Genomic DNA, 83,119 nt, shown 5'->3' with positions numbered 1-83,119 from the left:
CTGCTCGGTGTTGCCCTGCTCGGTGTTGCCCTGCTCGGTGTTGCCCTGCTCGGTGTTGCCCTGCTCGGTGTTGCCCTGCTCGGTGTTGCCCTGCTCGGTGTTGCCCTGCTCAGACTCAGTCTCAGACTGCTCCGGTTCAGGCTCTTCCTGAGCCGCTTGGTCCGCCCCAGTCTCGTCCTGGTCGTCCTGGTCGGCCTGGTCCTGGTCGGTCTTGTCGTGGGGCCGGTCAGCTTGGCTTGGGGCTGAGCAGTCGGTGATGTCGGCGGTGCCGGCGAGTAGGGAGTAGGCCACGTCCGCACGCAACTGGCTGAGGTTGCGGGGGTCGCCGCTGGACTTGACGGCCCGGGCGATGGCGTCGACGTAGCCGTACGCCTCCGCGGCCTGGTCCGCGGACAGTCCGCGGATGGCGAGGTCGGCGACACCGTCGACGGCAGGCCAGATCGCGACGTTCCGCCCGGCCCTTGCGGCACGGTGGCGTTTGGCGGCAGCGTCCGGGTCGGCCTTGACCACCTCCGCCTCCACCATCGCCCGCAACAACCCACCACGAAGCTCCAGCACCTTGGGGAAGATCGCGTCCTCGATCGCGCCCCACAGATGCGGTTTGGCGTCGGTGACCCGGTCCACAATGATGCGGACCTCAGCCAACTCCAACCGCCCCGACGCCAACGCCGCACGCACCCGGGGCAGGCGGGGAAGGGTGGTGGCCAGCGTCAGATACCAGTCGGCGTGATAGCCGGACCATCCCAGCAGAGCCTCCAGAACGACCTGGGTCATCGAGTCCAACTCGACACTGCGTTGCGCCGGCTCCTCGGGCATACCGGGGGCGGTGTGGGCCAACTCGTTCACATCGGACAGGCACTCGGCCTCAAGCCAGCCGATCAGCTTCCGACGCGCCCTGACCAGCTCCTCCAGCTCGAACCCGTTACACAGTCTGCGGTCCACCGAGGCAACCAGCACAGCAAGCCGCGGCCCGGGCAGCATCTCCGCCAACCCAGCAGGCAGCACCCGGCGACGACCCGGGCCCCCACCCGCGTCGCCGCCGAAGAAACCACTACCGTCGCTCACGCGTTCGATTCTACCGGATGAGATCGACTGATGCGCGCGGGAAACCCCTTACCCACAAGACGAATCCGCGTCATCTTTCACTCGGCTCGACCCCGGCGTCAGGACCAGTCAGCTCGTGGGCTTGGCACCGACCTTGCGGCCCACGAGGTGGAAGACGCGGCTGAGCTGGCGGTACGGGTCTCGACGGCTGGCCTCGAGTTCGACCGCGGCCGTCGCCGCCACCTCCTTCGCATCGCCCGGGTCCAGTTCCGCTCCACCGAACTCGAGCCAGTCGACGAACAGCCACACGCCGTACCACCGCACCGGTTCGACGCCGCGCCGCTGCATGAGCTCGCCGAGCTCGTCCACCGTGTCGGCGCGACCAGGCACCCCGAGCACGCCGATCTCACGTCGGGAGTCGAACGCCGCCAGCGCGTCCTCCCACCGCCGTTCCAGCGCGGGGCGTACGGCCATCGCCTGTGCGTTGGCGGTCATGATCGACACGATGCCGTCGGCTGCAGTGCACCGGCACAGCTGGTCGACCATCGGCTCCGGCTGTTCGAGGTATCCCAGTACGCCGTGGCACAACACCGCCCCGAACCGACGGCCGCTCACCGCCTCGTCCGCGTGCTCCCCGTCGGCCTCCACCAGCGTCACCCGCTGCCGGACCTCCTCGGGCAGTCGCCCGAGCCGCTGCCGGGCCTTGTCCAGCATCGCCGGTGACGGGTCGAGCAACGTCACGTCGTAGCCGGCCTGGGCGAGCGGGAACGACTGATGGCCCGCACCGCCACCCACGTCGAGCACCGTCGCCGGCGGAGCCGGCAGCTGCTCCAGCAACTGCTGGTGCATCACATAGGTGCGGACGTACCCCTTCACCGAGGCGTAGGCCTCGTCGGCGAACAGGTCCGCAAGGGTTGCCCAGGCGTCGCCATCCATCAGCTCAACCTACCTTCGGTGGTTGGCGAAACGCGATGCCCGGCGGACCACCTCTCACCAGTCTGTCAGGGACGGCTTGACACGTTGCGGTCATGGCGCACGCGGAAGCCTGCGGTGGAGGAGACTGAGCGCGTCTGCCGCGGAGGACCCTTCGGCCGGAGTATGGGTGAGCAGTCGCTGGCCGTTGCTGTCGGGCAGATGCAGGACCTCGTAGTGCAGCTCGAGGTCACCGACCTCCGGGTGGTGCAGACGCTTCGTGCCGCTGGAGCACAGGCGTACGTCATGCTTGGCCCACAGGCGCGCGAACTCCGGACTGTTGATCGACAGGTCACCGATGAGCTCGGCCAGCAGCCGGTCGTCGGGGTACTGCGCGGCGGTGTAGCGCAGAGACGCCACGGCCAGGGCCGCCTCCTCGTCCCAGTTGCGGTGCAGCTCGCGGATGTGCGGATCCAGGAACAGCAGCCGCATCTGGTTCGGGCGCGTCTCGGGCCGTGCGGGCGCCGACGGGTCGAGGTGACCGGCGAGCAGCGCGTGACCGAGGGGATTCCAGGCGAGTACGTCGTTGCGTCGGCCGAGCAGAAGGACGGGGACGTTCGACATGGACGCGACGAGGGCGATGGCGCCCGCGGTCGGCGCCTCCGTGCGGGCTCCCCTGCGCCGCTTGGTGGCGACGGGGCGGGCGAGCGTGTGCAGATGGGCGCGTTCGGCGTCGTCGAGGTTCAGTGCCCGGGCGAGCGCCTCGACGATCGCGTCGCCGGCGTTGGTCGACTGGCCCTGCTCGAGCCGGGTGTAGTAATTGACGGAGATACCGGCGAGCTGGGCCAGCTCCTCCCGGCGCAAACCGGGAACGCGACGGCTGCCCCACGTGGTGATCCCGGCATCCTCGGGACGCAGCGATGCCCGGCGCGTGCGCAGGAAGTCGCCGAGCTCGTTGGGCTTCCGTACGCGCTGCAGGTCGGCTGGCATGGCTCCCATTGTGCCCGGGCTTCCGGCGCCGTGGGTGTCCCTGTCAGTGGTACCAAGCGGCGGGTGCTGGCCTGCACGATCCGCCGGCCCGAAAGTCAGACCATGACCTTCGACTCCTCACCCACCTTCGTCGCCGTCGACACCGGGCGCCGCGGCCAGGGCGGCCCGGACAGCCCGGACAGCGCGGGCAGCCAGGGCCCCGCGGCTGCCGGCCCGCGCGACCGGATCGTGTTGCTCGTCCTCCTCACCGCGAGCTTCACCCTCGCCGTGGACTTCTCGATCCTGAACGTCGCATTGCCGCGCATCGGCACCGACGTGGGCTTCGACCTGTCCGGCCTGCAGTGGATCTCGACCGCCTTCGCCGTGTGCGCGGCAGGATTCACGTTGTTCTTCGGGCGATTCGCCGACCTGTTCGGCCGCCGGCGCCAGTTCCTGGCCGGCATCGCCCTGCTGGGGGTGGCCTCGCTGGTCGGCGGTCTGGCCGACGCGCCGTGGCTCCTCCTGGTCGCCCGCGTCGCCCAGGGCCTGGCCACGGCCGCGGTGATCCCGGCGGCGTTTTCGTTGCTGACCACCTCGTTTCCCGAAGGGCCTCTGCGCGACCGGGCTCTTGGCCTCAACGGTGCCCTGATGGCGGCCAGCTTCACCACCGGCGCGATCCTCGGCGGACTGCTGACCGACCTGATCAACTGGCGGTGGGCTTTCTTCATCAACGTGATCGTCGCCGTCCTGGTGCTCGCCACCGGACCGGCCGTGCTGCGGGAGAGCCGCGCGGACGACCGTCCCCCTCTCGACGCGCCGGGAGCGGTGACGGTGACCCTCGCGCTGGTCGCCGGGGTGTACGGCCTGACCCAGGCCGGTGAGCGTTCCTGGGGTGACCCGCGATGCTGGCTGTTCCTGGTGGTGGCCGCGGCACTGCTGGTGGCATTCGTGATCATCGAACGTGCCGTCGCCCAGCCGCTGGTGCCTCTACGGATCCTCGCGCGGCGCACGATCGGCTGGGGCAATCTGGCCGGCGTACTCGCGTTCGCGACCGAGACCTCGGTGGTCTTCCTGCTGACGTTGTACCTGCAGAAGGTACGCGGCTACACGCCCCTGCAGGCAGGGCTCGCGTTCGCGGTGCTGGGCGTGGGGACGATCGCCGGTGGGCTGGTCGCGCCGCGCGTCATCGGCCGGATCGGCGGCAAGCGAGCCATCGTCACCGCCTTCGTCGTACAGGCCGCGGCGACTCTCCCGCTGGTGTTTCTCAGCCAACTCCCCGGTTGGCTGGCCGTCCTGCTCGTCGCGACCTTCGCCGGTGGCGTCGCCAACCTGGTGGCGATCGTGGGGTTCATGGTGACCGCGACGGCCGGGCTTCCCGATGCCGAGCAAGGACTGGCCACCGGGCTCGCCACCATGAGCCAGCAGGTGGGAATCACCCTGGGCACACCGGTGATGTCGGCCATCGCCACGGCTGCCGGAGCCGGTGTCGCCGGCAACGTTCAGCATGGTGTGGCCACCGCGCTCGCCGTGAACGGCGCCGTCTGCGTGGTGGCTGCCGGGCTCTTCGCCCTCGCCCTTCCCCGTACGCGGAGGAAAGCCCGGGCGTGATCCGTCAAGCCCGGGTTGTCAGCGTGCGTGTCGGCCCGGGCCGGCGTCGCGGGTCAGTGTGGCTCGGCCGGCGGGTCGTCGCCGGTGGCGATCACCCTCTGAGCCCACGCCACGTCGTGCCAGGCGCCGTGTTTCCAGCCGATTCTCCGGTAGGTCCCCACAGGTTCGAATCCCATGGCCTGATGGAAGCCGACACTCGCGTCGTTGGGCAGCGTCATTCCGGCAGCGGCCGTACGGAAACCGCGCTCGGCCAGACGTGGGAGGAGCGCCTCGTACAACGCGCGTCCACCACCGGAGCGGCGCCGGCCGAGTTCGAGATAGACGCTGACCTCGCAGGACCAGCGGTAGGCGGCACGCGTCTTGAAGGGCCCGCCGTAGGCGTAACCGACAACCCGGCCTTGCTCCTCGAGGACGAACCACGCATGGGTGCGCAGCGCCGACTCGATCCGCTCCGCCATGACTGCTGGGCTGGGCGGTTCGATCTCGAAGGTGATCGCGGTGTTCTCGACGTACGGGGCGTAGATCGCCGCGCATGCCGGGGCGTCGTCCGCGGTGGCTTCGCGCACCTTGACGTCTGCCGTCGGCAAGTCGTCCTTGCTCACTGACTTCGATTCCTTCCGTCTCGGATGGCACGGATTCCGTGGCGGGCGATCACTGCTGGATGATGACCACCATGTACCTGACCGGCTTCGTGCTCGGATTGCGAAAGCGCGAGCTTCCCCAGAGCCGAAATCGCAGCACGTCCCCGGTCCGGAGCTGATGCACGTCGCTGTCGAGGGTGAGCTCCAACACTCCCCTGATCACCCAGACGTGCTGCTCCTGGCCCGGGACGGGAGGCCGGTCGTAGGGAATGTCGGCGCCGGGCTGCAGCACGCCCTCCATGACCTCACCACGCAGGCCGGGTTGAGGCGGGGACACCGACCTTCGGGTGAAGCCCGACGCCTCGTCCTGCCACACCAGCTGCTGGCCCGAACGCACCAGCTGAGGCGCCTCCGACTCCACTTCTGCCAGCAGCTGCGACATGGTCTTTCCGTACGCCGAGCACAACCTGCCCAGCAACGCCGCCGTCGGGCTGATCTCGGCACGCTCCAGCCGGGACAGGGTGGACCGGCTGACACCGGTGCGCCGTGCGAGTTCGTCCAGCGACCAGTCGTGTTCCACCCGCAGCTCCGCGAGGCGGCCCGGCAGGCGGGCTTCCCAGCCGTCCGGGCCGGAACTCTCGGTGCTGCCGGCCGCCCTCACCTCGGCGTCGTCCATATCTGAGACCATATCCCTGATCTGGGACGGATTGCTAGGGTCACGATGGTCGGACAATGGGCGGGTTGTCTGTACGGGAGGTCTCCAAATGCCAGGCGTACTGAACGGCAAGGTCGCGGTCGTCACCGGCGCCACAAGCGGCATCGGCGCTACCACGGCCGAGCACATGATCGACGAAGGTGCCAGCGTCGTGCTGGCCGGACGGCGACGGCATCGCGGTGAGGAGATCGCCACCCGGCTGGGCCCGGCGGCGGAGTTCGTGGCGACGGACGTCACCTCCGAGCACGACATGCGTGCCTTGATCACCCGTACGGCAGAGCGTTTCGGACGCGTCGACTGCCTGGTCAACAGCGCAGGTGACGGCGGCACGCCGGCGAGCGTGCTCTCGATGGACCTGCAACGGCTTCGGTACGCGTTCGACGTGCACGTCCTCGGCGCCTGCGCAGGCGTGAAGTACGCTGCGCCGATCATGGTCGAGCAGGGGTCGGGCAGCATCGTCAACGTCAGCAGCGTGAGCGCGCGGCTGGCCGGCTGGTCGTCGACGGACTACTCCGCCGCCAAGGCCGCTTTGGTCCACTACACCCGGTGCGCCGCGGCCGAGCTCGGCGCCCACGGCGTGCGGGTCAACTCGGTCTCGCCCGGCCCGGTGCTGTCGGGCATCCAGGCGAAGACCGCCGGGGTTGATCCCGACCGAGCCGACGATGACCCCGATGCTCTCGGCGCGCTGTTCGCCGAGAGGCTCAGCACCTGGCAGCCGTTCCACCGGGTAGGCGTACCCCGAGATGTCGCGTCGGCCATCGTGTGGCTGGCCAGCGACGCCTCCGGGTTCGTCACCGGGCACGACTTGGTGGTGGATGGGGGCCTGAGCAGTGGGCGTCCCGCCAGGCAGGCGGCGGCCGATCGCGCCGCCATCGCCGACCACCTTGCGTCGTTGGCGGCCGTCCCTCGTTCCGACACGTGAGGACCTTGAGTACGAAGCCCAGCAGGACAGGAAGGAAGCAGCAGTGAGACGGATCGCGGTGTTCACTGGTTCGACGAACGGCAACTCCCCCACCTTCGCGACGTTGGCCTACAGCGTCGGTGAGGAGTTGGCGCGGCGCGAGATCGGCCTCGTCTACGGAGGCGGCCGGGCGGGACTGATGGGTGAACTGTCCCAGGGTGCGCTGGACGCGGGCGGTGAGGTGATCGGCGTCATCCCGCAGGCGATGGTCGACCGCGAGTGGGCCCGAACCGACCTCACCGACCTCCGTGTCTGCGCCACGATGCACGAGCGCAAGGCGATCATGGCCGACAATGCCGACGCGTTCCTCGCCCTGCCCGGAGGCCTGGGCACGTTGGAGGAGATCTTCGAGGTGTGGACGTGGCGCCAGCTCGGCTTCCACCGTAAGCCGGTGGGATTCCTGAACGCCGAGGGGTTCTGGCAACCTCTCCTTGACGCGCTGCACGGGATCTCTTCTGCCGGATTCCTGTCCGCGGTCACGTTGGAGGACGTGGTTGTCGACGGCAACCTGTCCGACGTACTCAAGGGACTGTCGCAGAAGCTGGGCGCCTGACCGCGTACGGTCTCAGTGCTGTCCGAGGTCTCAGTGCTGTCCGAGCTCGGCTCGGTAGCACTCGGTGGTGTACGGCATGGCGGTCGGACGCTCGGTATCCAGAAGCTCCCGCACGCGCTGCAGAAGCTCCTCCCTGGTCGCCGAATCGAGGGTGATCACGTAGCTGCGGGACGCGATCATGTCCATGACGTCTCCGGCCGTCATCGGGTGGCTCCAGTGGAAGTCCTGGCGTTCGACGAGTCCGAACGGTGCGCCGACGTGCTCCACCTGACGGTCCTCCGTCGGGGCCGCCGCGTAGTCGCGCAGGATCCGGTCCAGCTCCGCGACCCAGGGCACCGAAGCGTCGCGGAGGTTCCACACCAGGCCCAGCCGACCGCCCGGGCGTAGCACCCGGGCAACCTCCGGGACCGCCACCTCCGGGTCGACCCAGTGCCAGGCCTGCGCACAGACGAGCGCGTCCACGCTCGAGTCGGGCAGCGGGATCGACTCCCCTGTTCCTTCCAGGACCGGCACGTCGGGAAGCACCTGGGAGAACTGCTCGCGCATCCCGGCGGAGGGCTCCACCCCGATGACAGTGCGGCCCGGGGCAAGCAGCGCGCGGGTCAGCTTGCCGGTGCCCGCGCCGAGATCGACCACGGTGGTCGCGTGCTCGGGGACCAGCCAGGTCACCGCCTCCGGCGGATACGGCGGTCGACCGCGCTCGTAAGCGTCCGCCGCGGCCCCGAAAGACCCTGCCTGCGTGTGCTTTCTGTGCTCCTCACCCGTTGTCATGGTCAGCATCATGCCAGGTCGGCCGTGCGGCGCCGGGTCACGGAACGGCCTGTCCCGTTGATTTCGGGTGCCGGGCGGGAACAAGCCCGTCGTGCCCCTGAGTATCGTGCTGGCGCTCCTCGTGGCGGTCGCCAACGCGACATTGCGCCGGATGCACGTGAACCCGGCCGAGGAAACTCACTGAGCTTTCTTGGGGAGAACGCGAGCAGGCGGACTGGTAAAGACCGCCTCCGCGCAGCATGATGCGATCATGAGGTACGCCCGGCCGGAAGGGCCAGCACAGGAGCTCGGGACGCAGCCGAGGCTCGCGAGCTGGGACGCCGCCACTCATCCGAGCCAGTTGAGACTCCAGCACTACCTGCACCACGCCACCAGCCTGGTGAGGCCGGCACTGAGTGCGATGATCGGGCCATGGAGCCTGCGGCTGGACGTCGGCCTCCCCGAGACCGTCCCCGTCCTCGACCAGCACGACCTCGACAACTTCGCATACCCGCTGGCGCAGCACCTCAGCTGTGAGACGGCGTCACATCTGGTCTCGGTGTGGTGCACGAAGAGCCGCCACACGACCTCGTTCATCCGCGTGGAACCGGCCGTCACCCGGGCAGACCTCGACGGCAACTCGACGATCAGCGTCCACACCACCGCTTCGGCAAGCAGCACTTCGTACAAGCAACAGGTCCATGACCAGGTTGCGCGTCACGCCGTCATCCTGCCGGAGGGACCGGTGGCGCTGGAGTTGGCTTTCACGGTCGGACGTCGGAACTGGCTCAACCTGTGGAAGCCGACGATCGACGCCCTGGAACCGCTGCTCGGCCGGACCACCCCCGGCAGGGACTGGCACCCGCGCGACGGCAGGATCACCGAACTCGGCCTGCACCTCACCGAGGACCTCACGCTCGGATACGCCGTACGAATCGACATCTCGGCCTCGGCCGGCTGAGGAGCGCGGGAGTCAGATGAGGACGGGCTTGGTGACGTCCTCGAGCCACGCCCACGGCATGCGGCCGTATCGGTCCAGATCCTCCGGGCCGGCGTCTTCGAGATTGCGGATCCACGCGCCCGTGCGGTTGAGGGGCGCGACCCTAGCGCATAGCCGGTCAGCTCACGCAGGTCCTCCAGCGGGGCGAAGTCCGTCCACTCACGCAGGTAGGTGTCGATCACCTCGCGGGTGCGCTGCTCACGCAGGTTCACGGCATTGTCGGGTTGTGGGACCTCCCATCGGTACACACATTCGACGGCCATCATCGCCAACGAGCCGAACGGGGTGGCCCCACGTGGCATCGGCGAAATCGAAGAACCGGGCGACCCCGCCGTCGACCGGGCGGCAGATGTTCCCGGGCCACAGGTCGCCCTGGTCCACGCCATCGGGACCGGGCCCTCGTCATGAGCTGGTGAGGACGACGAGGCGCTGGGTCGCTCGGGTCATCGCGACGTAACGGTCGACTGCACCTTCGATGCCCTCACCGAACGACTCGGGGTCGACGAGTACGACCAGATCGAACTCCAGCCCCTTCGCCAGCTCCGGCGTCAGCGACCGGACGCGAGCCGTCGCCCGGAACGCCGGATCACCAATGACACAAGCGGTTCCCTCGACATGCTCGGCGAGCCAGGTGTCGAGAATCGACGTGAGAGCCGACGCCGGCCCATGCAGGACGGGGGTGTCGCTCCTGCGGATGGACGTCGGCACGTTGGCGTCGGGGAGCACGGCCCGGATGACCGGCTCGGCTTCGACCATGACCTCTTCCGGGGTGCGGTAGTTGATGCTCAGGGACGCCAGCCTGATCCGGTCGAGCCCGATCCGCTCGAGTCGTTCCTGCCATGACTCGGTGAAGCCGTGCCTGGCCTGGGCCCGGTCGCCGACGATGGTGAAGCTTCGGGAAGGGCAGCGCAGCACCAGCATCTGCCACTCCGCGTCGGTGAGTTCCTGAGCCTCGTCCACCACGATGTGCGCGAACGGGCCGGCGAGCACGTCAGGGTCGGCGGTGGGCAGGGCATCCTGGTCGACGAGCGCTTCACGGATGCCGTGCTGGCGCAGCTGGGCGAACATGCCCTCGTCGTCGGACTGGATCAGTTCTTCGACAACCCGGTCCATGCGTTCGCGTTCGGCGGCAGCGGCGGCCTTCTGCTGACGTCTGCGCCGCGCGGCCTCCGGGTCACCGATCCGCTGTCGTGCCGCGTCCAGGAGCGGCAGGTCGGAAACCGTCCACGCACGCGCTTCCTTGCGCTGCAGCAGTCGTACGTCGTCCTGGGTAAGCCAGGGAGCACACATGAGCAGGTAGGCGGGAACCTCCCACAGATCGCCAACGATGTCGGTCGGTTCGAGGAGCGGCCACGCCCGGTTGAAGGTCGTAACCAGGTCCCTGTTCCGCAGCAGGGATCTGCGCAGCAGTTCGGGCGGAACCTCCTCGTCGCTGTCGTGCTTGTCGACCAGGATCGTGAGCAGTTCCTCCCACACCTGGTCGCGTGCGTCGTTGTGCGAGGTGCCGGGTTCGGCCGCCTCGAACGCCTCCCGCCAGTCGGCCGGACTCAGCCAGATGTCGGACCAGTGGGTCTCGACCATCATCCCCTTGCCCGGCGGCTGCTCGTACAACCTGACCGCCGGCTCGATCGCCTTCACCATGTCCGCGGACGCCTTCAGCCGGGCCACGTTCGGGTCCGCCTCCAGGCCCGCTGACGCGCCCTCGGGCAGGAGGTCTCGCAGCGTGCAGGTCTGCACGCCGTCCTCACCGAGGCTGGGAAGTACGTCGGCGACGTAGGCGAGGTAGGGCTGGTGCGGACCCACGAACAGAACGCCGCCACGGCGCTCGCTGAGCCGAGGATCCGAGTAGAGCAGGTACGCCGAGCGGTGGAGCGCCACGACGGTCTTGCCCGTACCCGGGCCGCCGTCGACGACGAGAGTCCCCCGGGAGCCGGCGCGGATGATCGCGTCCTGGTCGGCCTGGATGGTCCCGAGCACGTCCCGCATCTGTGGCGAGCGGCTGCTGCCCAGGCTGGCGATGAACGCGGACTGGTCGTCGAGCGCCGCGTGACCTTCGAGCCCTTCCGGGGTGAACACCTCGTCCCAGTAGTCGCTGATCCGGCCGCGGGTCCAGCGGTAGCGGCGCCGGCTCCTCAGACCCATCGGGTTCGCGTGGGTCGCGCCGAAGAACGGCTCCGCCGCAGGCGAGCGCCAGTCGATCAGCAGCCGGCACCCCTCGCTGTCGGTCAGGCCGAGCCGGCCGACATGGACAGGATCGGGTTCGTCCACGCCGACCATGTGCCCCAGGCACAGGTCCAGGCCGAACCGGCGCAGCGTACGCAGGCGGGCGGTCAGGCGGTGGATCTCCAGGTCGCGGTCCAGCGCCTGCTGGCCCTTGCCGCCCGGCGCCCTGCGGGCGGCGGCGAGGCGGTCGGAGAGTTCGGTGATCGTCTGCTCGAGGGACTCCTCGATGGCGGCGAAATGCTGCTCGTCGTCGCTGATCAACTTCGGGTCGGCCTTGTGGGCCAGGTGGTCGGGCAGGTCGAACACGCCGGTGGTCAGTGGGTTCATTGCGCCCCGTTTCGGTACGTCCCATGGTTCGGCCTGTGATTCTGCGGCACGACCGGGGTCTTGCCGCAAGCCCCCGGGTCCGCTATACGTTTAGAAGGGCAAGGAGTTCGTTCTCCTTGCCCTTCGTCGTCCGTGCGGACCTGACGGATCTGACGGACCTCTCATGATCACCTCCACCGGGCGCCCTGCCGGCGGGCGCGGAGCGGCCGAGCACTACCCACCGACCGACGGCGAGAACATGCCCCGGCACTCGTTGATCGCCGATCCGGTGGGAAACCGAGTCGTCTTCTGGGAGAGCTCCCACTGACGTTCAGCGGTACGACTCGGCCTGGAGCGTTCAGCGGTACGACTCGGCCTGGAGGTTGTAGAGGTCGGCGTAGAGACCGCCTCGGGTGAGCAGTTCGGCATGCGTGCCGGACTCGGTGATGTGTCCGTCGGAGAGTACGACGATCAGGTCGGCCATCCGCACGGTGGAGAACCGGTGTGAGACCAGCAGGGTGATCCGCCCGTCCGCGCGGCCTCGGCGGGACCCGTCGGCAACGCGCTGGAACAACGCGTGCTCGGCATGTGGGTCGAGCGCGGCGGTCGGCTCGTCCAGCACCACCAGCAGCGGCCGCAGCCGCATCGCCGCCCGGGCGAGGGCGAGCCGTTGCCACTGGCCGCCGGACAGTTCGGCGCCGCCCTCCCATCCAGCACCCAACGGCGTGTCCAGTCCCGCCGGCAAGTGCTCGGCGAAGCCCGCGCCGGCTGCGTTCAACGCAGTCCGGACGGCATGGTCGTCGACCATCCGGGACAGGTCGCCGACGCCGACGCTTTCCCTCACCGCGAGTTCGAAGCGAGCGTGGTCCTGGAAGCCGGCGGTGACGCGTTCGCGAAGGGCGTCCGGGTCGAGGCTGGTCAGGTCGGCTCCGTCCACGGCGATCCGGCCCGCGGCGGGTTCGTACATTCCGGTGAGGAGCTTCACCAAGGTCGACTTGCCGGCGCCGTTCTCGCCGACCAGTGCGACCACCCCGCCGGCGGGCAGGCGCAGCGACACGTCGGTCAGCACCGGCCGCTCGGTGCCCGGGTAGGCGAAGTGCACGCCCTCCAAGGTGATCCCGTCGAGGAGACGGTCAGGTGGTGTGACCGTACGCAAGTCCTGCTTGCGCGCCTCACGTTCCAGCCAGCGGTAGTGATCGGCGACCGTGCGTACGCGCATCGCCGAACCTGCCTGGCTGGACAGTGCACCCGCGGCGCCGACCACGGCGGCTGCCAGCCCGAGCACCATGGCCACGTCGCCCGCGGTGGCCTCCCCCGCCGCGACCTGGCGCAGGACCAACACCACGGCACCGAAGAACGCCGCCGCGTAGCACAGCCACACCGCCACGGTGGCGCCGACGGAGCGGAAGATCGCCGCTTCGACTGCACGGTGCCGGGTCCGCGACGCCGCGGCGTGCCGGGCCACCAACTCCGCACCCACACCGTGCACGCGTACTTCCGCGCCCGACGCCGGGGTCGCCGCGAGGGCGAACAGATCCTGTGCGGATCTGCGGTCCGCCGCAGTCCGCAACTCCGCGGAGTCACGCAGCCGCTCCGCCCTCCTGGCCAGTCGTACGGCCGGAATCGCGAGCAGCGGAATCACCAGCAGGAAGGGTTGCACCTGACCCAGCAACACCCCGGTGACAACCAGTTGGACGACAGTGATCGGAGCGATCGCCAGCAGGGTAAGGCCGTCCGCGAGTTCGTCCGATCGTTGCTTCAGCAGCTCCAACCGGTCGCGGTACGCGGGAAGCTCGATGTGGCCGAGCCCCGGCGCGGACGCCGACAACGTGAGTAGGCGGCGCTGGACCACCATCTGGGAACGTTCCCGCATCCGAATCACCGCCCAGCGGTAGCCGACCGGCGCCAGCGCGGTCAGCAGCAGGGCCACGCCGGAGAGCACACCGCCAATGACAAGTTGACGGGGGTCGCCGGAGACCGCACCGTCCACGAGTGGACGCAGCCCGACAGCGAGTAACAACGGGCCGAGAAGCGAGGTGGCGACCACCAGAACGTGGAGTACGCACACCACGACGCCGATCTCCCGCCCGATGCCGAGGAGCAGCCGTCCGGTGTGGCGCCAGCCCGTCATGCGGTCACCTCAGCCGTTCCTTCGAAGTCGTTCGCCGAGTCGCTCGTACGGTCGGAGAAGCGAGCGGCCTGGAGCCGGAACATCTCCGCGTACCTCCCGCCGAGTGCCATCAGGTCGTCGTGACTGCCGCGTTCGGCGACCCGGCCGCCGTCCAGCACCACGATCTCGTCGGCGCGGCGAACGGTGGAGAACCGGTGCGAGATCACGATCGTGGTGAGACCCGCGGTGAGCTCCAGGAACCGTGCGTAGAGACGGGCCTCGGCGCGGGCGTCGAGGTGTGCGGCCGGCTCGTCCAGGATCAGAACGCCCGCGCCGTGGTCGGCCGCGTACAACGCCCTCGCCAGGGCCAGCTTCTGCCACTGGCCACCGGACAGGTCGGCGCCACCGGGATAGTGGGACGACAGCGGCGTGTCCCAGGACGAGGGCAACGCCTCGATCTCCTTGGCGATACCCGCGCGTTCGGCGGCGGACTCGACGCCGGCCTGGTCGACGGCGGCACACTCGCCGGCCTGGTCGACGGCGAGGTCCGGTGATCCCATCGCGATGCTCTCGCGGGCGGCCAACGGGAACCGCGTTGCGTCCTGGAACACCGCGGCCACCTGGCGCCGCCAGTCGCGAGCGTCGACCGCAGCCAGATCGGTGCCGTCGACGGTGAGGCGTCCGGAGCCGGGCTCGTACATCCGGCACAGCAGCTTGATGATCGTGGTCTTCCCAGCGCCGTTGACGCCCACGATCGCGAGGGAGCGACCGGCCGGGACCACCAGGTCGAGGCCGTCGAGTACGGGCGTTGCCGCGCCAGGATAGGAGAACGACACGCGTTTGAAGCGGATCTCGCGGCGAGGCCCACCGGAAGGCGCGGATACCGGCGCTTTGTCTGCAGACTCCTGGTCGTCACCCGCCGCCGCTTCGGCTGCCTCGATCGCCTCGTCGAAGCGGCGGAGGGTGGCCAGCGCCAACTCGGTCTGCAGGCCGGTCCAGGCCGACTGGTGAACGCCGAGGAGTCCGGTCATCAGTGCCTGTGCCCACACCGCCGCCTGGCCCGCGGTGGCCTCGCCCTGTGCGGCACGTACGGCGATCCAGGCCAGACCGCCGACGACCACGGCGGCGGTGACGACGTTGGCGACGACCGCCCGTCGCGGCAAAGGCCTGATCACGTCGGCCATCGACCGCCGCCACAGCGTCGTGTAACGATCGCGCAGGAACCCCGCGAGCCCGAAGACCCTTACCTCCTTGGCGGCTTCGGGGCTCGACGCCAGCCCGTAGAGGTACTCCAGTCGCCGGGCGACCTCACTGGCGCCGTAGTGATGGGCGGCCTCGGCGCGCGAGGCGACCTTCTCCTCGTACGCCGCCCAGGATCCGGCGGCCAGCAACGCGAACCCGAGCAGCGGATCGAACCCGGCGACCAGCACGCAGGCGCCCACCAGCACGATCCGGCCGGTCAGCAGACCGGCGACGGTGGATGCCAACCGGCCCGGACGGCCCCACGATCCGCGGAAGGTCTCCCGGCCGACGGTGATGAGTTCGGCCGTCCTGGGATCCTCCAGGTGGCCGATTCCGACCGGCTCTCCGACCGCGCGCATCAACTCCCGTTGGAGGGTGGCGTCGACCCTTTCGCCCAACGCGGTCGCGGCAGCCGAACGCACCGAGCCCGCCACCCACACCACCATCAGAAGACCCGCCGCGGCGGCCGCCCACCACAGCGCCGACCGGCCCGCCGGCGAGGTCAGCCCCTCGGCCGCGACGTCGCCCGCCCGGCCCACCACCGCACCGACCACACCGGCGAGTCCCAGCGGTGCCGCGGCACCCAGCAGCACAGTGAGCGCGGTGACGGCGGTCAAACCCGGACCCGCCTGCCAGGCCACCCGGGCGAACCTTCCATAGCCACTGCGAGATCCGCGAACGGACACGACCGAAGGCACATCCCTTCACTCGGAACCGCCCATCATCGGCGACCGATGTGAGGCTCGGCAAGGGAATGCCGCTTCGGGACGTCAAGCCTGCTTCTCCTCAGGTCGGTCGTTCTTCAGGCAGGCGCTCTGCGGTCACGCCGGCTGTCGTTCCCCTTATGTAGGGCGAAATCCTGGGTGTGGCCGGATCAGGACGCCGGCATCAGCATCAGGTAGCTTTCCTTGCACGCTCCGGAGTGCCGACGGGGCTCGGGACAGCCGGCGGGTGGCGGATAACGGGTTGACCGTCGTCCTACCGTGATCGCGTGGAGATGTCGCCGGAGCATCATCGTGCCGCCGAGGTCGTCGCCGAGTTCCTCGGGACGAAGCCCACTTCCACCCGCGCGCTTCTGACGTGGGGACCGACGGTCGTCGTCGAGGCGCGCGTGGACGACGGCCTGACGGTGTTCGTCAAGGCGGGCGCCAACCAGAACGTTCACACCGAAGCCGCGGTGATGGAGCGCGTCCGAGCGGCGGGCGTCCCTGCCGTCGACGTACTGGGCGTCGGGAACGACGACCGGCTCCCGGGCGGGCGCTGGATGATCACGCGCGCCGCGACCGGCCAGACGTTGCAGGATGTCGGACGTACGGCACCGACCATCACCCGGACCCTCGACGAGCTTGCGGACTACTACACGCTGCTCCACCAGGTTGCCCTGCCCGGCTTCGGTGCCGTTGCGGACGGCGCTCATGACGGCGTGCTCTTGTCGTGGTCACAGTGGCAGCACGAGACGGTTGACGAAGCGCTCGACTTGCTGACGCGCACGGACGGGGTTCCGGCGGAGTTCGCCTCCAATGCCCGGCAGTTGTGCAGCACCTTCGCCGGTGTCCTCGACCGCGCGCCCGGTGTCCTCCTGCACGCCGACCTCGGTGACGGGGAGGTCTACGTCGATCCGGCGACCGGTGCGGTCACCGCGATCGTCGACTGGGGCGCGGCGCTGGTCGGCGACCCGCTGTATGACCTCGTACGGTTCGTGGGTGGAGGTCCCGCCGACGACGAGCGGCCGGCGCAGCTACATCCGACGCTGCATGCACGCTACTTCGCGCGGAACCCCTACGACATCGAGCATGCCCAACGAATGTTGGCGTTCTACCGGTTCCACATCTGTGTCGTCGAAGCCGCGTGGGGCGCGGACCTCGGCTGGACGGCGGGTCACGTCGCCTGGGCACAGCAGCTGATCGACGAACTTGATGGGGACGGACGGAGAACCCGAGCATGACGTCGGGCAACAGTCTTCGCTGTGACGAGTGCTCGGTCCTCGTGGAAGGCCCGGACCTGGCGGCCTTCAGCGATGCGTACCTCGCGCACGTGCGCTCGCAACATCCGGACTGGCCGTTCCCCGACATGGCGGTCCGCAACTTCGCGGAGGCGACGCAACGGCTCACCGGATCGGCGGAGCGCCGCAACACCGTCGGCGCGGTGGTACGTCGACGGCGAGCCCGCCGGCTGGGTCAACGCCTCGAGACGCACCGAGTGCTCGATGTACCGGCTCGGCGACGATGCCGATCCACCCGACGGTGATGTGATTTCCCTTTCCTGCTTCGGAATCGCGCCGCCCTATCGGGGCCACGGACTCGTGACCGCTCTCCTTCGGCGGGTACTCGCCGACGCCCCGGCCAGGGGGATGACCTGGGTGGAGGCGTATCCGTTCGCCAACCAGGAGAACGTCGACGAGGACAACTGGCGCGGCCCAAGATCGCTGTACGACACGCACCGGTTCGAGCTTGTCGAACAACGCGAGCACTACAGCGTGATGCGCCGCGGCATCGCAAGGCGACGAGGTAGCTGGCGGGCGTCCGGCTGAACCTCTGCTCACCCACCTGCGTGTTGAACGGTGTTGGACCACATCGGGCGAGCGCTGGAGGTACGGGTCAATGTCAGCACGCCAGTTCAAGATCTCGATCGGTGCTGCGGCGCTACTGATGGTCGCGGCCTGTGGGCATGCCGGCCAGGCGACGACGAGCACCGACAACGGCTCCGACAGCGGCTCCGGCGGCAAGGGCGAAGCGGCGAAAATCAGGATTCTGTCGCCGGCCGAGGGAGCCTCGGTCAAAGTGCCGTTCACGTTGAAGTTCGATCCCGGTGTGCCCATCGGCCCGACCGACTCCGGGAAGGACCACGTTCACATCTTCGTGGACGGGAAGACCAACGAGTACACCGTGGTCACGAAGACGAGCTACCAGATCAAGAACCTTCCGACGGGCAAGCACACCGTCGGGATCACCTTGCAACACGCCGATCACTCTCCGGTCGGGCCGAAGGCCCGGATTATGGTGACCGTCACGAACGGCTCCGCCAAGAAGGGCGGCTCCAGCGGTTCCGGCAAGAGCGGCTCCAACGGCGGCGGCGGGTATGGCTACTGAGCCGTCCTCTGGAAGCGCTGTAGCCGGATACGTGCGGCGGTACAACCGGAAGACACGCTGGTTCCACGCTGTCAGCTACACGATCCTCGTCGTGCTGTTCGGCACCGGCTGGTGGCTCACTCTCGGGAACGAGGGCAGACCAAGCATCCTGGCGAGAGTTTCGGGGGTTCCCGACACCCGGATACACACGCTCACGGGATGGGTTTCGGCAGCGGTGGCAGTCGTTGGCCTCCTTGCCGGCAGGCGCGCGCTCAGGACCTTTCTCGACGAATCCGTCCGCAGCGATCCAGGGGACTTGGAGTGGTTCCGCCGTTGGCCGGTGGCGGTCCTGACGGGCAGGTTCCCTCCTCATCGTGGGCACTTCGACCCCGGGCAACGGCTCTTCAACCTGGCGATCGCCGTCTGTCTCCTCGTGGTCATCGCCTCCGGGGTGGGCCTGGCGTGGCTCAGCGGCGGCTCGTTGTTCACCGTCCTCGTGCGGGTGCACCGATGGGGAACCTACGTCGGCACCGCGTTGATCCTCGGACATGTCACGATCGCCTCCGGAATCCTTCCCGGATACCGCGGCGCGTGGAAGTCCATGCACCTCGGCGGCAGGCTACCGGTGCAGGTCGCCCGACGTCTGTGGCCGTCCTCGACCTCCTCGTCGCTGCGCGGCAACCGGTCCAACGAAGGCAGCGGTCAGCGCGACCAGGGGAAGGACAGGCCGTCCTGACCTGTCCTGACCGTTCTCCTGGCCGCCCGGCCACTGGGTCTCCCACTGCCCGCCGTCAACGGCGAGGGGCACACATCGATCGCAGCGGACCACCGTGCAGCGGGACAGTCCGCCACCGCGCGGTGAACGTACGATCCGCAAGCGAGCAGCTCACCGCCAGCCGGTGCGGCGTCTCCAGGAACACCACGTCGAACGCCAACGTGTCCTGGTCGGCCCACCCACCACTGACGGCCGTGGGTACGGCCGCGGCTGCGTCGCCACCCGAGTCGACCGTCCAGCCCGAGGAGCCCTTCCCGTCGAGTCGGAGCTCGAGACGCTCGCCACCGTCGGTCAGAGAGATGGCCCAGCCGCCGTCCTCGGCCGGCGCGACCGCGACCCCCGTCAGGCTCGACTGATCGGCGCACGCACCACCGGCCGGAGTGAACTCCGCGCCGGACCAGCTTGCGGGATCGGTGGGCGGCGCGGGCTCACCCAGAGCCGGCGAGAGCGCCAACCGGGACAGGCGTTCCGCCAGCGCAGCGTCGTCGTCCTCCCGGCCGTCGAGTGGCCCCGTCCCGAACGCCGGCAGGAGGTTGTCCCACATCGCGTCCAGCAGAGCCTGCATCTCCACGGTCGCCGCGGTCATCGCGATCACCGCGTCGTGTTCGGGCAGCACCACGCAGAACTGGCCGTACGCACCGTCGCCGCGGAAGCCGTGTCGGGACATCCAGAACTGGAAGCCGTACCCCTGCTGCCAGTCGGAGTTCGCCCCCTCCGGGGTGCCGTCCGCGTTCGAAACGTGCGAACGTGTCGCCTCCGCGACCCATGTGGCGGGCAGCAACTGCTTGCCCTCCCAGCTCCCCTCCTGCAGGTAGAGCAGGCCGAGCCGGGCGATCGCGTCGGTGGTCGCGTGCAGCCCCGAGAAGCCGAGGTCCCGGCCGGCCGGACTCTGATGCCACGCGACCTCGCCGATGCCCAACGGCTCGAACAGCCGCGGGCGGAGGTAGTCGGTGAGCGACTGTCCGGTCACCTTCTGGACGATGGTTCCGAGCGTGTACGTCGCGGGCTGGTTGTAGGCGAAGACCGTGCCGGGATCGCGGTCCGGCGGGACCAGCAGGAACCCGCGCACGATCTCGTCCGGGTCCGCCTCGATCGCCCGCTGGAGGGTCTCCTCCTCGTGGCCGGACGCCATGGCCGCGATGTGGCGTACGAGCATCGAACGGCTTCGGGGCGAGGTGATGTCGGACTCGAACTCCGGGAAGTAGGAGATCACCGGATCATCGAGGCGTACGAGCCCCTCGGCCACCGCGAAGCCGGCCGCCGTCGATGTGAAGCTCTTGCTCAGCGAGTAGAGCAGATGAAGCCGGTCAGGTGAGTACGGAGCCCACCAGCCCGAAGCGACGAGCCGGCCGTGCCGGATGATCATCAGGCTGTGCGGCTCGATCTCCGGCGCCTGCTCCACGGCGTCCAGGAACGCGTGCACACCACGCGCGTCGACCCCTTGCGAAGCGGGAGGTCCTTCGGGCAACAGGTGAGTGCTCAGCGGAACATCCTCGTGGTCTCGGCGAGCAGCGCTCGCGTCCGGGTGTGCTCGGGTCCAGCCGCACAGTGAAAGCCTTGTCATCCTTCCCGACCCCTTCCCGAGTGTCCAGAAGCGTGGGGCGTTGCTACCAATCCCGGCCATCGAAAATTTGTTCGATCCAAACTGTTGATCAAAGCCCGTCGCGCGCTCATCGTGGTGGGAGAGGCCGGTGTGCTCGCGCGCGGGCCCGGGACCTGGGGGTGCGATGGGACAGGTTCGCTTCCGGCAGTTCGACGTCGTCCCACGACCCAAGGCGCGTTCGATTCGTGCCGACGACATCACCCTCCGGGCCGAGGATTTCCTGGAGGTGTCGCTCGCGGCGACCATCCGGAGCAACGCCCTTGCCGTCCCCTACGGCGGGCACAAGCTGATGCGCCTGGTGACCCGAGAGCTCGCGCTCGTCCTCAGCCTGTTCGACCGTGACCGCGTGGGTGAGCCGCTCACCAGACATGCGGCCTTCGCCGACAGCTCGTCCCACATCCGCCGGTTCACCACGGAGGTGGTCGCGCTGGGTGCCCTGACCGCGGCCGTGGAGAAGGTCCACGGGCCGGTGAGCGGCGTCGCGCATCTCGACGCGCTTCCGGCGGACCTTGCGCACATCTACGCCGGCGGAGGACGGCGAGTCCGCCCCGAGTTCCGGTTCGCTCTTCCGGAACGGGTGGTCGCGGGCGAGTGTCATGGTCGGGACGCTCGCGAGCCCCAACGGGCCCTGGTCGCGGCTCTCGAGCGCAGGCGGCTGGGCGAGCTCCTCACCTGGTCCCGTGCACAGCGAACGGACCAGCTCTGCATGGCCTGGACGTGGGCCCAGCCCAAGGCCACGACGGTCGACCTCTTCAGCTTCCCGGCGCCGACCCCGGCGGCGACCCCGGCGTCGCCGTCCCCCCGCCGGACGGCCGAGCTGAGACGGGCGCTGACCGCCCATCCTGCCGAGCTCTTCGAAGGGTCGCCGAGCCTGTCGAAGGAGGTTGCCGTACGAGCGGGCGAGGCCGGCCTTCGGGGAATCCTGCTGGAACGCTTCACCGGTGAGGTCGAACGGCACTACCTCGAAACGGCACCGGGCCCGGTGCCGGGACTCGGCGAACCGTGGCGCGGAGAGTGGGTCGACGTGCCCTCCCCGTACGGCGACGCGCTGTCCGCACGCATGCTGTTCGCGGTCAGCAGTGGGGGAAGCCGGAGGTGGCGTACGGACGCAGCGCGCCTGCGCATTGCGCGCGCCGCCGCGGAGGACGCCCTCGACATCGACGCCGACGGACGGACGCTGGTCGCCATCGACTGGCAGGCAGGTAACCCGCAGGACACAGGGGAACAGATCCGGGAGGTGCTGGGCTAGATCGAGTCCCTCAAGCCGCCTCGGACGGCCACGACGCCGGGTCCGAGCCGTATGGTACGAGCCGGTCGGTGGTCGGCAGGGTCAGGTTGGTGAACGTGAGCGGCGGAGTCAGCAAGGTCACCGCGCCGTACGCGGTGTTGATCTCCATCGTCTCCGCCGGGTAGGAATCGCTTTCGGGTATGTCGCCCTGGGTGGCGACGTCGAGCAGACCGAGGTCCTGGACCCACATGACGCTGCGGGTCAGGGAGAGCTTCACCTGGTACGAGCCACCTTCGACGGCACGCCGCAGCAGCGCCGCCATCATTCCGGCGGCCGCGAAGTATCCGGTGATCAGGTCGGCCACGTAGAAGACCGGGGAGAACCTCGGGGGCCACCTCGGCCCTCCTCCAGGGCGAACCCGGACGCCACCTGCCCGTTCTGGTCGAACCCGGGCCGGTCCTTCCACGGACCGGAGTGTCCGTAAGCGTCGGCTGACATGTAGACGATGCCGCGTTCGTTGGCACCGGCGAGCGCTTCGGGCAGCAGGCCGAACCGCTCGTTCACCGCCGGGCGGTACGTGGACGCGAAGACGTCGGCGGTGGCGGCGAGTCTCCGCATGGTCGCCATGTCCTTCTCGAACCGCAGGTCGAGGAAGGCGTCGTACTTCCCTGCGTCGACACCGAGGTGCTGGGCAAGGTTGTCGGCGAACCACGGCGAGCTGATGTGCAGCACCTCGGCTCCGTATTCGGCGAGCGTACGGGCGCTACGCGGGCCGGCGAGCACGTGCGTGAAGTCGAGCACTCGGACGCCGTCCAACGGCGAGCGTCCGTGGTCCCGGAACGGAACCGGGTCGCCGTCGGCGATCTTCACGATCTCGATCGGCCGCGTCGCTGCGAGTGCCCTGCCCTGGGGGTGGGCGCGCCATTCGTCTCGCGTGAACGCACGGGCCGCCGGCAGTCCTGCGTACGACAACGCCTCTTCGAGATCCTCGGCATTCCACTTCGCGACCTCGCGGGCGAAGGAGTCCCTGTTGTTGCCGCAGTCGAAGAAGTTGAGGTATCCGTTGAGCAGTTTCTGGTACGGCGGACCCGCCTCGAGCATCACGTAACCGCCGTCGTTGGTCGCGAAGACACCATTGACCTGAACGAACTCGGCGCCGACATTGCTGGAGTAGCCGGACTGCTCGACGAAGTGGGTCGGATGCAGGTGGTGCAACCCGTGAAGGACGTCCATGGAGATGTTGAGGGGTGAACCGCCGCGAGCCTCCCAGATCGCGGCGCCCGCGGCACCGATGAGCAGGTGCGCGGTGCAGGACGCCTCAGCGAGGCGGTGCGGTGAGCGGATGACCGGATCTGACCCGAAGACGGTCGCGTCTCCGGTGAACCGCGCGGCCAGCCCCAGCTGGTCGATGAGGTTCTCCAGAGGTCCCAGCTCGCCGCGTCCAAGGCTGCGCGCGTCCATTCCCGTCATGACCGAAGCTCCTTGCTCGTACGCCAGGAAGGGTTTCCTCCCGTAGCCGGCTGCCTCCTTCGAGCCTCACTCCTGGAAGTCGCCGGCGGCGAACGGGCACAGGTCAGGGCCTGCTCGTCATGAGTCCCTGCAATCGTCTCGGTGGCCGTCTCATACCGTCATGAGCCGATGTGTCCGGCAGGGAAGGACCTGTCGCCGAAGAGGATCCGCCGCGCCGACGCCTGCCCGAGTGGCGTACGCAGCACCGCGAATGCCGCCTTCGCGACGGCAGGCGTACGAACCCTGTCCAGTCCCCACCGCATCGCGAGCCGCCCGCGGAACCGCGCACGGAGCACAGCGCCGTCGAAGTGCGCCAGCGCCTCCGACCGCCCGGAACACAGCGACTCGTCGAGAACCGCGGCCGCGAGCTCCGACAGTCGCAGGCACGGGTCGAGGCCGCCCGCGGTGAGTGGCGAGACCGCGCCGGCGGCGTCCCCGACGAGCAACCCGTCGGCGCAACTGATCCGGCGCAGCAGGCCGCCGACCGGGATGGGCCCTCCTCGTCGTTCGACCGCATCGGGACCATCAGGGCGCTGCACACCCTCCAGCCCGGGCGCTGAGGAGGCGAACCGTTCGAGCGCCCGGCGAAGACCTTCGGGAAAGCGGCTGGCGTAACCAGCCGTACCGACGTGGGCGTGCCGGCCGTCGTTCACGACCCAGGCCAGGTAGCCGGGAGCCAGCGAGGGATCGAGTACGCAGTGGAAGGTCGGCGGCTCGTCGCCGCGCGGGATCTCGTACACCTCCTCGGCCCCGACCAGCAAGGTGAGGTTGCGGTCGAGGCCGAGGTCGCGACCGACTCGCGATCTCGCCCCGTCAGCCCCCACGACGAACCGCGCTCGTACCTGGCTCGGCCCTGTCCGCCCGACCAGGCTGTAAACCTGGCCTTGCCGGCCGGCATATCGCGTACCCAGCAGGACGCGTACGCCGGCATCGGTCGCGGCAGCAGCAGCCTTCACGTAGATGGGCGCCATGTCGCCGACGCGGTACTCGTCCCGGGTGCTCTCCAGCGACACCGGCCTCCGCAGCCCGGGCGGGTAGAGCACCACCCGCCTGATCGGTGGCCCCAGACACTCGGCAGGCAGGGGAAAGTCGTCGAGAGTCCTGCGGACGAATATCCCGGTGGTACGAATCGCACCGGCGAGACCGGGTCGCCGTTCGGCGAGGAGAACCTCATGTCCCTGCCGAGCAAGCAGAGTTGCGGTCCGCAGCCCGGCCAGTCCCGCGCCGACGACCAGCACGTCGACGGTGTCCACGTCAGTCCGCCCTGCCGTTGTTCTGCCACCGCAGCAGGTCTCCCGGCTGGCACTCGAGCACCTCGCACAGGGCTTCGAGGGTGGTGAAGCGGACCGCCTTGGCCCGGCCGTTCTTGAGGACCGCCAGGTTTGCAGGAGTGATTCCGACGCGTTCCGCGAGTTCGCCCACGGACATCTTCCGCTTGGCCAGCATCACGTCGATGTCGACGACGATCGGCATCAGATCACCTCGTCCAGCTCCGACCGCAACTGCGCCGCCTCGACGTCGCGGGCGACGGCCTGGGCGAGCAGCATCCGGAGTACGACCACGACGAGTGCGACCCCGAGGACCGCCACGGCAGCGCCGCAGATCAGCAGAACCATGCCCGGCGGAACGGCCTCCCCCGGTGCCAGGACGACCGCCAGCGCAAGCAGCAGAACGGCCGCCGCCACGATCGCGGCGATCACGACGTGGACGTACCGGAAGGCGCCGTAGGAGAAGACGGTCCCGCGTCCGACCATCCTGACCAGCTGCCAGACACAGACCAGGACCACCTCGACCGCGACGAACCCCAGGACGAGGATCACGATGAGGGACGTGCGCTGGTACGCGACGAGCTCGACGTCCGGGTCCCGCAGATCGACGGCCAGCAGCGGGACCATCACCGCCTGCACGACCAGCGAACCCGCGAACAACGCAACGAGCACCGCCCGCAGCGCGAGCACCGTCAGCTTTCCCATCAAGCCTCCCCGATCGACCGTCGATGGAAATCTATCGTTTTTCGATAGGCGCAGCAACTGATTCGGCGTGCACTCCTAAGCTGGCGTGATCTTCGGTCGCGACAAAGGGGAGCTGGTACCGGTGAACGACGACACGACCATCAGCCTGCGGATGGCCGAGGTCTCCCACAAGTTGGTGGCGAAGCTCCCCGACGATGACGTGCGGGCCGCGTTCGTGTTCGGCTCGGTCGCGTGGGGCGATGCCGACGAAGCCAGCGACATCGACCTCATGCTGTGCCTGGACCGCCCCGCGGACTACCGCGTGGTGACCCGGGTTCGGGTGGCAGACGTCCTTGGCCGCACCACCCCGGAACCAGCGATGTCGCCGGTGTTCGTCGACATCGACCGGATCTCTGCCGAACGTTTCGAGAACGCTGTCGCCGAAGGCAACTGGCACGCCCGCGTCGCCCACTCGCTGGTCCTTGTCGACACCGACGGCTGGTTCGCCGATCTGCGCGCCCGAGTCACCGCCACCTTCCAGGACCCGGACACGTGCGCCCGGAGAGCCAGACCCTGGTATGACGCGAGCCGCACCCACTCCGACGGTGCTCACCACGCGCTCGCCGACGACGACCTCACCCTCGCGACGTTGCATGCGCGCCTCGCGCTGGAGAACGTCGCCGTGGCGCTCATCGAGACCTGCGCGCTGCGTACCTCCGCCACCCACTTCCTGGCCAACGCCCGGCGCGCGCTGGAGACGACGGGACGCGGGCACCTTTACGAGCCACTGCGGCGGGGCCTCGGTCTCGACGTCGACCTCGAGTCCGCGGCGTACGGAGCGGAGGCTTTCGGCATGCTGGCCGAAGCGTTGCGGGGATGGATGGCCGACCCGGAGCTCGTACGTGAACTGGCGCCGGAGCACGTGGCGTGGGCGGCGTTCACCTATGCGGACGAAACGTACGAGGAGGTCGCCCACAAGGTGGCGGCCATGCGCGGTGCCGGGCGTGCCGCCGACCTGGCGTCCTACCTCGACGGATTGCTGAAGGTGCCCATCCGGATGAACCTCGGCAAGGTCCTCAACCTCCGGCTGAACGACTCGTCACAGGTGCCGACGGTCGCGGAGTTCCATGAGGCCCTTCGCACCGAGCCCGCGTTGTTCGAACACTGGCGCCGGGGGCTGCGGCTACCCGCAGACCGGGCAGAGATCACTGCCGCGTTGGAAGCGGCCGCTCAACTCCGCGACAGCATCACCTCGCGGCAGGTGACCTGAGCCGTCGACAGCAGCCCCTCCCCCGCGTCTCTCCACCGGCTGTCATCGGACCCCGCACGGGCGGAAGCCCTTGTTCACAGCCCAGCACTGGCTCGACAACATCGGCAGGGTCATCGCGTCGCCACCCACAATCGATGTCTTCTGTCACCGAAGGAGGAGTGACCCGGTCCCCTCACGAAACGTCGTCGCCCGTACCTCCTTGTTCGCGGTGTTTCATCTCGGCCTCGAACAGGTGCCGCGGCAGGTCGCCGGCGCGTTCCCGGGCGGCGCGTTCGACGTCGCGGAACACACTCCAGTAGTTGTCGTCGTACGCCTCCACGAGTTGAAAGCTCCATCCACCGTCGACGACATCGCGTCCCACCAGGCAGTCCTCGATCTCCTCGGCAAGTTCTGGATGGCCCGCCTCACGCAGCTCGGCGACCGCATCCTGCAAGGTGAGGTCCGCGGTGCCGCACAGCCGATGGAACTCATACAGCACGCCGCGCGCATGCTCGACGACCTCGAGCGCCTCGGACAGCTTTCCGACCGCGGCGACGGTCGCGTCACTCACACCGTCCGGGCGGCGACGAGCGACCGGCCGGTCGGGATGCTTGGCGGTGCCGTGCCGTTCGGGCAGCGAAGTCATGAGGAGCCGCTACCCCGTGACCCCGGGTGAAAACGTCGGCGGCGCGCGTGCCCTACCTGGCGGTGACGCGACAGCGGAGCGGACCGTTCGCCCGGAGCGTGATCCCCAACGCGAGCGGCACGTCGGTGTCGATCGCGGTGAGTTCGTACGCCTGTAGAACGACCGCCACGGCCAGGACGGACTCCAGCATCGAGAAGCGCTGCCCGATACAGGCGCGCGGGCCACCGCCGAACGGGAACCACGCGTACCTCGGCCGGGCCGCCTCCGCCTCCGGTGTGAAGCGCTCGGGGTCGAAGCGCTCGGGATCGTCCCAATAGGCAGGGTGGCGGTGGGTGACCCAGGGGCTGACGAACACGTTCGCGTCTCCCGGAACGCGGTAGCCGTCGACCTCGGTGTCCTCGACCGCCCGTCGGCCGATGGCCGGCGCCGCCGGGTAGAGCCGCATGGCTTCCTTGACGACCTTCGTGACGTACGGAAGCACGTCGACGTCGTCCGCACCGGGCCGGTGCGTCCCCAGCACGCGGTCCACTTCCTCCCGGGCAGTGCGCTGTGCATCCGGGTGACGCGCGAGAAGGTGAAGTGCGAATGCCACCGACGTGGCCGTGGTCTCGTGGCCGGCAAGGAGGAAGACGAGCACCTGGTCGCGGATCTCACTGGCGGAGAGCCGGTCGCCGTCGGCGTCGGTCGCGTTCGCCAACAGGCCGAGGAGGTCGGCCATCCCGTCCTCGTGCCCACCGGTGTGAGCGCCACTCGACTGACCGTCGGCGTGATCGCCTCGAGCAGGCGGCTGGCGGCGGTTCCGCGCGATGATCTTGTCGCACACGGCGTGCAGTTCGCGTTGCGCCGCGGCGGCCCGCCGGTTGCCGGGCGTCGGCCAGTGTCGTGGAAGGGTCGCGGGGGCGAACCCACGCTGCCGGGTGTAGTCGGCGACCACCGGGAAGCACCGTCGTACGACGTCGACGGCGACCTCCACGTCAGCGCCGAAGAGGATGCGGGAGACGATCCGCAGGGTCAGGCCGGTCGATTCCGTCAGCAGGTCGACGGTCCGGCTCGGTGCGTCGCGCCAACGCTCGATGGCAGTGGACACCTCGTCACACATGGTCGCGGCGTAGGAATCGACCCGGCGACGGGTGAACAACGGCTGGACAAGCCGGCGCTGGCGGAGGTAGTCCGCGTCCTGACTGGTGAGCAGGCCGTCGCCGACCGAATCCCGGACCTCGAGGTAGAACTTGTTGTCCTTGCGGAAGTTCGCCGAATCGGCGGCCAGGACCTGCTGGGCCCCCTCGGCGGAGAACACTCCGTAGAACTCGACCCTGAGCCCGGGCGGTCCCGCCACGAAACGTACGACGTCGCCATGCTCCCGCCGTGCCCGCGAGAAGGCATTCAACGAGTTTCGTTGCAGGTCGAGCAGCGACCCGATCACAGGGAGCCCAGCTGCGGACGGTGCGAGTACGGCAGTCATACGTCCCCCGTGAGGTGGTCCGGTGAATTACTGGGACACCTTGCTGCCGCCCAGTATCCGGCCGGCGTACGGAGTGGACAACACCGTCGGGTTCGGCTCAGTGGCTACTCGCCGGCGTAGGTGCCGAAGCTCCAGAGGTTCCCCTCGAGGTCGCGAACGGAGACCCCGCGGTTGCCGTAGCCCTCGTCCTTCAGGCCCGCCACCACCTCGGCGCCGGCGGCGGTGGCACGGGCGAACAGCGCGTCGGGGTCCTCGCACACGACGTACACCAGGTCGGTTCCGGGACCCGAACTCGACGGCGAACCTCCGGGCCAGGTGCTGCCGGCTCCAGCCGACCTCGCCCGCCAGGTCGGCCACGGCCACGTGCCGCCGGAGGCGACGATCAGCCGCCACGCCCGGCGCAACTCGGCGGAGAGCGGGTTGTCGATCACCAGCCGGCGCAGCACCGCGTCGCACGCCGCGAACCGCTCGTCCCAGGTGGCGGCGTACTGCATCCGCTCCCACAACTCGTCGCCGGTACGACCCACCACCTCGTTCAGCTCCAGCGACGTGTCCCACAACCCGCCCGCCGGAAGGCCGAACAGAGCCCGGCAGCCGTCGGCGGTGAGGTGGATGGCCACACCCTCCTGATCGCCGCTGTGGGAGATCAGCGCCGAGGTGGCCTGGAGTCCCGAGAGCACCGCGCGGTACGACCTGGGCGCACGCGTGGGATCGGTGTGGACGGCGACGTCGATCGCCGGGCCGACGGACACGATGAACGTGAGGGAGCCCGACGGCAGGCCGCGGTGGATTCCGGGCGCGAAGCCGAGGTAGCGGTAGCCGGAGTAGCGCTCGACGTAGGGGGTCAGTGACAGGTGGGGCGTACCCACCGCGGACTCCGCGACCGTCTCCATGCCGACGACGCTACCCCGGCCGGTGTGGCAGCGAGCCGGGATGACCCCGGACTCGCCGATACCTGCTTCATGCGATGGGGAAGTCGAAGTACGTGTCCGGGTAGGGCTCCTCCCTCAGCGTGTAGTGCCACCACTCGCAGTCGTACCTGGCGAAGCCACTGTCCTCCATGACCGAGCAGAGGTACTGCCGGTGCTTGGCTTCGGCCGGTGTGATCCCGCGTGCACCGAGGTGTGAGATCGGATCCATCAGGTCATGGCCACCGCCCATGGAGGCAAGCTCGCCGGTGGCCAGGTGGTAGAGCGTCAGGTCGACGGTACTGCCACGGCTGTGACCGGATTTGGCGGCCACATATCCCTTTTCGAACATCTCGGCCCGGGCGATGTTCGGATAGTGCCGCAGCTTCGTCCGGCCGTCCTCCCGCTGGTTCGACCAGCGTACGAAGCAGTCGACCGCACGCTGGGGCCGATAGCCGTCCCACAGGAGCAGGCCGAAGCCGAGGGACGCGGCCCTGCCCTGTGCTCTCTCCAGGGCGGCGCACAACGCCTTCGTGCCGACGATGCGGTTCGCCAGGTATCCGTCCACGGGCTTGCCGGTGAAGTTGTCCCAGGTGGCGTACTTCGCATCCCAGCGAATTCCGGGAACGCACTCGTCGACGAAGACGAAGTCGTCCCTCACCGGATCCTCCCGGGCAGCGCAAACGACACGATCCGGTCGATCACCTCGGCGAGCGGCAGGCCGGCGGCCGCCATCATTCTTGGGTAACGGCTGTAGGACGTCATGCCGGGGAAGGTGTTGACCTCGTTGAGGACGACCGTTCCGTCGTCCTTCAGGAACATGTCCACGCGGGCCAGCCCGCGGCATCCCAGCCTGCGGTAGATCTCCCTTGCCGTCTCCTGTACGGCCCGGCGCGACTCGGCCGGAATGTCAGCGGGGACGATCGGAGTCGAGTTCTCCGAGCCGCTCTCGGGCCGTCTCTCCTGATGGATCCTGAAGAAGCCGTGGGACAGGGCGATGCGATCCGGCTCGCCGGTCACCAACTCCAGGTCGTCACCCAGTACGGCGCAGCCGACCTCGCTGCCGGTGACCGCCTCCTCGATCAGCACCTTCGAGTCGTACCGCCTCGCGGTCTCCACCGCACCCGGCAGTTCCTCTGCGCACGTCGCCTTGCTGACGCCGAACGACGATCCCGAACGCGCCGGCTTCACGAAGACGGGGTAGGTGAACTGCTCGGGGTCAGGCTTGTCGTTCGTTGTGACGGTCCAGAAGTTCGGCGTCGCGATCCCCGCACTGCCGGCCACGGTGTAGGCAAGGGACTTGTCCATGCACACGGCCGAGCTCTGGACATCGCAACCGACGTAGGGGATGCCGGACAGCTCCAGCAGACCCTGCATCGCACCGTCCTCACCTGACCTGCCGTGCAGAACGGGGAGTACGACATCCAGCCTGATGGCCGTGTAGCGCCTGTGCTTCAGGACGAGCAGGCCGTGCACGCTTCTGTCCGGTGACAGCATCGCCGGGTGCGAGCCGTCGTCCTCCCAGCCCGCGTCGGGCCCGTCACAAAGTCTCCATGTGCCGCCCGTCGTGATCCCGATCCAGAACGGCTCGTACTTCCTCGGATCGAGGTTCCTCGCGATCTCCCGTGCGGACTTGACGGAGATGGGATGCTCCTCCGACGTTCCCCCGAAGATGATGCCGATCCTCAACCTATTCATGACGTTCCCCGCTTTCGAAGCTCAGGCAGTTGGCGAGACTGTTCTCCACGGTGTCGCTCAGGGCGTGGTCGGTGTAGTACGCGATGTGTGGGCTGACGAGCACGTTCGGCAGTTGCTGCAGGCGCGACAGCGGCAGGCCTTGGATGGGCTTGTCCCGGCAGTCGGCGTAGAAGACTCCCTCTTCCCCTTCGAGAACGTCCAGCGCCGCGCCGCCCAGTTCACCCTTCTCCAGCGCCGAGAGCAGCGCCTCGGTCTGCAGAAGCGATCCGCGTCCGGTGTTGATGACGAACGCACCGGGCTTGAGCTTCGCGAGGCGCCGAGCGTCCAGAAGGTGATGGGTGTCCGGGGTGAGCGGTGTGTGGAGCGTGACGATGTCACTGCGCCGCAACAGGTGGTCGAGAGGGACGTACTCTGCGTCGCTCACGGGCTGGCTGTCGTGGGCCAGCACCCGGCAGCCGAAGCCACTCAGCCTGTCCATGACCGCCCGGCCGATGCGCCCTGTCCCGACCACGCCGACCGTCAGGTCGCGCAGCTCCTTCCCGCGTACGTCGCCCAGGCGGTAGTCGCGCGCGTCCACCCGGCGGATGGTGGACTTCGCGTGGCGTATCACCATCAGCATCAGCATGAGCGTGTAGTCGGCCACGCTGTCGGGTGAGTAGGCGACATTCTCCACAGCGATGCCGAGGCTGCTCGCGTACTCCACGTCGAGATGGTTGTAGCCGATGCTCCTTGTGGAGATGTACTTCACGCCGACCCGGCTGAGCGCGAGAAGGGCGGGATTCGTCACCTGAGACCTGTGGCCGATGCTGACGCATCGGTTTCCGGATGCCAACTCGACGTTGACTTCGGACACCCCTGCCTCGGTGATGGTCGGCCGCACGCCGAACCGCGGCGCCAGCGACCGGAACAGCGCGGCCTCGTCATGGCCGCATCCATAGATCGTGATTCCCCTCATCCCACAAGTCAAGGCTGCCTGGCGTTGCCGGCCCGTATCCGGTTTTCGATACGCCGCGGATATGTGGCAGCGGCCGGCGCGGACGCGGAGCCGTTGGCCACGTCCGGCCATGGGCCTGAGTTGACAATCCGTCCGCCATGAAGGGAACGTAGGAAGGGTTCGACCTAATTCGTATTAGGCCACGAGGACAGTGATCGTTGTGACGACCGGGACGACCTCGACCCCAGCGGGTGACCAGGACCAGAACGCGCCGTGGCGAGCGTTCCGGACCGAGGAGTTCGCGATGCTGCGATGACGAGCCGCCAGCCGCGGCCCCGGCAGCGCGACATCGCCAGGGTAGCCGGGGTCTCCCAGGCCACCGTTTCCCTTGTGCTGAACGGGAAACCCGGCGCGGTCGGCCTCGCGGCGGAGACCGTCAGCCGGGTCCACGAGGCTGCGCGGGAGCTTGGCTACGTCGCCGACCCGATCGCGATGCGGCTGGCCCGCAGGCAGAACTTCCTGCTCGGCGTACACACCTTCAGTGCGGCCTTCCCCGTCGACATCGAGAACTCCTACTACCCATTCCTCGCGGGAGTGGAACAGCAGGCCGCCGCGCGGGGCTACGACCTCGTCCTGTTCACCGGCGCAGCGCCCAGCGGCGACCACCCGGCGCGCGCCGACGCGGTCCACCGGCTTCGCCTCGCGGACGGCTGCATCCTCTTCGGGCGGACGGTCCCGGTCGCCGAGATCGCCAGGCTGCTCGACGACGACTATCCGCTGGTCTACATCGGCCGCCGCGACGAGCTCGGAGCCCGGCTGCCCTTCGTCGGCGCGGACTACACCGACGCGTCCAGGCAGGTCGTCGAACACCTCGCCGCGCTCGGGCACGAGCGGATTCTCTACGTCCGCGAGCCGGACGACGCGCTCGCCTCCGACGACCGCGAGAAGGGCGTCAAGCTCGGCTTGGCGAACGTCGGCCTGACTGAACATGCTCCGGCATTCGTCCGAAGCGACGGAAGCGACCTCACCCCGGCGTGGGTCCGGCGGCAGCTCGAGGCAGGTGTCACCGCGTTCGTCGCGGAGACCACCGACGTGAGCGCGGCGGCGCGGGCACTCACCCGAGCCATCGCGGGCGCGGGCCTGCGCTACCCCTCCGACGTCTCCCTGGCCCTGCTCGGCGAGTACGTCGTACCGCCAGTGGACGAGCCGGCCGTCACCGGGTTTGCCGTACCCCGCCGTGAGATGGGACGGGCCGCGGCCGACCTGCTCATCGACCTGCTCACCGGAGCGAGCGTCCCGCCGGAGCGCAGGCAAACGCTGATGGAGTGCGAGTTCGTTCCCGGCGAGACCGCGGGCCCTCTGCCAGCCGCCCACGCCAGTCCGCAGACCAGAACCAGGACCGGCACCAAGAACAGAGCCAACCACAGAAGAGGACAAGATGCCTGAGCTGAACACGGACGTGCTCGTCGTCGGCGGCGGCCTGGGCGGTGTGGCTGCCGCGCTCGCGGCCTCCCGCGCCGGACGACGGGTCGTCCTCACCGAGGAGACGGACTGGATCGGTGGGCAGCTGACCAGCCAGGCGGTCCCGCCGGACGAGAACCCCTGGATCGAGCAGTTCGGGGCGACCGCGACGTACCGCGAGCTCCGTGAGGGCATCCGTGGCTACTACCGCCGGCACTATCCGCTCCGCGCCCGCGCCGCCGCGGATCCCCGGTTGAATCCCGGCGCGGGGCGGGTCAGCAAGCTCTGCCACGAGCCCCGGGTCGCGCTCGCGGCCCTGGAGGCCATGCTCGCGCCGCACCGCTCCGCCGGCCGCCTCACGGTGCTGCTCGAGACGGTGCCGGTGGCTGCTGAGACCGACGGCGATCACGTCCGCGCGGTCGAGTTGCTGGACCGGCGTACGGGCCGGCACATCACCGCATCCGCGCCGTACGTCATCGACGCCACCGAGTGCGGCGACCTGCTGGCGTTGACGAAGACGGAGTACGTCACCGGCGCGGAGTCACGAGACGAGTACGACGAACCGCACGCACCGGCCGAAGCCGCGCCGGGAAACCAGCAGGGATTCACGTTCTGCTTCGCGATCGATCACCGAGCCGGGGAGGACCACACCATCGACCGGCCGGAGACGTACTCGTTCTGGCGTGACTACCGCCCTGCCTTCTGGCCCGGCCCACTGCTCGGGCTGTTGGCACCGCACCCGCGGACGCTCGAGCCGGTCCCCCGCACCTTCGCGCCCAACCCGGACGAGGATCCGCTGGACATCACCGCCGACCAGAGCAAGGATGGCGGCGACCTCGACCTGTGGGTGTTCCGGCGCATCCTCGCCCGCGGACTGCACGAGCCGGGCAGCTTCGACTCCGACATCACCCTGGTCAACTGGCCGATGAACGACTTCTGGCTGGGCAACGTCGTAGACGTCGACGAGAACACTGTCAACGCCAGCCTGACAGCTGCCCGGCAGCTCAGCTTCTCGTTGCTGTACTGGCTGCAGACCGAGGCACCGCGGCCGGACGGCGGGACCGGCTGGCCGGGTCTGCGGTTGCGCGGCGACGTCACGGGATCGGCCGACGGGCTGGCGAAGGCGCCGTACATCCGGGAGTCCCGGCGCATCCGTGCCGTCACCACGGTCACCGAGAACGACGTATCGCTCGACGTGCTCGGGCCTTACGGCCGGGTCTCCCACGCGGACTCGGTCGGCATCGGCAGCTACCACCTCGATCTGCACCCGAGCACCGGCGGGGACACCTACATCGACCTGGAGAGCGTGCCGTTCGAGATCCCGCTCGGAGCGATGATTCCCAGGAGAGTGCGCAACCTGTTGCCGGCTGCGAAGAACCTCGGGACCACCCACATCAGCAACGGCTCGTTCCGGCTGCACCCGGTGGAGTGGAACATCGGCGAGGTCGCCGCCCGGTTGGCGGCGCACTGCCTCGACACCGGAACCGAGCCGCATCAGGTGCAGGGCGAGGAGTCCCGCTTCGCGGAGTTCGCTCAGGTCCTCGACCGGGCCGGAGTCGAACGCCGTTGGCCCGACGTGAGGGGGTATTGACATGACCGACCACACGCTCACCTACACGCGCGATCCCACTGTCGGAGCAGGAAGACGTTCTGGTCGCGGCGGCGGCCCGGCCGGGATCGCGGCAGCCGTCGCCGCCGCCAGGCTGGGGGCCCGCACCCGTCTGGTCGACCAGCGCGGCTTTCTGGGCGGGGGGTGATGCTGCGGACTCTCCCCTACACCTGGCTGCTGGCCGTCTGCGGGCTGGTACTGACGACCTGGCGCTTCATGGAGAGGGCTGCTCGCGGCGCAGTGCCAGGTGGGCCGCCGTGAGTAGGGTGATGTGCCATGGCCCTCGACCTGACGCCGATCGACGCCCGTGGACTCACCTTCGACGTGGCGGCCGGCGGTCCGGAGCACGGTCCGGCAGTCCTGCTGCTGCACGGCTTCCCGCAGCACGCCGGCGAGTGGGACCAGGTGGTCCCGTCGCTGCACGCCGCCGGGCTGCGCACCTACGCGCTCAACCAGCGGGGCTACTCCCCCGGCGCCCGGCCCGCCGCGGTCGAGGACTACCGGATGGCCGAGTGCGTCGCCGACGCGGTGGCGGTGCTGGATGCGCTGGGCGTCGACGTCGCGCACGTCGTCGGCCACGACTGGGGTGCGATGGTCGCCTGGCAGCTGGCCGCCGGGCAGCCCGACCGGGTACGCACCCTTACGGCCGTGTCGGTGCCGCACCCGGCGGCGTTCGCACAGGCCCTCGCGACCGATGCGGACCAGCGTGAACGCTCGTCCTACATCGAGCTGTTCCGGCAGCCGGGCAAGGCCGAGCAGGTGTTGCTCGGCGACGACGCGGCGGCGCTGCGTGGGGTGTTCGCCGACGTCGCTGCGGAGCGGGTCGAATCGTACGTCGCGCCGATGCGCGAGCCGGGCGCGCTGACCGCGGCCCTGAACTGGTACCGCGCGATGTCTCTCAACGATGTCGCGGGCCCGGTCACCGTGCCGACCACGTTCGTCTGGAGCGACGGAGACGTCGCGATCGGCCGGACCGCCGCCGAGTCGTGCGCCGCCCACGTCACCGGCGACTACCGGTTCGTGACCCTGAACGGCGTGACGCACTGGATCCCGGACGAGGCGCCGGACGCGGTCGCCGAGGCGGTGCTGGCCCGGATCGCCGACTGATCCCAGCCGAGCGTCAGGCACTGTAGTCGGCGCCCGGCTTCCAGTCGGCGAAGACGTAGTCGTCCTCGGACACGTTCGCCCCGGACGACTTCGCCTTCGTCATGGCCTGTTGCCGGTCGGCCTCGCTGGCGTCACTCAGCTTCTTCAGCTCGCTGCGGAGGTTCTTGATCGAGCCACCGAGGTATCCCTGGACGATGTTGCCGACGTGCGGGGTGATCGGCTTGCGCTGGGCGTCCACCTTGGCGATCTCGGGGTTCTTCACGATCGCCTGTGGCATCAGGAACACGTGGCCCTTGCAGAAGCTGACGGCCTTCTTGTACGCACCGATCGCGTCGGAGTTGGCGACCAGGTCGAGGTCCAGCGGCGGCTGGTCCATCGCCGCGATCATGCCCTTCTGGTACTCCTCCGACATCAACGACGCGATCAGCTTGGTGGCCTTCTCGGGGTCGCGGCTGTCCGGCGAGACGAACCAGGTGGCGCCGGGCCGACCGCGGTAGGTCCACGGCCTTGCATCGGACGTCGGCGTCAGGATCGGACCGAAGGCGATCTTGTCCACGAACGTCGGGACGAGCGCCTTCGACCCACCGGCGCACCAGATGCCGTCGACGAAGATGCCCACCGCTCCGGCGGCGTACCGCGTCCGTGCGTCCACCACGCTGAGGTTGTTGGTGCCCGGCAGCATGTACTTCGAGTCGTACAACTCCTTGAGGAACTCCACGACCGTGATGTAGGCGTCGTCGTGGTAGGCGTACTCGCCGGTGGTGAACTTCAGCCCCTGGTAGCCGGGGAAGCCGGCCGCCTGCGCCAAGTCGTCCACCTGGTCCCGGATGCGCCCGCCGTCGGCGCCCAGCGCCAGCGTCATCGGCTTGACCCCCGCCGACGCGAGCTTGCGGCAGGCGTCCTTGAATCCGTCGTAGTCGGTGGGCGGAGTATCCGGGTCGAGCCCGGCCTTGGTGAGATGGTCCTTGTTCATCCACACCAGGGTCGAGCTCTGCCGGAAGCTGAACAGCGGGAAGCCGTACAACTTCTTGTCCAGACTGGTGATCCCGTCGGTCAGGCTGTTCTTCGGGATCTTCGCCAGTACGTCCGCCGGCAGCTTCAGCTCGCGCACCCAGTTGCCGGCGACGAGCGCGGCCAGTGGGAGCCCGACGACGTTGGAGTAGACGTCCGGCATCTTCTTCGCCTGGTGGGCCAGCTGGAACGCCTGCCCTGCCTTGGACGCGTCGTAGTAGGTGTGCTTGACGCTGGTTCCCAGGGCCGAGGACCGCTTCGCCGCCCAGTCGTCGTTGAGTTTCTCGAACGAGCTGAAGTGGTCCGCCCAGTCCAGCGTCCCGGCGCCGCCGTCCGACGAACCGCCGGAGCCACCGCCCGAGCCGCCGGTCTTCCCCGATCCTCCACAGCCGGCGGCCAGCCCGGCAGCGGCCAGTGCCGAAGTGGTGAGGAAGCCGCGGCGCGTGAGTCGAGTCATGATGGATGCCACTCCTTTGTGTTCACCGGCCGGTCGTGCGGGTCAGGACTTCACAGCACCTGAGATGCCATCCACGAAGTAGCGCTGCAGGAAGCAGAAGAGTGCGACCACGGGCAGGATCGAGATCACCCCGGCCGCGGCCATCCCGGACCAGTCGGTCGCGGTCTCGCCGACGAAGGCCTGCATGCCCACGCTGACGGTGCGAAGCTCCGGCCGGCTGAACGAGAACACCAACGGAAGGAAGAAGGAGTTCCAGGTCGTGATGAACGTCAGCACGGCGACGGTCGCGGTGACCGGCATCGCCAGCGGAAGCATCACCGAGAAGAAGGTGCGGACGAACCCCGCACCGTCGACGACCGCCGCCTCCTCGAGCTCGCGCGGGATCTTCCGGAAGTAGCCGTAGTAGATGAGGATCGCCGAGACGTATGCCCCACCGCTGAGAGCGAGGATCATCCCGGCCAGCGAGTCGATCAGACCCAGCTGCATGGAGATCCTGACGATCGGAATGATCGTGTAACCGGTCGGGACGAACAGCGTCGCCACCAGCACACCCATGAAGATGCGCGATCCCCTGAAGCGGAAGCGCGCCAGCACGTACCCGCAGGTCGCACATCGGATGGTGACGATCGCGACGGTGACGACGGTGATGACCACGGTGTTGACCAGGTAACGGCCGAAGTGCGCGTCGTTCCAGGCCCGGGTGTAGTTGGACCAGACGAGGTGCTTGGGAAAGAGGTCGAGTCCGCCGGCGAACATCTCCATGTTGTCCTTGAGGGACGCGGACACCATCCAGACGAACGGGAACACCCACAACAGTGCGGTGCCGACCAGGAAGGCCGCCGCGATCCACCACGGCAGGCGCCGCGCGACCCTTCCTGCCCGCAGCGTCCGCTGCGACTGCGAGCCGTGCCGGACGCCGACCGTGGTCTGATGAGTCATGGTGTCGACCTCCTCATCCGGCGGGCGGTGTGGACGCCCCACAACTGGATCGCGCCCACGACCGCGACCAGCAGCCCGAACAGCACCGCGGCCGCGGACGCGTGCCCCAGTTGGGGAATCGAGGCGGCGAAGGCCCAGCGGTAGATGTAGATCTCGATGATCTCGGTGTGGAAGTAGGGTCCGCCACCAGTCAGTGTGTACATCAGGTCGAAGTTGTGAAACGTCTCCTCGACGGTAAGCACGGTGATGATGATCAGGAACGGCTTCAGCAGCGGCAGCGTGATGTGCCGGAAGATCTGCCGGGCGCTCGCCCCGTCGATCCGGGCCGCCTCGTAGATCTCGTGCGGGATCGTCTGCAGCGCGGCCAGCCAGTAGATCATCGTGACGCCGAAGAACTTCCAGATGTAGAGCACTGCCGCCGTGGGCAGTGCGGTGTTCTGACCACCGAGGAGGTCGATGCCGTTCACTCCGAACGCCTGCAAGACGCTGTTGACGGGGCCGGTGGCCGGGTCGAGAACGAACCGCATCACCACGCCGATGATCGCCGTGGTGGTGACCACGGGGATGAAGAACGCTGACCTCAGCACGCCGACCAGCGGAAGCCTGGGTGAGTTCAGGACGATGGCCAGCAGCAGGCTGAGCAGCACCCGGGCCGGCACCACCAGGACCATGAACAGCAACGTGACCTTGAACGAGTTCAGGAAGAACGGGTCCTCGAGCACCTGCTGGTAGTTCGCGACTCCGACGAACCGCTGGTCGGCGTCGAACCCGTTCCACTCCACCAGCGAGTACCAGTAGCTCGCGACGATCGGGTAGAGCGTGTAGACGCCGTAGAGAACCACCGTGGGAAGCAGGAAGATCCAGATCCAGAAGGTCCGTTTCGGGTCCCGGCCGGAGGGCGCGCGCACCTGCGCTGTCGGGGCGCGCGCCGCCCGCTTCGCCTCCCGCCGCGTGAACGGTATGGATCTGGTCGTCATTGGCCACGCCCGCTCATGGTCGTCGCTCGTCGAACGAATCCGGCTCAGCGAGAAGGTCTCGCGTTCAGTCGGTGGGCTCCAGGATCAGCAGCGACACCGCAGGCAACGGAAGGGAGATGCCGAACGTGACACTGCTCGAATGGGCCTCGACCGTGCGGGCTGGCTCGAACTCCTCAAGCCCCTGTCTCGCGGTGATTTCGGCAAGCTCCTTGTCGGTCGGGTCCTGCGGCGACCCGAGCGACCTCCACACGGTGTGCGCGTTGCTGTGCTCGGCATCCACCCGGTAGTGGCGTAGCCGATACTTCCGCGCCGGGAGGTTGCGCAAGGTCAGATTGACGGCCGTCTCCTGCTCGCTCGTGTGGTACTGGTCGTCGATGTGCCGCCACACCAGCGCCGTCAAGGTGCCGTTGTCATCGCGCGAGGCGAGGACGTCGACCTCCTCGGGCATGCTGGAGCCATCGGTGTCGTCCAGCGCACGGACGTTCCAGGCCGCGTCGGAGGTCGCCTCGACCCGCTCGTCGCCGAGCAGTGACAGCATGCGGTACGCGTTCAGGAACGGCTTCTCGATCCCTCCGGCGGTGAGGAACGATCGCGTGCCCTCGAAGAACCGCTCCCCCTCGAAGTAGAAGCTCCACGAGGTCGCCCGCTGCACCTGCACGGTCTCGTTCGCGTTCAGGTCCAGGATCTTCTTCATCAGCTTGACCTGGAAGACCGGGTAGTACTCGGTGTTCTGGAACTCGTAGTTGCGGTTGTCGTAGCGGCCGAAGTGTGCCGGGACGGCTGCGTCGCACTCGTCCACGATCGCCGGAAGGTTGCGGTAGGGCTCGTACGTGGCGATGGCCCGGTTGAACTCGCGCAGGTCGTACAGCATCTTCGTCGACGACGGGTTCAGCCGTTCGGTCGGCTGGCTGTCGACCGGGCGGTACTCCCGGGTCGGGAAGCGACATCCCTTGGTGTGGTAGGAAACGAAGTCCAGCGGCTCGTCGCGGCTGGAGGTGTAGTCCAGGAAGCCCTTGAGGAACTCGAGTCCGCCGCTGGTAACGGTCGGGCCGCCGACCTTGGCGTTCGGGAGCACGTTGCGAACGGCCCGTGCAGTCACGGTGTAGAGCTCGTTGAACTGCTCCGGGGTGCCCCGCCAGTAGTTGATGTCGGGTTCGTTCCACAGTTCCCACAGCCAGGTGAGCACCTCCGCCTCGCCATACCGCTCCAGGCAGTGGCGTACGAGCGCCTCGACCAGGCCGCCCCACTTGTCGTAGTCGCGGGGTGGGTAACCCCAGGTGCCGGCCTCGTAGGAGGTGTAGACGGTCGGGCTCGGGGTGACGGTCAGCTCGGCCGCCTCGGGCGGCACCAGGTCGCGCGGGGTGAAGCCGAGTTCGACGAGCACGTGGTGCCCCGCGCCGACGATCGCGTCGTATGCCTGGTCGACGATGGTGAAGTCGTAGTACGGCTTCCCGTCGTCGTCCTCGTGGTAGACGTTGCCCGAACCCCAGTGCGGGATGCCGAACCCGCTGCCCGAGCAGAAGACGTAGTGCGGGCGCACGTGGTAGCCGCCACCGGAGAACTCCCCGAACTTACGCAGCAGGCGTTTGCCGGTCGGGGTGTAGGTCCAGTTGATCTCGTCGTATCCGATGCTCTCCCAGACCCTGGTGAGCGGCCCCGAGACGGCGGAGGCGTCCACGTCGACACGCGCTGCCAGCACGTGCGGTGCGTCGGGATCGCTGGGAGCCGCGGGCGGAAAGGGCCCGAGCCGGACCCTGCTGACGTGAGCGGACGTATCGGTGCTCATAACCCTGGAGCCTCACTTCTTGGTGGGGAGGCACTTCCGGACCATGACGCGAGATTGGCCACGAGTGTCTCCCGGTGATCCAAAAGGTGTCAATGACAAATTGTTTACAATCCCTGTCCGATCTGCGACAGTGCCAGCGGAGTGGTTCTGCCGGAACGCCGGCTCAGAAACGCTGCGCGGGCACGTCCGCCCGGACACCTGCCCGCCACGCCGGCCTGGAGGAGGTGGCCTCCTGATGCCCGAGGGCATCGTCTCGCCGCTGCCGTCGCAGCGCGCGCTCGGGGACCTCGTGACCGACGTACTCCGCGAGATGATCACCACGGGACGGTTCCAGCCCGGCGAGCACCTCAAGGAGTCCCAGCTGGCCGACGCCCTCCAGGTGAGCCGTGGCCCGATCCGGCAGGCGTTCGCGCGTCTGGAAGAGGAGGGACACGTCGAACTCCGCCGCCACCGGGGCGCGTTCGTGAGCACGCTGACCAAGGCCGACATCGAGGAGGTGCACACTCTTCGCGGCGCCATCGAACGGCTGGCCGCAAGTCGAGCTTGCACCCGGATGCGGGGCGAGGGCTTTGCGGAGATGGACGCCGTGCTCGAGCAGATGAAGAAGGTGCACACCACGCCCGATCCCGAGGACGCCGCCCAGCTCGACATTCGGTTTCACGACATCATCTACGCGTACTGCGGGCACAGCCGGGTACAGCGGGTGTGGGCATCCATCCGCGGACAGGTGACGGTCTTCCTCCGCGCCCGCAACGCCAGCTTTCCGGACTTTCTCGATGTAGGGCACGTTGAGCACCTGGAGCTTCGGAACGCCCTCGCGCTCGGCGACCCGCAGGCCGCGCAGGACGCGATCGACAAACACATCAGTGGGGCGTACGAGCGACTGAAACGGCTCAACCTGCCAGACCGTGACCCCGCCGCGACGGAGAACCGTCCCGGCTGAGCCGTGGACGCCGGCCCGCCCGCTCCGGCGGGAGCAGGCGGGCCCGGACGTTTGCCGGCCGTCAGACGTTGTGCTTGCCGGGGTCCTCCCAGTAGAAGCACTCCGGGTCGTACACCGCGGGAGTCGGGTGGCCCCAGGGGCCGGTCAGGCCGCCGAACGCGAGGTTGTCGTGCGTAGGCACGTTGTGCAGGTCCTTCTTGTGGACCTCCATCACCGGATAGTTGCCGACACTGCCCTGGAAGAACGGCCCCTCGTTGATGTGGATCTTGAGCAGTTGCCAGATCAGGCTGCTCCGTTTGACCGGGTCCGGCTCGACCTTCGCCTGGTCGTAGAACTTCCACATCCGCTCGATCGGCCCGCCCTTCTCCGGCTCCATCCGCGGAGGGTGGCGCTTGTAGGGGTCGACGTCTCGTTCCTTGGTCTCCAGGTCCGAGCCCCGCACGGCGTAGTACTGGCCTTCCAGCGGCGCCCAGCGAGAGCTCTCGATCGGCACGATCCAGTACGGCTGGACGAGGTTGCTGCCGACGTTGGACACTTCCCAGTTCGTGTGGCCCATCAGCTTTCCGGAGGTCCACTGGTCGTCGAAGGAGTTCGGCGGGATCGGGACCCGCTTGACGTTCAGGCCGACCGCCTTCCAGTCGTTCTCCATGTACGCGTCGACCTTCTTGGCGTCCGGTCCCTCGTCGGCGGGAAAGTCGATCTCCAGCGCCAGCTTGGAACCGTCGGGCAGCTCCCGCCACCCGTCGCCGTCGGTGTCCTTGACGTTCAGCTCGTCCAGCAGCTGCTTGGCCTTCGCGGGGTCGTACTTCAGATAGCTGCTGCGCCACTTCTGGTAGTCCTGCTTGCCCTGCTGGTCGGCGTTGAACTCCGTCGACGCCGGGCTCGCGGTGCCGGTGGTGGGCGTGCCCTGGTTGAAGTAGATGGCCTTCTGGATCTTCGACCGATCCACGGCGTGGGAGAGTGCCTGCCGGAACTTCGGCTCGCGGAAGAGCTTGCGCAGCTTCGGGTCCTGGTAGTCGTAGTTGAGGAAGAACATCTGCCCGGTGCCCGACCCGCTGTTCCACAGCTGGATGCTCGTGTTGGCCTTGGCCGAGGAGCTCTTGATGCCGGCGTACTCACCGAGACCGATGCCCATGAACGAACAGTGGGCGAAGTCGATCTTGCCGGTCTGGATCTGGAGCAGCGCGACCTGCTGGTCGGAGGTGAGGGTGACCCGAACCTCGTCCACGTAGGGAAGCTGGTTCCCTTCCTTGTCGACCTCGTAGTAGTAGGGGTTGCGCTCCCACACCATGGAGCTCCCCTCTTTGAGGCTCTTCAGCTTCCAGCCGGTCATCGTCGGACAGTCGGGGTTCGTGGCGAACAGGTAGCGCTTGACGAAGTCACCACCCGCGGAGGCCCAGTCCTCACCGACGCTTGGGGTGTACTTGGGGTGGTACTGCTTGAGGTAGTGCTTCGGCATCGACCAGATCCGGCCGTTTCCACCGTCGCCGCCGTTGGCGTAAGCGGCCATCTGCTGGGCGAGCATCGGAGCAGGCTTGTCGAAGGTGACGACCAGGGTCTGCGCGTCCGGCGCCTCGAGCTTCGCGACCTTGCCGCTGCCCGACCGTAGCTCGTCCGGCGGCACCTGGCCGGTACCCGGGTAGAGGGTCCAGTCCTCCCACCAGAACATCACGTCGGCGGTTGTCCACGGCTGGCCGTCGGACCACTTCAGCCCCTTGCGGAAGTGGAACGTCCACTGGGTGGCTTCGGCGTTGGACTCGAAGCTCTCCGCCAGGCCGGGCCCGACGTCCTGGCCGTCGTTGAGCCAGCGCAGCGGCGAGAAGCCGTACATGTGCTCGCGGACCGAGCCGTAGGTGCCACCCGCCGTCGTCATGTCGACGAGGTTGAGCTGACCGCCGTACTTGCCGGGGGTCACCCAGTTGTGCGGCAGGACGTAGGGGTGGTCGGGCAGGCGGTCCTTGAGCGCGGGAAGCTTGCCCGCCTTGACCAGTGCGGCCAGGCTCGGCGCCTCGTGCAGGGTGGAGGGCGGCGTCAGTGGCTTGGTCGCCGAACCCTTCGCGTTCGACGGGCTCTGGCTCTTGCCCGACCCTCCGCCGGACTTGCCGTTGTCACCCTCGGACGACTTCGTGCCGCCGTCGCCACTGCACCCCGCCAACATCGCGGAGCCGGCCATGACGGCGGCTCCGTAGAGCAACGAGCGGCGGGACGGTCCCTGGGACTGGTTCGACTCGTTCGACTGGTTCATCGCGTCTTCCCTTCTCTCCCCATCGGCATGGATGGGCAGGCCGGTTTGTCGGCGCGGTGGCTCTCCCCGGCCCCGTCGAAAAGGGAAGCGCTTTCCTCTCGACACGAAGCGGGCGCGTTTCATTTCCGTCGAGAAGCGCGACGACCAGATCGGTAAAGTACGACTGGCTGATCGTATGTGTCAATCGTCGGACCATTCCCTCAGGAGGTCGTACGGCATGGAAACGTGGGACGCGATCAGAGCCCGCCGCAACGTTCGTTCCTACCGTCCTGATCCGGTCAGCGACGCCGACCTGGACCGGATCGTGGAGGCTGCCCGGCGGGCGCCGTCCGCGTCCAACCGCCAGCACTGGGACTTCGTGATCGTGACCGACCGCGACCAGCTCGCCGAGCTCTCGACGGTGTGGCAGGGCGCGCGTCACATCGCCGACGCCCCCGCCGCGATCGCCCTGGTCCTTCCCCAACCACCCGACGACCGGAACAGCCAGATCGACCAGTACGACCTGGGCCAGGCCACCTACGCCATGGCGCTCGCCGCCGCCGACCTGGGCATCGGCACCGGTCACTCCTCGGTCAGCGACCAGGACAAGGCACGCGGCATCCTCGGCGTACCGGACGACCACCTCGTCGCCTACCTGCTCGGCGTCGGATATCCGGCCGACCGGCCGCTGCGGCCGATCACCAGGCCGAACCGTCGCCCCTTCGACGAGGTCGTCCACCGCGGCACCTGGTAGCCCCGGCCCGACCTGTAGCTCCACCTACGCCGGCCCTTGTAGCGTTGCGAGCGCACGCACCAACGAAGCGATCCACGCGGAGGTGACGAGCGTGTCGGTGAGAGTGGGCATTCAGCTGTACTCCGTCAGGCAGTCCATGGCCCGGGACACCTACGGGACTCTGGAACGGCTGGCCGAACTCGGCTACCGGAACTTCGAGGGAGCGAACCACAACGCCGGCACCGACGACGGAATCGGGTTCGGCGTCCCGGCCAAGGAGCTTCGCACCACCTTGGACCGGCTCGGCATGCAGGTGGTCGGCTGCCACGTCAATCCCCTGGACCCGCAGCGCCTGCCGGCGATCCTCGACTACCACCGCGAGCTCGGCAACACCCAGATCGGCTGCGACATCGAGTTCTATCCGTACGGCGATCTGGACTACGTGCTGCGCCGCGCGGAGTTCTTCAACCACGTCGGGGAGCTGTGCCGCGAACGAGGGATGCGGTTCTACTACCACAACCACTATCAGGAGTTTCAGCTCGTCGACGGTCGTACGGTCTACGACCTCGTCATGGCCAACACCGACCCGGAACTCGTGTTCGTGGAGATGGACACCTACTGGATGATGCGCGGCGGACAGGACCCGGTCGCGATGATCGAGAAGTACAGCGATCGGCTGGTTCTCCTTCACCAGAAGGACTTCCCTCGCGACGCACCCCAGCCCGTGGTGATGTTCGACGGGCCCGTCGACAAGAACGTCGAGATCACGATCGAGTCGTTCCTGGAGACGAAGGACCCGCTCTGCTTCACCGAGATCGGTACGGGCGTGATGCCCATCCAGGCGATCATCGACGCTGCCGGAAAGTGCCCGAACTTCGAGTACCTGCTGCTGGAACAGGACCACACCCAGCTCGACGAGCTCGACTCGGTGAAGCGCAGCCGTGAAGAGTTCGACCGCTACGCGGGCATCTCCTGGGACTGAGTGCACCCTTACCGAGGGGTGTGGCAGGATGCGCGCACCGCATGTGGCGGTGATGTTCTGCTCCAGGGGGATCCTTGAAATCTGTGCGCAACGCCGCCCTGCTTGCGGCCGGGGCGGTCGCCGGTTGTCTGGCGCTGTCGTCACCGGCCAACGCCGAGTACTACGACACCAAGATCACCAGCACCACGATCAACAACGGCAAGCCGATCGTGATGGGGACCAGCGGCTCGATCACCCGCACAGTCCCGGTCACCGTCGAGATCTCCGAGGACTCCGGAGGGCTGGGCACGGTCGACGCCCATCTCCGCAGCTTCGGCGGCCTCTTCTTCCAGTACCTGGAGGGACCGGACAGCGCGAACATGACCTGCGTGCCGCGCACCGCCACCACGCTGACCTGCACCGGCACGGCGATCATCGCCCAGTACAGCCTGGACAACTCCTCCGCCGGCCGCCCGGTCCAGCTGCGGATGAGCGGCTACACCTACGACGGCGTTCAGTACAACCTCTACAGCGATCCCGCCGACAACGTCCTCCTGCTGAAGGAGACCAGGCTGGCGACGGCGAACGCCACCCCCGAACCCGTCCGGAAGAACGCCACCCTCACCGTCACCGGCCGCCTCACCCAGCCCAACTGGAACGCCTGGGACGTCAACGGCGACAAGATCTCTGTCGGCTACGGCGGCCAGCCGGTGCGGCTGCAGTTCAGGAAGGCCGGAGCCACCTCGTACGCCACCGTCAAGACGATCAACTCCGCCACGGACGGCACGGTGAAGACGACCGTCACCGCCACCACGTCGGGGACCTGGCGGTGGTCGTTCGGCGGAAGCAGCACGACCGCGGGCTCGGTCTCCGCCGGGGACAGCGTCATCCTCTACAAGGTCGCGAAGCTCAGCGTGAACGCCTCCCCGGAGCCGGTCGCCAAGGGTGGCAAGCTCACAGTGACCGGGCGGCTGACCCGCGCGACCACCGACGACGCCACGACGTTCGTCGGCTACGCGAGCCAGCCGGTGAAGTTGCAGTTCCGCAAGGCAGGCAGCAGCACCTACGGCACGGTCAGGACCGCCTACACCGACGCGAACGGCTACCTGAAGACGACCACGACGGCCGGCGCCACCGGCTACTGGCGGTGGTCCTACGCAGGCAGTTCCACCGTCGCGTCCGTCTCGGCGGCCGGTGACTACGTTGCCCTGAAGTGACGGACGGAGTCCGTGCGCCGGCCGCGGGACCCCTGTTCAGGCAGGGTTTCCGCGGCCGCCACGTTCTCCGGCAGGGCGGCGAGACCCCACCGTCGGCCGGACGCAAGGTTGGGTTGCGTCAGTCGATCCGGCGTACGGGAATCTCGACATGGAACGCGATGCTGCCCGTCGAGCCGGTCGGCAACGGAACCCGTTCGGTGTTGATGAAGTCCCCGGAAGCGGGCGCCAGGTCCCCCGAACGGCTCACGTGCGCATACACCGCGTACTGCCGTCCGGGTCTCAGGTCGGCCTCGACGACGTACGGGCCCTCCACATCGGTTCGATCGTGCGCTTCGGCCACCGTCTGGGCCACCGCGACGGACGACTCGTCGGCCATGGTCACGTCCTGGATGGACACGCGGACCGTCACCGGCTCCTCGGACGGGGTGGCGAGCGCGTCCGGCGGCAGCACCACGAAGCACGCCACCTTCACGCCCGCCCCCCGACTCATCGGTCCACGTCTGTCCCCGCTCACTCGTCAGTGTGTCACCAGGTCGCTGCCAGCGTCCATGCGAACTGTCCCGATCCGACCGCGCCGCGCCACCAGTTCAGGTCACCGCGGTAGTGGAAAAGGACATCCGCCTTCCCGTCGCCGGTGAAGTCGCCGATCCAGTACGGCCGGCCGTCGTTGATGGCGTGCCCGAAGCCGCGCGTGTTGCCCGCGAGGTTCCAGGTCAGTGAGCCGGTGTCCATCCGCCCGAGCCACCAGTTGTCGTCGCCCGGGAAGTAGAACATGATGTCGGTCGCGCCAGTTCCGGTGAAGTCACCGGTCCAGAACGGCCGGCCGTCGTTGATCGCGTGGCCGAAGCCGCGGGTGTTGCCAACAAATCGCCACCGCAGCTGCCCGCCCGACATCTCGCCCAGCCACCAGTTGTCGTCGCCGGGGTAGTAGAACATCACGTCGGTCGACCGGTTACCGGTGAAGTCACCGGTCCAGAACGGCCGGCCGTCGTTGATCGCGTGCCCGAACCCTCTGGTGTTTCCGACCAGGGACCATCCGAGCCCACCGGCCGACATGGTGCCGAGCCACCAGTTGTCGTCGCCGGGGTAGTAGAACATCACGTCGGTCGACCCGTCGCCGGTGAAGTCCCCCACCCAGAACGGCCTGCCGTCGTTGATCGCGTGCCCGAAACCGCGGGTGTTGCCCACGAACCGCCACCGCAGCTGGCCGCCGGACATCTCGCCCAGCCACCAGTTGTCGTCGCCCGGGTAGTAGAACAACACGTCGGTCGAGCCGTTGCCGGTGAAGTCGCCGGTCCAGAACGGCCGGCCGTCGTTGATCGCGTGCCCGAAGCCGGCGGTGTTCCCCACCAGCCGCCACTGGAGCTGGCCACCCGACATCTCGCCCAGCCACCAGTTGTCGTCGCCCGGGTAGTAGAACATCACGTCGGTGGTCCCGTTGCCGGTGAAGTCGCCGATCCAGATGGGGCGACCGTCGTCGAGGTTGCCGAAGCCGGAAGTGTCACCGACCCGGGTGAACGACAACGCACCCCCGGTCGTGGTTCCGAGGTACCAGACCTGCTGGGCGGGCGCGTAGTACAGCAGGCTGTTCGCCACGCCCGGTACGAACCTTCCCACCCAGGCATTGCGTGAGTTGGGATACAGGTTCGGATACATCACCGCGACCGCGGCCCGGTCCCCGACACTGAGCCCGGCCCGCTGACCCATGATGACGCCCGGGGGCATCGGCCGGAGCGCTTCGAGCGTCACCCGCGTCCTGCCGTCCGGATCGACGATGCCGAACGCCGTGGCGCCGTAGTGCATGATCGAGCCGTAGTCGTACCCTCCGACGTCATCGCCGTCGTTGATGTGCTGGTCGAAGTTGTGTGCCTTGCCGGACTGGATGTTGGCCCAGTTGACCCGGACGAACTGGTCGCGGTCCTCGCGGGACTGCTCGTGCCACAGGCCGACCGCATGCCCGAGCTCGTGCACGGTGGCGCCGAACCCGCAGCCGGCGGACAGGTTGACGGTCTGTTGACCGCCCCGCCGGCCGACCGCGGAGCTGCACTCGGTGGAGTCCTGACAGGTGAGCCACGCGGGGTCCCCTGCCCGTCGAGCTCTGAAGGACAGCCGGGTGCGATCGTGCCAGTGGTCCACGGCACGGTTCAGCGCGTCGCGAGCGGTTTGGGTCAGGTTGCCGGCGGCCTCGAACGGGATCCGCCCCAGCGGCCAGCGGAAGTTTGCCCCCGGAATGATGACGGCACCTGCGAGCAGCGACTCGTCGTTCTCCGGGGGAACGACGTCGACGACGGTTCCGGGCCTCACCCCGGCGTGCAGTCCCTTCGTGAAGTCGCGCGCCGACTCGGCCGCGGCGCTGACGCCGTTCTCGAGCTCCTCGACCGTGCCGAGGATGATGTCGCCTTCGAAGATCGCCAGGCCGTCCCGTACCTCGAACTGGACGGGGACGTCGATCAGTCCCATTCGTGTGATCAGCCCGGTCCGGACGTCGCCCCGGCCCTCGGCGAGTTCGCCCGCGGGCTGGGTCTCGACGGTCCTCTCGGCGGAAGGGACATCGATCGCGTCGTCGGTTGCGTTCCTGTCTTCGGTAGGTGGGACCATGATCGGCTCCTGTTTTCGGGACTTTGTTGAGGCTGTGTCCGGCCGTGGAAGAAGGCAGCGCGTTACGCTCACCCAGAGGGCGTGCAGGCCTGCTCGGGCGGTGACGAACCAACGAAGGCGTGGTCGCAGACAATCGAGAGTGCGCCTATGAGAATCGCCACCCCACAACTCCCCCCAGCGAGCTGCGATGCACTGCGAACGTCGCCAGGAGCAGTGCCGGCAGCTCGATTGCACGCAAGCATCAACCCATGATCCACTCCCCACAAGACTCCTGTTGATCACGAAGCGATCACAGTGCGACTGGACTGGGGTCATGCCGTGGCCGGCAGCCCGGAGCTCTGGTCATGGACCGTCAAGTCCTGCTTGCGCACCCTGTGCCCGTGACCTCTTGCCGTGACCTGGTGGGCGAGCGAACGGACGTCGGCCGGGGGGTCGCGCGTCGACCACCTTGGCTCTTGACGCCCTCCGCCCGTCGCTCCATGCTCACGGCAAGACTTTGAACGCAAGCGACTCCCGGGCTTCTCCTGCCGCACGGATACAACCGGCGGTACACGGCCCGCGGAACGGAGTCCCCATGAGTTCTCTTCTGTACGGAGCCATCACCCGGCGCAGACTTGCTGCGCCCAGCACAGCTTCGCTCGCGTACGCGAGCGAACCGGCCACGCAGGCCGCGAAGAGTGTGCGGCAGGCGGCACCTACGGCCGGCCAGGTGCAGGACGAACCCGGCAAGGCGCAGGGCGGCCAGGAATCACTGCCCCTGGAACAGGTTGGCCGATGGCAGGACGCGGTGGCCGCACTGGTGCCTGCCGAGGTACTTGCTCTGCATGGCGTGGCGATGAGCTACGGCTCAACGACCACGGGCAGTGGAGGTGACTCCGTTACCCGCATTACCTACCCACACCAGATGATGGTTGTCTATCTGGTGCTCATGGTGCTGGCGGCCGGGCTGTACCTGCTCTCGGTAAAAGAGGTTTCGGGCTGGCAGAACTGGGTGCGGGCGGCAATTCCTGTGGGCGCCTTCGTCGCCTGGACGATGATTCAGCCGAATACCGCCTTCGACGCCTTTCCATTCGGGTTCAGCTCGTTCGGCCGGGTCATGACAGGTCTGTTCCTTGCGGTCGGGCTCGGTATTCTGGCGAACGCGATGGCGAAGAAAGCGGACCAGACGTAGCCGCATCAGCTGGGCCGGAGCTCACAAGGTGCCGCGTGTGTCGCAGCCGTTCGGCCGCCAGGCATGCCCTGCCCAGCGCCGCGCGGACGTCGGCGGCGCTGTTGCCACTGCACTTGATGCCGTAGAAGAGGACCGCGTTCGTCAACGTGACGCCCGCCGCGTAGACGGGCAGGTCGGTGGCGACACCAAGGTGCATACACACCAGGATGACCGCCACGGTGAACGTGTAGAACGTCGACGACGGCGCCCAGCGGCAGAACTCCTCCAACTCGGCGATCCGCCCCGACGGCACCGTGGACAGTCCCGCCTTCCGCGCCTCGGCCACAGCCGTCTGTGCGAACCTGCGACACGTCCAGTTGCACAGTGACGTGACGACCATCCCGATCGTCGTACACACCGGCCACCACGCCTGCTGAACCAAGGTGGTCGGCACGACGAGCACGAGCCCCACGACAGTGGCCAGCCGCATGTGCACTTCGGCAAGGACCGCGAGCCTGCTCAGCCGGCCCTGTCCAAGGCCCGTCACCAGCGGGGTGAGACCTGCGAACAGGTTCTGGTAGTAGCGCGCGCAGACCAGCAGGAAGCTCAGGCACACCATCCGGGCCGGCAGGTTGGCCACCAGGTCGGGGACGCGGTAGTCCGGCTGTCGTAAGTCGTCGAGGTACGGAAAGGTGTCCGGCGACGCACCACTGAGTCGGCTCAGCGCGGTGACCGCCTGGTTGCCCCAGTCCCAGCCGAGGTCCCGCGCCCACCACCACAGCACGATCGTCGCCGCGACGTACCAGGCCGCGCCCGACAACCAGGCCCAGAAGAGAAGCCAGCGTACGTGCATCCCACGGGACGGATCCCGATACAGGCCCTGGCGCCTACGGACCTTCCACAACCGCCACTGGCTTCCCGGCGCACCCGACAGCGGCCTGAACAAGCCGACCAGATCGGCCAGCAGGCCCGGCGCAGTCGAACGATCGTTTCGTGCCGCCTGGACGCCGGCGAGTTCCTCGTCCAGCAGGGTGCGCAGTTGTGGGTACAACGGCTCGGCCGGATCGGGCCGGAAGAGCGACAGCCGATGCGTCGGCTCGCCGTCGACGAGATCCTCGATGAACCTCGCCAGGATCGGGGTCTCCGCGTACAACGAATCCGGGACGAAACCGTCCTGGTGACGCTTCGGCGCGGCGGCGGTGACGAGAAGCTGACCGAGGGAGAAGAGGTCGGAGGTGTACGCACCACTGCCGCTGCGGCGCACCTCGGGAGCGACGTACCCGGCGTCCGGACCACCCTGACCGGCGACCGCGTGCACGTAGAGATAGTTGACACCGAGGTCGATCAGAACGTATTCACCGCTGTCCGCGTTCACGATGATGTTCGAGGGTGACAGGTCGCAGTGCCGCAGATCGACTCGCTCCAAGTCGGCCAACGCCGCCAGGAGCGCCCGGCCGACCTCCTCGAGCAGGTCGACCCGGACCACGCGTTCCTCCGACGCCCTTCGCCGGCGCAGCATCCGGTCGCGGAAGCGCTTCGGCATCACTCGAAGAAGACTCGACTGCCGGGCCGCGGGCGCTTCGTCCGCACGGCGCGCCAGGTGTTCGGCCAGTGTCTCCCCCTCCACGAAGTCCATCAGGATCCAGTTCGGACTACTGGCCCACACCCGCACCACGTGCTTCAACTTCTCGGTGGGCTGGCCGTACTCAGCCATGTAGTCGTCGGTCGACCGGACCACGCTCGCCGAACGCAGGAAGGGGTGGAGCAGGCACTTCAGGGCGTACGTGCTGGCCCGGCCGTGAACCTCCTCCGCGGTCCCGGTGAGAATGAACGACGTCGTGCCGTGCCGATGGAAGGTGAGTTCGTCGAACCTGGCCTTCTCCCACTCCTTCCAGGCCGGCCGCTCGTTCGTTGCCGTTCGACTGAGGGCCTGGTCATCGCCAAGCCCTGCTTGCGGGCCGTACAGCGTACGGATCGCCGCGCGCACGACGGGCTCGGCGACCAGGGGCCTGCAGATGCCTTCGCAATCGTGGGTTGACGGCAGTGCAGCCGTGTCTGCCTGCGTACGACCATGCCGGACCTCGTCGGAGTGACGCAGTGACACCAGTGTCAGCAACGTGAACCCGACGTAGCCGAGCACCGAGCTCGGGTCCTCGTCCGACCGCACCCTTCGGTGTCTGGCCGCCGTCCACCACTGGTGGAGGTCCTCGATGACGGCGTCCCACGGGCGTTCGAACCGGACGAGGAAACTGGACGCGTCGGTCGGTAGGTCCATGAGCAACCGTTTCCAGTCACGGTCGCTCCAGGCGGTCAACTCGGACTCCGCCGCACGGCTCGCGCTCTGATCCGGGACGAGGAGAAGAAGGACGGTGGCGAAGCGTTCTTCGGTCGCGGCGCCGGAAGGGACGCCCTGGCCACCATGCTGGTCGGGCGACGACAACGTGCTCCCCACCGTCGAACCTCCCCCAACAAGGTTCGGGATGTCGACTCGTTGATCACAGTATCCGCGAAGACCATCATGCTAACGGCAGCGTCAACAGTCGTCGCGAGCCGCATGAAGGCACGACGGACGCAGATCCGGCGCGTAGGTCGAGAGTCCGCCCGGAAGGACCACTGGACTGGCGAAACATGAGGAGTAGCATCGATACGAACGAACTGCTCGATGTCTCCATCTGTGAATCGCAACGAGCGCGCTGGTGGCGTCCATGAAACCGTTTCGCACTACCTGGACCGAGTTCCAGGGGGACTCGGCCAACAGCGGGTACGCCGCCGTACGAACGGGCGGTTTCTCAGATCATCGATGGCGCCGCAGTACGCCGTCTCCCGGTGGTGGATCTCCGATCATCGACCCACTCGATAATTCGATATATCTCGCCGATGGCGTCGGACAGCTGCGAAAGTACCGTGCCCTGAACGGCGTGGAACTTTGGAGCAGGTCCGGGGGAACCAGCGAGCAGTGGGGATCCACGCCCGCCATCGACGATGCCGGCCGCGTCTACTCGCTGTTCTCCAACTTCATGGAGAGCGTCCTCGTCTGTTTCGACCGCGACGGAAACGAACGCTGGCGCTGGACGCCGCAGGGCCCCGCCGACGATCCCGATCACCGGACCCTCCTGTTCGGCTCGCCGAAGGTGTGGAATCTCTCCGACGGTGGCGCCCTGGTGTTCCTCAACCTGGCCTATCTGAACTTCCCACTTGATCGCCAGTGGACGTTGCTGATCGCCTTCAACCAGGACGGCCTGGTGCTCGCGAATGTGTGGTACAGCACCACCTTCATCTTCACGGCTGGAGGTGGCGGTGGGTTGTCACGGGTTCTGCCGGCGACGCATGAGGGCTGCCAGGACACCGAGATGGCGGAGAGGAGCCACGAGCGGCCCGTGGACCATGGCGACACCACGGCCGCAAGAGCCTCGTTGCCAAGGACGCAGCATCTGTGGGAGCCGACGTGTGCGGCCATCGACGGAGCCGCCGCCGACCTCCCGATTGTGATAGTGACCGACGGCATCGCTACCGTCGCGGCGTTCCAATGGGGTCACGGACGCAATCCCCTGACACAGCTGTGGATGAAGTACCCATCCCGCGACGGTTTCCCGCGTCTGACCCCACCTGCCGTACTCCCCAACGGCCTGCTGGCGATGGGCTGCAGCGACGGTGAACTCAAGTTGCTGGACCCGTTGACGGGCGAGTTCCTGAAGCCTTGGCCCGATCTCGAGACACCGATCGTCGGCACGCCGGCATCGTTCCTGCGCCAGATCTACGTCACGACGCGCGACGGTCACGTCGCGATGGTCGATTCGAACGGCAAGCTGACGAGGAAGGTCAGCGTTGCGGCACCTGTCGCCTCGTCGCCACTTGTCACGGCCACTGGCGTCTACGTCACCGCCGCCAACGGCTTCTACCAGTTCGATCTGTTTCTCAACAAGATCTGGACCTATGCTCTCCGGCCGGCAGGGATCTCCTCCTTCGCGGTCGGGTCGGACGGATCGCTCTACGTTGTTGCCGGGGACCAGTTGCACGGCTTCTCGCCGCCGCGTTAGTCCTCACGTCGCCCACGCAGCCAGGCCCGATGCAGGAGACACGAGCCAGGCGTCCGTCTCGCACGCGCACCCTAGTTGTGGAGCGCGTCGATCGAGGTGGACGGCAGGGCGATCCAGCCCTCGGTCCTGGCAACGGATGCGTGCTTCTCGGGCAGTGGCTCGACCAGCCCCCGGCTGACGGCACGCGCGGTCATGGCGGCGATCACCGCGTCGAAGGCGTCGTCCGAACGCCGGCACTCGTCCTCCCACTGGCCGAGCTGCAGCCACGGCGCCGCGGCCAGGAGGGCCTCCACCGACGCCCGAAGATTGTCGACGTTCCGGGCACGCTTGTAGCCGCGGGAGGGAAGGCCCCACTTCTTCAGGGACGCCGCCGGATACACCTCGACCACGGCCCCTGCCCCGGAGCGGTCCACCGACTGCCCGTCCTGCGCGAGGTGTGCGAGCAGCCCGGCGCATCGCATCGCGGTGTGCCCGATGCGGTCCGCCGAGACGCTCAGCGGCAACAACCCTGTCGTGTCGTACGTGAAGATGTCGGTCGTCCGCAGCGCCAACCGGCGGCGCCCGTCCCGGCCGGCGAACTCCCGGGGATCGGCCACGTCGCCGGCGTGATGCGCCTTGACGAACTCGACGAACGGCTCCGGCCAGCCGAAGGGGCAGTCGATCCCGGCCTTGTCCGCGGCTCGAAGTGCTTCGAGTACGAGGGCGTCGTCGGCACCGACCACGAGCCGGCGGACCGAAGCCCCCTCGGGTGACCAGTCGATCCAGGCGACGGCTGTCTTCGCCGGTTCGGCAGCCAGGTCGACCCCCACAGTGAGCACCCGCCCATGCTAGATCCCCGCCTTGCGCGCGGGACGACCGTCAGGTCGGGCCGGCATCAACCGGTCGTGAAACCGACAGTCGATCGCGTCAGGTCGCCGCGCCCGGTCCGGGAAGCAGGTCGATGTCGCCGGCGTGCATGGGCTCGCCGCAGTGTGCGCAGCGCAGGTCGACGTGGCTGATCTCCCCGCACGCGTGGTGACGGTAGAGCACCGGCGGCCCCGCCTTTCCGGCGAGCCACTTGTCGCCCCAGCCGACCATGACCATCAGCAGGTCGAAGAGTTCGGCACCCTTCTCGGTCAGGACGTACTCGAACCGCGGCCGCGCGTCGTAGGGTCGGCGCTCGAGGATCCCGTTGTCGACGAGGTGGTTCAGCCGCTCGGTCAGGACCTTCCGCGAGATCCCGAGGTCGGCCTGGATCTGCTCGAACCTGGTGAACCCGACGTACACGTCACGCAGCACCAGCGGAGACCAGGGCTCCCCGATGACGTCGAGGGTGCGCGCGATCGAGCACGCCATCTCGCCGAAGTTCGTCCGTTGCATGCCGACAATCTAACCCTTCGGGGTTCCCTCAGGGAACTCAGCACTGCTATGGTCCTCAAAGTCTCCTGAAGGAACCCAGAAAGGACGTACGCCATGAGCAAGGTCATCGCCGCCCTGTCGGTGTCGGTCGACGGATACATCACCGGACGGGATCCCGGCGCCGGACGCGGGCTCGGCGACGCGACGATGCTGTTCGACTGGTACTTCGACGGCGACACTCCGAGCCAGGTGTTCGACGGGTTCAAGCTGAGCGCGGCCAGCGCGCGCGTCTTCGACGCCGCCGCCGGACGCGTCGGCGCCACGCTCGCCGGCCGCAACACCTACGACGACTCCGGGTGGATCAACGGCGGGACGCCACACCCGTCCGCGCCGCTGGTCGTACTCACCCATCGGCCGATCGCCGAGCTGCCCGAGCGTCAGACGGTGGTCACCACCGGGATCGAGGACGCGGTCGCGGCCGCGCAGGACGCTGCCGGTGGCAAGGACGTCGGCCTCATGGGTGGCGGCGTCACGACTGCCGCCCTGGCGGCCGGGCTCGTCGACGAGCTGATCCTGCACCAGATCCCCGTCCTGCTCGGTGGTGGCCGACCGTTCTTCCAGTCACTCTCCCAGCACGTGAGCCTCCGGCTGGTCGAGGCTGTCCCGGCACCGGGCGTCACCCACCTGCACTACGAGGTGGTCCGTTGATCCTCGCCACCGGACGGCCAACGCTCATCGAACCGGGGCGCCGTATCCCCGGGAGCAGGAGCGCGTCGTCGCAGTGATCGAGCCCGAACGCCAGACCGTCGGCATCGGCTGACCGGCTTGTTCATTGGGGGTCTCGCCAGACGTTGTCGTAGGCCGCCTCTTCGATGGCTCGCCGCTGCCGTTCGAACTCCAACTGGCGTACGGCATCCTCGACAGCGGCCAGCACCACCGCCACCGAGTCGTCGACCGCACCTGCCACCTCCGTCGCCTGCCGGCCGTGGATCCCCAGGGTTGCCGCGAGCCGGGTGAGGACGGGCTCGTCGGAGTCCCAGCGGGCCTCCGCATCGCTGCGGGCAGGCGAATCGGCCAACACCAGCTGGCCGGCCCTGAACGGATTCCGGTGGCGGCCACGTTGCCGGGTGAACTCCCCTTCGGCTTCCAGTCCGGCCACGTAGGTGGCGGAAAGGTTCCGGCCCCTGCGCCACAGCCAGTTGTCAACCGACTCATAGGGCGCTTGTCGGGCAAGGGACGACGAAGCGTTCTCCAACAGGCGATCACCTGGTGCCGACCTGCCCGTGGGGACGATCTGATCATCGTCCAGCCTGACGGTTTGTGCCTGCAGGAGGTCGATCAGCTCCGCACCGGCGAGCGCGAGCGACAGGTTTCCCTGCTCCACAGGCTGATCGGGCATCACCTCGACGACGACGATCAGCAGGTCCCGCGGTGTGGTCATCGACGGCTCCAGACCAACGACACGCTTGCTCTGGCCATTCAACAGGTCGTACCGCGCAAAGGCGAGGCCGAGCGGGAGTCGATCTTCTCACGTAGCGAGGATCTCGCCGCACGCCCGTCACGTGCCTGCAACGCTGGGTTGACAGCGAAATCAGGTCCGTACGTGGGCGACAGGAGATCAACCGATGGTTGCCGGCGAGCTGGTTCTCATCCCCGGCCCCGGAGACGTGGGCGCCGCTGTCCTCTCCCTGCTGAGGGCGCAGAATGTGTCGGTACGCGTCATGGTCCGCCGCGACGACGACCGCGCGGACCGGCTGCGTGCGCTGGGCGCGGAGGCCGTCGTCGGTGATCTCACCAAGCCCGAGACCGTCGCCGCCGCGCTCGATGGGGTCGCGCGGATGTACTTCGCCATGCCCGTGTCGCCGGACCATCTACTGGCAGCGACGGTCGTGGCGACCGTGGCCCGCGAGCATGGCCGGTTGGACGGCCTGGTCGACCTCTCACAGATGACCGTGTCGCAGATGACCGCCACCAGTACGTCGGAATCCCACCAGCAGCGGCTGCAGTGGCTGGCGGAGCAGGTGTTCAACTGGTCGGGCCTGCCGGTGGTCCACGTCCGGCCGACGTCGTTCCTCGACAATCCCCTGTTCACCAGCCTGGCGGCCCGTTCGATCAGGGAGAACGGCACGATCGCCCTGCCGTTCGGCACAGGGCGTACGTCGCCGGTCGCCGTGGAGGACGTGGCCCGGGTGGTCGCCACCGTGCTCCGCAACCCGGCTCCACACGTCGGCCACGTCTACGAGCTGACCGGGCCGAGCACGGTCGACATGACGGAGGTGGCTGAGGAGTTCTCCCGGGCGCTGGGGCGCCCGGTCTCCTATGCGGACGTACCGCCTGACCGCTGGGAGCGTGAGGTGCTCTCGAGCCTGGGCCTGCCGCCGCACGTCGAACAGCACATCGCCACCATGGCCCGGCTGCACCGGGAGAACCGTTACGACCGCGCGTCCGCCGACGTGGAACGCGTGACGGGTGTGCCGCCGCAATCCATCGAAGCTTTCGTGGTCGCACACAGGAACCTCTACGCGGGCTGAGCAACTTGCGTACGCCAGGGGCGACGCTCGAGACGGTCAGCGACGGCTGGCCTTCTGGAACTGGCGTACGGACAACGGCACGAACACCAGCAGGATCAGCACGACCCAGAACAACGTGTAGACGACGGGATGCTGCAGGGCCCACGAGTCCGGGACCGGGCCTCGCGGGTCGACATTGCCGAACAGCTCACGGGACGCCTGCGTCACCGCCGAGACAGGGTTCCACTCCACGAAGACGCGCAGACCGCTCGCGAACGACTCGGTGGGCACGAACGCATTGGACACGAACGTCAACGGGAAGATGACGATGAAGGACGCGTTGTTGATGACCTCCGGACTCGGGACCAGCAGTCCGACGTAGGCCATCACCCAGCTGATCGCGTAGGCGAACAACAGCAGCAGGGCAAAGGCACACAGCGCCTTCAGGATCCCCTCGCGGATCCGCCAGCCGATCAGCAGTCCGGTGGATCCCATGATGATCAGCGACAGCACGTTGTAGGCGACGTCGGAGGTCGTACGCCCGGTGAGCACCGCCGATCGGGACATCGGCAGTGAGCGGAAGCGATCGATGATGCCCTTCTGCATGTCCTCGGCAAGGCCCGCGCCGGTGAAGGTGGCGCCGAACACGACGGTCTGGGCGAAGATGCCGCCGATCAGGAACTCGCGGTAGGGCACCGCGCCGCCCGGATCGATGGCGCCGCCGAACACGAACGCGAACAGCAGCACGAACATGATCGGCGAGATCAGTACGAACACGAGGATGTCGGGGACGCGCTTGATCTTGATCAGGTTGCGGCGGGCGACGATCCACCCGTCGACGACCGCTCCGACGGGACCGGTGCTCATCGCGCCACCTCTCGTGGTTTCTGCTTTCGTTCGGAGACGCCGGATCCGTCGGAGCCTTCGGGGCCGGCGGACACCTCGTCCTCCTCGGCCGCGTGTCCGGTGAGGCTGAGGAACACGTCGTCGAGGGTGGGCCGGCGCAGGCCGACGTCGAGGATTCGTACGTCGGCAGACTCCAGGTCGCCGAGCACCCTGCGCAACGCCGGCACCCCGCCCGCCACGGCGACAGTGAGGGCACGGCCGTTGTCGTCGACCTGCACCTCACCGACGGCGACCGCGGCGAGCGCCTCGCAGGCTCGCGACCTGTCCGCGGCGTCGGCCAGGATCAGCTCGATCCGCTCGCCGCCGACCTGTGCCTTCAACTCGTCGGCGCTGCCGTGCGCGATGGCCCGGCCGTGGTCGATGACGAGGATGTCGTGGGCGAGGCGGTCGGCCTCCTCGAGGTACTGCGTGGTGAGGAGCAGCGTCGCGCCCGCGTCGACCAGGCTGCGGATGACGTCCCACATCTGCTGCCGCGCACGGACGTCGAGCCCGGTCGTGGGTTCGTCGAGGATCAGGACCGGCGGCTCCGCGACCAGAGCTCCGGCCAGGTCGAGGCGCCGCCGCATCCCGCCCGAGTAGGTCTTCGACGGCCGGTCTCCGGCGTCGGCCAGGTCGAACTGCTCCAGCAGCTCCCGTGCCCGGCGACCGGACCTCGCCTTGCCGAGTCCGTAGAGCCGGCCGACCATCTCGAGGTTCTCGTAGCCGGTGAGGTACTCATCGACCGCGGCGTACTGCCCCGACAACCCGATCCGCGAGCGCACCCCGTCGGGGTCCTTGCGTAGGTCGACTCCGGCGACCTCGGCGGTGCCCTCGTCGGCATCCAGCAGGGTCGCAAGGATGCGAACGGCGGTCGTCTTGCCGGCGCCGTTCGGGCCGAGCAGCGCGAGCACCTGGCCCTCGGGGACGGAGAGGTCGAGACCGGCGAGCGCCTCGACGTTCTTGTACCGCTTCACCAAGCCGGCGGCACGAATCATCTCTCTCACTGTCCGGCCCTTCCCGCGAGCTCCGTGGTCGGTAGGCGTCGGCGTCCTCACGCGTGCCGGCCCGCAAGCGGGGCTTGACGAGAGGTCCGGAGAATCACTCGCGTCGAGGATTGTACAAGTCTTTACCACCCGGGCATCGACAAAGCGCGCGGTTAATTCCTCCACGCCTTGGCCGTACGGCATGAATCACTGACCGTCCCTGCCTGTTGACACGGGAGGTTGCCATGGCCGGAAGCGGACCTCGCCCAGGCGCCGGCGCGGCCTGCCGACGCTTGACCTTTACCGGCCGATCATCCAGAATCGGCCGAATGAATTGGTAGATACCAAGTTGTACCGCGCAGGTCCAATGGTCGAGCCCAGACCGGCAGCGTCGTCGGCAGGGTGTAGGTCGTAGCCGCGCCGATACGGGCGCTGAGCACTCCCGCGACACCCCTTCACGTCTCACCACTGGCAATACCTATTGGTACTGACCACGCCCACCCATTGTGGCGTCCATCGTCAGCTCTCCCAGTCGAACTCTCGGAAGGTTCCCATGTCTGGACCAGGTCAACTCTCCCGGCGGCGGTTTGTCGGAATGGGCATCGCCGCGGCAGGTCTCGGCGGTCTGGCTGCGTGTTCCAAGGGCAGCTCCTCCTCGTCCGGCGGCGGAAAGGTCACGCTCCGGTTCTCCTACCTGTGGACCGGTCAGGAGGCGAAGGCCCTGGAGAAGGTGATCAAGAAGTTCAACCAGAGCCAGTCCAAGATCGTCGTCAAGGGCGTGTCGAACCCCGACGCGCAGGCTCAGCTTGCGGCGATGACGGGGAGCAAGGGCGCGTTCGACATCTCCGACAACTTCGGGAGTGCGACGGGCGCCTGGGCGGAGAAGGGCGTCATCAGGTCGCTCGACGACTACATCAAGAAGGACTCGTTCGACCTCGGTGACTTCACCGACTCCTCGATGGCGCAGTGCCGCTACAAGGATCAGGTCTACCAACTGCCGATCGCGGTCAACAACTCCGCGCTGTTCTACAACAAGAAGCTGTTCGCAGCGGCCGGCGTGCAGAAGCCGCCGACCACGACCAGCGAGTGGGCCGAGGCGATCGGCAAGCTGACGAAGACCGACAGCAAGGGGCGGTTGACGCAGCTGGGCCTCGCCGGGACCAGCGGTGCGGGAGCCGACTACCGGCTACTGGGGGTCACCCACGGCGGCAAGTGGTACGACAACGGGAAGCCCACTCCCGAGGACCCGGGCAACATCGCCGGTGCGAACTTCTACGTCGAGAACGTCATCAAGAAGTACGGCATCAAGGAGATCGAGCGGTTCGTGTCCGGCTTCGGTGACTACCAGTCGCCGCAGAACCCCTTCTACCAGGGCAAGTTGGCGATGGTGGTCGACGGCGAATGGCAGCCGTCGTTCATCAAGGAGTTCGCGCCCGACCTGGACTGGGGTGTCGTCCCGGTCCCGTACCCCGACGACAGGCCGGAGCTCGCCAAGACCAACCTCGTCGCGCCCGGGACGTTCTTCATCCCCAGCAACAGCCAGCACCCCGACGAGGCCTGGGAGTTCATGAAGTACCTGGTGTCGAAGGAGGCGATGTTGTCCTTCACCAAGGCGCTGTCGAACCTGCCGGCGCGCAAGTCGCTCCTGCAGGACCCGGCGTACAAGTCCATCACCAACTTCGACCTCTTCCTCGACCTGCTGGCAAGCAAGAACGCGACCGCGATCCCGAGCGAGCCGAGCCTGGCCCAGTACACCGCCGACCTGGCCACCGCGGACGACAAGATCACCCGGATGACCAAGACCCCGGCGCAGGCCTACGCGCAGGTGGCCAAGGCGGCCAAGAGCTATGGCTGAGGCAACACTCGCCGGGCGCCGGCCCAGGCGGCGCCCGGCGTGGGCGGGGCTTGCCTTCTCCTCGCCCTGGATCATCGGGCTCGTCGTGTTCATGGCCGGTCCGATTCTGGTGTCGCTCTACTACAGCTTCACCGAGTTCAACCTCTTCCAGTCACCTCGCTGGGTGGGGCTGGACAACTACGCGACCCTGTTGAAGGACCCGAAGTTCCTGGGGTCGGTGTTCAACACCGCCTACCTCGCCATCATCGGCGTTCCGCTCGGTCTGGCGTTCGCGCTGCTGGTCGCGCTGGCGCTGAACTTCCCCGTCAAGGGGCAGCCGCTGTACCGCGCGATCGTCTACCTACCGGCGATCGTGCCGGTGGTGACGGCGAGCTACCTGTGGCGCTGGGTCTTCAACGCGCAGTACGGATACCTCAACCAGGTCCTCGGAAGCATCGGCCTGCCGCAGCCCAACTGGCTGGCTGATCCGATGTGGACCAAGCCCGCGGTGCTCGTCATCACCTGGTGGGGCATCGGTGCCACGGCAGTGATCTACCTGGCGGCTCTCAAGCAGGTGCCGCAGCAGTTGTACGAGGCCGCCGCGGTCGACGGAGCGAACGGCTGGCAACGGTTCTGGTACGTCACCTGGCCGGCCCTCACGCCGGTCACGCTGTTCCAGCTCATCATGGGCGTGATCGCGGCTCTGCAGATCTTCGCCCCGACGTACCTCCTCACCCAGAGCAGAGGCAATGCGGCCAACGGAGGCCCGGGAGACTCCTTGCTGACGTACACGATGCATCTGTTCCACAACGCGTTCGTCTTCCTCAAGATGGGTCAGGCCGCCGCGATGGCCTGGATCCTCTTCCTGGTGATCGGGTTGCTCACGTCGTTCATCCTGCTGACGTCGAGGCGGTGGGTGCACTATGGCAGCGAGTGACGTGATTCGCGCGGGTCGGCCCGGGACCGCGGCCGGCAGCGGACCTGTCCCCCGGCCGCGTCGTCAGTATCTGGGCCGACGGCTGACCCACCACCTGATCCTGATCCTCATCAGCCTCGCCTTCCTGGCGCCTTTCCTGGTGATGATCACGACGGCGTTCAAGACCAGCGGCGACATCTTCCGGGTGCCGCCGAGGTTGCTGCCGCAGCACTGGATCGTGGGCAACTTCGCCGAGGCGGTCCAGGCGATGCCGTTCCTGCGGTACCTCGCCAACACCGTTCTGCTGGTCGTCCTCAACGTTGCGGGGACTCTCATCTCCTGCCCGCTGGTGGCGTACGGGCTGGCGAAACTGCACTGGCGGGGTCGCAGTGCGGTGTTCGGCACCGTGCTCGGCACCATGATGCTGCCCGCCCAGGTGACGTTCATCCCTCTCTACCTGCTGTGGGATCGCCTCGGCGCGGTCGGGACCCTGTGGCCGTTGATCATCCCGGCGTTCTTCGGCTCGCCGTTCTACATCTTCCTGCTGCGGCAGTTCTTCACCGGCGTTCCCGACTCGCTTCGGGAGGCCGGCCTCATCGACGGCGCCTCGGAGCTGCGGGTGTATCTGCAGCTGATCCTGCCGCAGGCCAAGGCAGCGATCGCGACGGTGGCGGTCTTCCAGTTCGTCGCGACCTGGACGGACTTCCTGCTGCCGTTGATCTATCTCAACAGCCAGCAGAACTACACGCTCTCCATCGGCCTCTACAACTTCTTCGGTGAACACGGTGTCGCCTGGGGTCCGCTGATGGCGGCCTGCCTGGTCTTCACGATTCCCGCGTTGGCGATCTTCATGGTGGCCCAGCGCTACTTCGTCCAGGGGATCAGCGTCACCGGCATCAAGTGAAAGGAAGCTTCTCGATGATTCGTGTCGGCATCGTGGGGACGAACACGTCCCACGCCGGCGTCTTCGCCGGACTCCTCAACGGGGTGGACGGCGGCTCGCCACGGGTCGAGGACGCTCGCGTCGTCGGCGTGTGGAGCAGTGGCAAGGAGGGGTTGTCGGGGATGCACTCGTCCGCGGCTGAGCTCGCGGCGGAGTACCAGATCGACCGGGTGGTGGCCGAGCCCGCCGAGCTGATCGGTGCGATCGACCTCGCGCTGGTCCTGGACGACCTGGACGGCGGGGCGCTGCATGCGGAGCTGGCCCGACCGTTCCTGGAGGCCGGGGTGGCGACGTACGTCGACAAGCCGATGGCGCTCACCGTGGAAGACGCCGTCGGGTTGTTCGACCTGGCCGAGCAGAACGACACTCCGCTGATGAGCTGTTCGGCACTGCGCTTCGCGCCCGAACTCGACGTCTTCCGCGCAGACGGCGACGGGGAGCTCAGCACGTTGGTCAGCGTCGGGCCAGGCGACTGGTACAACTACGGCATCCACGCCGTCGAGGCAGCGCTTGCCGTCCGCGGACCGGGGGCGAAGGAGGTGCAGCAGTTCGCGAGCAGCGATCGGGACATCACCGTGATCGAGGACGATACCGGGCCGCGGATCGTGATCGGCACTCTGCGCGATGCGAACACCGGCTTCCACCTCACCGGGTACGGACCCCAGGGAGCCGTACAGACCGAGGTGGCCGACTACCAGTCGTTCTACGCCAACACGATGTCGGCAGCCGTGGGAATGGCCCGGACCAGGAAGGCTCCGATCGACCGGCAGGCGACCCTGGAGGTGCTCGCGATCCTGGCAGCCGGGCAGCGTTCGGCCGACACCGGTGCGCCGGTCCGCCTGATCGACGTGATGCCCGATGCGACGTCCGACGTGACGCCCGGAGGGAACGCATGAGCGCCCAGCAGCCACGGATCGGTGTGGTCGGAACAGGCAGCATCGGCCGCGCACACCTGAACGCCTACCGCCGGGCCGGTGTGGACCCGGTGGCGGTCGCGGATGTCGACCGGGCCGCCGTCGAGGCGGTCGCCGCGGAGTTCGGCGCGACCGCGTACACCGACGTCGCCACGATGCTCGCCGAGGGCAACCTCGACGCGATCAGCGTGTGCACGCCACCGTCCACCCACCAGGCACTCACGGTGCAGGCGCTGGAGGCGAAGGTCGCGGTCCTGTGCGAGAAGCCGATGGCTCGTACGGTCGACGAGTGCGCGTTGATGGTCAAGGCCGCCGACGTCAACCGGACCTTGCTCACCGTGGGGTTCTGTCACCGGTTCCAGCCGGAGATCGAGGCGATCAGGACCGCCGTCGCCGATGGTCGGATCGGCACCGCACTGACCTTCCGGAACCGTTTCTCCGGCCCGCTCGACGGGGTCGAGTCGTCGTGGTTCTCCCAGCCGGAGATCTCCGGTGGCGGTGTGCTCATGGACACCTGTGTGCACTCGGTCGACCTGTTCCGGTACCTGTTCGGCGAGGTGGACCAGGTGCGCGCGCTGACGGCGACCACGGCCACCTCCCGTGGGCCGGCTCTGGAGGTCGAGGACAGCGCGGTGCTGTCGTTGCGGTCGCACGCCGGCGTACTCGGGGTGATCGAGGCCAGTTGGCGAACCGCGCCCGGAGAGGCCGTGGTCACGGTGTCCGGCACCCACGGCCGGCTGCACCTGGACTACGCCACGATGAAGCTGACCGAGGTGGGCGTGGACGGGACCGAGTCGGTCGTCGAGGTCACCGGTGAGGATCGGTTCACCCGCCAGGCACGGCATTTCCTCAGCTGTGTCGCCGGGACCGCGGTGCCGCGGGTCACGCCGGCCGACGGGGCCCGTGCGGTCGCGGTGCTGGCGGAGGCGACTGCTTCCGCCGGTGCCCGTGGATGACGACACCCGTGGTGGCGGCTTCACCAAAGCACGCCGTGGTGCGCGCACACCTGCTCGAGCTGATCCGGGACAGCCTGGAACCTCACCAGAAGCTGCCGACGGAGCGGAAGCTGTGCGACGAGCTGGGGGTGAGCCGGCTGACCGTCCGCAGGGCGGTCGAGCAGATGGTGAACGAGGGTGAGGTCTATCGGATTCAGGGGTCCGGCACCTATGTCGCCGAGCCGGCGATCCGCAAGCGCGAGGCTCTGACGTCGTTCAGCGACGACATGCGCTCGCGTGGCCTCGTACCCGGCTCGAAGCTGCTCAAAGCCGAGGAGACGGTGGCCGGTGCCCGGGAGAGCTGGCTTCTCGGCGTGAGCCCGGGCGAGCCGCTGGTGCATCTGGTGCGGCTTCGGTCGGCCAGCTCGGTGCCGATGTGCCTGGAGGAGGTGTGGTTGCTGGCACGGGTGGCGCCCGGTCTGCTGGAAACCACGCTGGAGGATTCGCTCTACGAGGCGCTGCTCGCGCGGTACTCGATCACGCTCGACCGCACCCGGCAGCAGGTGCGGGCGACCGTGGTCGACACCGCGCAGGCGGGGCTGCTCGAGGTCCCCGCACTGACGCCGGCCCTGCTGGTGGAGCGGGTGACGTACGACGTACGGGGACGGGCGATCGAGCTCGCCTCCTCGCTGTATCGCGGCGACCGGTACAGCCTGGAACAGACGCTGCGCCGCAGCCACTGACGTACGTACGCCGGTGTCCTGCGGGATCGGTGCGGCCAAGCTGGACGATTCCGTTGACCGTCTGCATGAGGCGGCTTAGCGTCCCCGACGACATCGTGGCCGTCGTGGGAGGTTGGCATGTCTGCGAAGGTGCTTGCCCGGACCGTTGTGGCCGCGGCCGCCCTGGCCATGGTGACGCTGGTCGCACCGCCGGCCCGGTCCGTGGCCCTCGGTGCGACTTCAAATCCTCTGGCAGGCGGTACGACCACCACGCTGGCGTCCGGCGTCACGCTGACCGAGCTCACGACGGGGTCCGAGACGTCGTTCTTCTGGACGGTGCATGTCTACGTACCGGCGGAGCCCGACGGCCCGATCAACACCGCGAACACGGGGCTCGGCCCGAGACCGACGGCTGAGCGGGTCGCGGAAGCTCTGACCGCGAAGGGTTTCACCCCGCGGGTCGAACGGGTCGATCTGCCCGCCTTCGCGGACGGGCCGGCACAGCCGCTCGGCTGGACCGTTCGGGTGGGCGCGTACGCCAGCCAGGCCGACGCGACCACGACGTACAACGCGATCAGGGCCGCCGGGTTCAGGGGCCAGGTTCGCTGGACGGGTGGAGACGGCGATCCCGGTGCGCTGCAGCACATGTACGTCGTACGTGTCGACTTCACCAAGTTCAACGGAACGGTGGCGAGTGAGACGGGTCCGTCTCCTGCGCTCAACGAACTCGACCATCTGTCCGACATCGTCCCGGCGTATCACGCACTGGCGGGAATCAACACGCAGTGGTTCTACAACAAGGCGCCCGGCGGCCTGTACGTGAAGGACGGCAAGGTGCTGAGTGCCGCCACCCAGGGTCGCGGCGGTGTGGCAATCACCCGTGGAGGTAAGGGAATCGACGTCGCCACCTACCGTTCGACGACCACGCTGTACACCGCGGGGTCGGCTGTCCCGGTCGATGGGATCAACCGCGTGCCCGGCCAGGTCTGGAACTGCGGCGGGATCGGCGGCGACCAACCTACCGAGCACCCGATGCACGACATCATGTGCATCGATCCCAGCGAGCTCCTTGAGTTCACGCCGGAGTGGAAGGACACTCCCAGCGGCCCGGGGACCGAGGTCGTGCTCGACGCGAAGCATCGGGTGACTGCCGTGAACGAAACCCGGGGCACGACCGTCCCGGCCACCGGCAGCACGATTCAGGGCACCGGCGACGACGCGAACTGGCTTGCCGCGCACGTCCATACCGGCGACACCGTACGAGTGGAAACTGCCGTCACCGACGGCAGCGGCCGCCGGGTCCCGCTGACTCGCACCACGACGATCATCCAGACCGGCCCGACGCTGGTCCGAGACGGCAGGGTGTCCGTCGACGCCTACGCCGACGGGATCATCCACAGCGCGAGCGACGTGGGTGACGAAGGCACCGACCAGACCTTCACCTACAACTGGACCGTACGTGGCAATCCCCGTTCGGCCATCGGCGTGGACGCCCAGGGCAGGTTACTGCTGGTGGCTGTCGACGGCCGGCAACCCGGCTACAGCGAGGGCGTGAGCATCGAGGAGGAAGCGCAGATCATGCACCGGCTCGGCGCCGTCCAGGCCCTCAACTTCGACGGCGGCGGATCGACCGTGATGGTCACCGGAGCTGCCGGCATCGTCAACCACCCCTCCGACGCCACCGGTGAGCGCGAACTCGGGAATCCGATCCTCGTCGAACCACGGCGCTGAGCACGTTGCCGACCGGCGTCGGCGACCGGCGTCGGCGACCGGCGTCGGCGACCGGCGTCAGCGACCGGCGGGTGGGACGTGGACCACCAGATCGTCGGGGACGACGTTCGCGGGTTCGTCCTTGTGGTAGAGCCACGTGGACGGCTGGTCGGTGACGTTGGCTACGCGAAGGCTCACCAGCGCCCGAGGTGGGAGCGTTCCCACGGTGACGCGGTTGCCGTCGACGCTCACCGCGTCCGGTTCGATGAACCGGCGCTGCCCGCCGCCGACGATCTCGAAGCTGCGTGACAGCTTCGCCGACGCGGGGTCGATCCGTTTCTGGAACGAGATGACGGCACTGTCGTCGGCGACCCGCTCGACGTGCCGCGGCACGGGTCGGTCCTGGTAGATGTAACCGCCGAGGTGGTACTCGTACCCCGTCCAGGTCGCGAGGCCGAGCTCGTCCGCGGTGTCGGTGAAGGTCCGCAGCCACTCGTCGTCGCGGGTCATCGCGGTCGTCGATCCGATGTCGGTCTGTGCGCCGAGCGGGAGCCTCGGATGGGCGGCACGAATCTGGTCGAGGAACGGACGGTACGTCCGCAGGTACGTTGCGGGCAGGTCGGGCTTGATCCAGTCCGGCCAGTTGGTCTGCAGGATGTGCATGTCGGGCCGCACCGCGGAGATCATGGCTGCTGCGTCGAGCCCCTGGTACTCGCGTTCGAGCGCCACGGACTCCGGCCCCGCGTCCACGCCGAGAGACCAGGTGCCGACGAGGATGTCGGGCCGGGCCTCGCGTACGCCGCCCGAGCCGTTGACCAGTTCGGCGAGGAACCCGTTCACCGCGTCAACCCGCAGTTGCACCCACTTCGCGTACCGCTCGGTGTCGGTCTTGTAGTACCGCGGCGACGAGGGATCTGTGAAGTCGGGGATCTCCAGGCCGTACCCGCGCATGAAAGCGTCCTGTGCCAACGGGCCTACATCGCCGTAGACGCCCGAGGTGAGACCGCCCCACTCAGGGAAGTAGGGCTCGGCGACCTCGAAACCGTCGAAGGGATACGTCGAGACGAGCTTGGACGCGACCTGCTTCTTCCATTCCAGGTAGTCGGTGCTGAACGGTGAGAAGCGGTAGAAGCCGTCGTCGACCGGCTTCAGCAACCTCATCTGCCACGCGGGCCAGTCGTCGGGGAAACCGGACACGGAGTACGAACCGTTCCCGATGACCATGGCCCACACGGTGATCCCGCGCCGGCGCAGCGCCTCGACGACGGGCCCGTTCACATCCTGCTCGTTCACGACGAAGTAGTGGACGATCCGGTAGCCGTTGATCGCGAGCTCGTCGGCGATGCTGTCCGGTGACCGGCTCTGGTAGTAGGCGAACCCCGGGTCGATCTGGATGCTCGGGCCGGACAGACCACGCTGCTTGGGCCGCGCCGCGGCGGGCTCGGCGGCCAGCGCGGCTTCCCCGTCGAGAAGACCGGACCCGACCGCGAAGGCGGTCGACGCGACGGCGCCGGCGAGAACAGTGCGGCGGGAGAACAGGCGGCCCGTCATGAGGAGCTCCTCTGGGTTTCGGAGTCGGACGTCGTCCCGGGTGCGAACAGCAGAACCTGAGGTCCGGCCGATCCCCCGGTCAGGCTGGTGGTGAGTCGCAGGTGGACGTCGCGTGCTCCGAAGGCGCCGTCGCCGTAGTGCCACGCGTTGGTCCAGTCGACGTACTGCGACTGGTGCAAGGTGTCGTTGACGGCGACGACGAAGTGACCTCCACCGCCGGCCGGGTTGAGGAAGAGGCCGACCGGCGTACCGGCCGCGCCGCGAGCCCCTTGCAGCACCACGTCGAGGTGGTAGAGCACGCCGTAGTTGCCGTCGTTGTACACCGCGGCACCGCCGTCGACCGCGCTGTGGCCCAGGCGGTACTCCCCCGGCATCGAGTCGTTCCAGGGCTTGCCCGGAGGCGCGGAGTCCACGGACAGCCGCTGTACTCCGCCGTCGGGCTCGACCGGGACCGTGCCGTACAGGTCCGCGTAGTCGAAGGTCCCACGCACGTGGTCGGTGTCACCGGGCAGCACGGGCAACGTGAGCGGATCGGCGGGGCGTGGCTCGGTGTACCAGTAGCCGACGGTGGTCACGGTGACTTTGGCGGGCGCAGCCCCGCGCGGGAGGCGCAACTGGTCGGTCGGGACGTCCGGGTCCAGAGCGCGCTGGAGTTGGCCGACGTTCCCCGCGGTGCCGGCGCTGACGGCGGCGAACTCCTGGATGGATGCCTCGGTGTAGGTCGGCGCGACGGTACGAGTCGACCAGTACGTCTCGCCGGCCTCCAGCGTGGTGAGGTACTTCGCGCTGTGATGGTCGTTCATGAACGCCGTCAGTGAGTTCTGGCCCGCGACGTCCGGCCAGTAGTCCGCGCTTCGGCCGACTCCGCGGTCGAACAGCAGCACGGGCCGACCAGAGGTGTTCGTCACCGCGACACCGAGCACCATCGGCACCTGTGCGTTGTTCTGCTGGTGGCCGAGAACCCGCACCAGACCCTCCACGCTGTCCCGGTAGAACGCTCCGGGCAGCGCGGTGTCGGCGTCGGGTAGCTCAGGGGAGTCCGAGAGGATCAGGTGCGGGCCACTCGCCGTCAGCGTCGGCTTCGGAATCTGGTGCTGGGTGCCCAGCGACTCGATCGGAACGAGTTCGTCGTCCGCCACCGCTGGCTGAGCATTGGTAAATACCAAGCCGGTTGCCGCGAGGAGTCCTGCGGCCAGCATTCCGCGTGCGCTCATGCGTCCTCCGGGGAGAAAGTCCAGCGGCGCTTGGCTAGCGCGGCCGATGCAAGATCATCCGGAACGTAATGTCGTGGTCGTAGGTTGTCAATACCAATCCGGTAACCCTGGCCAAAGGCCGATCCAGGCCATCGGAGCGAATGCCTCGAGGAGCACCTCGCGAAACACCGCGGAGGAGGGACGGTTCGCTCTTGTGCGTGTCCGGCGTCTGGTCCTGCTCGATGCGGTGCAGGAGCACGGCAGCCGTCGCGCCTGCGGGCGTGCCCAGAGCGTCGAGCGCATCGCAGCCGGAGTTGCCTCTCTCCCTCGCTGTCGGCGCCCGCGCCTCAGATGCTCAGGCCGTGGCCGAAGCGGAAGAGAGGTTCGGCGGTGTCGAACGGTACGTCGCTTCGGCTGTCCTCGACCGCTCGCATCGAGGACGGCAGGTCGAACGGCAACCGGCCCTCAGGCTTGACGACACCGAAGAGCACGTCGAGCAGGGCCCGCGCATTCGTGCCGTACGTGGCGACGACGGCCGCTGCCTGGTCGACGACCTCCGGGATCACCGCGGCGCGTTCGAGGTGGATGTCCACGACCGTCGGCACCGCGGCACAGATCGCGGCCTGGCGCGCCTTCTCGGTCTCGTCGAACTCCAGTGACCCGGCGTGGAACATCGCCTCGAAGCCACCCGGTCGCGGTTCGTACGGCGTGCCCAACCGAAGCAACGCCACGTCCGCCTCTGCCGGCGTGTCGACCACCGTCGCGAACGGCGCCACGACCTCGGCGTCGATCCCCTCGACGTACGACCGGATTCCCTTGCGCAGCGGGAGAATCTGTTCCTTGTTGGTCAGCACCGTGACCGACCGCCGTTGCGCGTCCTCGCCGCGCGCAACGAAGTCGTGCCTGCCGACGACGCCCGCCACCGCGTCGACGTCCACGAACGGGTTGTCGAACAGGCCGAGCCGGAACTTCTCCCGCAGCAACCGGCGCACGGACACGTCGATCCGGTCGACGCTCACCAGCCCCTTCCCGACGGCCTCGACCACGAGCTCCGGGCGGCTCTCGCCACCGAACTGGTCGCAGCCGGCCTCGATGATCTTGACGACGCGTTCGAGCTCGCTCAGGTGCTCACATCCCCAGGCGCGCGCGGGCATCGGCTGGCCCATGATCTGGGCATCGGTGACCAGTCCCCAGTCGGTGCACACGATGCCGTCGAAGCCGAGCCGCTCGCGCAGGATGCCGGTGATGATGCCCTTGTTGAACGCGAAGCCGACCTCCTCGTACTCCGTACCGACCGGCATGCCGTAGTACGGCATCACCTGGGAGGTGCCGGCTGCCAGCGCTGCCAAGAACGGCTTGACGTGGTAGTCGAAGTTGCCGCCCGGATAGACCTGTTCGCGCCCGTAGGCGAAGTGTGGGTCCTCCCCGTCCAGCTGTGGCCCGCCGCCGGGAAAGTGCTTGGTCATTGTGGAAACGCTCCCGGGTCCGAGTTCCGCGCCCTGGAAACCTCTGACGTACGCGGCGACGAGTTCTCCGGACAGGTCGGCGTCCTCACCGAACGTGCCGGACACCCGAGACCAGCGGGGCTCGGTGGCAAGGTCGACCTGCGGGTGAAGCGCGACGCGGAAGCCCACCGCGGTGTATTCCTGACGAGCGATGTCGGCGAACTCCTCCACCAGCCCAGGCGATCGCAGCGCGGCGAAGCCGAGCGTCTCGGGCCACTGGCTGAACGCCGTTGCCCTGAATGCCGCCCCGATATTCTCGGTGAAGTGGTGGCGCGGATCCGTCGACAGCGAGACCGGAATGCCGAGCCTCGTCTCGCGAGCGGCCTCCTGCAGCCGGTTGTGCCACTCCGCCGCCTGGCGCGGGTCGTCCACCGAACCCAGCAGGTTGAAGTGGTTGAGCAGCTGGTTGGCAACCAGGTGCCGCGTGCTTGGCAATCCGGGCGGGTCGCCGGCTTCCGACAGCCGGCCGCCGGGGCCCATCGCCACCATCGGCTGGAACATCAGCCCGGCCTTCTCCGGCAACGTCATCCGAGCCAGCAGGTCCTGCACCCGTTCACCGACGGAACGGGCGGGGTCACGGTAGGTCTCGGTCACCGGGCTCTCCTCTCGAAGGGAGCAGGCAAGGCAGTGTTCCGTACCCCGACTCTTCTGGCGCGATCTCCGGGACACGCGGTGCCGCAGTTTGCACGGCCGCGCCTGATGCAGTATCCAATACCGGACATAACGCCCTTCCACCCAAGGTCGGCGAGGTTCGAGCGGGGGACGTCCCGGCCCTGTGCGACCGAGGAGATCATCATTTCGAGACACCAGGCGTACAAGACGGGCCACATGGCGACCCGCGAGGACCTGGCCACCGCCCGCCAGGCCCCCGAGCCCGACCCGGCGCTGCCGGTGGTCCAGCACCGGACGGCCGGAATTCACTGGCCGCAGTACGTCAACAACCACCGGCTCGTCGGCGGGCTCGTGGCCGGCTTCGCGGCCCTCCACATCGCAGACATGGTCGGCTACTGGCTACCCGGCGTCGGCCTGCCGAAGCTGGACTTCGCCTACTTCAACGGCTCCATCCTCATGCCCAAGGGGGCCGCTGCACCGCAGTGGTTCGAGGGGCACATCTTCCACACCTTCAACGGCCTCGTGTTCGCGCTCGGCTACGCCCTGCTGATCTTCCCGTTGCTGGGCAAGACCCTGACGACCGCGCGCAACGTCGCCCGCGGAATCGCCATGGGTATGGTCCTGGCAACGCTGAGTTGCCTGTGGTGGATCCCTACGCAGTTCCCGGCTCTGCACGCGGGCTTCATGTCACACAACCTCGGCTGGAAGCTCGTCCTCGGCGTCTACGTGTGGCACCTCGCCTGGTCGTTCGCGCTCGGCTTCTTCTTCAACCCGCAGGACTAAACGAACCCGTCCTGGGACGGGACGGTCACTCGGCTGCCGGCCAGGCCTCGACCTGGCCGGCGCCACCTGCGCGCAGGTGCCGGTACAGGGCTTCACCGGCTGCCGGGTCGGCATCCGAACGCAGTGTCAGCCACCGCCTGCCGGAGTCAGCGGACGCGAGACCTCCACCGAGCACCAGAGAATCGGGGACGGTCTCGGCCAGCAGGAACACCTCGGGCTCGCTCCCGCCGGTCTCGGCCACCTTCGTTCGCTCGAGCGGCGCCGCCCAGATCAGCCGGCTCTCCACGACCACGAGTCGGTGCTGGGTGACCAGCACCGTGACCTGACCACCAGCCCGGCCGACCAGTTCGGCGGCGAACTCGATCCGCTCGTCGTCATCCATGAACGTCGCGAGCGCACGGTCGACCACCTCGGTCGGCAGCGGATCGGCGGCCTCGGCCCTGCCAGGCGCGGCCTCCCATGGCGCGGCTCGCGAGGGCGTGGCTCGCGCCGACGCGACTTCAGGTCGCTCGGCTTCGCCTGCCGCGGCCGGTCGTGGAGCCTCGCCTTCCCAGCTCGTGTCGACCTCGGGCAGGGCACCCATGGCCCGGGCCGCGTCCAGCAGCGTGGGGAAGAAGTCGTGGAACGCCGCCGCGTCGCGGATCCGCATGGTCGTGGTGAGCTCACCACCTGAGGGGCCGCCGGGCGTCCTCGCCGTGACGGCGAAGTCACCGAGGCTGGGTCCGGTCGGCCGGCCCGCGAAGACGACGTACGGGAGCGCCACCGCGGTCACGCGCTCACGGGCCTCGAAGATGATCCGCTGGTCGGTGACGAACGCGAAGCCCGCGGCGTTCCCCTCGTGCGGGAAGCGAACGGCTACCCGCGCACGCGGCCGCTCCCCGGGCCGCATCACCGACTTCAGCAGCAGCCAGTCACGGGACTCCGCGGCGACCGCGCGACTACGCTGGGTCGCCGCCCGGACGTGGAGATCCTCCAGTGCACGGTCGCCGACCGTGATTCTGACTGACTTCTTACGGAACCGCACGAGGCCGCAGATTAGCCGTCCCCGCACAACCTCTCAAACCCGGCAAAGGGGACGGTCATGATCATCGACTCCAGGACCTCGCGCCGCGGGCCGACCGCACCCGGGCCCCTGCGCCTCCCTGGGCGCCCTGCTCGGCGGTTTCGTTGGCTTCCGCCTCGATGTGCCTACCTGCTCCGGTTGTCCCTGCTGGGTTCCGCGCGCCAACGGAAGCGCCGGCACGGCCCAGGCCTTCACATCAATTGCAGCGATTACCGGATCTGCACCTTCTCGGATATTCATGTTAACCCGAAACCGAATAGCAGCAATGCGTCAGAAGTGCGGGTCGAAGAAATTGTCGTAACGGGTTTCCGGCAGTTTTACTCTCAGCCAGTTCGGGTATTCCTGAAGAGCATTAAAGCTACCTATCTGGAAATGCTCTTATTCAATGTTCCCCATCCCTATGAAGAACCTCGAAACGGGACGTTGCCGCCCTGACGCTATCTGGACCCACACAGGAGGGGAGGAACCGTATGAACGACGCGGTACTCACGGTCTACACGCCTGAGGAAGCCGCAGAGGTCCTTCGGGTCGGGCAGAGTTGGCTGGAGCAGCAGGCAGCGGCGCGCAGAGTCCCCTTCACCATGCTCGGCGGTTGCTACCGGTTCACCGACGATCACCTCGTGCAGATCGTCCAGATCTTCGAGTCGACGCCTGCCGCCTCGTCACGGGTTGCCTACGCGCGGGACGGCCTCCCCGTTACCGAGCACACCGGGACACGCGCCGCACGGCCCTTCGCAGTCAACGTGGTCGAGTCGTCCGACAGGTCCGACTCCGGGCCGCTCGCACTGGCCGTGGTGCCCGCGGTGGCCGCGGTGGCGGAGCCTGGGGAAACGACCGGGGCTGCGGACGCTGCGGACAAGGTGGAGGAGACGAACGTCGCGACGGGCGTCGATGTCCCCGCCGATCCGATCTTCGTCGACTCGACCGGTCGCCGCGCCCGCAACGTTCGGCGCGTCGGCTATCTGGTGGCCGGCCTCTGCGCCATGGGCACGGCCGCGCTGGGCGTCAGCCTTACCGGCGTCACCCCGATGGCTCCTCGCCTCGTGCCACCTCCCGCCGTGGCCTCCGCGGCCCCACTACCGTCCGCATCGTCGGTACGCCTGCAAAAGACCCGTTCCGCGGCGAACCGCAAGTCGTCCGCTCCTCGGGACTCCGGCCGCACAAGGCAGACCAGGAGCCGGCCCGCCCCCGAACGGTCGGGCCCCTCCCCCACCGCGGCGAACTCCTCGCGCTCGAGCCGGGACTCGCGGTCGCAGAGCAGGCGCCGTGAGCTCAGCCGGTCGCCTCAGGGCCCAGGACGAGTCGAGACCGCGTTCCCTTCCGGATCCGACGGCACCGACCGGCCGACGTACGGCCAACCGTGACGACCATGAAAGCCAGCAGCAAGTCGCCGGTCCGAGCACACCCAACGGCGACCCACGGTTCCCGTCGCGTCCGCCCGCCGTCCGCTCCGCGAAGGGCCCGGCGCCTGTCGGTCGCCCCGTTTCTCCTCCTCGCGGTCCTCTTCTGCGTTCTTCTCCTCGACGGCTACGTCCACAAAGTCCCCGTCAACGAGCACCTGCCTTACATGGTGGCCTCGGACTGGGTGCCCAGGAAGGTCCTCAGCGGTGGCCCGGTCATCGACACGACCAGCGCCGGAATTCGTAGCTACCAAATCCCGAGGAAGACCATCGTCCTGACATTCGACGACGGTCCGGACCCGACGTGGACACCGAGGATCCTCAGGGTCCTGAAGAAACATAAAGTGCACGGCACCTTCTTCGTCATCGGCCAACTGACTGCCCGGTACCCTTCCATTGCTCGTGAGCTGGTCGATTCGGGACAGGAAATAGGGCTGCACACCTTTTCGAAACCCGACCTCGGTCACGGGTCGAAAGGGGCGGACATCGACCGTGAGCTCGCTCGTGCACAACTGGCGCTGGCCGGCGCCGCAGGAATCACCAGTTCACTCGTCCGCCCAGCGGATTCGTCGGTCCCGGAGAAACTGGACAACGCCTCGTGGCCGGTCGTTCAGTACCTGGGAACCAAGGGATATCTCACCGTTCTGAACGGCACAGCCAGTGAGCAGTGGCTCCGCACGGCTGTCCACGGATCCGCGGACCGTCCGGTCCCGCAGCCGACCGGCCAGAGCGCCGTGGTGCTCTCGTACGAAGCCGGCGACAAGGTGGCACAGAAGGCCCATGCACTGGACGTGCTCATCCCCCGACTCAAGGCCGCGGGCTACCGGTTCGTCACCGTCAGCAAGGCCATGGGCACCGAAGGCCTCGACCATCCCCCCACCACGGCCGGGCTCTGGAAGGGCAGGGCGTTCGTGACCGCGGTCCAGCTTTCCCAGGCGGTCGTACGTGGCCTGTTCGTCCTCCTGGCCGTCACCGGCATCCTGGTGCTCCTACGGCTCGCGATGATGCTGGTGTTCGCCCGGCGCCACGCCCGCGTACGCAACCATCCGGACTTTTCCTGGGGGCCTGAGGTCACCGAACCGGTCAGTGTCGTGGTACCCGCGTACAACGAACGCGAGTGCATCGCCAACACCGTGCGTTCCCTGGCGGCGAGCAGTCATCCGGTCGAGATCATCGTGGTGGACGACGGATCGACCGACGACACCGCCGAGATCGTGAAGTCTCTCGGCCTGCCGGGGGTCACGCTCGTACGGCAGCCCAACAGCGGCAAGGCCACCGCCCTCAACACCGGCATCGCCTGGGCCTCGTACGAGTTGATCGTGATGATGGACGGGGACACCGTTTTCGAACCCGACACGGTGCACCACCTGGTACAGCCGTTCGCCGACCCGCGGGTCGGGGCGGTGGCCGGCAACGCGAAGGTCGGCAACCGCGATCGGTTGATCGGCAAGTGGCAGCACATCGAGTACGTCATGGGCTTCAACCTCGACCGGCGAATGTACGACCTGCTTCGCTGCATGCCCACCATTCCGGGAGCCGTCGGAGCGTTCCGTCGCACCGCCCTTCGGGAGGCCGGGATGATGACCGAGGACACGCTCGCCGAGGACACCGACATCACCATGGCGCTCCACCGCGGCGGCTGGCACGTGGTGTACCAGGAGCACGCCTGCGCCTGGACGGAGGCGCCGGGCACCATGACCCAACTGTGGCGGCAGAGATACCGCTGGAGCTACGGCACCATGCAGGCGATCTGGAAGCATCGCCGCTCGTTGATCGAGCGCGGGCCCTCGGGTCGCTTCGGGCGGGTCGGACTGCCGCTGATCACCGTGTTCCAGGTCCTGGCTCCACTGGTCGCACCACTGGTCGACATCGTCGCCGTCTACGGGTTGGTGTTTCACAACCCCTGGAAGACCATGCTGGTCTGGACCGGGCTGCTGGGCGTGCAGGCCCTGGCCGCGGCCTACGCGTTCCGGCTCGATCGCGAGGATCTGCGCAACCTCTGGGTGCTGGCACTACAGCAGGTCGCCTACCGGCAGCTGATGTACCTCGTGCTGCTGCACTCGTCCATCACCGCTCTGACCGGAACCCGCCTGCGCTGGCACAAGCTCCGGCGCACCGGCGAGGTCGGTGCACCTCCCGGGCCTTCGGTTCCGGCGTCCCGACCTGCCGCGTGACCCGGCTTCGTCCGGGATCCGGTGCGGTGACGCGGACTCAACGGCTCCATGGCCAGCTGTCGCCACCGCCCAGCAGGGACCGCTGGCGTTCCGGGAGCGACGCGACGAACTCGGGGCTGGGCTCGTTGCCCGGCCACACCTGCATCATCGGTGGTGTGTACCCGCAGATCATCACCGCTCGCTCACGGTCGCTTCGAACGGCGGTGCTGCTGTGGACGAGGGACTCGGCGAAGAGCAGGACCGATCCCGCGGTCGCCTCGACCTGGTGGATGAGCCGGTCGTCCTCGCGAGCCGCGGCGATGATGTCCTGTTCGGGCCACCCGAGTCGATGGCTGCCCGGAATCACCGCCGTACCCCCGTCGTCGGGACCGACGTCGGTGAGGTACGCCAGAGTCTTGGCGAACAGGCAGTGGAAGTGATGGTCGGCGTGGTAGGTCCCCCAACCGTGGCGGGTGCCCGTGTGGAACCCGAGGGGCTCCACGCGGTTCTTCCGGCCCGGGGTCGGCGCGGGCTCGGCCGGCGCATCGGGGTCGCGGCTGTTGATGATCGCCTCGGACTCCTCCAGGCGTACCCGTCCGCCGACGAGGTCCTCGACCAGCGGAATCAGCGCCGGGTGCGTCGCGTAGTCCAGCAGTGCCTGGTCGTACTCCACCAGGTGACCGATGCTGAGGAAGTTCGCACTGCGGCTGTTCACATAGACGCCGCGGGCCGCCAGATCGGGCTCCGCCTTCAGGCGATAGAGGGCGTCCTTGATGCGGGCGATCTCGTCCTGGGTGAGGACGTTCTCCAAGAGTACGAAGCCGTAGACATCGAGGTGGAGCCGCTGCGCCGGGGTGAGCCGAGGCCGGTCCGCCGTTCCACCGTCTGACGCCTTCTCGTCGGTTGCGTTCTGCGGCGTTGTCGTCATCGGCTGTACCTCCAGTGCGCAAGGGTCGAGACAGCGGGCTCATTCTCGCCCACCACTCACCGCCCTCCTGACCGGCACCCACAGCGACCAGGACCGTCCAAGTTGCCTGCGGCGCGCACGCTCGGTCCGGACCTGGAAGAGGCCCCATCAAGCCGGGGAGGCCTTGTCGGTGCTCGGACCTAGCATGCGGACCATGACGCGGCATGTAGACGAGGACCTGCACGGTGCGGAGTTCCGCGAGTGCGATCTGACCGGGGCGCGCCTGATCGGCGTCGTCATGCAGGATGCAGTGATCGACGGGCTCATCACCAACCTCGTGGTGAACGGTGTCGAGGTCACCGAGTACGTCGAGGCAGAGCTCGACCGGCGTCATCCGGTACGGGTGCTGATCCGCTCCGAGGACCCTGCCGATCTGCGCGAGGCCTGGCGTCAGCTCCATGCCGGCTGGGCCGCCACGATCGAGCGAATCCGCCGTACGCCCGGCATCGAGCGCCGCAGCGTGAACGACGAGTGGTCAGCGGTGCAGACGATGCGCCACCTGATCTTCGTCCACGACTCGTGGTTCCGCCGCTGCTGCCTCGGCTCGACGGACCTCTTCACACCGATGGGCATCGGGCCGTCCGTCGAGCCCTACCGTGGAGCGCACGGGCTTGACCCCTCGCTCGATCCGGCTCTCGACGAGATCGTGAGCGTGCGGGACGCACAGGCCGCCGAGCTCAAGGCCTGGCTCGACGAGGTCACCGCTGAGCAGCTCGCAGCGCGAGCGCCGGTGCCCGACGACGATGTTTGGCCGCCGTACGCCCGGGGCCGTTCGGTGCGGCAGTGCCTCCGCACGGTGCTCAACGAGACCTTCGAGCACCACGGTTTCTGCGTCCGCGACCTCGACCTGATCGCCATCGCACATCGGCTCTGACGGACAAGTCGGGCAGCGTGGCTGTCCGGTTCGCCCACAAGTCTTGTCAGATGCCAGGGCCGCAGTGCACTATCTGGTTCGCGCACGACCCGAAGGATCAACAGGTCCTCAGGGCCGGCTGCACGGGGGTTCATCGCGTTGAGAGACCCAGCGCTTCCCGGTCCCTTCGTTCTCCGGCCGCACGTCGCCGCGCCAGTACGAAGGAGACCTCCTCTTGAAGCAGTCACCACGCTTCCTCGCCGCCTTCGGCGCGAGCGTTGTCCTCACGATCGGATCCGCCACGGCTGCGGTCGCCGGCACCGGCGCCGTCGACACCTCCGCCCCGGCAGCCGCCGTCGCGCCCGCCGCCGCGCGCACCACGCTGGCGCACAGCGGTGAGGCCGCCGACCGGTTCGGAATCGACCGGTCCCCCGCCCGCGCGGCCGTCGAGCGGGCCATCGACCCCGGCGACTACCAGTGCGGGCCGACCGATCTCGACGCCTACGTCAGCGGCCTGATCAACGGGATGTCCGACGCGGAGTACGCCTTCCTCGTCCGTCACCTCGAGATGCTCGACATCCCGACGTACGACGCACTGCTGTACGGCTCCCCCACCGACGCGCGCTACGCGCTGCGGAGCGACTACCGGACCGAGCTGACGCACACGTTCCGGGACGTCAAGCGGTTCTGGGACATCCAGTCCGGCGACATCCAGCTGATGTCGATGCACGGCAGCATCATGGGTGACGCCGCGGCTGTCTCCCGGGTCCTGCAGCTGCCGATCCCCGGGTTCGGCCAGTCCCCTGCCGATGCGGACAAGAACGCCAAGGACATTGCCACTGCGGTCGACAGCGGCATGTTCGATCACGGCAACAACCCGCTGTTCACGCTGAACGCGTTCGCCTTCACCGCCGAAGGTGACCCCGACCCACTGGTCAAGGGTGTGCCCGACAAGCTGATCTTCGGTGACGGCATCGTCGACGCTCTCAACGCCATGGGCATCGGCGACGTCGGGCCGCGCGCGGTGATGGGCCACGAGTTCGGCCACCACGTGCAGTTCGAGGACAACCTGTTCGAGTCCCCGCTGACCGGGCCCGAAGCGACCCGGCGCACCGAACTGATGGCCGACGCGTTCGGCACCTACTTCGCCACCCACGCCCGCGGACTCTCCCTCAACACCAAGCGGGTACTGCAGGCCGAGAAGACCTTCTACGAGGTCGGTGACTGCGCCTACGACAACTCCGGCCACCACGGCACGCCCAACCAGCGGCTGCGGTCCTCCGCCTGGGCCGCCGGCATCGCCGACTCGGCGCGGCCGCAGGGCAAGATCCTGCCGTCGCTGACCTTCGCGGACATGTTCGAGCAGGAGCTACCGGTCATCGTCGCCCCGGACGCCTCCTGACCAGTACGCCAACACGCCTCGGCCCGGTCACCCCTGAGGTGGCCGGGCCGAGGCGTACCTCCAGTCGACCCCGACTCCTCCCAGCCGTCGATCACACGGCGTAACGAAGAAGGCCTGAATCGCCGCTCTGCGTTGTCAGTCCGGCGACAACACGGGGCAGGTCGGATACATTGGCGCCATGCCAGAGGAGCCATCTGTCAATATGGACGAACTACGCGAGCGGTTCCCTTGGGTCGGCCTTGCGACCTTCGACGAGGATCTATCCGCCCGGTACCGGGAGCTCATGGCCGCGTCCCGACGCGACCATGAGATCGTCGAGGCCATCGAGGCAGCGCGCCGCAGCGCATGAACACCCCTCCTCTGCGACTCGGGTCTTCTGATCGCGAGCTACAACGTCGCGGACCGGCATCACGCCGCATGCGTCCGCCTGCTGATCACGTACGTAACGGTCCCGCCTTGGAAGCTCGCCTCCTGGACGTCCTTACCGGCCGACCGGGAAACTTCGAGATCCTCGACCCCACTCCTGCCGACCGGGAACGTGCAGCCGAACTCGTCGGTCAGCTGGTGGCTGCGCCACTCGGCTACGTGGACGCGACCATCCTTGCGATGGCAGAGCGACTGAAGATCGTCGATATAGCTACCGTCGACTTCAAGTTCCTGGGTATGGCGAGTCGGGTCAGCCGCCTGTCACCTCTGCGCTGGGTGCTCCAGGAGAACTGACGTCGGACGCA

General features: G+C 68.1%; 74 protein-coding genes and 2 pseudogenes. 38 read left to right on the top strand and 38 right to left on the bottom strand.

Features of this window, described 5'->3' with window-relative positions:
• The 3 genes from ABZV93_RS08670 to ABZV93_RS08660 all read right to left on the bottom strand — a co-directional run.
• A partial coding sequence (locus ABZV93_RS08670) for a DUF222 domain-containing protein (RefSeq protein ID WP_354932477.1) occupies window positions 1-1,065 on the bottom strand: 1,065 nt, incomplete at its 3' end.
• 108 nt (window positions 1,066-1,173) lie between these two features.
• A complete protein-coding gene (locus tag ABZV93_RS08665) occupies window positions 1,174-1,980 on the bottom strand; it encodes a methyltransferase (protein WP_354932475.1) in 807 nt (268 codons plus the stop codon).
• Window positions 1,981-2,070: 90 nt separating this feature from the next.
• Entirely contained in the window at window positions 2,071-2,946 is an 876-nt protein-coding gene (locus ABZV93_RS08660; protein WP_354932473.1) for a helix-turn-helix transcriptional regulator, read from the bottom strand.
• A 102-nt stretch (window positions 2,947-3,048) separates the two neighbouring features.
• Here ABZV93_RS08660 and ABZV93_RS08655 point away from each other — a divergent pair, with 102 nt between their 5' ends.
• Entirely contained in the window at window positions 3,049-4,533 is a 1,485-nt protein-coding gene (locus ABZV93_RS08655; RefSeq protein ID WP_354932471.1) for an MFS transporter, read from the top strand.
• Window positions 4,534-4,586: 53 nt separating this feature from the next.
• Here the strand turns inward: ABZV93_RS08655 and ABZV93_RS08650 are convergent, their stop codons facing one another.
• Both ABZV93_RS08650 and ABZV93_RS08645 read right to left on the bottom strand, forming a co-directional pair.
• Complete coding sequence (locus ABZV93_RS08650) at window positions 4,587-5,135, bottom strand: N-acetyltransferase family protein (protein WP_354932469.1); 549 nt, start codon at window positions 5,133-5,135, stop codon at window positions 4,587-4,589.
• A 49-nt stretch (window positions 5,136-5,184) separates the two neighbouring features.
• Window positions 5,185-5,790, bottom strand: coding sequence for an XRE family transcriptional regulator (locus tag ABZV93_RS08645; RefSeq protein WP_354932467.1), 606 nt, complete (start codon window positions 5,788-5,790; stop codon window positions 5,185-5,187).
• A gap of 88 nt (window positions 5,791-5,878) precedes the next feature.
• On the opposite strand from ABZV93_RS08645, the gene ABZV93_RS08640 reads away from it, so the two are divergent.
• Both ABZV93_RS08640 and ABZV93_RS08635 read left to right on the top strand, forming a co-directional pair.
• Complete coding sequence (locus ABZV93_RS08640) at window positions 5,879-6,751, top strand: SDR family oxidoreductase (protein WP_354932465.1); 873 nt, start codon at window positions 5,879-5,881, stop codon at window positions 6,749-6,751.
• A gap of 43 nt (window positions 6,752-6,794) precedes the next feature.
• Complete coding sequence (locus ABZV93_RS08635) at window positions 6,795-7,343, top strand: TIGR00730 family Rossman fold protein (RefSeq protein ID WP_354932463.1); 549 nt, start codon at window positions 6,795-6,797, stop codon at window positions 7,341-7,343.
• 30 nt (window positions 7,344-7,373) lie between these two features.
• Here the strand turns inward: ABZV93_RS08635 and ABZV93_RS08630 are convergent, their stop codons facing one another.
• On the bottom strand, window positions 7,374-8,114 hold the full coding sequence (locus ABZV93_RS08630) for a class I SAM-dependent methyltransferase (protein WP_354932461.1): 741 nt from the start codon (window positions 8,112-8,114) through the stop codon (window positions 7,374-7,376).
• Between the two features lie 250 nt (window positions 8,115-8,364).
• Between ABZV93_RS08630 and ABZV93_RS08625 the strand changes: the two genes are divergently transcribed.
• Complete coding sequence (locus ABZV93_RS08625; protein ID WP_354932459.1) at window positions 8,365-9,054, top strand: hypothetical protein; 690 nt, start codon at window positions 8,365-8,367, stop codon at window positions 9,052-9,054.
• 441 nt (window positions 9,055-9,495) lie between these two features.
• Here the strand turns inward: ABZV93_RS08625 and helR are convergent, their stop codons facing one another.
• Window positions 9,496-11,643: an RNA polymerase recycling motor ATPase HelR gene (helR, locus tag ABZV93_RS08620; RefSeq protein WP_354932457.1), complete on the bottom strand. Its 2,148-nt coding sequence runs from the start codon at window positions 11,641-11,643 to the stop codon at window positions 9,496-9,498.
• Between the two features lie 163 nt (window positions 11,644-11,806).
• On the opposite strand from helR, the gene ABZV93_RS08615 reads away from it, so the two are divergent.
• A complete protein-coding gene (locus ABZV93_RS08615) occupies window positions 11,807-11,950 on the top strand; it encodes a hypothetical protein (RefSeq protein ID WP_354932455.1) in 144 nt (47 codons plus the stop codon).
• Between the two features lie 30 nt (window positions 11,951-11,980).
• Here ABZV93_RS08615 and ABZV93_RS08610 read toward each other — a convergent pair whose 3' ends face one another.
• Together ABZV93_RS08610 and ABZV93_RS08605 are read right to left on the bottom strand one after the other, a co-directional pair.
• A complete protein-coding gene (locus ABZV93_RS08610) occupies window positions 11,981-13,753 on the bottom strand; it encodes an ABC transporter ATP-binding protein (protein ID WP_354932453.1) in 1,773 nt (590 codons plus the stop codon).
• Window positions 13,750-15,615, bottom strand: a complete 1,866-nt coding sequence (locus ABZV93_RS08605; protein ID WP_354932451.1) for an ABC transporter ATP-binding protein — start codon at window positions 15,613-15,615, stop codon at window positions 13,750-13,752. The genes ABZV93_RS08610 and ABZV93_RS08605 overlap by 4 nt, the downstream gene beginning before the upstream one ends.
• A gap of 356 nt (window positions 15,616-15,971) precedes the next feature.
• Here ABZV93_RS08605 and ABZV93_RS08600 point away from each other — a divergent pair, with 356 nt between their 5' ends.
• From ABZV93_RS08600 to ABZV93_RS08585, 4 genes are all read left to right on the top strand, one after another.
• Window positions 15,972-16,919: a phosphotransferase gene (locus ABZV93_RS08600; protein ID WP_354932587.1), complete on the top strand. Its 948-nt coding sequence runs from the start codon at window positions 15,972-15,974 to the stop codon at window positions 16,917-16,919.
• Between the two features lie 72 nt (window positions 16,920-16,991).
• Entirely contained in the window at window positions 16,992-17,504 is a 513-nt protein-coding gene (locus ABZV93_RS08595) for a GNAT family N-acetyltransferase (RefSeq protein WP_354932449.1), read from the top strand.
• Window positions 17,505-17,574: 70 nt separating this feature from the next.
• On the top strand, window positions 17,575-18,063 hold the full coding sequence (locus ABZV93_RS08590; RefSeq protein WP_354932447.1) for a hypothetical protein: 489 nt from the start codon (window positions 17,575-17,577) through the stop codon (window positions 18,061-18,063).
• Window positions 18,053-18,778 carry a cytochrome b/b6 domain-containing protein gene (locus ABZV93_RS08585; RefSeq protein ID WP_354932445.1) on the top strand — a complete coding sequence of 242 codons (726 nt, stop codon included), beginning with the start codon at window positions 18,053-18,055 and terminating at the stop codon, window positions 18,776-18,778. The genes ABZV93_RS08590 and ABZV93_RS08585 overlap by 11 nt, the downstream gene beginning before the upstream one ends.
• A gap of 55 nt (window positions 18,779-18,833) precedes the next feature.
• Here ABZV93_RS08585 and ABZV93_RS08580 read toward each other — a convergent pair whose 3' ends face one another.
• Entirely contained in the window at window positions 18,834-20,381 is a 1,548-nt protein-coding gene (locus ABZV93_RS08580) for a serine hydrolase domain-containing protein (protein WP_354932443.1), read from the bottom strand.
• A gap of 163 nt (window positions 20,382-20,544) precedes the next feature.
• On the opposite strand from ABZV93_RS08580, the gene ABZV93_RS08575 reads away from it, so the two are divergent.
• A complete protein-coding gene (locus ABZV93_RS08575; RefSeq protein WP_354932442.1) occupies window positions 20,545-21,669 on the top strand; it encodes a hypothetical protein in 1,125 nt (374 codons plus the stop codon).
• A 10-nt stretch (window positions 21,670-21,679) separates the two neighbouring features.
• Here ABZV93_RS08575 and ABZV93_RS08570 read toward each other — a convergent pair.
• From ABZV93_RS08570 to ABZV93_RS08555, 4 genes and pseudogenes are all read right to left on the bottom strand, one after another.
• Window positions 21,680-22,749 (bottom strand): annotated as a pseudogene (locus tag ABZV93_RS08570) (CoA transferase).
• A gap of 527 nt (window positions 22,750-23,276) precedes the next feature.
• Window positions 23,277-24,410 (bottom strand): NAD(P)/FAD-dependent oxidoreductase, encoded by a 1,134-nt coding sequence (locus ABZV93_RS08565; RefSeq protein WP_354932440.1) that lies wholly within the window; start codon window positions 24,408-24,410, stop codon window positions 23,277-23,279.
• A 1-nt stretch (window position 24,411) separates the two neighbouring features.
• The gene (locus ABZV93_RS08560; protein WP_354932438.1) at window positions 24,412-24,630 is read right to left on the bottom strand and encodes a helix-turn-helix transcriptional regulator; all 219 of its coding nucleotides are present in this window, start codon (window positions 24,628-24,630) and stop codon (window positions 24,412-24,414) included.
• Window positions 24,630-25,130 (bottom strand): DUF2975 domain-containing protein, encoded by a 501-nt coding sequence (locus ABZV93_RS08555; RefSeq protein ID WP_354932436.1) that lies wholly within the window; start codon window positions 25,128-25,130, stop codon window positions 24,630-24,632. Before ABZV93_RS08555 ends, ABZV93_RS08560 begins: the two co-directional genes overlap by 1 nt.
• A gap of 121 nt (window positions 25,131-25,251) precedes the next feature.
• On the opposite strand from ABZV93_RS08555, the gene ABZV93_RS08550 reads away from it, so the two are divergent.
• Window positions 25,252-26,379 (top strand): nucleotidyltransferase domain-containing protein, encoded by a 1,128-nt coding sequence (locus ABZV93_RS08550; RefSeq protein WP_354932434.1) that lies wholly within the window; start codon window positions 25,252-25,254, stop codon window positions 26,377-26,379.
• Window positions 26,380-26,551: 172 nt separating this feature from the next.
• Here ABZV93_RS08550 and ABZV93_RS08545 read toward each other — a convergent pair whose 3' ends face one another.
• From ABZV93_RS08545 to ABZV93_RS08520, 6 genes are all read right to left on the bottom strand, one after another.
• Window positions 26,552-27,004, bottom strand: a complete 453-nt coding sequence (locus ABZV93_RS08545; RefSeq protein ID WP_354932432.1) for a hypothetical protein — start codon at window positions 27,002-27,004, stop codon at window positions 26,552-26,554.
• Window positions 27,005-27,056: 52 nt separating this feature from the next.
• Entirely contained in the window at window positions 27,057-28,466 is a 1,410-nt protein-coding gene (locus ABZV93_RS08540) for a cytochrome P450 (protein WP_354932430.1), read from the bottom strand.
• Between the two features lie 104 nt (window positions 28,467-28,570).
• Window positions 28,571-29,359 carry a VOC family protein gene (locus ABZV93_RS08535; RefSeq protein WP_354932428.1) on the bottom strand — a complete coding sequence of 263 codons (789 nt, stop codon included), beginning with the start codon at window positions 29,357-29,359 and terminating at the stop codon, window positions 28,571-28,573.
• A 67-nt stretch (window positions 29,360-29,426) separates the two neighbouring features.
• A complete protein-coding gene (vanX, locus tag ABZV93_RS08530; protein WP_354932426.1) occupies window positions 29,427-30,035 on the bottom strand; it encodes a D-Ala-D-Ala dipeptidase VanX in 609 nt (202 codons plus the stop codon).
• The gene (gene vanA, locus ABZV93_RS08525; protein ID WP_354932424.1) at window positions 30,032-31,072 is read right to left on the bottom strand and encodes a D-alanine--(R)-lactate ligase; all 1,041 of its coding nucleotides are present in this window, start codon (window positions 31,070-31,072) and stop codon (window positions 30,032-30,034) included. Before vanA ends, vanX begins: the two co-directional genes overlap by 4 nt.
• Entirely contained in the window at window positions 31,065-32,027 is a 963-nt protein-coding gene (locus ABZV93_RS08520) for a D-isomer specific 2-hydroxyacid dehydrogenase family protein (RefSeq protein WP_354932585.1), read from the bottom strand. Before ABZV93_RS08520 ends, vanA begins: the two co-directional genes overlap by 8 nt.
• Before the next feature lie 291 nt (window positions 32,028-32,318).
• Between ABZV93_RS08520 and ABZV93_RS08515 the strand changes: the two genes are divergently transcribed.
• The 4 genes from ABZV93_RS08515 (at window position 32,319) to ABZV93_RS08500 (ending at window position 36,183) form a co-directional block, all read left to right on the top strand.
• The gene (locus ABZV93_RS08515; RefSeq protein WP_354932422.1) at window positions 32,319-33,452 is read left to right on the top strand and encodes a LacI family DNA-binding transcriptional regulator; all 1,134 of its coding nucleotides are present in this window, start codon (window positions 32,319-32,321) and stop codon (window positions 33,450-33,452) included.
• The gene (locus ABZV93_RS08510; RefSeq protein ID WP_354932420.1) at window positions 33,445-35,058 is read left to right on the top strand and encodes an FAD-dependent oxidoreductase; all 1,614 of its coding nucleotides are present in this window, start codon (window positions 33,445-33,447) and stop codon (window positions 35,056-35,058) included. Before ABZV93_RS08515 ends, ABZV93_RS08510 begins: the two co-directional genes overlap by 8 nt.
• A 1-nt stretch (window position 35,059) precedes the next feature.
• Window positions 35,060-35,224 carry an FAD-dependent oxidoreductase gene (locus ABZV93_RS08505; protein ID WP_354932418.1) on the top strand — a complete coding sequence of 55 codons (165 nt, stop codon included), beginning with the start codon at window positions 35,060-35,062 and terminating at the stop codon, window positions 35,222-35,224.
• Window positions 35,225-35,352: 128 nt separating this feature from the next.
• The gene (locus ABZV93_RS08500) at window positions 35,353-36,183 is read left to right on the top strand and encodes an alpha/beta hydrolase (protein ID WP_354932416.1); all 831 of its coding nucleotides are present in this window, start codon (window positions 35,353-35,355) and stop codon (window positions 36,181-36,183) included.
• A 13-nt stretch (window positions 36,184-36,196) separates the two neighbouring features.
• Here ABZV93_RS08500 and ABZV93_RS08495 read toward each other — a convergent pair whose 3' ends face one another.
• The 4 genes from ABZV93_RS08495 to ABZV93_RS08480 form a co-directional block, all read right to left on the bottom strand.
• Complete coding sequence (locus ABZV93_RS08495; protein ID WP_354932414.1) at window positions 36,197-37,651, bottom strand: ABC transporter substrate-binding protein; 1,455 nt, start codon at window positions 37,649-37,651, stop codon at window positions 36,197-36,199.
• Window positions 37,652-37,693: 42 nt separating this feature from the next.
• Window positions 37,694-38,590 (bottom strand): carbohydrate ABC transporter permease, encoded by an 897-nt coding sequence (locus ABZV93_RS08490; protein WP_354932412.1) that lies wholly within the window; start codon window positions 38,588-38,590, stop codon window positions 37,694-37,696.
• Window positions 38,587-39,567: a sugar ABC transporter permease gene (locus ABZV93_RS08485; RefSeq protein ID WP_354932410.1), complete on the bottom strand. Its 981-nt coding sequence runs from the start codon at window positions 39,565-39,567 to the stop codon at window positions 38,587-38,589. The genes ABZV93_RS08490 and ABZV93_RS08485 overlap by 4 nt, the downstream gene beginning before the upstream one ends.
• 64 nt (window positions 39,568-39,631) lie before the next feature.
• Window positions 39,632-41,353, bottom strand: coding sequence for a glycoside hydrolase (locus ABZV93_RS08480; protein ID WP_354932408.1), 1,722 nt, complete (start codon window positions 41,351-41,353; stop codon window positions 39,632-39,634).
• Between the two features lie 235 nt (window positions 41,354-41,588).
• Between ABZV93_RS08480 and ABZV93_RS08475 the strand changes: the two genes are divergently transcribed.
• The gene (locus ABZV93_RS08475; RefSeq protein WP_354932406.1) at window positions 41,589-42,296 is read left to right on the top strand and encodes a GntR family transcriptional regulator; all 708 of its coding nucleotides are present in this window, start codon (window positions 41,589-41,591) and stop codon (window positions 42,294-42,296) included.
• A 61-nt stretch (window positions 42,297-42,357) separates the two neighbouring features.
• Here the strand turns inward: ABZV93_RS08475 and ABZV93_RS08470 are convergent, their stop codons facing one another.
• Window positions 42,358-44,541, bottom strand: coding sequence for an ABC transporter substrate-binding protein (locus ABZV93_RS08470; protein ID WP_354932404.1), 2,184 nt, complete (start codon window positions 44,539-44,541; stop codon window positions 42,358-42,360).
• A gap of 217 nt (window positions 44,542-44,758) precedes the next feature.
• On the opposite strand from ABZV93_RS08470, the gene ABZV93_RS08465 reads away from it, so the two are divergent.
• The 3 genes from ABZV93_RS08465 (at window position 44,759) to ABZV93_RS08455 (ending at window position 47,431) form a co-directional block, all read left to right on the top strand.
• Window positions 44,759-45,274, top strand: coding sequence for a nitroreductase family protein (locus ABZV93_RS08465; RefSeq protein ID WP_354932402.1), 516 nt, complete (start codon window positions 44,759-44,761; stop codon window positions 45,272-45,274).
• A gap of 91 nt (window positions 45,275-45,365) precedes the next feature.
• Window positions 45,366-46,235, top strand: coding sequence for a sugar phosphate isomerase/epimerase (locus tag ABZV93_RS08460; protein ID WP_354932400.1), 870 nt, complete (start codon window positions 45,366-45,368; stop codon window positions 46,233-46,235).
• 74 nt (window positions 46,236-46,309) lie between these two features.
• A complete protein-coding gene (locus ABZV93_RS08455; RefSeq protein WP_354932398.1) occupies window positions 46,310-47,431 on the top strand; it encodes a hypothetical protein in 1,122 nt (373 codons plus the stop codon).
• 118 nt (window positions 47,432-47,549) lie between these two features.
• Here the strand turns inward: ABZV93_RS08455 and ABZV93_RS08450 are convergent, their stop codons facing one another.
• Window positions 47,550-47,921 carry a hypothetical protein gene (locus ABZV93_RS08450; RefSeq protein ID WP_354932396.1) on the bottom strand — a complete coding sequence of 124 codons (372 nt, stop codon included), beginning with the start codon at window positions 47,919-47,921 and terminating at the stop codon, window positions 47,550-47,552.
• A gap of 35 nt (window positions 47,922-47,956) precedes the next feature.
• On the bottom strand, window positions 47,957-50,029 hold the full coding sequence (locus tag ABZV93_RS08445; protein ID WP_354932394.1) for a M12 family metallopeptidase: 2,073 nt from the start codon (window positions 50,027-50,029) through the stop codon (window positions 47,957-47,959).
• 574 nt (window positions 50,030-50,603) lie between these two features.
• On the opposite strand from ABZV93_RS08445, the gene ABZV93_RS08440 reads away from it, so the two are divergent.
• Window positions 50,604-51,200 (top strand): hypothetical protein, encoded by a 597-nt coding sequence (locus ABZV93_RS08440; protein WP_354932392.1) that lies wholly within the window; start codon window positions 50,604-50,606, stop codon window positions 51,198-51,200.
• Here ABZV93_RS08440 and ABZV93_RS08435 read toward each other — a convergent pair.
• The gene (locus ABZV93_RS08435; protein ID WP_354932390.1) at window positions 51,124-53,631 is read right to left on the bottom strand and encodes a serine/threonine-protein kinase; all 2,508 of its coding nucleotides are present in this window, start codon (window positions 53,629-53,631) and stop codon (window positions 51,124-51,126) included. The two genes, ABZV93_RS08440 and ABZV93_RS08435, sit on opposite strands and share 77 nt — an antisense overlap.
• 466 nt (window positions 53,632-54,097) lie before the next feature.
• Between ABZV93_RS08435 and ABZV93_RS08430 the strand changes: the two genes are divergently transcribed.
• Window positions 54,098-55,216, top strand: coding sequence for a PQQ-binding-like beta-propeller repeat protein (locus ABZV93_RS08430; protein ID WP_354932388.1), 1,119 nt, complete (start codon window positions 54,098-54,100; stop codon window positions 55,214-55,216).
• 71 nt (window positions 55,217-55,287) lie between these two features.
• Here ABZV93_RS08430 and ABZV93_RS08425 read toward each other — a convergent pair whose 3' ends face one another.
• Window positions 55,288-56,034, bottom strand: a complete 747-nt coding sequence (locus ABZV93_RS08425; protein ID WP_354932386.1) for a DUF429 domain-containing protein — start codon at window positions 56,032-56,034, stop codon at window positions 55,288-55,290.
• 88 nt (window positions 56,035-56,122) lie between these two features.
• Window positions 56,123-56,575, bottom strand: a complete 453-nt coding sequence (locus tag ABZV93_RS08420) for a helix-turn-helix domain-containing protein (protein WP_179789834.1) — start codon at window positions 56,573-56,575, stop codon at window positions 56,123-56,125.
• A 93-nt stretch (window positions 56,576-56,668) separates the two neighbouring features.
• On the opposite strand from ABZV93_RS08420, the gene ABZV93_RS08415 reads away from it, so the two are divergent.
• A complete protein-coding gene (locus ABZV93_RS08415) occupies window positions 56,669-57,262 on the top strand; it encodes a dihydrofolate reductase family protein (protein WP_354932384.1) in 594 nt (197 codons plus the stop codon).
• A 121-nt stretch (window positions 57,263-57,383) separates the two neighbouring features.
• Here ABZV93_RS08415 and ABZV93_RS08410 read toward each other — a convergent pair whose 3' ends face one another.
• A complete protein-coding gene (locus ABZV93_RS08410) occupies window positions 57,384-57,995 on the bottom strand; it encodes a GPP34 family phosphoprotein (RefSeq protein ID WP_354932382.1) in 612 nt (203 codons plus the stop codon).
• Between the two features lie 184 nt (window positions 57,996-58,179).
• Between ABZV93_RS08410 and ABZV93_RS08405 the strand changes: the two genes are divergently transcribed.
• Window positions 58,180-59,085, top strand: coding sequence for an NAD(P)H-binding protein (locus ABZV93_RS08405; protein WP_354932380.1), 906 nt, complete (start codon window positions 58,180-58,182; stop codon window positions 59,083-59,085).
• Between the two features lie 36 nt (window positions 59,086-59,121).
• On the opposite strand, the gene ABZV93_RS08400 is transcribed toward ABZV93_RS08405, so the two are convergent.
• Both ABZV93_RS08400 and ABZV93_RS08395 read right to left on the bottom strand, forming a co-directional pair.
• Window positions 59,122-59,931, bottom strand: coding sequence for an ABC transporter permease (locus ABZV93_RS08400; protein WP_354932378.1), 810 nt, complete (start codon window positions 59,929-59,931; stop codon window positions 59,122-59,124).
• Window positions 59,928-60,944: an ATP-binding cassette domain-containing protein gene (locus tag ABZV93_RS08395; protein ID WP_354932376.1), complete on the bottom strand. Its 1,017-nt coding sequence runs from the start codon at window positions 60,942-60,944 to the stop codon at window positions 59,928-59,930. Before ABZV93_RS08395 ends, ABZV93_RS08400 begins: the two co-directional genes overlap by 4 nt.
• A gap of 541 nt (window positions 60,945-61,485) precedes the next feature.
• Here ABZV93_RS08395 and ABZV93_RS08390 point away from each other — a divergent pair.
• The 7 genes from ABZV93_RS08390 to ABZV93_RS08360 all read left to right on the top strand — a co-directional run bounded on the left by ABZV93_RS08390 (window position 61,486) and on the right by ABZV93_RS08360 (window position 68,927).
• Window positions 61,486-62,787 carry an ABC transporter substrate-binding protein gene (locus tag ABZV93_RS08390; RefSeq protein ID WP_354932374.1) on the top strand — a complete coding sequence of 434 codons (1,302 nt, stop codon included), beginning with the start codon at window positions 61,486-61,488 and terminating at the stop codon, window positions 62,785-62,787.
• Window positions 62,780-63,703, top strand: coding sequence for a sugar ABC transporter permease (locus tag ABZV93_RS08385; protein ID WP_354932372.1), 924 nt, complete (start codon window positions 62,780-62,782; stop codon window positions 63,701-63,703). Before ABZV93_RS08390 ends, ABZV93_RS08385 begins: the two co-directional genes overlap by 8 nt.
• Window positions 63,690-64,586 (top strand): carbohydrate ABC transporter permease, encoded by an 897-nt coding sequence (locus ABZV93_RS08380; protein WP_354932370.1) that lies wholly within the window; start codon window positions 63,690-63,692, stop codon window positions 64,584-64,586. The genes ABZV93_RS08385 and ABZV93_RS08380 overlap by 14 nt, the downstream gene beginning before the upstream one ends.
• A 14-nt stretch (window positions 64,587-64,600) precedes the next feature.
• Complete coding sequence (locus tag ABZV93_RS08375; RefSeq protein ID WP_354932368.1) at window positions 64,601-65,521, top strand: Gfo/Idh/MocA family oxidoreductase; 921 nt, start codon at window positions 64,601-64,603, stop codon at window positions 65,519-65,521.
• Window positions 65,518-66,495: a Gfo/Idh/MocA family oxidoreductase gene (locus tag ABZV93_RS08370; protein WP_354932366.1), complete on the top strand. Its 978-nt coding sequence runs from the start codon at window positions 65,518-65,520 to the stop codon at window positions 66,493-66,495. The genes ABZV93_RS08375 and ABZV93_RS08370 overlap by 4 nt, the downstream gene beginning before the upstream one ends.
• Window positions 66,492-67,217, top strand: coding sequence for a GntR family transcriptional regulator (locus ABZV93_RS08365; protein ID WP_354932364.1), 726 nt, complete (start codon window positions 66,492-66,494; stop codon window positions 67,215-67,217). Before ABZV93_RS08370 ends, ABZV93_RS08365 begins: the two co-directional genes overlap by 4 nt.
• A 117-nt stretch (window positions 67,218-67,334) precedes the next feature.
• A complete protein-coding gene (locus ABZV93_RS08360) occupies window positions 67,335-68,927 on the top strand; it encodes a phosphodiester glycosidase family protein (protein ID WP_354932362.1) in 1,593 nt (530 codons plus the stop codon).
• Between the two features lie 57 nt (window positions 68,928-68,984).
• On the opposite strand, the gene ABZV93_RS08355 is transcribed toward ABZV93_RS08360, so the two are convergent.
• From ABZV93_RS08355 to ABZV93_RS08345, 3 genes are all read right to left on the bottom strand, one after another.
• Entirely contained in the window at window positions 68,985-70,457 is a 1,473-nt protein-coding gene (locus ABZV93_RS08355; protein WP_354932360.1) for a hypothetical protein, read from the bottom strand.
• Entirely contained in the window at window positions 70,454-71,671 is a 1,218-nt protein-coding gene (locus ABZV93_RS08350) for a hypothetical protein (RefSeq protein WP_354932358.1), read from the bottom strand. The genes ABZV93_RS08355 and ABZV93_RS08350 overlap by 4 nt, the downstream gene beginning before the upstream one ends.
• A 326-nt stretch (window positions 71,672-71,997) precedes the next feature.
• Window positions 71,998-73,749, bottom strand: a complete 1,752-nt coding sequence (locus ABZV93_RS08345) for a glycoside hydrolase family 3 N-terminal domain-containing protein (RefSeq protein ID WP_354932356.1) — start codon at window positions 73,747-73,749, stop codon at window positions 71,998-72,000.
• 234 nt (window positions 73,750-73,983) lie between these two features.
• On the opposite strand from ABZV93_RS08345, the gene ABZV93_RS08340 reads away from it, so the two are divergent.
• The gene (locus tag ABZV93_RS08340) at window positions 73,984-74,550 is read left to right on the top strand and encodes a hypothetical protein (protein ID WP_354932354.1); all 567 of its coding nucleotides are present in this window, start codon (window positions 73,984-73,986) and stop codon (window positions 74,548-74,550) included.
• Window positions 74,551-74,575: 25 nt separating this feature from the next.
• Here the strand turns inward: ABZV93_RS08340 and ABZV93_RS08335 are convergent, their stop codons facing one another.
• Complete coding sequence (locus ABZV93_RS08335; protein ID WP_354932352.1) at window positions 74,576-75,574, bottom strand: hypothetical protein; 999 nt, start codon at window positions 75,572-75,574, stop codon at window positions 74,576-74,578.
• A gap of 509 nt (window positions 75,575-76,083) precedes the next feature.
• Between ABZV93_RS08335 and ABZV93_RS08330 the strand changes: the two genes are divergently transcribed.
• From ABZV93_RS08330 to ABZV93_RS08320, 3 genes and pseudogenes are all read left to right on the top strand, one after another.
• Window positions 76,084-76,977 carry a helix-turn-helix domain-containing protein gene (locus ABZV93_RS08330; RefSeq protein ID WP_354932350.1) on the top strand — a complete coding sequence of 298 codons (894 nt, stop codon included), beginning with the start codon at window positions 76,084-76,086 and terminating at the stop codon, window positions 76,975-76,977.
• 5 nt (window positions 76,978-76,982) lie between these two features.
• Window positions 76,983-77,588: pseudogene (locus ABZV93_RS08325) on the top strand (polysaccharide deacetylase family protein); the annotation flags it as partial.
• Between the two features lie 162 nt (window positions 77,589-77,750).
• The gene (locus tag ABZV93_RS08320; RefSeq protein ID WP_354932583.1) at window positions 77,751-79,187 is read left to right on the top strand and encodes a bifunctional polysaccharide deacetylase/glycosyltransferase family 2 protein; all 1,437 of its coding nucleotides are present in this window, start codon (window positions 77,751-77,753) and stop codon (window positions 79,185-79,187) included.
• A 37-nt stretch (window positions 79,188-79,224) separates the two neighbouring features.
• Here the strand turns inward: ABZV93_RS08320 and ABZV93_RS08315 are convergent, their stop codons facing one another.
• On the bottom strand, window positions 79,225-80,094 hold the full coding sequence (locus tag ABZV93_RS08315; RefSeq protein ID WP_354932348.1) for a phytanoyl-CoA dioxygenase family protein: 870 nt from the start codon (window positions 80,092-80,094) through the stop codon (window positions 79,225-79,227).
• A gap of 193 nt (window positions 80,095-80,287) precedes the next feature.
• On the opposite strand from ABZV93_RS08315, the gene ABZV93_RS08310 reads away from it, so the two are divergent.
• The 4 genes from ABZV93_RS08310 (at window position 80,288) to ABZV93_RS08295 (ending at window position 83,108) form a co-directional block, all read left to right on the top strand.
• Window positions 80,288-81,007 (top strand): DinB family protein, encoded by a 720-nt coding sequence (locus ABZV93_RS08310; RefSeq protein WP_354932346.1) that lies wholly within the window; start codon window positions 80,288-80,290, stop codon window positions 81,005-81,007.
• A gap of 214 nt (window positions 81,008-81,221) precedes the next feature.
• Complete coding sequence (locus ABZV93_RS08305) at window positions 81,222-82,388, top strand: hypothetical protein (protein ID WP_354932344.1); 1,167 nt, start codon at window positions 81,222-81,224, stop codon at window positions 82,386-82,388.
• 202 nt (window positions 82,389-82,590) lie between these two features.
• Complete coding sequence (locus ABZV93_RS08300; RefSeq protein WP_354932342.1) at window positions 82,591-82,737, top strand: hypothetical protein; 147 nt, start codon at window positions 82,591-82,593, stop codon at window positions 82,735-82,737.
• A 107-nt stretch (window positions 82,738-82,844) separates the two neighbouring features.
• Complete coding sequence (locus tag ABZV93_RS08295; RefSeq protein WP_354932340.1) at window positions 82,845-83,108, top strand: PIN domain-containing protein; 264 nt, start codon at window positions 82,845-82,847, stop codon at window positions 83,106-83,108.
• Window positions 83,109-83,119 lie beyond the last annotated feature (11 nt).

It is taken from the genome of Actinopolymorpha sp. NPDC004070 (assembly GCF_040610475.1).
Classification (GTDB): domain Bacteria; phylum Actinomycetota; class Actinomycetes; order Propionibacteriales; family Actinopolymorphaceae; genus Actinopolymorpha.
This window is presented reverse-complemented; position numbering and strand designations above follow the sequence as displayed.

What these genes read in the sequence shown, in the direction of transcription:
- ABZV93_RS08370 (WP_354932366.1), top strand. Translation starts at nt 65,518, where the DNA reads ATGAGCGCCCAGCAGCCACGGATCGGTGTGGTCGGAACAGGCAGCATC.
- ABZV93_RS08510 (WP_354932420.1), top strand. Translation starts at nt 33,445, where the DNA reads ATGCCTGAGCTGAACACGGACGTGCTCGTCGTCGGCGGCGGCCTGGGC.
- ABZV93_RS08610 (WP_354932453.1), bottom strand. Translation starts at nt 13,753, where the DNA reads ATGACGGGCTGGCGCCACACCGGACGGCTGCTCCTCGGCATCGGGCGG.
- ABZV93_RS08390 (WP_354932374.1), top strand. Translation starts at nt 61,486, where the DNA reads ATGTCTGGACCAGGTCAACTCTCCCGGCGGCGGTTTGTCGGAATGGGC.
- ABZV93_RS08545 (WP_354932432.1), bottom strand. Translation starts at nt 27,004, where the DNA reads ATGACTTCGCTGCCCGAACGGCACGGCACCGCCAAGCATCCCGACCGG.
- ABZV93_RS08540 (WP_354932430.1), bottom strand. Translation starts at nt 28,466, where the DNA reads ATGACTGCCGTACTCGCACCGTCCGCAGCTGGGCTCCCTGTGATCGGG.
- ABZV93_RS08630 (WP_354932461.1), bottom strand. Translation starts at nt 8,114, where the DNA reads ATGACAACGGGTGAGGAGCACAGAAAGCACACGCAGGCAGGGTCTTTC.
- ABZV93_RS08495 (WP_354932414.1), bottom strand. Translation starts at nt 37,651, where the DNA reads ATGACTCGACTCACGCGCCGCGGCTTCCTCACCACTTCGGCACTGGCC.
- ABZV93_RS08450 (WP_354932396.1), bottom strand. Translation starts at nt 47,921, where the DNA reads ATGAGTCGGGGGGCGGGCGTGAAGGTGGCGTGCTTCGTGGTGCTGCCG.
- ABZV93_RS08340 (WP_354932354.1), top strand. Translation starts at nt 73,984, where the DNA reads ATGGCGACCCGCGAGGACCTGGCCACCGCCCGCCAGGCCCCCGAGCCC.
- ABZV93_RS08360 (WP_354932362.1), top strand. Translation starts at nt 67,335, where the DNA reads ATGTCTGCGAAGGTGCTTGCCCGGACCGTTGTGGCCGCGGCCGCCCTG.
- ABZV93_RS08580 (WP_354932443.1), bottom strand. Translation starts at nt 20,381, where the DNA reads ATGACAAGGCTTTCACTGTGCGGCTGGACCCGAGCACACCCGGACGCG.
- ABZV93_RS08490 (WP_354932412.1), bottom strand. Translation starts at nt 38,590, where the DNA reads ATGACTCATCAGACCACGGTCGGCGTCCGGCACGGCTCGCAGTCGCAG.
- ABZV93_RS08350 (WP_354932358.1), bottom strand. Translation starts at nt 71,671, where the DNA reads ATGAGCGCACGCGGAATGCTGGCCGCAGGACTCCTCGCGGCAACCGGC.
- ABZV93_RS08385 (WP_354932372.1), top strand. Translation starts at nt 62,780, where the DNA reads ATGGCTGAGGCAACACTCGCCGGGCGCCGGCCCAGGCGGCGCCCGGCG.
- ABZV93_RS08595 (WP_354932449.1), top strand. Translation starts at nt 16,992, where the DNA reads ATGCGTACCTCGCGCACGTGCGCTCGCAACATCCGGACTGGCCGTTCC.
- ABZV93_RS08535 (WP_354932428.1), bottom strand. Translation starts at nt 29,359, where the DNA reads ATGGAGACGGTCGCGGAGTCCGCGGTGGGTACGCCCCACCTGTCACTG.
- ABZV93_RS08470 (WP_354932404.1), bottom strand. Translation starts at nt 44,541, where the DNA reads ATGAACCAGTCGAACGAGTCGAACCAGTCCCAGGGACCGTCCCGCCGC.
- ABZV93_RS08640 (WP_354932465.1), top strand. Translation starts at nt 5,879, where the DNA reads ATGCCAGGCGTACTGAACGGCAAGGTCGCGGTCGTCACCGGCGCCACA.
- ABZV93_RS08365 (WP_354932364.1), top strand. Translation starts at nt 66,492, where the DNA reads ATGACGACACCCGTGGTGGCGGCTTCACCAAAGCACGCCGTGGTGCGC.
- ABZV93_RS08480 (WP_354932408.1), bottom strand. Translation starts at nt 41,353, where the DNA reads ATGAGCACCGATACGTCCGCTCACGTCAGCAGGGTCCGGCTCGGGCCC.
- ABZV93_RS08420 (WP_179789834.1), bottom strand. Translation starts at nt 56,575, where the DNA reads ATGCAACGGACGAACTTCGGCGAGATGGCGTGCTCGATCGCGCGCACC.
- ABZV93_RS08590 (WP_354932447.1), top strand. Translation starts at nt 17,575, where the DNA reads ATGTCAGCACGCCAGTTCAAGATCTCGATCGGTGCTGCGGCGCTACTG.
- ABZV93_RS08575 (WP_354932442.1), top strand. Translation starts at nt 20,545, where the DNA reads ATGGGACAGGTTCGCTTCCGGCAGTTCGACGTCGTCCCACGACCCAAG.
- helR (WP_354932457.1), bottom strand. Translation starts at nt 11,643, where the DNA reads ATGAACCCACTGACCACCGGCGTGTTCGACCTGCCCGACCACCTGGCC.
- ABZV93_RS08310 (WP_354932346.1), top strand. Translation starts at nt 80,288, where the DNA reads ATGACGCGGCATGTAGACGAGGACCTGCACGGTGCGGAGTTCCGCGAG.
- ABZV93_RS08380 (WP_354932370.1), top strand. Translation starts at nt 63,690, where the DNA reads ATGGCAGCGAGTGACGTGATTCGCGCGGGTCGGCCCGGGACCGCGGCC.
- ABZV93_RS08585 (WP_354932445.1), top strand. Translation starts at nt 18,053, where the DNA reads ATGGCTACTGAGCCGTCCTCTGGAAGCGCTGTAGCCGGATACGTGCGG.
- ABZV93_RS08600 (WP_354932587.1), top strand. Translation starts at nt 15,972, where the DNA reads ATGTCGCCGGAGCATCATCGTGCCGCCGAGGTCGTCGCCGAGTTCCTC.
- ABZV93_RS08415 (WP_354932384.1), top strand. Translation starts at nt 56,669, where the DNA reads ATGAGCAAGGTCATCGCCGCCCTGTCGGTGTCGGTCGACGGATACATC.
- vanA (WP_354932424.1), bottom strand. Translation starts at nt 31,072, where the DNA reads ATGAATAGGTTGAGGATCGGCATCATCTTCGGGGGAACGTCGGAGGAG.
- ABZV93_RS08355 (WP_354932360.1), bottom strand. Translation starts at nt 70,457, where the DNA reads ATGACGGGCCGCCTGTTCTCCCGCCGCACTGTTCTCGCCGGCGCCGTC.
- ABZV93_RS08395 (WP_354932376.1), bottom strand. Translation starts at nt 60,944, where the DNA reads ATGATTCGTGCCGCCGGCTTGGTGAAGCGGTACAAGAACGTCGAGGCG.
- ABZV93_RS08465 (WP_354932402.1), top strand. Translation starts at nt 44,759, where the DNA reads ATGGAAACGTGGGACGCGATCAGAGCCCGCCGCAACGTTCGTTCCTAC.
- ABZV93_RS08375 (WP_354932368.1), top strand. Translation starts at nt 64,601, where the DNA reads ATGATTCGTGTCGGCATCGTGGGGACGAACACGTCCCACGCCGGCGTC.
- ABZV93_RS08410 (WP_354932382.1), bottom strand. Translation starts at nt 57,995, where the DNA reads ATGACCACACCGCGGGACCTGCTGATCGTCGTCGTCGAGGTGATGCCC.
- ABZV93_RS08515 (WP_354932422.1), top strand. Translation starts at nt 32,319, where the DNA reads ATGACGAGCCGCCAGCCGCGGCCCCGGCAGCGCGACATCGCCAGGGTA.
- ABZV93_RS08655 (WP_354932471.1), top strand. Translation starts at nt 3,049, where the DNA reads ATGACCTTCGACTCCTCACCCACCTTCGTCGCCGTCGACACCGGGCGC.
- ABZV93_RS08660 (WP_354932473.1), bottom strand. Translation starts at nt 2,946, where the DNA reads ATGCCAGCCGACCTGCAGCGCGTACGGAAGCCCAACGAGCTCGGCGAC.
- ABZV93_RS08330 (WP_354932350.1), top strand. Translation starts at nt 76,084, where the DNA reads ATGAACGACGCGGTACTCACGGTCTACACGCCTGAGGAAGCCGCAGAG.
- ABZV93_RS08300 (WP_354932342.1), top strand. Translation starts at nt 82,591, where the DNA reads ATGGACGAACTACGCGAGCGGTTCCCTTGGGTCGGCCTTGCGACCTTC.
- ABZV93_RS08555 (WP_354932436.1), bottom strand. Translation starts at nt 25,130, where the DNA reads ATGGGAAAGCTGACGGTGCTCGCGCTGCGGGCGGTGCTCGTTGCGTTG.
- ABZV93_RS08645 (WP_354932467.1), bottom strand. Translation starts at nt 5,790, where the DNA reads ATGGACGACGCCGAGGTGAGGGCGGCCGGCAGCACCGAGAGTTCCGGC.
- ABZV93_RS08400 (WP_354932378.1), bottom strand. Translation starts at nt 59,931, where the DNA reads ATGAGCACCGGTCCCGTCGGAGCGGTCGTCGACGGGTGGATCGTCGCC.
- ABZV93_RS08560 (WP_354932438.1), bottom strand. Translation starts at nt 24,630, where the DNA reads ATGCCGATCGTCGTCGACATCGACGTGATGCTGGCCAAGCGGAAGATG.
- ABZV93_RS08315 (WP_354932348.1), bottom strand. Translation starts at nt 80,094, where the DNA reads ATGACGACAACGCCGCAGAACGCAACCGACGAGAAGGCGTCAGACGGT.
- ABZV93_RS08475 (WP_354932406.1), top strand. Translation starts at nt 41,589, where the DNA reads ATGCCCGAGGGCATCGTCTCGCCGCTGCCGTCGCAGCGCGCGCTCGGG.
- ABZV93_RS08445 (WP_354932394.1), bottom strand. Translation starts at nt 50,029, where the DNA reads ATGGTCCCACCTACCGAAGACAGGAACGCAACCGACGACGCGATCGAT.
- ABZV93_RS08625 (WP_354932459.1), top strand. Translation starts at nt 8,365, where the DNA reads ATGAGGTACGCCCGGCCGGAAGGGCCAGCACAGGAGCTCGGGACGCAG.
- ABZV93_RS08485 (WP_354932410.1), bottom strand. Translation starts at nt 39,567, where the DNA reads ATGACGACCAGATCCATACCGTTCACGCGGCGGGAGGCGAAGCGGGCG.
- ABZV93_RS08405 (WP_354932380.1), top strand. Translation starts at nt 58,180, where the DNA reads ATGGTTGCCGGCGAGCTGGTTCTCATCCCCGGCCCCGGAGACGTGGGC.
- ABZV93_RS08440 (WP_354932392.1), top strand. Translation starts at nt 50,604, where the DNA reads ATGAGTTCTCTTCTGTACGGAGCCATCACCCGGCGCAGACTTGCTGCG.
- ABZV93_RS08665 (WP_354932475.1), bottom strand. Translation starts at nt 1,980, where the DNA reads ATGGATGGCGACGCCTGGGCAACCCTTGCGGACCTGTTCGCCGACGAG.
- ABZV93_RS08520 (WP_354932585.1), bottom strand. Translation starts at nt 32,027, where the DNA reads ATGAGGGGAATCACGATCTATGGATGCGGCCATGACGAGGCCGCGCTG.
- ABZV93_RS08500 (WP_354932416.1), top strand. Translation starts at nt 35,353, where the DNA reads ATGGCCCTCGACCTGACGCCGATCGACGCCCGTGGACTCACCTTCGAC.
- ABZV93_RS08615 (WP_354932455.1), top strand. Translation starts at nt 11,807, where the DNA reads ATGATCACCTCCACCGGGCGCCCTGCCGGCGGGCGCGGAGCGGCCGAG.
- ABZV93_RS08505 (WP_354932418.1), top strand. Translation starts at nt 35,060, where the DNA reads ATGACCGACCACACGCTCACCTACACGCGCGATCCCACTGTCGGAGCA.